Source organism: Streptomyces sp. NPDC060232, assembly GCF_042726555.1.
Classification (GTDB): domain Bacteria; phylum Actinomycetota; class Actinomycetes; order Streptomycetales; family Streptomycetaceae; genus Streptomyces.
In genome coordinates this window covers 55,415-170,757 of sequence record NZ_JBHXAG010000006.1, presented here as the reverse complement: position 1 = coordinate 170,757, position 115,343 = coordinate 55,415, and the positions used below count along the sequence as shown (strand labels likewise).

The window sequence follows — 115,343 nt, the reverse complement described above, 5'->3', positions numbered from 1 at the left end:
ACCGCGCCGCGGTAGCGGGCCAGCCCGCGGATACCCTCGTCCCATGCGGCGTGCCGCAGCTGGGAGACGTACGCGCGCATCGCCTCGACCTTCGTCTCGATCTGCCCGTCGATGTCCTCGGCGTACTGGAAGCGCGCCATCGGCGCCCACACCTCGTAGCCCAGCACCAGCCGGGGAGCCGGCATCGGCCGGCCGCCCGTCTCCTGGAAGAACTCCGACTGCGCCATCCATAGCGCCTCGACGGCCAGTTGGTGCACCATGCGGTGTTCGACGTCGTCGTCGTTGTCGTGCGGCAGGTACACCACCTGCGGCCGCACCTCGCGCAGGACCCGCACCAGGTCCAGGTGCACCCGCCGGGAGAGGACGAAGTCCCGTGAGGGCTCCTCGAAGCGGATGCAGCGGTGCACGCCCAGAGCCTTCGCGGCGCCTTCCGTCTCGGCGGCGAACTCGGCATCGCTGACGGCGTCGTCGAGGGCGCTGCGCTCGCGGCCGATGACGATGACCACCGTCACCCGGGCGCCGTCGCGCACGTGCTTGGCGATGGACCCGCCGCAGCCGATGACGTCGTCGTCGGGATGCGGCGCGACCACCAGGACGTCGGTGACCCCCGTCATGCGTCGGCCCCCGGTACTTCCCCGGCCCAGCGGGCCCACTGCCCGGTCAGCGCGTCACCCTCGGCGAACGGGGTGCGTGCCGTGAAGCCCAGGATGCGGCGCGCCTTGTCGTAGTCGGCGCGGGCGGTGGAGCGGTACAGCTCCAGCTCCCAGTCCGCGACCGGTTCGCCCGCGGGCGGCGACGCAGGGCCGCCGAGGCCGCGCAGCGCGCGGATCCGGTCGAAGAAGGTGCCCCAGCGGAGTTCCTCGGCGTGGCCCACGAGGAACCGCTCACCGGCGGCCGCCTCGGTGTCCACCGCCAGGAACACGGCGTCGGCCAGGTCGTCGACGTACACGGCGTTGCACACGCCGCCGTCGCCGGCCGACGGGAGCTGCGCGAAGTCGCCGGAGGAACGGCGCAGTTGAGCGGTGGTCCACTGGCCGCCCCACGGGCCGTACACGACGCCCGGCTGGAGGACCACCGTTTCCAGGCCCTCGCCGTGGGCTCCCAGGACCAGCTGCTCGGCGGCGAGTTTCTGCTGCTCGTACTCACGGTCGGCGGGGTCGGCCGTGCGGGCGGGGGAGCCCTCGGTCAGGGCGCCGGTGACGGACGGGTCGTAGACGTCGATGGTGCTCAGGTGCACCACGCGGCGCACGCCGGCGGCACGGGCGGCGGCCAGGACGTTCGCGGTGCCCTCGACCGAGGCGGCCCAGCGGCCGGCTTCGTCGCCGGCGCTTCCGAACGCGCAGTGGACGACGGTGTCGCAGCCTTCGAACGCCGCGCGGAGCGTGTCGGGGTCCAGCAGGTCGCCCTGGCGGAACTCCAGCCGGTCCTGCGGCAGGACGGACAGCCGCGCGGCCCGTCCGAAGCCGCGCACCACGGGCCGGACCCGGGCCTCGGTGCCGAGGACCAGCCGCTCGACGATCCGGCCGCCGATGAACCCGCTCGCGCCCGTCACCGCGACGGTACGGCCGGCCAGTACGGGGCCCGCCGGGGCCTCGCCGTCCCGTACGGTCCACGGCTGCGCGGCCCGCTCGTGGCCGGGGCCGCCGTAGCACTCCTGGATCAGCTCGACGACGCGCACGCCGTCCTGCGGGCTGGAGTGGACGGGCGCGGCGCCGCGCACGGCGGCGGCGAAGTTGCCGAGCTGCTCGCTGAAGAGCAGCTCCCATTCGTCCTGCGCCGGGGCGACGGCGGGCACGTCGCCGCGGTGCAGTTCCACCCCGTCCGCAGTGACCAGCGTGCATTCCCCGGCCGGGAAGTCGGTGCCGATGGTCACGGTCGCCCTGTCGCCGGTGACCTTGCAGCTGATGCCGAGGTCGCGCAGCCGGCTGAAGTCGCAGTGCACGTCGGTGGCGCCGAAGCGCAGGTGGGCGGAGGCGTCGGTCTCCACCCCGCCGAGCGAGTTGTCCTCGTAGCGGACCACCTCCACGTCGGGACCGAGCCACCACAGCAGGGTGTCGAAGACGTGGGAGGCGGTGTCGGTGAGCACGCCACCGCCGGCGAGCCGCCGGTCGAACATCGACCAGGAGACCGGTTCGTGGGCGTAGGGGTGGCCTTCTGACCAGTCGACCCGCACCACCTCGCCGAGGGTGCCCTCGTCGATGAGCCGCTTGACCCAGGCGTAGGCGGGGAAGAGCCGCCGCGGGTGGGCCATCGCGAGGACCGGCGCGCCTTCGGCCGCGGCGGTGGCGGCCAGGGCACGGGCGTCCTCGGCCGAGGTGGTCATCGGCTTCTCCAGCAGGACGTGCTTGCCGGCCGCCAGCAGTGCCTGGACGATCGGCGCGTGCAGGGTGTGCGGGGCCACGACCACGGCGGCGTCGAACGCGTCGGCGGCCTCGGCCGGGTCGGTGGCGAGCACGACCTGCTCGGCGTCGGCGCCGCCGAGCTCCCGGTACAGGGCGAGGGCGGCCTCGGCCTGGCGCGGGTCGCGGTCGATGAGCGCGGTCAGCTGCACGTCCCCCTTGAGCGGGGGCAGGGCGGGCAGGTGGCAGCCGCGGGCGGCGGCGCCGCACCCGACGATGGCGAGGCGTACGGGAGGCATGGTTCTCTCCAGGGTTCGTCGAAGAAGGGGGACGGGATGGGGCGTGCCGGGCTCTCCGCCCGGGCCGGTCACGGCGTACCGGGCCCGGCGGGGTGGTGGACCCACACGTTGGGCTCTGCGTACGTGCCGTGGCCGTCCTCGCAGACGCGCAGCGGCACCAGGGCCCCGGGCAGGAGGTGGTCGCCCGGGCCCGGCAGCGGATGACCGAGGAACTCCTCCCAGCGGGACACCGGCTGACGGATGACCAGGGACTCCCGGGCGATGCCCAGCTGCCGGGCCCCCAGCTCCAGATGGGTGCGCAGCCAGGGGTCGAAGCAGCGCCCGTCGGGCCGGAGCCAGGCTGTGTACTCGCCGATCGGGATCAGCGGGTAACGCGCCTTGCGGGTGGGCCGGACCGGGATGACCACCCCGCGGGGGGCGTGCCGGGCGGCCCGTCGCCGTACCTCGGTGAGCAGCCGCTCCGCGTGGCCGGCCGCGCGGTGCCCGGGATCCACGGACACCGACAGCATGCACACGGCGTCCGGGCGGTCCGGCGGACTCTGGTCGACGGCCTCGACCAGTACCTCGTCGCTGCCGGACGGCAGCGACGTCGTCCTGCCGTCCCAGCGGATCGGCAGCCCGTTGGCCGCCGCGACCAGGCGCCCGTCCCCGTCCACCAGGCACAGCTGGTGGCCTGCGTAGCGGTCGTACATGCCGTGCCAGCGCCAGTTTCCGGGGGACTCCCAGCTCATGAACGCGGGCATGTTGGCGCCGATGAGGGCGTCGACCTCCGGCAGCAGCCACGGGTCCCGGGACAGGTCGGTCAGGGTGAGCGTCACCGGCGGGTCAGCCCAGCAGCCGGGTGTCGGCCGTGGCCCGCATCTCGCGGGAGCGGCGCAGGTCGGCCGTCACGCACACCCGCTTGAGCCAGCGGTCGGTGCCGTCGTAGCGGGCCCGGAACGGCAGCCGGCCGTGGACGGCGCGGTGGTTGTCGATGAACAGCACGTCGCCCTGGTCCGCGACGACCTCCCGCATTCCGGCGTCCACCACCTTGAACAGTGCGTCGTAGGCACGCCGGGCGTCGGTGTCGTCTTCCGGCACGGAGGTGAAGTACGGGTCCAGGCGCATGTACGGGTCCACGCGTGAGCCGTAGAGCAGCGGGCTGAGCGGCCTCTCGTCGATCATCCGCTGGATGGTGGCGAACCGGGCCGCCTCCTGCGCGGAGGAGATCGTGTTGTTCTTCGGCAGGTGCGACTCGTCGGGCGCGATGTGGAAGCGTGCCTCGAAGAGGATGTCGATGTCCTCGGCGGACAGCGAGGAGAGGTCCAGTTCACCGACCGTCGTGGGCACGTGGTCGGGGTTGCGCAGCGCGCCGAGGATCAGGTAGTCGCTGCGGTAGGGGTGGAAGGCATCTTCGGTGTGCCAGGTCAGCAGTTCCTTGCTGCCCATCCCGAGCTGGTCGTTCTCGTGCTGGCGGATCGGGAAGATGTCGTGCACGAGGTGGCCGTCCTGCTGGGTGGCCCATCCGAAGGGCTCGCCGAGCAGCGCCGAGTACAGCATCAGCAGCAGTTCCTCGGGGAACTCGGGGCCGGGCCGGCCGCGGCCGCGCCAGTGGTCGGGGGTGGGGCCGATGCGCTGCTGGTCGAAGTCGTGACCGCGGATCACGGCGTGGCCGTGGCGGTCGGCCAGCTTGAAGTCGCGCAGGAAGTGCTGCACGCCTTCGGGCAGCCGGGCCGCGAGCCGCGGCAGGTCGCGCAGCAGTACGGCGTCGCCGAAGGACGGGTAGAGGGCCGCCAGTTCGAGGCTGAGTTCCGCGATGGCGGAGGCCTCGTCGGCGGTCAGGGTGTAGCCGGGCGTGGACTGGTCGGTGAGGTTCGACATGCCAACTCTCGCTGAGTGGTCGGGATTGGTTGCTGCCCGGCGGACGGCCGGAGCCGGGGCCGCGGGCCCTCGGGTGGTGCGGGTGGTCGGCGGCAGGCGGGCGCGTGGTGCCGCGCTGCCGCGGTGAGGCGTGACGCGGTGAGGCGTGACGCGGTGGTCAGGGCCGGGTCGTCGCGCGGTCGGTGAGTACGCGGGCGAACAGCCGGGGGGTCGGAGCCGTGAAGAGTGCGCTCGCCCGCAGTCCGGCGGCGGCGGGCAGCCACTCGCGCAGCCGCGCGAGCAGGCGCATGGCGAGCAGGGACTGGCCGCCGTGGTCGAAGAAGTTGTCGTCGGGGCCGAGGCCCGGGGCGGCCAGGACCTCACGGAAGAGGGCCAGCACGCTGTCCAGCGGCTCCCCTCGGGAGGGTTCCCCGACATCGTGTGCGAGGCGGCCTGCCTCCGGGTGCCGGCCGACCTGTGGTCCCGCTCCGGGCGCAGGGGCCGGGGTGTGGGCCTGGGCTGCTGCGGCCGCCCAGGCGGCCAGCCGCCGCTTGTCGACCTTGCCGTGCGGGTTCTTCGGCAGGACGGACACCCGGTACAGCACCCGGGGCACCGCCCAGTCCGGCAGCTGCGCCTCCAGCGGCGCCACCAGTGCGTCCCGGTCGGCGCCCGTCAGCCGTGCGGCTTCGCCGGGCAGCGGCATCGTCGCAGGGTCGGCCGGCACGGTGAACGCCCACAGGACGGTGCCGGTCTCCGGGTCGGGGAAGACCACCGCCTGGCCGACGCCGCTCACCTCGCACAGGGCGCGTTCCACCCGGGCCGGCTCCAGCCGGTGTCCGCGGATCTTGACCTGGTCGTCGATCCGGCCGAGGAAGACCAGCTGCCCGTCGGCGTCGATCCGGCCCAGGTCGCCCGTCGCGTACAGGCGTGCGCCGGGCTCGCCGGCGTACGGGTCGGGCACGAAGCGGCGGGCGGTGGCGGCTTCGTCGTCAAGGAAGCCGCGGGCCAGCAGCGGACCGCCGATGTGGATCTCGCCCGTCTCGCCGTCCGGCACCGGGCGGCCCGCCTGCCGGATGCTGATCTCCACGTCCTTCAGGGGCGTGCCGAGCGGCACCTCCTCGGCGTCGGGCGGCAGGAGCCCGGTGTAGAAGGTGGAACTGACGGTGCATTCGGTGAGTCCGTACACGTGGGCGAGGCCGGCGGGCTGCCGTGCCTGCCATTCCCGGTAGGGGTGGGCGTCCATCCGTTCGCCGCCCACCACCACCGTGCGCAGGGCCTCCGGAGTGGTCGTGCCACTCGCGTCGAGCCAGCGGGCGTACTCCAGCCAGTACTGGGTGGACAGTTCGACCACGGTGGTCCGGGTCCGGGCCAGGGTGATGTGCAGTTCCTCGGCGTCCAGGGCCCGGGTGTCGTCGCGGCACACCACGGCCGCGCCGGCGGCGAACGCGGGGAACACCTCCTCGATCAGGACGTCGAAGCCCAGCGACGCCACTTGGAGCCAGCGGTCGTGCGACGTCAGCCCCAGCCGCGCCGCGACCGCGTTCGCGAACCGGCGCAGTGCGTCCCGCTCGACGACGGTGCCCTTGGGCCGGCCGGTGGAGCCGGAGGTGAACAGCACGTACGCCACGTCGGACCCGCGGGCCCGCCGCGCGAAACGCGGCGGCGCCACGCCGTCCGTCCCGTCGGCACCGGCTCCGCCGTCGTGGTCCGGGCCGTCCGGTACGTAAGCGCCCTCGGGCGCGTGCCCTCCCTCGCCCAACCACACCGCCGCCGAGGTACGGTCCACCAGCGCCGCGCGGGCAGCGGGCGGCAGCCGGTCGTCCAGGACGGTGAACCCCGCTCCGGCCTTCAGCGCGGCGAGCATGCCGAGCACGGTGCGGGCGGGGTCGCCGAAGGCCAGGCCCACCAGCTTTCCCGGGCCGGCGCCGCGCCCCGCGAGGGCGGTGGCCCAGGCGTCGGTGAGCCGGTCCGCGTCCCGGTACGACAGCACCCGGTGCGGGGTCACGAGCGCGGGCCCGTCGGCGTGGTCGCGGACCGAGAGGTCCCACAGGTCGAGCACATCGGGCTCGGTCACGGCGGTCACCGCCCGGCCTCCCGTGATCGCAGGAACTCCGACAACCCGGCGAGACCGGCCCGGAAACCCTCCTCCGGGCCGCCGAAGCCGAGCCGGGCACCGTGCGGCACGCCGAAGGCCGTACCGGGCACCAGCAGGGTGCGGTGGCGGGCCAGCAGTTCCAGACAGAAGCGTTCCACCGCCTCCGGCCCGGCCGCCGCACGCTCCAGCTCACGGAAGACGGGCAGCGCGCACACGCCTCCCTCCGGCGGTGTCCAGCGGACCAGCTCCGCGTGCTCGGCCATCCATTCCGCCAGGTGCGCGAGATTGCGCCGGGCCTCGGCCGCCCGTGTGCCGATCAGCTCGTCGGCGTGGCGCATGGCCCGCTCGGCGACCAGTTCGACCAGTGGCGAGAGGAACAGCGTGGTCCGGTCGCGCAGCGGGAAAGTGGCGGTGATCAGCTCCTTCGGCGCGACGGCCCAGCCCACCCGCAGGCCGGGCAGGCCGAACGTCTTGGAGAAGGTGCCGTAGGACACCGTGTCGCCGCCGTCGGCGCCGGGGTCGGGGAGCACCTCCCAGCGGTGGGCGATCTCGGCGGTGGCGGCGTCCCACACGAGTACGGCGCCGGTCTCGGCGGTCCGTTCCGTCAGGGCCTTGAGGCCCTGGGGGGACAGCGTGACGCCGGTGGGGTTGTGCGGGAAGTTGACGATGACCGCCGCGGTGCCGGGGGTGATCACGTCGGCCAGCACACCGGGGTCGATCTCGCCGTCGCGCACGGCCGGCGCCGGCAGCTCGGCCACGTCGCAGCCGGCCGCCCGCGGGTAGTGGCCCAGTGAATGGTAGATGCCCTCCTGGACGACGACCCGGTCGCCGGGGTGCAGCAGTGTGCTCAGGGTCAGCGCGATGGCCTCGCTGGACCCGTGGGTGATCAGCACCCGGTCGGCGTCGCCGCCGGCATAGCGGTCGGCGACGGCCTGGCGGATGCCGGCCCCGCCCTGGGAGACGCTGTCGTCCATGACGATCTCGTCGAGGTCGGCGGCCGGGATGCGGCACAGGTCGCGTATCTCGGCGAAGGTGTAAGGGTGGACGCCGCTGGAGCTGATGTCGTGGATGTCCGGGCCGAGGTGCCGGCGGTACCACTCCTCCAGCATCGGAGGGTCTTCACGCCGTGGACGGAGACTGCTCATGCTGTGCAACTGTCCCTTCTCTACCCCTGACGGGTTTCCCGCCACCAGCGCTGCCCGGAGAGCGGGAGCGTGTCGATGGGGTCGTAGTAGTGGTAGGAGCCGCTGTGGGCGTCCGGGTCCGCCGCCTCCAGCGGGGTGAGGTAGCTCTTGCTCCAGTGCGACACCCCGAGCTCGCGGTCGTAGGAGTCGGCCTGGTCCACCCACCGCTTGCCGGCCATCGGTACGTCGCAGACGATGCGCGGGGTGGAGAATCCCGGGAGGTAGCCCATGATCTGATGCTGGATCAGCTGCGCGCGGTGCAGCGGTACGCGCCAGTGCTCGGCGTTCGGGATCATGTCGCACATGTAGAAGTAGTACGGAGTGATGCCGGCGTGGTCGATGAGCGCGAAGCACAGGTCGAGCAGGTCGTGCGCGTTGTCGTTGATCCCGCGCATCAGCACGCCCTGGTTGCGCACGTCGTGCAGACCGGCGCCCAACAGGGCCCAGGAGGCCCGCGCCACCCCGGGCGTCACCTGCTGCGCGGCGTTGGCGTGGGTGTGCAGCGCGACGCGCACCCCGCGGGAGCGGGCCTTGCGGGCGATGCGCTCGACGCCTTGGAGCACCGGGCCGGAATTCCAGTGCTGGGGCAGTCCGATCAGCCCTTTGCTGGCGAGCCGGATGTCGCGGATCGAGTCGATGTCCAGCAGGCTGTCCACGAAGCGTTCGAGCCGCGGCCAGGGCATGTTGGCCAGGTCGCCGCCCGAGACCACCACGTCCCGGATGCCGGGGGAGGAGCGCAGATGCTCCAGGATCCGGTCGGCCCGGTCGACCGGCTTGAGCTGCAGCCTGTTCTTGGAGACCTGGGGTGTGGAGTTGCCCACCAGGTCCATCCGGGTGCAGTGCCCGCAGTACTGGGGGCAGGTCGACAGCAGTTCCGCCAGCACCTTGGTGGGGTAGCGGTGGGTGAGACCCTCCACCACCCACATGTCCTGCTCGTGCAACGAGTCCCGGCTGGCCATCGGGTGCGAGGGCCAGTGGGGGTGCCGGTCGGAGAACACCGGCAGCATGTAGCGGCGTACGGGGTCGTCGTAGAAAGCCTTGGTCAGCTCGCCCGGACGGGCCGCCGCGGCCTCCGGGGCGATGGTGTTGAGCATCTGGGGCGGTAGCAGCACCGACATGGTGGCACGGTGCAGTCGGTCCTGTTCCCAGTCCTCGTAGAACGCCTCGTCGAGCAGGTCGCCGACGACCGCGCGCAGTCCCTTCGCGTCCTTGACGCAGTGGGCGCGCTGCCACTGCGGGTCCGCCCACTCCGCCTCGGTGACCTCGCGCCATCCGGGGAGGCGCCGCCAGTCCGGTTCCACGAGCCGACTGCTTCGGTACTCGTAGACGCCATCGAGTGTTGCTGGTTCTGTCTGGCTGCGTGCTGTGTCCACCAACCCGCCACCCATTCCCGTCGGTTTCGGCCGTATCGCCTGACAGGAACCGATCTTGCAGAGTCCCGGCGTTGTACACGAGGGCCGGTTGTACGGGGCACTCGGGAGGTGTGCCCCTGTACAAGCCGACGCCGGAAGCGGATGGTTGTACAGGCAACGAGTGGCGCGGCGCTCGCGTACCGGCAATGTTCCGCGACGGGAAGTGGAACGTCCGGGGAACGAGGCCGGACGGGCGGCCCGGCGGGTGAGGTTAGGGGAGCCTTATTCGGACGAACCGGCCTCCGCGTGGCCGGAATTGTCGACTGGCGATTGATGGATATGTCAGTGGCATGTACCAATGTCCGAGAGGTCCCGGTGCGAGGGTTTCCAGTCGCCCCCGAAACCTCGGACCGGTCGTCACGCCGGACCCGTGCGCCACTGACCAGGTTGTACGGCACGAAAACATGCACCTCAACTCGACACCATTGATCACCAGGGGAGAAGCATGCCCAGGCCAGAGCGGTTATTGGATCCCACAGCCGGACCGCTGGAGGAGTTCGCCCACGCACTGCGCGCTCTGCGGAGGCAGGCCGGGAACCCCTCCTACCGGACCATGGCGAAACGGGCCCACTACTCCGTGGCGACGCTCTCGGAGGCGGCCCGCGGACTGCACAGGCCCTCCTTGAAGGTGACGCTCGCCTACGTGGCCGCGTGCGGGGGTGATCCGGAACCGTGGACCCGCCGCTGGCACCTCCTCAGCAGCGCACTGGAGGGACGCGACAATCCCGCCCGAGGCCAGCCGGGCGGCGCCGGTCTGGTCCCCTCCCAGCCGGCCGCCGGCCGTCGTCCCGCACCAGGCCCCCTCGTAGCGGCTCGGCGGGCCGAGCCCGGCGCCGCCGCCCGCGCCGTCGCCTCGCCCGTCGCTGCCGCGCGCCGCCCGGCCAGGGACGCACTGACCGGCGACGAGCGGGCGGAACTGCGGCGGCTGCGCGGCGAGGTCGAGCGGCTGCGGCGTGCCAACGCGGTACTGAAAGAGGCGTCGGCGATCTTCGCCGCGGATCTCCGCACAAACTCCCAGGTCGTGTACAACCCGGTGGACCGACAGGATCCGTTGACGTGACCGGACGCCGAGCGCCCCGCGGGCCCGAGGCGGATCCGGAGGAACCCGACCGACCTTTGGGGACTGACCATGCGTGTGCTCGGAGTCAACGGCTGGCCCGGTGCCAGCCACGACGGTGCGGCCTGCCTCGTCGTGGACGGCGACGTCATCGCCCTGGCCGAGGAGGAACGCTTCACCCGTCACAAGCACGCCTACGGGGAGGCGCCCCTCAGCGCGGCCGCCTACTGCCTCGCGGAGGGCGGTCTCACCCTGGACGACATCGACGTGGTCGCCCACGGGTGGGACATGCCCACCCTCTTCGCGGACCGCGGCCTGGACTGGTTCGACAGCGACGCCGCCGCCTTGGAGCACCTGCTGCCCAAGGCACTGTTCCCCCGCACCCGTGATCCCCGGCTGACGTTCGTCGGTCACCACATCGCCCACGCCGCCAGCGCCTACCACCTCTCCGGGCGCGACCGCGGAGCGATCCTCGTCCTCGACGGCCAGGGCGAGAACGAGAGCACTACCCTCGCCGTCGGCATCGACGGCGAGATCAAGACACTGCGTGCGCACACTCCGGGCTGGTCGCTCGGCTACTTCTACGCCGCAGTCTGCGAGTACGCCGGCCTCGGGGCCGATGCCGCGGGCAAGATGATGGGCCTGGCCTCCTACGGCACCCCCGGCGACCTCACCTTCGGCGGCGCCTTCGGCTTCACCGACGAGGACTTCACCGTCGGCGTCGTCCCGCCCGATCTGCGCTCCACGGGCAGCACGGACGAGGAGACGGCCACCATCCGGTACTGGCTGGAGCACCTGGAGAAGACGCTCCCCGACGCCCCCAACCGCAGCGCGCGCCGCTTCGACCCCCGCGCCGGCCGCTACACCAAGGTCACCGACCGGGACCCCTTCGAGTACCGCGACGTCGCCGCCACCGCGCAGGCCGCTCTGGAGCGGGCCGTCATGGGCCTGGTCCGCGGGCTCCTCCGGGAGACCGGTGAGACCACGCTCCTGATCGCCGGCGGCGTCGGCTTCAACGCCACCCTCAACGGCAAGATCATGCGGATGCCCGAGGTCGGGGACCTCTTCGTCCAGCCCCTCGCCGGTGACCAGGGCGTCTCGCTCGGTGCGGCGGTCTGGGCCGCCGCCCGGGAGGGCGATCGCATCCGGCCCATGAACGGCTCGGTCGCCTGGGGCCCGCAGTGGTCTCCCGACGAGATCCGCCACGTCCTGGACGCGTCCGGCACCGCCTACACCGAGCCCGCGGACATCGCCGCCGCCACCGCCGAGGTGCTGGCCGCCGGCGGGGTCTCGGGCTGGTTCCAGGGCCGCGCCGAGGGCGGACCCCGTGCGCTGGGGCACCGCAGCATGGTCGCCGTACCCGACCCGGAGTCCACCCGCGACCGGGTCAACGTCCGCATCAAGGACCGTGAGGCGTGGCGCCCGTTCGCCCCCAGCCTGCAGGAAGAGGCTGCCGAGGCCCTCATCGGCACGGCCACCCCGCTGCCGTACATGATCGTCACCACGCCCGTGACCGAGGCCGGCGCCGCGGCCATGCCCGCCGTCGTCCACAGCGACCGCACCACCCGGCCGCAGACCGTCTCCGCCGCGGTCGACCCGCTCTACCACCGCCTCATCGGCGAGGTCGGCCGGCACACCGGCGCCGCCGTCATCATGAACACCTCGTTCAACGGCCGCGACGAACCCGTCGTGTGCAGTCCCCGCGACGCCCTCGCCACCTTCCACCGGCTGCCTCTGGACGCCCTCGCCCTCGGCCCGTTCCTGGTGCGCCGTCCCGCCGGGTCCCTCGGGGAGGCCGGCGCGTGACCGCCCCGGTGCGACCGCCCGCCGCCGACGCGTCCCCGGGGCCCGCCCCGTCCGAAGCGGAGATCCACGCCCGCCTCGTGGACTGGCTCGCCGAAGCGGTCCTGGCTCCCGACGCGGACCCCGCCGCCCCGCTTCGCGACCTCGGCGTGGACTCCCTCGACCTGATCCGCACCGCCCGCCGTATCGAGGCAGCCTTCGGCGTACGGGTGCAGCTGCGCGAGCTGTTCGCCCCCGAGCTGACCACGGTCCGCCTCGCCGCCCTCGTCGCCCGGTGTGCCGCCCTGCGCGGCGGAGCCGCGGCCGCCCGGCCCGGCACCGCCGAGGGCCCGGTCGTCCTCACCCCTTCCCAGGAACAGGCCTGGGAAGAGCAGACGGGCGAGCGCGGCCAGTGGGACCAGGCCCTGCTCTTCACCACACGGCCGGGAATCGACCCCGAAGCGTTCGCCGAGGCCGTCCGGCGGCTGGTCGCCGGTCACGCGTCGCTGCGCCTGGCAGTCGAGGAGCGCCCGGCCCGGCGGCCCCGGCAGCAGACGGCCGCCCTGGCCACCGACGGCCCGCCCGGTTCGGCCCTCGGGGCGGTACTCGACACCGTCGACGTCTCAGAACTCGCCGACGCGGACCTGTCGGCCGCGGTCGCCCTGCGATGTGCGGTCGAGCAGCGCTCCCTGGACCCGCACGCCGGCCGTGTGGCCCGCTTCGTCCGCTTCGACGCAGGCCCGTCCCGTCCCGGCCGGCTGCTGATCGCCGTCCACCAGCTCGCCGTCGACATGGTCTCGTGGTCCGTGATGCTCGCAGACCTGGAGGAGGTGTACACGGCGCTGGAGGAGGGCCGGCGCGACGTGTGGCCGACCGAGGGCACCTCCTACCCACAGTGGGCGCAGGCCCTCGCGGCCCACGCCCGCACCCCCGAGGCGGAAGAGCAGGCGCAGTGGTGGACGGAGGTGACCCGCACCCCTGCCGCCCTGCCGCCGGACCACCCGGTGGCCGACCCGCGGGCCGTGAACACCGCCGCCACCGCGGCCACCCACCGTGAGGAGTTCCCCGCCGACCTCACCGGCCGCCTCCACGCGGCGGCCCGCGCCCACCGCGCCCACCCCGGCGACCTCGTCCTGCACGCCCTGGGGGAGGTGCTGGCCGAACGGCTCGGCGAGCCTGCGGTGCGCGTGGACGTACTGCGCCACGGCCGTGAGGAGACCGTCGGGGACACGCATCTGGCCCGTACCACCGGCTGGTTCACCACCACGGTCCCCGTCCGCCTGGACCTCGCACCCGGCACCCCGGCCGAACGCCTCGCCCGGACCGTGGGCCACCTCGCGGCCCTGCCCGGCGGCGGCGTGGGTCACGGCGCGCTCGCCCGGCACGGCCGGCCGCGGATCGCAGCCGTGCTGCGCGCCGCCACGCCCAGCGACGTCTCGTTCGACTACGAAGGCGACGACGCCGACGCCCTGCCCCTGGGCACGCTCCTGCCGGACGTCGCCCCGGAACCGGTCGGCGACATCACGGCTCCGCACTGGAAGCGCCCACACCCGGTCGAGGTGATCGCCACCACCGAGGACGGGACGCTGCGCGTCGACTGGTGGTACTCCACCGCCCTGCACGAGGAGGTGACCGTGCGCGCGCTCGCCGCCCGCCACCGGGAGGCCCTCGTCACCCTCCTCCAAGCCCTGACCGGGCCCGACGTGCCCGGTGCACCCGAGGCCCCCACCCGCTGAACGCCCTACGGACGGACCGGAAGACACTTGCCATGATCCTGCCCAGCATGCTGGACCCCTTCTTCGCGATCGCCCGCTCGGACCCGGGCCGGCCCGCCGTGGTCGACAACGGGGTGACCGTCGGATACGGCCAACTGGCCCGCTGGGCAGGGGCTGTGGCCGATCTGGTGGCCACCCGCCCCCCGGCGGGCGCCGCGCCGGTGGTGGCCGTCCACGCGCACCACAGCGTCCGCGACATCGCGGCGATCCTCGGCATCCTGGCCGCCGGCCGAGGCTACGTCCCGGTCGCCGACGGGCCGGCCGGCCATGCCGACGAGGCCTTGCGCGCCATCGGCTGCCGGGAGCTGATAGCCACCGCCGAGACCGGCCGGCTGCCCGCCGTCGACCGCGTCCTGCGGCCCAACTGGGGCCGTTCCAAAGCCCCTCTGCCCGAGGTCGGCGCACCCGTGCGGGCGGAGGACCCCGCCTACGTCCTGTTCACCTCGGGCTCCACCGGCGCCCCCAAGGCGGCCGTGGTCCCGCACGGCGCACTGCACGCCGTCCTGCCGCACCTGGGCCGGCAGTACGGCGTCGGGCCCGGCACCGTCGCCCTCAACTTCCACCGGGCGGACGGCGACACCAGCCTGGAGGAGATCCTGCCGACCCTGCTGTCCGGCGGGCTCGTCGTCCTCGACGAGGACAGCGAGGCGGACCTCGACCGTGTCCTGACCGATCACGAGGTCACCCTCGTCAACCTGCCCGTCGACTACTGGCACCTCTACACCGGCCATCTGCTGGACACCGGCCGTGCCCTGCCCGGCTCCGTCGAGACCGTCGTGATCGGCGGTGAGGCCGTCCGGCCCGACATGCTGGAGCGCTGGCGGCGCCTCGGCGCCGACCACGTCGTCCTGCTCAACACCTACGGGTCCACCGAAACCGCGCTGGTCACCCACAGCGCCGTCCTCGCCGGCCCGGGTGCGGCCGCGGCATTCCCCGACGGGGTGCCGATCGGCCGCCCGCTGCCTTCCGTACGGCAGGCCGTGGTGTCCAGGCCCGACGTGCCGCACGGGCCCGGCGAACTCCTCGTGGCCGGACCCCAGCTGGCCACCGGGTACGTCGACGACCCCGAGCGCACCGCCGCCCGGTTCGTCGAAACCGATCCCGGCGGCGGCACCGACCGGTGGTACCGCACCGGGGACCTCGTCACCGAGGACGCCGAGGGTTCGCTCGTCTTCCACGGCCGCATCGACCACCAGGTCAAGATCCGCGGGCATCGTGTGGACCTGCTGGACGTCGAAGGAGCCGTGGGACGGCTTCCGGGCGTGACGGCCGTCGCCGCCGTGGCGCACACCAAAGGCGAACACACGGTCCTGGTCGCCTTCGTGGTCCTCGCGCCCGAGGCGGCGGGGGCATCCGAGGCACCCGACGTACGGGACGTGTCGCGGGAACCGGACGCGGTGGCCGGCGGACCGCGCGCCGACAGCGCCGCCGCGGCGCTGCGCGAGCGGCTGCGGGCCGCCGTCCCCGGCCCCCTCGTGCCCGACCGGATCGTCGCCGTGCCCGAGCTGGTGCACACCCGCACCGGGAAGGTCGACCGCGCGGGCACCCGGGACCGGTACCTGTGACCAACCGACTCTTCGACGCCTCGGTCGCCCCCGCCACCGTCCCCGAGGCGGAGGCCCGCGGCCCCTGGGCCTACCTGTGGTGGCTGGCGCGGATCCGCCCCTGGCCGCTGGTCCTCGCCGCCGTGCTCGGCGCCCTCTGGATGGTCCCCCTGGCACTGATCCCGCTGGTCCTCGGGCGGGCCATCGACGAAGCCGGCCACAACACCGGCCAGGCCGGGCTCTACCTGTGGTCGCTGCTCGCCCTCGGCCTCGGCCTTCTCCAGGCCCTCGCCGGCGCAGGCCTCATCCAGGCCGCCGTCGGCGCCGAGGCCCATGCCCTGTCGGTCACCCACCGGGTGCTGATGCGGCAGGTCGTGCGACTGGGCGCCACCCTGCGCGGCAAGGCCCGTTCGGGGGACGTGGCCGCCTCCGCCACGGCCGACGTGGAGAGCATAGGCAACGCTTTCGAGGTCGTCGGCCGCACCGTCGGGGCGGTCGTCGCCGCCGTAGTGGTGGCCGTGGCCCTCACCCTCACCTCGCCCGTCCTCGGGCTGGCCGTACTCATCGGCGTCCCCGCCGCCGTCCTCGGGATCGGGCCCCTGCTGCGGCCCCTCCAGGAACGCGACGAGGCCCAGCGCGAGCAGATGGGCATTGCCACATCCCAGGCCGGCGACATCGTGGCCGGGCTGCGCATCCTGCGCGGCATCGGCGGCGAAGCCGGCTTCGCCGAGCGCTTCCGCCGTACCAGCCAGCAGGTACGCCGGGCCGGTGAGTCCGCCGGCCGGATGGAGGCCTGGCTCCAGGCAGCCGGAGTCTTCCTGCCGGGACTGGTCACCGTCGGCATCGTCTGGCTCGGGGCCCGCCTCGCGCTGAACGGCACCATCACCGCCGGTGAACTCGTCGCGTTCTACGGTGCCTCCGCCTTCCTCACCCTGCCCGTCAGCACGGCCACCGAAGCCGCCGAGACCCTCAGCCTCGCCAAGGTCGCCGCCGGCCGAGTCTGCAAGCTGCTGCGGCTGGCCCCCGAGACCGTCCGCCCCGCCCATCCCGCTCCGCTGCCGGCCGGCGCCCTCGCACTGGCCGACGCCGACACCGGCATCACCGCCGCGGCAGGCCGCCTCACCGTGGTCACCGCTCCCGCCGACCGTACGGGCGACCTCGCCGACCGCCTCAGCCGCCCCGGTGCCCGCAGCGGTCCCTCGGCCGTCCGCCTCGGCGGCGTGCCCCTGGACCGGGCGGATCCCGACGAGCTGTCCACCCGGCTGCTGCGTTCCGGACCCGCCGACATCCTCTTCAGCGGCACCGTACGGGAGGAGCTGACCGCCGGGTCCGCCCGATCGCGGGAGGCCCTGGACCGGGCCCTGTTCGCCGCCGACGCCACCGACGTCGTCGACTCCCTGCCCGGCGGCCCGGACGCCTGGCTGGACGAGGGAGGCCGCGCCCTGTCGGGCGGCCAGCGCCAGCGGCTGGTCCTCGCCCGCGCCCTGTTCGCGGCACCCGACCTGCTGATCCTGGAGGACCCCACCGCCTCGGTCGACGCCCACACCGAGGCCCGCATCGTCGACCGGGTCGCCGCCCTGCGCGCCGGCCGGACCACGGTGGTCTTCACCGACAGCCCACTGTGGCGAGCCGCCGCCGACCACGTGGTCCGCCTCGAAGCGGAGCCCGCCCCCGGCGGCACCGACCGCTCCGCAGGAGTGCCCTCATGACCACCACCCCCACCCAGGCCCCCCCGGCGGGCCCGGACGCCTCCCCGGACCCCGGACCCACCGAAGGGTCCGGCGGCGGCAGGCTCCCGCTCGCCGACCGGGCCGAGGTCCGCGTCTGGACCCGCGCCTTCCTCCGCGGCGAGGCCCCTCGACTGGCCCTGACCTTCGGGCTGTTCGCCGCGGCTCTCGTGGCGAGCCTGATCGCCCCCCGACTCCTGGGACACCTGGTCGAGTCGGTCAAGGACGGCACCACCACCGGCCACGTCGACGTGCTCGCCCTCGCCTTCGTCGCCATCCTCGTCGGCCATGCCCTCCTCGCCCGAGCCGCCCGCACCCAGGCCACCCTGCTCGGCGAACGCGTCCTCGCCCGCACCCGTGAGAACTTCGTCCGCCGGGTGCTCGGGCTTCCCCTGTCCGAGGTGGAGGCGGTCGGCACGGGCGACCTGCTCAGCCGCGCCACCACCGACGCCGACCGGCTGAACGAGAGCATCCGGCAGGCCGTCCCCCGCATCGCGCTGGCCGCCGTCACCCTGGTCTTCACCTTCGCGGCCATCCTGCTCACCTCACCGCTGCTCGCCCTCGGCCTGCTGGCCGGCGTACCGTTCGCCGTCCTCTCCACCTGGTGGTACCGGCCGCGCGCCACCCGCGCGTACGAGCTCCTCCTCGCGCAGGAGGCCGACGTGCTGGCCGTCACCCACGAGACCACGCGCGGCGCCGCCACCGTCGAGGCCCTCGGGCTCGGACCGCGCCGGCTCCGGCGCCACGGCACGGCTGTCGACCAGGTGGTGCGCACCCGGCAGCGCACCACCTGGCTGCAGACCATCTGGTTCCCGAGCCTGGACCTGGCCACCATGGTCCCGATGGCGCTCACCCTCCTCATCGGCGGACTCGCCTACCAGCGGGGCGAGGTGGGACTGGCGGAGCTGACCGCCGTCGTGCTCTACGTCCAGGCCCTCGGTGAGCCGCTCAACGACCTCCTGACCTGGACCGACGAACTCCAGATCGGCAACGCCGCGCTGCGCCGGATCCTCGGTGTCGAGCGGTTGCCTCGCGAGCAGCCGCAGCCGCCGGCTCCCCTCGACGGCCATGCCATCCGCCTCGAAAAGGTCTGCTTCGGCTACGGACCGGGCCGCGAGGTCCTCACCGGCATCGACCTCGACATCGCCGCCGGCGAACGTCTGGTGGTCGTCGGTGCCTCCGGCGCGGGCAAATCCACCCTCGGCAAGCTGCTCGCGGGCGTACACCACGCCACCCGGGGGACCGTGCGGATCGGCGGCGCCGACGTCGCCGGCCTGCCGGTGGGCCAGCTGAGGCGGGAGATCGTGCTCGTCACCCAGGAACAGCACGTGTTCACCGGCACGGTACGGGACAACCTGCTGCTGGCCGGCGGCGCCGAGGACCCTGCCGAGGACGGCACCGGGGCGAGTGCGGCGGACGCGCAGCTGTGGGAGGCACTGGACACCGTCCTCCTCGCGGACTGGGCACGGTCCCTGCCCGACGGCCTGGACAGCGAGATCGGCCCGGGCGCGGCCCCGGTGTCCCCCTCGCACGCCCAGCAACTGGCCCTCGCCAGGCTGCTGCTGTCGGACCCGTACGCGCTGGTCCTCGACGAGGCCACGGCCCTGCTGGATTCCACGGCGTCGCGCCGGGTCGAACGCTCGCTCGCCGCGCTGATCGAGGGCCGTACGGTCATCTCGATCGTGCACCGCCTGGACACCGTGCGCGACGCGGACCGGATCGCGGTCATGGACGGCGGACGGATCGTCGAGCTCGGCAGCCACGACGAACTCCTGGCGGCTGACGGGGCCTATGCCGCCCTGTGGCACTCCTGGGATTCGGCACGCCACGCCTGAGCGGGCGTCCATGCAGGTCACAGGGGTGCCACGGGGCCCCAGACCGGCAGCCGCCCAGCAGGCGACCGGACGGGGTTCCGTGGATGCCGACGTACGGGCGTGACGGCTCCTCGCCATGGAGTGGGACGGCAGGGGGCTGCCACTGACTCAGCGGTCGTGGAGCTCGGACGACAGGTGCTTGAGCTGCAACACGGGCCGTTGAAGTGACGGGTCGACGGAGGAGTAGAGGTTGACCCGGAAGGCCCAGGCCCCGCCCTCCGTCGCGGGCTGCTCGCGCTCGCTCCACTCGACGAGTGCCTGTGTGAGCGTCGGGACGGTTGCCGTGGTGTACGTGCCCACGGTCGACTGGACGACCGGCAGCAGCGCCGAGACCGGCGGCTCGCCGGCGACGAGGGTGTACTCGTACCGCGCGCCGATCGCGATCGTCCGGTCGGACGGGTCGCCGTCGAAGACTTCGTCGAACAACGGCGCGAGCGGATTGTGGTCGCGCGGATCCCAGGGGCCGATGGCGATGGCGCTGGTGATGTCGATGAACGGCACGACCGGCTGGGGGTGGCCGACCTCCGGCGTCCGGTAGACGAAGGACCGCGCGGTGTCCGGCCACCCCTCGCCGAGAAGCCGCGCGTTGCGGGTGACCCGGGCACTGGCCGACGCACTCTGGTACGCGGCGATGTGGACGCGCGGGAAGGTGACCTCGAAGGTGAGCAGCGTGAAGGCCTCGACCGCCTGGAGCGCAAACGCGTAGCACCGGCAGTGGTCGGCGTCGATGCACCCGCACGCCCCGGGATCGCAGGGCGTGAGCTCGTGGCGCTCACCGGCCGCCGTGACACACACGATCTTCTCCGGCCAGCCCGTCCCACCCGGGCCGGACTCCAGCGTGCGGGTCAGCCGCAGCGTCGTGTACCAGCCGTTCTCGGCGTCGAGACCGAGCGCGTACCGGTAGACGTCCGGAACCGGCCCCCCGGCCGCGACGGGGGCCACCAGGACGGGCGCGGGACCATCTGCCCAGTGCGCGGTCCAGGCCTGCGCGACAGCGGCGGCGAGCGTCCGGTACGTGCCCAGCGCGTTGCTCATGGCGGTGCGCTTGTCGGGGTCGGCTGCCTCCCAGTCGGGTAGCCCGGCGAGCAGGCCGAGCAGCGGAGCGGACACCGCGGTGTACTGCGCCAGGGCACCGAACAGGTCGTCTGCCGGTGCCACGGCGGGCGCGCGGGTCGACTGGTTGTACGTGACCTGGAGTTCGACGGTGTCCTGCTCGGCCGACTGATGCTGCACCGAACACCGGTACCGCCAGTGCAGCGCGTCGCCGAGCCCGGCGTCCGGGGTGGGCACGTCGGCGTGCTGGTCGAGCAGGATCGGCATCGGAGGGTACGCGCGCAGCGGGATCGGTACGCGCGGAGCCCCGAGGCCGAAGTCCAGGGCGGGCGGTGAGCCGGAGGCGAGCGGCGCGACGAAGGTGAGCCAGTCGGACCGGTCGTAGCCTTCGACCTCCCGCTCGATCCCGAACTCGAGCTCGACGCCCGCGAAGTCGAGGGTGAGGTCGAGCGCGGCGTGCTCGGCCACGTCGGGGACGCTGATCAGGAAACTGATCTGCGAGTCGCCGTCGGCGAGTGAGACCTTGCCGTTCGACACCGTCGCGGTCCGCAGGTGTGCGGGGACGTCCCGGTAGTCGACGACCGGGTTGCCGGACAGCCGCGCGTACGGGTCGGCCCACGGGGACGCCGCACTGGTGTCGTACTGGACCACGGCCGAGGTCGCGTAGCCGCGGGTCAGCGAGACGAGCAGCTCCTGACGCAGCCGTTCGACGGCCGCCGCGCGCTTGGGATCGGATCCGGCGTCCGGCCCCTCCCCGGCGAGGACGTAGTCCAGGCCCGCCGCGACAGCACCGGCGAGTGTCTTCTTGATGCCGATGATCCCGTCGAGCACGTCCCGGCCCAGCTCGTAGGCACCTTGGACGTACGCGGCCGACAGCAGCAGCTCCACGTCCGCGAGGAACCCCTGGGCCCAGAGTTCGAGGTCGATGCCCTGGTAGTCGCGGGTCTGCCCCTCCGTCAGCAGCCCGGTCCGGACGTCGAACCCGGGGGTGTACACGTGCTGCCGTGCGATGAGCGTGGTGGCGAGCGGGCGGATCGCGAAGGTGCGCGGCTGCCTGGTGCCGGCGACCTCGATCGGGGGCTCGATGCTGACGCTCTCGATGCCACCCGTGCCGAAGACGACTGCCCAGACATCGGTGGCGGATGTGCCGCCCGGCGCCGTCGCCACCCGCAGGGCCGGCACCGCGCGCTGGACCTGCTCGGCGAACGCCGCCAGGGTGAGCGCATCGCTTTGGGCGGGGTCCGTGCTGCGGCCGACGGGGACGGCGGTCGCCTCGCGCGTCGCGGTCGCGGCGAGCGCCGGGTCGACCAGTGCGGGTTCGCGGAAGAGGTCCAGCGCCACGGTGACCGGGAAGACGGGTTCGGGGAACGACCACTGGACGCCGTCCGGCGTCGACCTGCCGAGCCGGCCGGTGAGGCGGGCGGTGGCCGGCGGGACGACCACGCGCGCGCCGGGCCGCAGGAATCCGGTGTCGGCGTTCGCCGCGACGATGGCCTCGACGCCGGTCGTCACACCCCGACGACGGAACCTCGCGACCACGGCGGTCAGCGTGTCGCAGGCCGCGATGGTCTCGGTGGGCGCGGTGCCGTCCGCGCCCGGCTGCTGCCCGCGCAGCACCTGCCCGGGCAGCAGCAGGCCCGGCGTGCCGGCGTTCGCGGCGAGCAGCGCGACCGGGGTGACGCCGAACGGCCGGGCGGCCTCCTGCGGCGTCACTCCGCCTGCTGCGGGCTGCGCGGGGAGCACGCCGGGCGGGCAGACCAGCAGCGCTCCGGGCGCGAGCACGCCGGTCCGCTCGCCGATCGCCGCAGCGAGTGCGGCGAGGCCGACCGGCGGGCTGAACAGGGCGCAGACCTCGGCGAACGAGGCGGGCGCCGCCGTCGTCACCGACTCGGTGCCGACCGTGATGGTGACGTCGGACGGGACGGTCTGCGGCATCAGGGCGTTGACCTCGCATAGGTCGGCACCGGGGAAGCGTGCGGCGATGGCGTCGAGCGAGTCGCCCTCGCGCACGGTGTACGGCACCCGCAGAGCGACGGGGTCCGAAGGCCACGCCCACATCCCGGGCACGACCGGGGGAGAACCGGTCGAGAGGGCGACCGGGCCGTTGTGCCGCAACAGCGCGCCGGGCGTGGTGGCGTTCACCGCGGCGAAGTGCTCAAGGGTGTCGCCCGCCGGTACGGGCGTCGGCGCGGTGGTGAGGAACACCGGGGTGCCCGGGGTGAAGAGACCGACGGTCGTGGTGTTCAGCCCCGCGAGCCGGTCGGGTGTGAGGCCTGCCCGGTTGTCGCGCAGGGTGTCGCCGCTCGCGACGAGGTAGCCCGTGACCTCAAGGGCCGCGCCCGCACGGAACATGCCCGGCTTCTCGGCGTTCAGCGACACCACCTGCGCGGCGTCGAAGGGGACACCGAGGTCCCGGAACGCCGACTCGACGCCCGCCAGTGTCGCTTCGCTGGCCGGCCGTTCGAAGGAGACCTGGACCTTGACACCGTTGCAGTCGAAGACGAACCCCGGGGTGAGCAGCCCCGGACGGTCCTGATTGGCCGTCACGAGCGTCCTGAGGGTGCAGCGCAGCGCCGCCGCGAGCTGATCGGCCGGCGGCGACTCGGGCGGCACCACCGCGTCGCGCGGCGGGGTGACGAGCTCGACGGACGGGTTGAGCGGCAGCACGGTGTTGTCCTCGTCGAGCAGCACCCGCTCCGGGTCGAGGGAGGGGTCGACCGCGTCGCACAACCCGGCGATCGTGTCCTGGTTACGGAACGCCGCGCTCACCGGTACCGCCAGTTCGTCGGCGTCGAGCATGGCGCTGATGGCCGTGCCCGCGTTCGCCGTGCCCAGCTCGTCGAAGCCGACGCCATAGGCAGTGCAGAGGCCGTCGAGGGTCGCGGCGTCGGTGGCGGGTGCGGAAGCGATCTTCGCGAGCGAGCCGAGCAGCGCGTGGGCACCGATGACGTACCGGCCCAGCACGGCCACGTCGACGGGGAGCGGGGTGGGCTCCGATCCGGGATCCTGCTGGAGCGAGGTGAGCAGCGCGGCCCGGACGTCGGGCTGGGTGACCTGGTAGTAGACCGGCACCAGACGGTCCCGGTCGCGCGTCGCCGCGTCGGCGGCCGCACTGCCGGGGTCGGCCGCGCCCGGCTGGTAGGTGACGGCCTGGAGGTCGACGGCGACGGCGAGGTCCGCCAGGACGCCCGACCGCTCGACGGTGTAGTGGAGGGTGGTCGACGGCCAGGCGCCGACGCCGATGACCGGGTCGGTGTAGCGGACGGGCACGGGAGTCTGGCTCGCACTGCCCGACCGGTTGCCGAAAACATCCTGGAAGCACACCGAGACCCGGCTCTTCGCGCCGGCGGTGACGCCGGCGTACGGGTTGCCCACGGAGGGCGGTGCCGTGGGCACGGCCGGGGCGTGCCGCACGGCGAACCGGCTGATGTCGACGATCCGGGTCAGGTCCCAGACCTCTTCGGCAGCCTCGCTCGCCTCCAGGAACCCGAGTTCGTCGGTACCGTCCGCAGGCTTCGGTGACACCGCCCGGCCCTCGCCGCTGCCGCGGAAGTCCGTCGTCGGGTCCAGCTGGAAACCGAGCAGCCCGTACAGGCGGCGCAACCGGCCCTGCGGGGTGTCGTCGGCCAGCGGGTTGGCGAACCGCGCGGTGAACCCGACCTGACCGGGCTCGACCGAGGCGACGGGCCGCAGCTCGCGCGGGTTGACCGCACGCGCGGCGAGCGCGACCGACGCCGGATCCACCCCGTCGCCGACCACCGCGACGTTGGTGAATGCGAACAGGTGCCGGTCCGGTGAGGCACCGCACTGCGACGAGAGCTGCACCAGCAGCGACAGCTGGGCGAGCCCGTCCTGGTCGAAGACCGAGTCGGGAACTTTGCCGCGGTACTGCATCCAGTAGCCGCCACCGCCCACGACGCTGCACTCCCACAGCAGCGTCAGGAACCGCTCGCAGTCGGAGATGGCCGCGAAATGCTGTCCCGCGGTGGCGCTTTCGGCCGTGGGGCCGCTGCGCGTCTCGGTGGACAGGTTCGTCTGGACGATGAAGGTCCGGTCGGCGACGAGTGGTGTCGAGGTCAGACCCGGGCTGAGGCCGGGTGACGGCGGAAGCTGCCAGAGCAGGGTGAGCAGCGGGCGCTCGCCGGGCGGCGCCGGCGGGAAGGCGCCGGTCGCCGGCTTCTCGGGGATGCTCCGCAGGTACTCCAGGAGCTGCGCGATCCGCTGCCGGTCGGCGGTGTCCGCGCCGAGCACCTCGACCGTCCCCGCGAGGCCCGGAACGCGGCGGACGGTGAACGAGACCAGGGTCGCCCACGCGTAGCAGCCGAGCTCCGTGTAGCGGGCGTCCGCGCCGGTCTGTGGTGTCGTCTGCTCCAGCAGGAACTCCGAGCCGCTGCGGTCGGACCCGGCGCGCGCGATCAGGTCGTTCGGCAGCGGCCACAGCGAGGGCGGGCCGGAGGGCTCGGCGGGCAGGTGGACGGTGGTGGTCGTCTGCCACGGGATCACCTGCGTGACGGTGTGGCGCGCGCCGATCTCGTGGGAAAGCGGCAGGGCCGTGAGCGGGCTTTCGACGACGGGCACCAGTCCGGTCGCCGGGTACTTCTCCCGCAGGTCGGCGGCGGTGATCGAGATGACCGCGTTGTCGGCCTCGACGGCGTCGAGCCGGATCACGCCGTCGTGTACGGCCGAGTCGGCGAAGGTCAGCCAGTCGGCGGGCTGAGCCTTGTCGACGGTGATGGTCACGATCGGGTCCTCGGATCCGGCCGGGGGTGGCGGCGGGCCGGTGACCTGCTGGCCGATCAGCTCGTAGCCACCGGTCATCGGCCCGGTGGCGTGGTACGCGCCGTCGCCCCGGACCGGCGCGGGCAGACGCAGCCCGCCCAGCGCGAACCGCGCGACCTGGCCGCTCACGGTGGACATCGCAGGGCCGTCGTGCATCGCGGCGATGAGTTCGTCCACGGCCATCACGGGCACGTCGGGCACGGTGAGCCGCGGCTTGGGCCGGGCGGCCAGCACGCCCGTGTCGTAGGCCATCCGCTCGGCGAGGTCCGCGAGTGCGAGCCCGTACCGCTGGGCCAGCGTCAGCAGGGTGAGACCGGAGGCCGTCGTGCCGACCGCGCCCGGCACCTCGACGGTGACCAGCGGTGCGAGCGCGTCCGCGGCGGCGGCGTAGGTGTCGAACCGATCCCTGGGCAGCAGGAGCCGGTCCTGGAGCGTGCGGAGCGTGTCGTTCGGCTGGACCACGGCCGCGGCGTCGGCCGGAAGGCGGACGCCCTCCGGGTCCACCGGCGCGTTCGCCGTGCGGACCGCCTCCAGCCAGTCGGCGAACGGCGTGCCGGGCACGACGTTCTGGATCAGTGCGGCGTACGCGGCGACATCGAGGACGGTGTCACCCGGCAGGGTGGTCCAGGTGGTGGTGGCGGTGCTCTGGTAGGCGTCGGGCACCTTGAGGGTCGGGGGCAGCGGTCGCGCCGGGTTGCCGTTGAGCCGCTCGATCGCCTGCTGGTACCAGCAGGCGAGCGGCACCTCGTTCGGCTGCGTCAGCCCGAGCCGGACGTAGAAGACCGCCGCGGTGTCGTCGACGGACAGCCCGGCGTGCACGAACCCCGGCAGCGGCACGGTCGCGCCGGCGCGCAGCAGCGGGGTGGCGTCGCGCAGGTGGTCGAGCAGTGCGGTCGGGTCGGCCTGGTAGGCGTGTGCCAGTCGACCGAGCGACTGGCCCGCGCCGATCTGCACCGGCAGCGTGCCCAGGGTGACCGGGACGTCCGCGGCGACGGGCCAGTCGGGGTTGGCGACGGCGATCGACTGCGCCGTGACGCCGAGCACGACCGTGAGCGTGTCGCCGGCCTGCGCGGCGGTCAGCCGGTCCGGCAGGCCCGGGTTCAGCGCCAGCAGCTCGGCCGCCGAGACGCCGAGGGACGAGGCGAGGTGGTCCGCGCTGTCCCGGGCGGCGACTTCGTACGACGTGGTGGCCGTCCCGAAGCTCGCCGCGATGGAGTGGAGCGAGTCCTTCTCCTGCACCTCGTGGGGGAACGTGGTCAGCAGGTTCACGGCGGCCTGCGCGGCGGCGCGCGCGACCATGCGCAGGTAGTCGCGCAGCACGAACGTCGCCATGGACTCGCCGGGTTCGTCCGCCACGGCGGGGGAGGCGGCGCGGTCGCCGGGCGGGACCGGGTCGAGCTCGGCGAAGTACGCGATGGCCTCGGCCTCGTACGTCGCGTCGATCTGCCGGTAGGTCGCGAAGTCGCGGTCCCGGTCGGCCGGGTCGGGCAGGCCGGTCGAGGTCCACTTCAGCACCGGGATCATCGGGAACGGCGTCCCGGAGATGTCGTCGGGCGTGTCACCCGCCGGGGTGCCACTGATCCGGAGGTGGATGTTGTTGGTGAGGAAACCCTGGATGTTGGCCCAGGTGAAACCGTCGTCCTCGGCCTCGTCCAGGGCCAACTGCTCGACCAGCTGCATCAGTTCGTCGAGCGTGACCGTCGGCGAGGAGACGCCGAGCGCGTCGAGGGACCAGCGCAGCAGGCCGTCGGCGAGCAGGTTGAACGACGTGTCGGCGGCTGTGTCCGCGCGCGGGTTGCGCGACACGTCGGGCCGCTCGGTGTGGGCGATGGTGACCGCGTCCACCGGGACGGCGTTGTCGGCGAGCAGCATGACGACGAGGCGGTAGTCGGGCTCGTCGTTCGACGGCGGTGTGCGGCCGGTCCAGTCGACCGGGACGTTGGCGATGGTGTAGGCGGGGACGAGCGTGAGGTGCGCGGTCCTCGGCCGGCCGTCGGGGAAGACGTGCAGGTCCGGGTCGAAGTGCAGCCGGTACGGCGGCTGTGCCGCTGCCGCGAACGCGGCGCGTGCCCTCCGGGCCGTGAGGCCGCGGCGGGCGACGCCGGGGGCGAGCCGCCACGGCGGCGTGCTGTCGGAGCCGATCGTGAACGAGGTCTCCAGCGTCAGGGAGAACGAGAACGACACCGTGATGAAGAGGATCTTCACGCTGGCGCTGGCCCGCACCGAGAGCTTCAGCGCCACGACGGTCGCCCGGTACGCAGCGAGTTCGACGGTTGCCATCGCGGAGATCTGCAGGTTGAGGTCGAGCCGGACGACCTTGAAGTCGACCGTCGCGTACAGCCGGCCGACGATGCCGACCGTGCCCCGGCACGCGTAGTAGAGCTCGCTGCTCCCGCCGTCCTCGTCCGGGTGGAACCACGCCAGCACGCCCTCGAAGATCACCACGAGGTTGACGTACATCTCGGCCTGGAGTGGCCCGCGTTGGAAGGTGCGTCCGACACCGATGGACAGGCCGACACCGAGTTCGAGGACCGGGCTGAACGTCCCGTCGGTGATGCGCGGAACCCGGCTGGAGGTGGCGCCGTTCAGCACGCCGAAGTAGATGCCGCCCCGGCCGTTGAAGATGCCGGCCTCGATCGCGAACGAGTTGGTGAAGTCGCGATGTGCCGGAAATCCGAGGTCGATCCGGAAGTTGCCGTTGGTGAAGATGTCCACGGTGATCACGCCGAGGGTCACGGACACCGCGCCGAACTGCAACTGCCGGTAGGCGTCCGGGATCTGCAGCTGGGCGTGGAAGACGCCGATGTCGTCGGTGACCTTCTTGTACAGCAGCTCGAAGCTCAGCCCGGCGAGCGAGCCGGCCCGCGGACCGCTCAGCGCCAGCAGGATTCCGTACAGGTCCGGGTCGTGCATCACCAGCTTGACCGCGACCGTGTCCATGAAGGTGGCATCGATACCGAACAGCCACTGGCTGGACGCGTCGAACACCATCGTCGCCGGGTCGATCGGCGGCTTGCCGGCTGCGGGACTGACCGGTCGCATCGCCGCGACCATCGCGTCGACCACGGCGGAGATGCTGGTGTACCGGGTGAGGTTCTTCGGCGAGACGTGCTGACCCAGGCCCAGGTAGCGCAGCGAGAACAGCTTCTGTCCCAGGCCGGCTGGTTGGGGTGGTGCCTGGGTGAGCGGATCCCATGTCAGCGGCTTGGCGGTGCTGTCCCCGAGCAGTTGGGCGTCGAGCGCGATGTTCACCGCGGGGCTTCCGGTCGATCGGTCGTAACTCAGACCGATGGACTGGATCTTGACGAATCCGAGGTCCAGCTTCAGGTCGTGCTTGACGGTGACCCTCTGCTTGGTCGGGTCGATGGTCAGTTCCAGACCGGTGAGGTTGATGCTGTTGAGGAAGTCCCAGGGCGGATCGAGCCGGAACGTCGCGTTCGGGTTGGCCAGCGAGACGAGGGACGTGACCAGCTCGCCGAGCGTGCCGGTGAGGCGGAGGGTGAGGATCTGGTGCCGGTCGGTCCCCTCGCCGGTCCAGGACGTCGCGGCACCCAAGGAGAGTTCGCCGTAGGCGACTTCGAAGGTGTAGTCCTTGCCCGCGTCGGTGACCGACACCGAGGCGGTGATCTCCAGCTTGTTGAGCGTGAAGCTTCCGGAGAGGCTTCCGGTCAGCACCGTCAGCGGGTCCACGAGCGAGGTGCCGCGAAGGGCGATCGCCAGGTGCTCGTCAGCGGGCGAGGCGCGCAGGCCGCGCTCGATGTCGGCAGTCAGCAGCAGCCGCAGGGACATACCGAGCAGCGTCTCGCCGACCGTCGTCCGAAGGGTGCCGGAGGCGGCGTACGGGTAGCCGGGTGCCGTACTGAACCGGACGCCGAGGTCGGCGAGTTCGATCTGGATCTGGTTCACCCACGGGGCCGGCTTCTGGCCCAGCAGGCCGTAGACCAGACGCGGGAGGTCGACGGCGCCGGCCATCATGGCACTGAAGACCCAGGAACCGTCGCCCGGGTACTCCGCCTGAGCCAGCAGCTCGATCGGCGCAGCGTCCGGAACCGCGATCTCGCCCTTGCCGATCACCCGGCCGGAGACGCTGTTCTGCGACACCTGGACCTGCATCTGCAACCCGATCAGCGCAAGGGTGACGTTGCCGGCCTTGATGGGCCAGTCGCCGCTGACGGCCAGCGCGGCCGAGTACTCGTGGCGCAGCAGCGAGGCGTAGACGTTCAGTGAATCGCAGGTCAGACCGGGGCCCACGGGTGGTCCGGCACCGCCGAAGAAGGCGCGGAACACCTCGGAGATCGGGATGTCGAACGGCTCCTTGGTGGTCGCCGTGAACGCCAGCTCGGGCAGCGTCAGTTGGACGGCCACCACGATGTCGTCCAGGCCGGCTCCCGGCGGGCCGCCACGTTCCGCCGCCACGACGTACGGCCCCGCGGCGCCCAGCGAGGAGCGGTTCTTCTCGCCGAACCGCATCGTTCCGAAGACCGCACCGGTGACCAGCGTCCGGCCGGCCGGATCGAAGCTGAACACCCAGTTGGTGCCGACCTGCTCGATGGTCAGGAAGGGCACCGGTGGGTCCCACGGCTGCTTCGACTCGATGCGGACCGTGGTGTACGACAGGCCGGTGCCGGTGCCGGTGCCGGTGCCGGTGCCGGTTCCGGGGTCGGGGTTGCCGGACGACGGCACGATGCCGAAGCCGAGGCTCTTCAGGCCGAACACGTCGATCGGCGCGATGCCACTGGGCAGCGTGAAGTCCGTGCCCTCTGCGCCGGTCATCGCGATCAGCGCCTGAACTCCCTGTTCCAGCCCGAGCGGGGTGGCGAAATCGATGGACAGCGGCCAGACGTGGTCTCCGAAGACCAGCGGGCCGCTGATGGTGACGGTCTCCTCCGGCTTAGTCGGCAAGGTGACGTCGGCGAACATCAGGACCGCCGAGCGGCGCGCCCCCGCGGCGGGCAGTGGGCACGGGTCCGGGTAGTCCGTGGTCAGCATCAGACCGACCGCGGAGACGTCCAACTGGGCGAGTTGCAGGCGCACGCCCGGCGCCACGGCACGCAGGTCCAGTACCGGTGGCCCGTCGGCCGGGAACGTCACGGAACCGTCGACGTAGAGCCGGTCGCCCAGGAAGGCGGCGTACCCGGCGAGGATGTCGCTGCCGGGCACCGAGACACTGCCGCGCATCAGCAGGGTGCCGGACAGCCGTGGTTGCGTGCCGGTCGGCACGTTCGTGGCCGTGACTGCGGGCTGCTCCATGACGAGCGGGCCGAGCACGCAGGCCCCGAGGATCAGTCCGCCGGTGGTGCCCTGGGCGGGACGGCGGCTGCCCGGCAGTTCGCCGAACGCATCCTCGAACGTCCAGGTCGTGGTCCCCGTCGTGCTGCCGAGTTCGAGCCTCAGGGCCGCCACGTCGGTCCCGGGCTGTGCAGACCCGGTGAGCCGCAGGGTCCACGGAGTGTTGAGGTACTCCGTGGTGGCCGTCAGCCAGACGCTGTCCGGCCCCATGGACACCTGGCCGCCACCGACCTCGAGCTGGTCGACGCCGAGCGAACCCAGCAGACCGGAGAGCCCGGTGGGTGCGTCGCCGCGGAGCCGGCCGGACGATGCGGCGTTTCGGAACGCGTCGTAGATGCCGTCGAGTGACATATGGCCTGCCTAGGGTTCCGGAGCCTGGACGACGTCCTCATCCGGCCCGTGCGTTCCGAACGTCCGGCACGGGCGGAATTCCACCATCTCCTCCGGTCGTAGGCCCGGAGTGCCCGTGAGCCGGTACACGATGTCGCCGTAAACGAATTTGTTGCCCGCCGCCGAGACCCCCGGGCCGAGTTTCCTCTTCTTCGGAGCCTTCTTCTGCTTTGCCTTCAGCTCTCGGACGGTGGTTTGCACCGCGCGAGTGCTGTCGAGGGTGGCCCACTGGACCATGGACCTGTTCTGGAAGAATACAAAGGCCACGTATGTGTGCGTTGGGACGGTGTCAGTCGTGCCCTCGAATACATCGATCACCTCCTTTACCGGGTGATTGTCGACGTTCCACGGTCCGGCACTCGCCCCCACGCTCTTCGGCCTCATCACCTTGGTGGCAAAGTCCTCGATGATCGTCCAGGTGAAGTCCGTCTTCTTCTTCCCGGACTTGGCATAGTTCTCGACCGCCGTGCGCAGCGCTCCGTGGTGTGGGACCTCGAGTGCCAGGACCTGGGGCGTCAACGGTGCCACGCCCAGTTTCGTATTGATCGCGAGCATCGTCTGGAATGTCGCGTCGCCGGGAAGTACGACCGTGTTGACCCCGTTGTCCACGACCACCACTGCGGACGACCCGTTCCTCACGATGTCGGCCGTTGCCCCGGGGACGTCCAGGTTCGAGATCAGGAGGCGAAACTTCACGTCCTTGTGGACGGCGAAATGTGTGGGCGCGGCGCTCCCGCCAGGATAGTTGCTCTCTGTCGGCGCATCGAATACGACCGTGCCCAGGTCGTATTTGACGGCTGTGAGGAACTCGGTCACCGTATCCTTGTTGCCTTGGATCCAAGAGAGCCCGCCGATGCGCACGCTACCCACGCGGGCGTCGATCGTCTTCAGTTCTTTACCCAGTGAGCCGAGCAGACCGTTGTGGTCCTCGTCCTGGTGCGAGATGACGACCAGATCGAGGCTTTTATTGGGCGTTGTCGTCCTCTTCCCGACCTTGTCCTTGATCTGGTCGATGGCATGCTGCCCGTAGTTGCCGCCACAGTCGATCAGCGCGAGGTAGTCGGCCGCGTCCTTCTCGACACCGTCGTCGTAGATCTCGACGAGGGTGGTCATGCCCTGACCGCACCACAGCAGTTTCACCAGTGTCAGACTCGGCACGGTCAGCCTCCTCTGCCGGAACGCAGCACTGCCCGGACGGGCGGTGGCGGCAGTCGCTTCGGGTCGGCGTCCGACGCGTACGCGAGGTACCAGCCCACCTTCGAGGCGCCGCCCTGGTCCGGGTTGCCGAACAGGATCACGTCGTTGTGCCCGGGCGGGAACGCCAGGCCCAGCAGCCGCAGCGCGAAGTCCCGCAGCCTCAACGTGTACGTCCGCGGCAGCTGCGGCTCCTCGGCGACCAGGAACTCCACCGACTTGAAGCCCATCGTCACCACGCCCTGCAGCGGCAGGTTGACCCCGAGCAGCCCGTCGGCTCCCGGCAGCCGCACCCCCAGGTAGATCCCCGGCTCGGTGTCGGCCGTGCCCGGGCTCCACGCGGCGAGCACCTGGATGGCGAACGCCTTGCTCCCGGCGAGCGCGCCGAGCGAGCCGAGGTCCACGGTGTAGTCCAGTCCGTACCACGGCTGGGTGAGCGTCGACTGGTCGAGCGGCGCGGTGACCGAGACGTAGCCCATGCCGGCGGGTGTCTGCGGCGGTGGCGGTCCGCCCGTGGCGAGCTGCGGATCGGGCGTGGCGACCAGCCCGGTCAGCCGGATAGGGAAGCGGGCGACCAGCGACTGCGCGCGCGCCCTGCTGTTGGCCAGGTCGAACGAGAGGTTGCCGTCCTTCAGCGTGAACCTGGTGGTCCCGGCCGGATCGCCGAGGTCGAACGACATGGCGATCGCCAGGCCGTTGAAGCGGAGGTAGCCGTCCTCCCCTGCCGCGTCCACCCCCCAGCAGAACGGGTCGAACTTCTCCGGCTCCTGGAACCGCAGGTTGCCCGCCAGCTGGAAGACGGCGTCGACGGTCGCCAAGCCCGACATGGGATCCGACGCCTTCGCGGTAACCAGTTGCGTCGACAGCAACTCCGCACTCTGCAGCACCAGTCCGTCGAGCTGGAAGGTGTTCTGCTCGGCCATCGAGAACACGTACGTGTCGTGCGTCGTGCCGTCGGGCAGCTGTTGGCGCTGGAGCGCGCCGTCGAGGATGATGTTGTTCCCGTGCGTGGTCGGCAGCAGCCGCGCGGGCGCGCCGAACAGGCGGTTGACGAGCAGTTCGGCCTTGCTGGTGAACGTCGTGACGGCGGAGTTGCGCACGCCGACCGTCAACTGCATGACGCGGAAGGCGTAGGGGACGTTCTCACTGAAGTACTGGTCCTCGGGGTTCTGGTAGTCGATCAGCCCGAACATCGCCGAGCGTTCGAAGACCAACTGTCCGTCCGCCCGCCGGTACGGGGTGAGCGACAGCCCGAAGTGGTGCGCGGCGAACTGCGCCGGGTCGATCCCCGCCGCGAGCACCTGCAGCTCGTCCGGGAGCTCGTCCAGCGGGACCTCCGCCGAAAGAGCCAGCACACCGGTCCAGTTCGGGTCCTGGACGACCTGCAGGAACGACGCGTAGGGCGACCCGGACGGCGCGTTCTGCGCCGCCTTGATGACATCGCGGATCGCCTTCTGGGCGTCCGCCGGCCGGCCGGTACGGGAGGCGGCCTCGGGCCAGGCCCAGGTCGACACGTCCTCCACCAGGTCGGCGATGCAGCGGCCCAGAACGTACTTGACGATCAGGTGCGTCGACTCCCGCCAGCTGTCGGGGGAGAGCCGGAACGGCCAGCCCCCGGCGACCGGCGTCAGCCGGCCGCCGTAGCGCAGGAAGACGAGCTGCTCCGCCTCGGTGATCTCGGGACACGCGGCGACCAGTGCGGTGACGAATGCGGTTCGGGTGTCGTACTCGCTGTCGTGCATCGCGTCGCGTACCGCGGTGAGGACATTCTCCGGCACGCCGCCGTGGTCCACGGGGATGGTGGCGATGACGTTGAGCGTCGCCGTGGTGAGCTTGTACGCGACCGAGCCGAACCGGTTGAACTCCACCGGGTCGCCGAGGACCAGGAAGAGGTTGTTGGTCTGCATCGCCTTCCGGAACCGGCCGGTGACCGTGGTGAACCGCAGGTCCGGCTTCGCCGCCGCGCCGCCGTCGTGGCCGATGCCGAGCCAGCTCCAGGTGAAGTCGGATGCCACCCCCACGGCCAGCCCCTGCGGAGTCACGGCCACGGTCGGTTCGGCGTCCCCTGCCGGTTCGCTGCCCTCGCCGGGCAACAGCACCGCGCGGCGGGTCGGCGCGATGGCCAGCTGCTCGACCGCGACCGCGTCGGCAACCGCGTCGTCGGCGAGCCCGTGGAACGGCGCCATCGGGAAGGGAGTCCGGGTCGCAGTCGCGGCAGGCACCTCGAAGTAGTCCAACAGGTCGACGCTGTCCGCTGCCGCCGAGGGGCCGGCCGTGTACAGCGGCGCGTCCTCCGGCTGGCTGTAGTACGTGGTGACGCCGGTGTCCGCGGCCTGCTCGACCGACACCCATGACGTCGTCCCGTGCGGCGTGAGCGAGTCGGCGCCGGTCCGGTCCGGGCCGAGCGGTGCGTAGGCCGGCTGCCCGGGCAGGAACACCAGCGTGCAGCCCTCATCGGGCAGACCGAGGTATTCCAGACCGGACACGCCGCAGATGACGCGAGACCCCGTGGTCGCGGCCTCGACGGCGAACGGCCCGTCCGGGACCAGGTAGTAGCCGACGTTCCCCTTCTCGTCGGAGAGGTACGGGGCGAGGCCGAACACCAGCCGGGCCGGGCTCGCCGCGCTCGTTTTGGCCCTGAGCGGACGCAGGTCCACGCCGTGGCCGAGCACCGTGGCGTACCCCGACGGCAGCGCCGGCGGATCGCCCCCGCCCGTCGTGCACGCGAAGAAGCCCAGCGAGGTGCGCTCGCCCTCCAGCGGCCGCAGCGGATCGATCTGGGCGTGGAAATCCAGGCCGACGTGGTCCGGTTGGCGTACGACGCCGAACCGGATGGTCCTGACGACGCCGTCGTCCCCGGGGGTGAAGAAGCGCAGCCCGGCTCCGAGCCCGGCGAACGCGTCCCCGCTGCCGGCCGGTGCGTCGATGACGAACCGCCACGCACCGGTGTGCCCCGCCGCCATGCACAGCAGCGTGGTCGTGCGCCGAGCGGGGAACCGGGCCGTCGGCGAGTACAGCGTGACGGCGGACCAGTCGGCCCCGTCGGCGACGGCGAAGCCCCAGCCCGCCGCCGTGTCCGCGGGAGCGACCACGCCGCCCTCGGCCAACGCGAGTCGGTAGTCCGCGAGCTGGAAGGCTGCCCCGTCCACCGCCCAGGTGCCGTCCGGGTCTTCCCGGGCGGTCAGTGCGGTCGTCACCCACGCGGTCGGCGCTGCCGTCGGGTCGGCGACCCAGAGGAAGCGCGGCGGGCCCTGGGGTGCGTAGGAGGCGAGCCAGGTCCGCAGCGCCACCAGGAAGTCCGCCGGGTCCGTGGCCGGCATGCCGAGGAAGAGGTACGCACCACGGCTGTCCGCCCACGTCCGGGTCAGCGTCGGCTGGTTGCCGAGCGTTCCCGGGTCGGAGGCGAGGAAGGCGGACACGCGGTCCGTCGGATCCGCCCAGTAGAGCGGTGTGTCCCCGGCACGGGTGAACGTGGGCTCGGTCATCAGCCGAGGCCCGTGGCGAGATCGAGACGATCACCGTGCAGCAGCGGCAATCCGAGCACGGCCGGGTCGCGTGGCTGCCAGCCCGGGACGACCAGCCAGTCGCCGGCCGGCCCGTCGGCCGGCGCCGCCGCCGTACGCGCCCGGTGCATGGTCACACCGCTCAGCGGCACGGGGACGGCCGGCGGCCGCCGGCCCCCGCTCGCGAGCACGTTGCCGAGCGTGGTCCCCGCCGGCACCAGCCGGGACGCGCCGTTCACGCTGATCCGCACCATCGCGCGGACCACCGCGCGACCACGCAGGTAGGCCGCGGCGACGCCACCGCCGGGCGGGTCCTGCCGGCGGACGTTCTCGGTGGCCGCGTCCAGCGCACCGAGCGTGGTGGCCGCCAGCAGGACGGCGTTCTGCTGGGGCCACAGCGAACCCGGCGTGGTCGTCGGCAGCAGCGCCCTGGGGTAGACCAGGCGCGCGTACGGCAGCCGTAGTGCCTTCGCGAACAGGTCGAACGCTCCCGCGCTGCCGTACAGCTGCCCTTGCCCCGTGGACGGCCCCGAGGGATTCGGCACGTCGACGCCGTTCTGCCGCGCGAGCTCGGCGAGGAAGGCGTCCAGGCCGTTGGTCCAGGTGCCCGAGTTGTCGTAGGACGCCACCTCGTAGTCGGCGACGCCGCCCGTGACGAACCCGGACAACGGGTTGCCCTGGGCGCCCGACGCGATCTGGTAGCCCTCGTACTCGACGCGCAGCACGATGCCCGGGCGCAGGTCGAAGCAGCCGCGGTCGAACCGCAGCCCGTAGGCGAAGTACAGCGTTTCGTCGAACGTCTGCGGCATCGACCGCGACACCGCCTCGGTGAGCGCCGCGACCCCGTACGGGGTGATGCCGAACGGCTGCAGCTGGGCCAGCAGCGCGGCCCACTTGGCGATCACGTCGGGGCGGTCGGTGAAGTTCCACACCGGGCTGGTCTCCGGGATCAGCAAGGTGTACACGTACGGCCCGGCGTCGGCCGGTGTCAGGACGAAGCCGAGCGGCAGCTCGATCCCGTCGACCTGCCGGGTCAGGAAGAGCTCCGGCAGCCCGAGCGTGATGTCGGCCGCCGTCAGCAGTGGACCGCGTTGCGGCGCGACGTACGTAGGGCCGACGAACAGTGCCTCGGTGAACACCGGGACGGGCTCCGACGGTGCCCCGACCGCCAGGGACGCGAGCGCCTGTACGACGACCGTGGTGGAGGTGTCCTCGATCTCCACCGGCCAGCTGCCCGAGGCCGTCGTCGTGTCGCCGAGCGTGGTCACGGTCTCGTCGACGACCGTGCTGACCCGGTACCCGTCCACGAGCGGCGAGGGCAGCGCCTCCCAGGAGACGCGCAGGTCGGCGCCGTCGTATGCCACCCTGACGCCGGTCGGTGCGACGGTGAGGAGCGCGGCGGCGTTGCCGGGTGGGCCGACGGCGACGCCGGCCAGTCCCCGCAGGGCGAGCGTGGCGGTGTTGGGGATGCCGTCCGGCAGCGTCAGGACGATCGGATCACCGGTGACCGGCTGGGCCGAGAGCTCGACCTCGGTGCCGTCCCAGCGCACCACGGGCCGCACGCCGGTCAACGACGGCGACTTCGGTGGCGTGCACGCCAGCGTCACGCTCCGGTCGGCGCCGACGGCCACGCCGTTGAGCCGTGGACCGGCCGTGACCAGGTCGAGAGGCGCCACCGGTCCCCTCGCCACGCCGACGACCTGGGCGACGGTGGCCTGGCCGGCGGTGAGCGGCAGGTCGGCGCAGTGGCCCCGTGTCAGGAGCGCGGTGGCGCCGACGGCGACGCGGAACACCCCGTCCGTCGGCCCGCTCCAGGCCAGGGCGGCCCGGCCGCCGTCGGCGCGGGCGAGGGTGAAGTCAGCCGGCCTGGTGGGCACCGGGATCGGCACGGACCACGGCCCGGTCGCCACGCCGTCGACACCGCGGACGGCGACGGCGACGACATCGCCGACCGGCACGGTGAACACGGCGGTGCCATCCGGGTCCACCCGCTGAGGCGTGCCCGGAATCCCGTCGGCGTACAGCACCGCCTCGATCGGCACCCCCTCGGGCAGCTCGCCGGCTGTCGCGGTCACGACGAGGTCCGCGTCGCACACCACCGACGCGACGGTCGGCGTGGCCGGCACGACCGGGGCCGTCACCGTCGGGCCGACCGAGAGCCCGACCCGCCCGCGCACCGACACCGCGTACGCCGCCCCGGGCGGCAGCGGCCCGGGAACGGCGAGCGACAGCGTCGGTGCGGGGCTCACGGTCTCCCGGCGGACCGGCACGCCGTCGCGGTACAGCACGGCGTCGTACGCGGTGGGTGCGAAGTCCGGCGGCACCACGTCGACCGAGACCGTCGCGGCGTCCGATGTCACCCGTGTGATGCCCGGCGGGGTGCGCCGGATCTGGAGCGGTGCCGACGGCGGCCCGGAGCCCGCCTTGTCGACTGCCTGGGCGACGACGCGGTAAGTGCCGGGGCCGACGATGCCGGGATCCAGCTCGACCGTCGTCGCGGGCGCGTGCACCTCGGCGGCGGGGAAGTGCACCCCGTCGTCGTTCAGCACGCTGATCCGGTAGGCGTCCGCGGAGGGGACGGCGGTCCAGGCCACCGCGAGCAGGCCGGCGGCGGTGTCGAACTTGGCTTCGAGCAGTTCGGACCGCTCCATCGGCGCCGCGAACCCGGGGCCGTGCGGGCCGATGGACACCGCGTCCTCGCCGGTCCGGACGCGGGCGAGGGTGGCCGCTACGGTCGAGCCCGCCGGCGGTGGCTGCTTGACGACGAAGGATCCGCCGGCGACTGGGACTTCCGGGTCCGGCGCGGTGCCGTTGACCACGAGGCGGACCAGGAAGTCGTCGCTGTCCGCAGCCTTCCAGGACAGCGTCAGGGCGCCGGTCACCGGGTCCGTCTCGGCCCGGTCGACCGCGAAGGTGTCGGTGACGATCGCGACCTGCGGCGAGAGCTCCGGCCCCGAATTGCCGACGAACATCCCGATGCGGGCGTGGTAGGCCTGACCAGGCGTCACGTCGAGCGGCAGTGCGGCATTGGTCGCAGCCCCGGCCCAGGCCTCCGCGACCGTCTGGTCGCCGTTCACCACCTGCACCACGTACGCCGGCGCGGGATTCGGCCGTCCGGGCCCGCTCCAGGAGACGGCCAGGACGCCGCTGTCGTACCGCACGTGCCTGATCACCGGCGGATCCGGTTGTGCACCGCTGGGTCCACCCATGAGCCGCCTCCACGTGCCGACGAGTGTGCCGATACCGACAGGGCGTACTCGCCGGCTGTGATCGCCGCCAGGAGTCTCGGGCCGTGAAGCAGGCTTGTCGGCATCATCCGAGATCCGGCCCAAAGACTGTTGTAGCACTCAAACATATTCGAACCACCGCGAGACCACGCTAGGTCCCACAAATGGCTGCGCAGCGGACACCTGGGCCCGGCGAGCGGCTGGGCGGTAGTCGAGCACGTGAACCGCACCGTCTGCGCACACTTCGCCCGCTGGCAGGAGGAAGGTGTCCGCCACGCCCCGAGAGACAGCCATCGCCCCGCCACCTGCCCGGTCCCCGACACCACACCAGGGTCACGGGCGGCGCCCGCACTCCGGCGTGCGACGGGGTGGGGCCGCCCCGGACCTGGGGAGGGGGTGAGGTCCGGGGCGGCTGACAGAGTGGCGGCGGCGCCGTGGGGGTTCGGAGTGTGGGGGAGGTAGGGGCCCGAGGGCCTGAAGGTCTGGGTCAGACAGTGAGGAAGGCCGAGAGACAGGGGCCTGCCGTTAGCCGAATCCGGCTCCACCCAGTAGCAAGGCGCCTCACGCTCTCGTTCTCACCCGGATCCGTCTGTACGTGGAGCGTTGGCACACCGTCCAGGGCGAGCACGCTCACCGTGGCCACCCGCTCGATGAGCGCAAGGCTCTGGCGTCCGCGCGCGCGGCGGGCGAGAGGCCTGCGGGGACGTGATAGGGGTCCAGCCAAGGTGAGGCCGGCGGTGTCGATGCGGCCCGCGACGTGCCCCCTCGGCACCGGCGCGGGGCGCCGATGCCTGGGGAGGCGGCTGAACCGCCGGGCCCGGGGAGGGCGTACCCGGGCTCGGGGCTGCGGGGCCTGCCGGCGTCCGCCTACTTGAAGGTGACGTCCGAGCAGGAGTAGAAGGCCTCCTCGCTCTGGAAGGAGCCGTCGGGCCGCTTCAGCCCGTGCCAGATCGTGTAGATCAGGTGCTTGCCCTTCTTTTCGGGGAGCACCGCCTTGAACGTGAATGCCTTCGCGCCGAGGAAGCCCGAGGGTGCCGCCGTGGCGGCGGTGTTGTCGGCGCTGAGGAAGGGGGTGTCCTCCAGGTCGGACCACTTCAGCGGCTTCTTCGGGTCGTAGCCGTCCTTGGTGACGTACATCTCCATGCGGTACGGGTTGTGCAGCGCGCTGATGTCGTAGCGGAGGTCGTATTCGGCGCCGCCGGGGAGTGTCGTCGAGGGGAAGTCGTCCCGCGCCAGGTCCAGGCCGGAGAACTGTGCGTTGCCGGCACTGCACAGCTTGCCGTCGGGTATGCGGGAGCGGTGCTGCGGGGAGGAGGTCGGGGTGCTGTGGTCGATGGCGCGGCCCTGGACGATCGACTTCCAGTCGCCGGGGATGCCGGGGCTCTGGGCGAGGGCGAGCCGGCAGGCCTCGCTCGCCTTCGGGTTCTTGGTGCAGGCCACGCTGCGGCTGACCGGGTCGGCGGTGGAGCCGTGTGCGGAGGCGGGTGCGGAGCCGAGGGTGCTCACGGCGAGGGGGAGGGCCACGAGCGCGGTGAGGCGCAGGGCGGTGCGGCGGGCCGGGGGCCGTGCTGCCGGGTCGGGAGAGGTCGTGGCGGCGGGGCGGGTCGTACTCATGAGGGGGATGCTCCTGGTCATGGGGTCGGTCGTGTGTGTGAGTTGGCGGGCGGGCGGGTCAGCCGCCGGTCTTCACGGTCAGCTCGCGGGAGAACGCGCCCCACGTGCCGTCGCCGAGCCGCGCCCGGATCTTCACGGTGTACGTCGTGCCGGGGTGGGAGCCGACGAGCACCTCGCGCGAACCCTTCGTCGTCGGGACCGGCAGCACGGGGTCGCCGGTTCCCCACATGAAGGTCTGGGCGGGCTTGCCGTTCAGGTAGACCTGGTAGGAGGTGATCTGGCCGACGCCCTGCGGGACGGACCAGGTGAGGTTCAGGTAGTGCTGGGTGACACCGCCGTCCTGCTTCGTGGCGGTGGTGGCGGCGAAGTCGCCGGGGGCGGCCTTGCCGCCATTGCCATCAGGGGCCGCGGTGGTCGTCACCTGTGCTTCGCGCGTCGGGTCGGACTCCTTGCCGGAGGCGTCGACAGCGGTGACCTTGAAGCGGTAGGCGGTGCTCGCGGTCAGGCCGGAGACGGTGGCCGAGGTGGCTTTGGCGTCCGCCTCCTGGACCTTCGCGCCGTTGCGGTAGATGCGGTAGCCGGTGACGGCGACGTCGTCGGTCGCCGCGCGCCAGCGCAGAGAGGCCTGGTATGGGCCGGAGGCCGTCGCCTCCAGGTCCGCGGGGATGACCGGCTTCGCCTTGTCCTGGCCGGGCGCGGCGAGGGTGGTGAGCACGATGTCCTTGCTGAAGCCGGTGGTGCGACCGTCGGCTCGGACGGCGCGGACCTTGAAGGCGTAGCGGGTGGCGGGGGCCAGTCGCTCGATGTCCGTCATCGTGTCCTTGACGGTCTTGACCTGCTTGCCGTCCTGGAAGACCTCGTAGCGCACGACCTCGGCGCCGCCGGTGGGCGGCTTCCACATCAGGTGGACGGCGGTGTCGTCCTTGACGAAGGAGCCGCTGTCGGCGGGGACGGCCGTGTTCGTGCCGGTGTCGCTCCCGTTGCCCGACGGGCCGTTCACGCGGCATCCGCTGATCTTGGGTATGCCCTTGCCGGCGGGGTTGACCCCGACCTTGACGGCCCGGTTGCCCTTGGCGGCCACGTCGGCGCGGTCGGCGATCGGCTTGATGGTGACGTGCTTGCCGGTCTGGCGGAGTTCGTACGCCCAGGGGTTGTCGAGGGTGACCTGCCCCTGCGACACGTCGAACTCGGCGGTCCAGTCCCGTACGGGCCGGTCCCCCTTGTTGGCCAGGGAGACCTCGCCGGATGCCCACCACACGGTGGCCTGGTCCGCGACGCGGCAGGAGGCGCTGAGGCCACCCTCTTCCTCTCCCGCGTTGGCGGCAACGGGTACGACGACGGAGCAGACTCCGACGACTACGGCCACGCAGGCCAGGGCAATTCGCTTTCGGGACATCAGAAACCTCTTGGTAAAGCCGATCCGCCGGTGCAGCGGCAGCATCGAAAAGTGCCTCGGTCAACAGCCGTGACCCTAAGCGCGGTTGGCGGCCGAAACGGGCCTCCGAGGGGCTACGAGCTCACTGTTATCCGTCCCTTAAGGTCCGGATAGGGCGCCCTTGATCCCCTGCCCTCAGCCGCCGACCCTGCAGACACCGAAGATCATGCTCCGTTCCGGGTCCCGGGTGCTGCGCCCATGGCTGCCAACGCGAGACCGACGGGTGGAGTGCAAGGCGAGGAGACGATCCGCGAAGGCTTCACCCCCTGCCAGACCGCAGTGGCGCTCTCCGCGGCACGACACCATGACAGGCACCGGCCGCCGGCTCGGCCGACGTCGGCCAGAACCCGATCTCGTACACAAAGCCGGACAAGAGACCGTCCGTTGCGTGGAGCCACCAACTCACGGACCAGCCGAAAGAACCGCCCTCCGCGACCCCGACCGCTGACACCGACCCGAGAGATCGCATCCGGCGGGCTCGGGAAAGCCCCGAACGAGCGGAGCGGCGGGCTGCCGCGTTGGCCGCGCCCGCCCCGGACTGGAACCCGGGGACGCTCGGGTGGACCTTCGACTGGCAGCGCCACCATGCCTACCTCACCCAGCTCCTCGCCGGTGGCACGCGGCCGGCGAGGGACGTGCCGGGGGGACCTGGCACGGCGAGGACGTCGACCGCCGGCTCGCCACCCCACGGCGGGACTGGAACCGGCTCAACGACGAACAGCAGCACCGGCTCGCCGGACTCGGCCAAGAATGGCCACCGCCGTTCCCGGGATGCACAACGGTGGCGAAAGGGGGCGGACCTCGCCGAGGTGCTCGGCGGGCTTGCCGACGCTGATTCCGTACGAGCGGAGCGTGGCGGCGCCGCCCAACAGCGCTCCCGGGCCGGGCAGCGCCTCGGCGGCCTCAGCGTCACCCCGGCCCTTCTCGCGGGTCCCTCTTCCAAGGGCCCACCGGACGGGCGGGCCCGGCAGGCCCCTGGGGCGCCGTTCACCCGAGGGACGGCGCAGCTCCGCCCCGGCACAGTGACAGCATCCTGTACCAGGGCGGGCATGATCTGGGCCGAGTGGGACGACCTCTAGGTGAGCTGGTTGCCTGTCCCTTGGAGATCGGCGACTGGGTTGATCACGTTTCCGATCCCATTGTTCACCGAGTCACCGAAGGTCTGCGAGTTGAAGTTGAACGACTCGTCCCGTACAACGCTCCCGATGTTGCCGCCGCTATTGCCCTGATCAGCCATTGCGGTGCCGGTGAACGACAGAGCGGCCCCCGCGAGGGCGACGGCAGCAAGTGCGCGCTTGGTGTTGTTCATGCCCAGCCAACGATCTTGAAGCCAGCCGGGTTACGTCCGGACCGGCCCGGACCGGCGGGCGCCTGGGGCGTCATCCATCCGGGCGGCCGAACGGAGCCGCCTGGGGCGCTGAACGGCCTGTGTGCGGCCCGGTGGCGGCATGCGCCGCTGGTCCCTGCCTCTGCTCCTCGCCGCCCTACTCGCGGCCCGGATGCGTCACCGTCCACCCCGCCCCGCACTCGCCCGCCGGACCCCGCACCACGGTGTCGGCCGACCACAGGCACCCGGCCGACTTCCGGCCCGCACGACCGGGAGCCCGGGCGGCACTGCCGCTCTCTACAGCAACTGCATTGGCAGGCGTAGGGCCCCAGCCAGGTGGGCATGGCTCTCCGGACGCCTCGTGGGGTCTTGGGGTATCCCTCAGGGGCTTGACCCGCTTCCTGGGTGGTGTGGGGACCCTGTCCACCCGGACCAGAGGCGGGCAAGAAGCGTCAGCGCGCTGCACATCTCGCTCACTGTGCGCGTAACGCACACCGCAGCCTGTCCAATTTGCGCCGCGCAGATCTCTGACCTGCGGTTTCTCTGCACATGTTTTGATAGATCCTATTTCGATGACCCATCATGTCGAGGGCGCGCGATCCATGAGCCTGCGGCAAAAAACCCTTGGCCGGCGGTTTCTCAGATGTGCGTGAAAGGGTGACCGGAGGAAGAGGTGAGCGAAGTGGTCCACGAGCCTGGGCAATTCGGCCAGGCGGAAGCGAGTCGTGGCAGCACGGCAACTGGCCCGGATGTGGAGGGCGCAACCCGCCTCGCGACGATCGGCTACTTGGTCAGTGGGGAAGTCTGAGGTGGCGCCAGGAGGAGCGCGTCGTCCTGTGCCCCAAAGCCCCTGATGGGTCATCAGGTAAGTCAGCATCTGATCAGCATCAGTCCCCAAGCCTTCCAGAGTGGCTGAGTGATTGGACGCCTGGTCGGCGGCGTCACGACAGCCCGGTTCGCGCGAAGGCGCAGGCAGGGGCTTTCTCGCCAGAGGGGGGCGATGTTCCTAATAATCTTCGATCTGACGCGTGCCGATGTACAGTGAAGAACGCCCTTGACCTGCAGAAAGCTGGCAGGGAGCCGTCTTCTAGGAGTTCAAAATGCTGCGCACCATGTTCAAGTCCTACATCTGACATCCGGACGTTTCCGCAGGTCAGCGCCGTGCTGTCGGGGTCCAGGTCAGCAAGTAGTCAGCATCGGTCCCGACTATGTCCCCCGTTGTTGATCTCGGTGACCGCAGGGGGCGAATGCCGGCGGCCTCCCTTCTGCAGCGGAGGCTTGGCTCTTGCCCTGCTGGTCACAGCAGGGTCTTCGCGTTCTGGCGGTAGCCCCGTACCTGGCCCGAGACCTCGGTCCGCCGGTTGCTCGTGGCTGCCCGATGAACCGAAGAGCCCGCAGGTGATCCAGATGATCACCGTCCGGTGGCCCCTTCCCCTGCCCTGTCCTGCCCACCCGTTCCGCTTTGAGATGCGTGTTGAAGGCCGACGCCACTGCTGCCGGCCCTGCGGAAGATCGCCCTGGCCTGCTGTCGGTTCGGCGGGCGGCAACCTTTTGCGGAGCTGTGGCGACTGACGGGCGACCCGAAGACGATCACACCCACGGATCGTCCGATCACACCGCCGCATGCTGCTGCACACCGCTGACCAGAACCGGTGTGCGAGGCAGGCTCGGAGCGAGGCCCCCCTGAACGAGACGGATCCCACCGCGCACGGTCGCGGTCGGCGCACGCGCGCGGCCGGTGGCGAGCGACGTACGCGTGGACGCCACCGCCGGCGCTGGACGACGATGGGTCTGGCGCTGGGCGTGCCCGGTGTGCTCGGCCCCTACCTGCTGTTCGTGCAGGCCGACTCGGAGGCCGCGACGTTGGATTCCGACGCCTATTACGAGGTGGTGTCCGTGCGCAGCGACAAGGTGCTGGACGTGCCCGGCGCGGACACGTCGGACGGCGCCTGGACACGGCAGCAGAGCCGCGTGGCCGGTGCCGCGAGTCAGCACTGGCGGCTGAGGCCGATGGGGGAGGCTACTACGAGCTGGAGAACCGCAGCAGCAAGAAGGTCCTCGGTGTGCGGGGTGCCTCCATGCAGTCGGCGGCCGCCATCGAGCGTCCGGCCACGGCGACGCCGCGCAGCAAAACGAACGGCGTGACGGCCGGTTCGGTGTGGAAGCACACGCCGTCCACCGGGGGCTGGAAGAACATCTCGCCGTCCAGTGGCGGTTACGGGTTCGCCGGCCTGGCGGTCGATCCGCAGCGCCCGTCCACGGTGATGGTCACCACGCTGGACCGCTGGTGGCCCGCGGACGAGATCTACCGGTCGGCCGACGGCGGCGCCTCCTGGAAGGCGCTCGGCGCGACCTCGGTCCGGGACAACTCCGCAGCGCCTTACGTGGGCACCGGCATCGGTCATTGGATGGGCGCCCTGGCCATCGACCCCTTCGATTCCGGGCACGTGCTGTACGGCACGGGATCGGGGATATGGGGCAGCAACGACGTGACCGCGGCGGACACCGGGCGGGCGACGCACTGGACCATCCCGGCGAAGGGGTTGGAGGAGACCGCGACGCTCGGGCTGATCAAGCCCCCTGGTCTTCCCCTGATCAGTGCGCTCGGCGACGTCGGCGGGTTCCGGCACGAGGACCTCACCAAGGTGCCCGCCAAGGCGCTGTCCGGACCGCTGTTCACCAACACCACGGGAATCGACTTCGCCCAGTCGAAGCCGCGGTTCATGGTGCGGGTCGGTCTTGGTGGCGAGCAGCACGGCGCCTATTCGACCGACGGCGGAGCCGACTGGGCACCCTTCGCCGCAGCGCCGGTGCGCGACGCGGGCGGCGGTTCCGTGGCCGTCTCAGCGGACGGCGCCGCCGTGGTGTGGGCCCCCGATAGGCAGATTCCGTACTCCTCGACCAACCGCGGCTCGGCCTGGACGGCGGCCTCCGGTCTGCCCAAGGACACGGCCGTGGTGGCCGACCGTTCGGCGGCGAACACCTTCTACGCCCTCAGCGGCGGCACCTTGTACGCGAGCACCGACGGCGGGAAGCACTTCACCGCCCGGGCCACTGGTCTGGGCGGCGGGCAGCTCAAGACGGTTCCGGGCATGGCCGGTGACCTGTGGATCGCCGGCGGGGACAACGGACTCCTGCACTCCACCAACGGGGGGAAGAGCTTCGGCAAGCCCGGCGGCGTGGAGCAGGCGAGCGCCGTGGGCTTCGGCAAGCCGGCCCCGGGTGCCCGTTACCAGGCGCTGTACCTCAGCGGGAAGGTGAAGGGCGTCACCGGGCTGTTCCGTTCAACCGACGGCGGCTCGGTCTGGGTCCGGATCAACGACGACCAGCACCAGTTCGGCGGGATAGCCGTCAACGTCATCAGCGGCGACCCCGACGTGTACGGGCGGGTCTACCTGGGCGCCTACGGCCGTGGCGTGGTGTACGGCGACCCGTCCTGATGCTCCAGGCCCGTGGGCGGGCGGCGGTCCGCGCCGTCCACCCACGGGCCGGCGAACCGGCACGGCCTCACTGTGCCGGGGTGAAGCCGCCCCAGACCGAGAGGGCGCCGCGGGGGCCGCCGGCGTCGACGCGGTAGCCGTCGTGCTCGACCTCGCGTGCGCCGGCGGCGTGGTTGTACTGGCCGGCGAAGACATGCTGTCCGGCCGGTACCGTGCGGCCCGGCTTGAGGATCCAGCGGTAGACCACTGCTGCGCCCTCGTTCTGCACGGTGACGGTGAAATCCTCGGCGGGCAGCGTCCGCCAGCTGCCGGTGCTCTGCACCGCTCCGGTCTGCGTGATGCGCAGTTCCACGGTGAGCGCGGTAAGCGGTTGGGCGGACGTCAGGGTGATGTTGCTCTGCGCCCAGAAGCTGTTGCTGTTCGTTCCCAAGGAGCCGGCCGACGACAGAGGCCCGTCCTGGACGTGCGCGTTGCCTGGCCGGGCCGAGCCCGCGGCGCCTGACGCCGAAGGGCTGGGGCCCGGCGTGGACGAACGGTCCGGCGTGGTCGGGCGGCCGGTGGCGGGCGGCGATGGTGTCGGCCGGGGAGTCCCGGACGGCGCGGCGGGGGTGGCCGAGACATCCGGCCGGGCCGGCGGCGACTGGACGATGGCGGCGACGGCGAAGCCGCCGATCGCCAGAGTGCCGGCCGCGGCCAGGGAAGCGAGTGCGATCCTGGGCCAGGGCCTCGCGCCCGCGGACTCGCGGTGGCGGACGGGGGCACCGGACATGCCGCGTTCCACGCGTGCCAGGATCCGGGCACGGTCGGGCTGGTGGGCCTCGGCGGCCGCGCGCAGCCGCCCGGTGAGTTCCTCGTTCAACGGCTCCTCCTCCCCGCCAACAGTTCCCCGGCTGCTCCTGTGCTGCCCAGCATCCGTTCCAGCTCGGCCATCCCCTTCGAGGTCTGGCTCTTCACCGTACCGACCGATATTCCGAGCGCCAGAGCGGTGTCCTTCTCCGACAGGTCGAAGGCATGCCGCAGGACCACGCACGACCGCTTCCGGAACGGCAACCGGGCGAGAGCGGTCCGCACGTCCACCACGCCGGCCACGTCCGGACCGTGCAACGGCTCCGCACCGCGGGACCAGAACAGGGCGATCCGGCGGCGCTCGCGCACCGTGCTGCGGATCCGCGACCGTGCCAGGTTGGCGACCACACCACGGGCGTAGGCGAGCGGGTACTCGGCCTGGCGCAGCCGGTCCCAGCGCTGCCACAGCGCGAGCAGGGCGTCCGCGGCCAGATCGTCGGCGCCGTCCGCCTCGCCCGTCAGGAGACGGGCGAACCGGGCGAGTTCGGCGTAGTGGCGTTCGAAGAAGTCGTGGAACTCCGCGGACGCGTCATCGAGGACCATGTCCGTTGGTCGTCCCCTCCGCAAAATGTGTGCGCTAACATCCGGGCGGCAGCGTACCAGTGCCCGGTTGGCCAGGGCGCGCCGATGCGCCGTGCCCCGGCTCCGCCACCCCGCCGCGGTGAGGTTTCAGTGCGCGGCGAACTGGACCCTGGTCGGTTGTGCGACGTTCGGCAGCAGCGCGGTCCCGTCGACCGTCAACTGCTCTCCGTAGATGTCGGTGATCCTTATCGCGCCGCCGCACCCACCGCCGTCGGCGGAGAGGAAGTAGTTGTAGTCGGTACGGGGCAGCTTCCGCCAGCCCTTGCTGGTGCGTACCTCCAGCCGTGCGACCGGATTCCGGTGGTCGATCACCTGGATGCCGCACCAGTGGGCGCTGGACCCGGTCTTGTACCGGAGGGAGAGGGCGTCGGACGTGCGGGGGCTCACCAGGCTCCAGGTGATCGGGATACGGCCGACCTTGAGCTCGGCCAGTTTCGCGAAGGCCTGTTCGCTGAGGTCCAGTTGTCCGGGCGCGCAGGGCAGCGGGCATTCGTTGGTGATCCGGACCGTGATCGAGGCGCCGTTCGCGGCGCGTACGCGCACGTACGCGCCGCAGGCCCTGGACGACTCGTAGTCGGTGGTGTTCATCGCCGCGATCATGAGGTCGTCGCTCGGGCCGAACAGGCAGGCGCCGTTGCCGTCGCCGGCGGCGTAGGCGGTGGCGACGCCCTTGTAGGTGGTATCCGGCCGGATGCGTCCTGCCGACGGTGCCGGGGTGGATGCCGCCGGTGGGGTCTTCTTCGCCGTAGGCGGGGGCGCCGCCGCGGTGGTTGCTGCGGCGGTCGCGCTCGGGGTCGCCGCGGCAGGCGAGCCGGCCGCCGGGGGTGCTGGGCTCGTCGGGGCCGAGGACGCGGCTCCCGTACGGGTGGCGGCGGGGGCGGCCACGTCGGTCCCGGCGTCGGCCCCGGCTCCGGCCTTGGGGCCGGGGAGCATGGCCGTCATCAGGCAGAAGAGGACGCCCGCGGCGGTCAGTATCACCGCTGTACCGAGCATGAGCCTGTGTCTGCGCCTGCGCTGCCGCGCGGCTTGCCGTGCAGTGTGCATGTCCGTCCGTTCGAAGATCCGAGTCGAGGTGCACTGCCTGGTCGCCGCAGGACGCGAAAAGGTTGCCGACGGTGGGAAGCAGGCGCGCGGCGGGTCCTTCAGGGCGGCCGGGCAGCAGTGTCCCGCATCGGTCCGCTCACTGAGCGAGGGAGTGCGGGGAAACGGGCTGGGCGGCACGGATGCCGGCGGAAATGAACACCGAGGGCTTGGCGGTGCTTGCCGGCGGGGTGCCGCCGGTGCGGTACGGGACGCCGCTGTCCGAGTCTTGTGCGCAGGGATCCTTCGTCCGTCGGCTGCTGGAACTTCCGCAGGTGGCAGGGGACCTGCACAGCCTCGTGGGCCCGGAGCCCTGGGTGGACCACCACTTCGTGCACACCCGCGAGCCCCACAGGGGCGAAGCGCGGCCACTGCACGGGGACGCCGTCATCGACGTTCGGCCGGACGCCTTCGACGTGCAGCTGATGTACTTTCCGCAGGCGATGACGCTGGAGATGGGCGGAACGCTCACCGTGCCGTTGGTCCAAGCCGCTCACCTGATCCCGCCGTACCCGGGGCATGAGTACGACGTCTCCTTCCTCAAGCACGAGTTCTTCTTCGAGCGGATCGTCGACGCGCGAGCGGAGCCGCAGGAGGCGGGCTCACGGTAGGCGAGTCGTCCCTCCTCCTGCGGGCGGCGGCGCCGAGCCGAGGAGGGGCAGGGTCAGCCTCCGGCCTTGCGCTTGTTGTAGACGTCGAAGCCGACGGCCGCCAGCAGTACCAGGCCCTTGATCACCTGCTGGTAGTCGGTACCCACGCCGACCAGCGACATGCCGTTGTTCAGCACGCCCAGCACCAGACCGCCAGTGAGCGCGCCGAGGACGGTACCCACACCGCCGCTCGCGGAGGCGCCGCCGATGAAGGCGGCGGCGATCGCCTCCAGCTCGAAGTTGATGCCGGCCTGCGGAGTACCTGCGTTGAGCCGCGCGGCGAAGACCATCCCGGCCAGGGCCGCGAGGACGCCCATGTTCACGAAGGCGAGGAAGACGACCCGCTTGCTCTTCACCCCGGACAGCCTCGCCGCCGCCTCGTTCCCGCCGATGGCGTAGGTGTGCCGGCCGAGGATCGAGTTGCGCATCACGTATCCGAAGCCGACCAGCAGGACGCCGAGGATCAGGAGGACGATCGGCACCCCGTGGTAGCTGGCCAGCAGCAGCGTGAAGGCCACCACGGCCGTGGTGATCGCGCCGAGCTTCACCAGGAACAGACCGGCCGGGAGCGGTTCCAGCCCGTACGAGGCGGCCCGCCGCCGTCCGCGCACCTCCTGCAGGATCGCGACGACCAGCACCACGAAGCCCAGCAGCAGGGTGAGGTTGTGGTAGTTGGTGTGGGGGCCGACCGCGGGGAGGAAGCCGCTGCTGATGTTCTGGAAGCCCTTGGGGAACGGCGCCACCGACTGGCCCTGAAGGAGGATCTGGGTCCCACCGCGGAACAGCAGCATGCCAGCCAGCGTGACGATGAACGAGGGGATCCCGAGATAGGCGATCCAGAACCCTTGCCAGGCTCCGGCGAGAGCCCCGATCAGCAGCGCGGCCACCAGCGCCACGGGCCACGGCGCGTGGTGTTTGACCATCATCACCGCCGCGGCCGCCCCGACGAAGGCGGCGAGCGACCCGACCGACAGGTCGATGTGCCCGGCGATGATCACGATCATCATGCCGATGGCCAGGATGAGGATGTAGCCGTTCTGCTGGATCAGATTGGTGATGTTGAGCGGCTGGAGCAGGATGCCGCCCGTCCAGAACTGGAACAGCAGCACGATCAGCGCCAGCGCGAGCAGCATCCCGTACTGGCGCAGGTTGCCGCGCAGCGCTCGGGCCAGTACGGCACCGGCCGACGGTCGTCGGCCGGGCTCCGGTGTGCGGGGCGTGGTGTCTGGGGTGGTCTTGGTCTGGGCCATGCCTCACACCTGCTTGTCGGGGTATGCCGCGCTCATGGTCATGAGCCGCATGAGGGATTCCTGGGTGGCTTCCGCGCGGTTGACCTCACCGGTGATCCGGCCTTCGGCCATGGTGTAGATCCGGTCGCACAGGCCCAGGAGTTCGGGGAGTTCGGAGGAGACGACGAGCACCGCCTTGCCCTGGGCGGCGAGTTCGGCGATGACGGTGTAGATCTCCGCCTTGGCGCCGATGTCGATGCCCCGGGTGGGCTCGTCGAGGATCAGCACCTCCGGCTCGGCGAAGATCCACTTGCTGAGGACGACCTTCTGCTGGTTGCCGCCGCTGAGTTTGCCGGTCTCCGCGAACACCGAGGGGGCCTTGATGTTCATGGTCCGCCGGAACGATTCGGCGACCCTCGCCTCCTCGTGCCGGTCGACCCAGCCCCGCCGGGCGACCTTGCCGAGGGCGCTCAGAGAGATGTTCCGGCTGATGTCGTCGCCCAGGTTGAGACCGAGCTGCTTGCGGTCCTCGGTCACGTACGCGATGCCGTGCCCGATCGCCTCCGGCACCGTCCTGGTACGGATCTCCCGGCCGTCCAGCCGCACCCGGCCGCCGGTCCACCGCCCGTACGAGCGGCCGAAGACGCTCATTGCCAGTTCGGTGCGGCCTGCGCCCATGAGGCCGGCGATGCCGACGATCTCGCCTCGACGGACGTTGAGGGAGACGCCGTCGACCACCTTGCGCCGGTGGTCGATCGGGTGTTGGACGCTCCAGTCCTCGATCTCGAAGGTGACCTCGCCGATCTCGGAGGCGCGCTCGGGGTAGCGGTGTTCCAGGTCGCGGCCGACCATGCCGCGGATGATCCGCTCCTCGGAGATGCCCTCGGGACCGATCGCGATGGTCTCGATGGTCCGCCCGTCGCGCAGGATGGTGACGGCATCGGCGACCCGGGCGATCTCGTTCAGCTTGTGCGAGATGAGGATGCAGGAGATGCCCTGTGTCTTGAGTTCGAGGATCAGGTCGAGCAGCTTGCGGCTGTCCTCGTCGTTCAGGGCGGCCGTCGGCTCGTCCAGGATGAGCAGCTTGACCTTCTTGGCGAGCGCCTTGGCGATCTCGACCAACTGCTGTTTGCCCACGCCGAGATCGGCGATCCTGGTGTGCGGGCTCTCGTCGAGTCCGACCTGCCGGATCAGTGCGGCGGCGTGGGTCAGCGTCTTGTGCCAGCTGATGACGCCCCGGGTGGCGTGCTCGTTGCCGAGGAAGATGTTCTCGGCGATGGACAGGTAGGGCACCAGCGCGAGTTCTTGGTGGATGATCACGATGCCGCGCTGCTCGCTGGCCCGGATGTCCCGGAACCGGCAGGGCTCGCCCTCGAAGTGGATCTCACCCTGGTAGCCGCCGTGGGGGTGGACCCCGCTGAGTACCTTCATCAGCGTGGACTTGCCGGCGCCGTTCTCGCCGCAGACGGCGTGCACCTCACCCGCGGCGACGGTGAGGTTGACCTCGGAGAGGGCCTTCACACCGGGAAACGTCTTGCTGATCGACCGCATCTCGAGAACGGGTCGGGCCATGGTTGTGCATCCGTATCGTCGGGGCGGTGCGGCGCCGGGCGGTCCCGCGGGCGTCGCACCGCCGTTTCGTCGTCGCCGGACCCGTCGGTCGGGCTCCGTGGGCTACTTGAGCTGGTCCGCGGTGTACTGGCCGCTTTCCACCAGGACCTTCTGGTAGTTCTCCTTGTCGACGCTGACCGGCTGGAGCAGCTGCGCCGGTACGGTCTTGACGCCGTTGTCGTACTGGGTGGTGTCGTTGACCTCGGGCTTGCCGCCGGTCAGCAGCGCGTCACCCATCTGGACTGCGGACTTGGCCAGTTGGCGGGTGTCCTTGTAGACGGTCTGGGTCTGCTCGCCCGCGATGATCGACTTCACCGAGGCCAGCTCGCCGTCCTGGCCCGTGACGACGGGAATGGGCTGGCCGGCACCGTAGCCGACGCCCTTGAGCGAGGAGATGATGCCGATCGAGATGCCGTCGTACGGCGAGAGCACGGCGTCGACGCGGGCGGCGGTGTACGACTTGCTCAGCAGGTTGTCCATCCGGGACTGTGCGAGACCGCCGTCCCAGCGCAGCGTGGCGATCTGGTTGAAGGAGGTCTGGCCGCTCTGCACGACCAGCTTCTTGTCGTCGATGTACGGCTTGAGGACGCTCATCGCACCGTTGAAGAAGAACGTGGCGTTGTTGTCGTCCGGTGAGCCGGCGAACAGCTCGATGTTGAACGGGCCCTTGCCGTCCTTGAGACCGAGCTTGTCGACGATGTAACTGCCCTGGAGGACACCGACCTTGTGGTTGTCGAAGGTCGCGTAGTAGTCGACGTTCCCGGTGCCGCGGATCAGCCGGTCGTAGGAGATGACGGGGACGTGGGCGTCGGCGGCCTTCTGCAGCACGTTGGTGAGCGAGGAACCGTCGATGGCGGCGATCACCAGCAGCTTGGCGCCCTTGGTGATCATGTTCTCCACCTGGGAGACCTGGTTCTCCACGACGTTGTCGCCGTACTGGAGGTCGGTCTTGTAGCCCTTGGCCTGGAACTCCTTGACCATGTTGTTGCCGTCGTTGATCCAGCGCTCCGACGACTTGGTCGGCATCGCGATGCCGATGAGGCCGCCTTTGGCATCCCCGCCGGCCCCGCCATCGCCCGCTCCGTTGGCGCTCTGGCCGCAGGCTGCCAGCGACAGCGTCAGACCCACGGTGACAAGGCCCGCTGAAAACTTCCGCACAGTTCCTCCAGTGATGTTCCGCGACCGGCACAGTGCGACCCGGCTGGGAGAACCGGAAGCGGTCGAGCGGGGCCGGCCGGGAGTCGTTTCCTCGCGCCGTGCGAAGTCGGGGTGGCAGCGGCTCCGGCCTGGCGATACCTGAGTGTTAACGCTCACAAGAATGCCGTCAAGGGTATGTTCGGATCACCGTTGGGTTAACAATTCCGCAGGCGATCGGCTTCCTCTGGCGGGGCACCTGCACGTCGGGCGCGTCCGGGCGCGCTGACCGCAAGCGGCCTCTGCGGCCTCTGCGGCCTCTGCGGCTTCGGGTAAGCGTTGGTCCCGCCAGTGGTCCGGATCTCGGTCCTGAGGATCCGCACGCCGCACGCCCGGATGGTGGTGGCCCCGCCGCATGCCCTTGTCCGTTGACGCTCACATGGCCTTCGCCGAGGGCCGGTAGCGTACCGTAGCCCGGAGTCGAGGAGGGAAGTGCGAGTGGGAACCGACAGCGCCGGGACCGAGCAGCGCCACCCAGTGATGGCGGACGTGGCGAAATTGGCCGGCGTGTCCCACCAGACGGTGTCCCGGGTGCTCAACGGCGCCCCGCACGTGCGGCCCGGCACCCGGGAGCGGGTGCTCGCAGCCATCCGGGAGCTGGACTACCGGCCCAACTCCGCTGCCCGCGCCCTGGTCACCCGCCGCTCGCAAACCCTCGGCGTGGTCAGCTTCCAATCGACCCTGTACGGTCCCGCCTCGATGCTGGACGGCATCGAGCAGGCTGCGCGCAGTGCGGGGTATTCCGTCAGCGTGACAAGTCTGCGCTCCCTGGACGGCCGCTCGGTTCAGGAGGCTGTCGACCGGCTGCGCGACCAGGGCGTGGAAGGCGTTGCCGTGATCGCGCCCCAGATCTCCGCCGTCAGTGCGGTGGCCAGGCTCTCCAGCTCCGTTCCGGTCGTCGCGGTCGGATCGGGCAGCCAGTCGCGGGTTCCCATGGTCTCGGTGGACAACCGCTCCGGCGCCGAAGCGGCCACCAGGCACCTGCTCGATCTGGGCCACCGCACCGTGCACCACCTGGCCGGCCCGGCCAACTGGCTGGAGAGCCAGGACCGCCAGGAGGGCTGGCGCGGCGCGCTGGAGACTGCCGGAGCCCCCGTGCCGCATGTCGAGCGCGGCGACTGGAGCGCGCGCGCCGGCTACCAGGCGGGCTTGCGGATCTCCGAACTGGGCGACGTCACCGCCGTCTTCTGCGCCAACGACCACATGGCGCTCGGCCTGCTGCGCGCCCTGCACGAGGCCGGCCGCTCGATCCCGGGCGACATCAGCGTGGTCGGCTTCGACGACATTCCCGAGGCGGCCTACTTCACCCCGCCCCTGACCACCGTGCGGCAGGACTTCGGCGAGCTCGGCCGCCGGGCCCTGGAACTGCTCGTCGAGGAGTTGGAGGGCGTCGCGCACACCCGCCCCCATGTGCGGATCTCTCCGGAGATGGTGCTGCGTCGCAGTGTGGGTCCCGCCACCCGCCATTGAGCCGGCACCATCGGGCCCGGGCTGACCGCCCCAGTGGCCCACACTCTGTGAGGCGTCCGCCGCACTCGGTTGAGGGCTCCGCCACCCTTGACAGGGACAGAATGTGAACGCTAACAATTTGGCATCAAGACGCAGGCCGAGACTGCCTTCGAAAACGCGGGTTCCGGGGAGGCGCGGCTGGAACTCTGCCGGTGACCGGATGCTGGCGGAGATCAGTGTTTCGGTCACCGGCGACCGCTACACGAGTACGACCGTCGCGGCCGAGCTCGCCGTTCCGCTGGACGGCGTCCACGACCTGCGGCTGACGCTGCACGGCGGCTTCCGTCTGGCCGCTTGCGGCTTCACCACGTCCGGCGGGACGACCGACTGAGGCCCGCACCTGCGAGACCGGCGGCCCGTCCGAGGGGGGCGGGCCGCCACCCCTGCCCACAGCAGTGCCCGGACCTGCGAGGCAAGGCTCCCTGCGGCCGCCAAGCTCCGTCGCCTCGCCACCTCTCCGACCGGAGGAACTCCCCATGCCGCTCACAGACCTCGACCTGGACGAACTCGTCCGATACCGGCCAGAGTTGTCCGATCCGACGGATTTCGACGCTTTCTGGCGGCGGACCCTTGCCGAAGCCCGGTCGCACGACGGGGCGATCAAGGTGGAACGGGTCACCGCCCAGCACCTGCTGCGCACCGTCGAGGTCGACGACGTGCGCTTCCCCGGCTGGAACGGCGAGCCGGTGGCCGCCTGGCTGCTGCGCCCGCGCAACGTGGCCGGACCGCTGCCGGTCGTCGTCACCTACATGGGCTACGGCGGTGGTCGAGGACTGCCCACCGACCACCTGTTCTGGTCCGCCGCGGGCTACGCCCAACTCGTCGTCGACAGCCGGGGCCAGGGCCACGACACCCCGGACCGGGGCGTGGGCGACGGTACGCAGTGGGTCGAGGGCTTCATGACCCGCGGCATCGAAGCTCCAGACACCTACTACTACCGGCGATTGGTCACCGACTGCGTGCGAGCCGTGGACGCGGTCGCGGAGCTGCCCGGACTCGACGGCCGTCGGATCGTGGTGGCCGGGGGCAGCCAGGGCGGCGGTCTGGCGCTCGCCGTCGCCGGTCTCGCCGGGGACCGCGTGGCGGCGGCGATGCCGGACGTCCCGTTCCTGTGCCACTTCCGCCACGCTGCCGCAATCTGCGGTGACGGCCCGTACCAGGAGATCGCCAAGTACCTGCGCTGGCACAGCCGCCACCGCGTGGAGCCGGCCTTCGCCACCCTCGACCACTTCGACGGCGTCCACTTCGCCCGGCGGGCCACCGCGCCGGCGCTGTTCAGCGTGGGCCTGATGGACCCGGTCTGCCCGCCCTCCACGGTCTACGCCGCCTTCAATCACTACGCGGGCGAGGACCGCAGCATGACCGTGTGGCCGTTCGGCGACCACGGCGGCGGCTGCGGCTCCAACCCGCCCGTCCAACTGGCCTGGCTGCGCGAGCGAGGCCTGGCGCCGGAGCTCTGATCGGCCCTGCACCACCGGCCCCGGCAGACCGCGCGAGGGCGGCCAGCGCGCCGGGCCGCCCCACCCACTGAGCCCCGCCCCCGAGACCTAAGCGGTCTCGGGGAAGCGGGGCACGTCTCCGCGCCGCCCGGCACGGCGCCTCGCCGCACTGCCGCAACGTCCGAGTACGTCCAGTACGCGGGCGATGCGGCAGCACGCCGAGGCACCGCACCGGACGACGCGGAAACGCACCCCACTTCCCCGAGACCGCTCAGGAGCCCGACAGACCCATGAGGTACCGCCCATGAGCACCCCGGCCTTCCCGGAACTGCCCGCCGGGTTCCGTTTCGGTGCCGCGACCGCCGCCTACCAGATCGAGGGCGCCCACGATCAGGACGGCCGCGGCCCGTCCATCTGGGACACCTTCAGCCACACCCCCGGCCGCACGCTCGACGGTGCCACGGGCGACACGGCCTGCGAGCACTACCACCGCCACGGCGAGGACATCGCCCTGCTGCGCGGGCTCGGCATCGACAGCTACCGCTTCTCGATCGCCTGGCCCCGCTTGCTGCCCCGGGGCACCGGACCGGTCAACCCCAAGGGCCTGGACTTCTATGACCGCCTGATCGACGAGCTGCTGGCCGCCGGGGTCGCCCCCGCCGTCACCCTCTACCACTGGGACTTGCCCCAGGCCCTGGAGGACCGCGGTGGCTGGCGCGTCAGGGAGACCGCCGAGGCGTTCGCGCAGTACGCGGCCCTCGCAGCCGAGCGCTACGGAGACCGGGTGGAGCGCTGGATCACCCTCAACGGGCCCTACTGCTCCGCCTTCGTCGGCTACGCCGAGGGGCGGCACGCCCCCGGTGCCGAGGAGGGCCGCGGCGCGCTGGGGGCCGCCCACCACCTGCTGGTCGCCCACGGCCTCGCGATACGGGAGCTGCGCGCCGCGGGCGCCCAGGAGATCGGGATCTCCCTCAACCTCGACCGCATCCACCTCGCCTCCGCCCTCCCGGAGGACCGGGCCGCCCTGCGCCGTGCCAAGGTCCTCCACAACGAGGTCTGGACCGAGCCGCTCCTCGCGGGCCGCTACCCCGCGCACGAGGCCGAGACCTGGGCCGGCCTCGCCGACGGCCCCTGGCGGCTGCCGGGCGACCTGGAGCTGATCGGCGCCCCGCTGGACTTCCTCGGCGTCAACTTCTACCGCCCGATCACCGCCGCCGCCGCCCCCCACCGCACGAACGACCTCGAACTGCGCACCGCCGTGGACATCGGCGTCACCGAGCTGGACCCGTACAGGACCCGGCACACCACCATGGGATGGCCCGTCGTCCCGGACGCGCTCACAGCGTTGCTCCGTGAACTCCACGCCCGATACCCGCGGCTTCCGCCGGTCTGGATCACCGAGAACGGCTCCGCCGAGGCCGACACCGTCGACCCCGACGGCCGGGTCCATGACACCGAGCGGATTGACTACCTCGCGGACCACCTCGCCGCCGTCGCCGACGCCATCTCCGCAGGGGTGGACGTGCGTGGCTACTACGTCTGGTCGCTGTTGGACAATTTCGAGTGGGCGCGCGGCTACGGCCAGCGCTTCGGCCTGGTCCACGTCGACTACGACACGCTGACCCGAACGCCCAAGGACAGCTACCACTGGTACCGGGGCCTGATCACCGCGCACCGCGCGCGGACGGAGGAACCTGCACGATGAAGTTCACCGACGGCTACTGGCTGATGCGCCCAGGCGTCACCACGCGTTACGTCAGCGAGCAGCCGCCAGGTCGTCGGTGTCGAGGCGATCGGGCCGAACGCCTCGTGCTGGTCCCGCAGTACGGCCAAATCTGTAATGGCCTCGCCGCCATCGGCGAGCATCACCGCGAGATCGGTGGCGATCCGGCCCGGATCATGTCCGGTCCCGCGCGGGCGAAGCGGCCGGAGCGCGGTGGAGTACGCGGCGGTCAGCCCCGTGACATCGGCAAGACCCGCCAGCAACCGTGCCCCGGCATGACCGACCACCCCCGAACCGTCTGCACTGACATGAACCCTGGGACGCAAGATGGCCTGCATGTAGAAAGTGCCCTCCGCTTGGACCGACAGAACCCCTCAGCAAGGTTCACCGTCCCCAGGTGGTGTCGCCAGGACTGATGCGCCTTCGCCGAGCCCCGTCGCGCGCCGGGTCCTCACGAGCTCATGTGGACTGCATGACCGCCACAACACGCGGCGGAAAGCCCCTCGACGTCGAGATCCACCGGCTCGCGCGCCCGGGCGCTTGAGTCTCCAGCGGCTGGAGGGTCGAGGATCTCGCCCATGGAAGACGAACGCCCCGACGTGCTCACCATCGGCCAGCTCGCGCACCGCACCGGACTTGCGGTGCGCACCCTGCGCTTCTGGTCGGACGAGGGAGCGGTGCCGCCCGTGGCCCGCTCCGCGAGCGGCTACCGGCTGTACGACGCCCAGTCCGTGGCCCGCGTCGAGCTGGTCCGCACCCTGCGGGAGCTGGGCCTCGGGCTCGACGACGTGTGCCGCGTCCTGAGCGGCCGCACCACGGTCGCCGAGGTCGCCGACGCGCACGTGGCCGCGCTCGACGCGCAGATCCGCTCCCTCAAGGTGAGTCGGGCCGTCCTGTCCACCGTATCGAAACGTGGTTCGACCGCTGAGGAGACAGCACTGATGAACCGGCTGGCAAGGCTTTCCGCCGCCGAACGCAAGCAGATCATCGACGAGTTCAAGGAGGAGGTGTTCGGCGGTCTCGACGTCGACCCGCGCCTGCGTGACCGCATGCGCACCTTCAGCATCGAACTGCCCGACGACCCCACACCCGAGCAGGTCGACGCCTGGATCGAACTGGCCGAGCTGGTACGGGACCCCGACTTCCGCGCCCGGATGCGCACCATGCTGGAGCTGAGCACACCGGCCCCCGGGCAGAGTCGTGCCCCCGGGGCGTCCATCTGGTGGGCCAGACAGGTCGTGCAGACCGTCGCCGAGGTCAGAAAACGAGGCGTCGCCCCTGAGGGACCGGCAGCGGCCGAAGTGCTGTCCGAGCTGTTCGGCGACGCCGATCGGGCCGCCGTGCTGTTGTGCCTGGAGGCCGGGATCGAGGCAGGGGCGGAACGCTACCGCAGCCTCGTCGCCCGCGTGCGCGGACAGTATGCGTCTCCCGACGCGTCCGAGGAGCTGGAGTGGCTGGCGCGAGCCCTGCATGCCGCGGATCAAGCCTGACCGGCCGTACCGCCCCTGCCCAGCACGGGTTGAGGCGAGGCGCGGCGAGTCGACGCGAGCCGTGGTGTTGACCGCCGTCACGAGGGGGCGGTCAGCCGGCCGTGCGGGTTTTCCCGCATGTGGCGGGGATCACGTTGGGGGGAAAACCTTCGGCCCGGTTCGGGCGTCTGGGAGGTGTGAGATCAGTGAGAGCAGCGCTGCACGAGTTGGACGAGGAGCGTCTCGTCCGGCTGGTGGCCAAGGGCGACCGTGTCGCGTTCGAGGAGTTGTACCGGCGTACGTCGCCGTGGATGGCGGTGCGGCTGCGCCGCCGCTGCGCGGACGAGCAGATCGTCGCCGAGGTCATGCAGGAGACGTATCTGGCGGTGTGGCGCGCGGCGAGTGCGTTCGCTGGGGCCGCGGCCGGAGGAACGGCCGTCGGCTGGCTGTGGACGATCGCGGCGCGGCGCCTCGTCGACGCGTTCCGGCGCAGGGCCCACCACGCGGAGCCGCCACCCGAGGCCGCCCCGCAGCCTGTGGCGCCCGCCGAGGAGGAGGCGCTCGCGGCGACCGTCGGCGGTGACGTCGGCGACGCGCTGCGGCGCCTCGCGCCGGAGCTCAGACAAGTACTGCAGGCCATGGTGCTCGACGGACTGTCCGTCAAGGAGACCGCGGTCCTGCTCGGGCTGCCCGAGGGCACGGTCAAGACCCGTGCCCGCCGGGCCAGGATCGCGATGCGGAGGGCGCTGGTATGAGCGTGGAACACGCGTCGATGCGGATCATCGACGGTTACGCGCGCGGCGACACGGACATCGCCGCCGATGAGGTGTGGGCCCTGGAGGCCCACCTGGAGGCGTGCGGGGTGTGCCGTGACCGGCTGTCGGCCGCCGTTACGGCGCAGGCGCCCGCCGTGGCGGCACTGGTAGACGCGGTGTGGTCCGGCCTCGGCCCCCAGTTGGCCGCCACCGCCACGATGCCGCGCCGGCGGCGCTGGTCGGCGTGGCTGTCCGTATGGATGACGCCGGTGATGATGCCCTGGCTGGCCATGGTCGTGAGCGTGACACTGCTCGCGCTCCTGCTCGACCTGGTCGGCACCGGATCCAGCGAGGTGTCACTGGTACTTCTGCTCGCCCCGGTCCTGCCCGTGCTCGGCGTCGCGGCGTCGTGGTCGCGCGGGCTCGACCCGGCGTACGAACTGACGGCCTCGGCGCCCAGAGCCGGGCTGTACCTGGTGCTGCGGCGCACCGCCTCCGTGCTCGCCGTGGTCGTCCCCGCACTGTTGGTGGCCGGATGGGTGACGGGGATGACCGCCGCGCAGTGGCTGCTGCCCTGTCTGGCCTTCACCTCGACGACCCTGGCGCTCGGCGGTGTCGTCGGCGTGACGCGTGCGGCCGTTGCGCTGGTGGCGGTGTGGGCCGCCGTGGTCGTGGCGCCGACCCTGGCCGCCAGCCGTACGACCTTCGCCCTGCAGACGGACGGTCTGCCCGTGTGGGGGCTGATCCTCACGTTCGGCATCGGCGTCGTGGTCGCCCGCAGGGGCGCGTACTCCGTGCTGGGAGCCCATCGATGACCATCGGCCTCGCCAGTGTGTCCTTACCTGGCGATCTTGTCGCGCGCCTGCCAATGAGTAGCTGAAACACCACAGCCACACCGGCATCCCTGGATCTCCCGATCCTACGAGTGACCGGAATCAACCCACCCGCAACGTAAGGAACGCCACATGATGACCGCGGTGAGCGCGGCTGACATCGCACCGACGGCCTACGCCTGGGAGATCCAGGCCACCGGGCTAAAGGTCAGAGTCGGCCGGAAACGGATGGCGGTCGACGGGCTCGACCTGAAGCTCGGCATCGGCGTACACGGCCTGCTCGGCCCCAACGGGGCGGGCAAGACCACCCTCATTCGGACACTGGCCACCGTACTGCGCCCCACCGAGGGCACCCTGGAGCTGCTCGGCGAGTCCGCGGGCGGCATGGGCGAGCACCGTGCGCTGCGCCGCCGGATCGGTTACCTGCCGCAGGAGTTCGGCTACTACAAGCGCTTCACGGTGCGCGAGTTCGTCGAGTACATGGCGTGGCTGAAGGAGGTGCCCAAGGCGGACATCCCCGGGGCGGTGCAGCGCGCCGTGGAGCGGGTGGGTCTGGCGGACCGCGCCGACGAGAAGATGAAGGCCCTGTCGGGCGGCATGGTGCGCAGGGTCGGCATCGCCCAGGCCATCGTCAACGACCCGACGATCCTGCTGCTGGACGAGCCGACGGTCGGCCTGGACCCGGCGCAGCGGCTGCGCTTCCGCGAGCTGCTTCAGCAGCTCGGCACGGACACGTGCGTGGTGGTCTCCACCCATCTGGTGGAGGACGTCGCCGCCGCCTGCACCGACGTGGTGCTCTTCGCCGAGGGCAAGCTGGTCTTCCAGGGCACCCCGGACGAGCTGGCCGCGACGGGCGGCCCCGAGCATGTGGGCGACAGCCCCCTGGAGCGCGGCTACTCGGCGCTGCTCCTGACCCCCGAGCAGACAAGGGGCACCTGGTGAACGTCCGTGTCCTGCGCATCGAGCTGCGGCGCTCCGTCGCCCCGTGGGCCGGCGCCGTGGTCCTGACGACGGCGCTGGCGTTCCTGTACTTGGTGGACGCCGCGTGGTGGAGGGGCACCACGGCGTGGACGGCCCAGTGGACGTCCATGGCCCTGTGGACCCGCGCCCTGCTGGGCTACCTGTGGCCGCTGGCCGTGGGGCTCGGGGCGCTGCAGGGCCTGCGCGACCACCGCTCGAAGGTGTCCGAGCTGCTGACGACCACATCGCGTCCCGCCTGGCACCGCGCCGCCACGCTGGCGGGCACGACGGCGATCACCCTGGCCTCGGCCTTCGCGCTCCTCGTCCTCGTGGGCGCGGTCCAGGTGCTCCCCAACACCAAGTACACGCACCTCGGATGGCTGCCGATCTCGCTGGTGGGGGCACTCTCTCTCGTCGCGGGAGCCGTGCTGGGCATGGGGGCCGGGCGGGCCCTGCCGTCCGCGCTCACCCCACCCGCGCTGGCCATGGGCGCCTTCGTGTTCACGGCCCTCATGCACATGTCGTTGGGCACGGAGCCGAACCGGGTCTCCCCGCTGTCACCGGCGGTGCAGGAGGTGCGCGAGGTGCTCGTCACGCTCTCCGCCTCCGTGCACGTCGGGCAGACGATCTGGCTGCTCGGCATGGCTGCGACCGGCTTCGCGCTGCTGGTCGCAGCGACCCCGCGCACCCGGCTGCTCGCCCTGACGCCCGTCCTGGTGGGCGCGGTGATCGCCCTGCTCGTCCTCCCCTCCGACCCCCGCCGGATGTATGTCGTCGACGAGGCCGCCGCGGAGTTGGTGTGCGACGGCCCGGTGTGCGTGACCAAGACGCACCAGGCACGACTCACCGGCCTCGCGGGTCCCGGTAAGGAGGCGCTGCGCCTGCTGCATGCTGCCCTGGGCGGCCAGGCGCCGGTCTCGGTCCGGGAGAACACCGCCGTACTGCCGGACGGCGCCACGCCGCAGTGGTACGGCAAGACCGTGCTCTTCGACTTTGACGACGACATCATCGCCGCCGCGAAGGGCGAGGAGCTGACCTGGGCCCTGATCGCCAAAGGCATGGTGCCAGGGTGCACCCCCGTCGGCTGGAGCAGCTTCGGGGGAGATCAATTCGCGCAGACCGTCGCCGTGGGCTGGGTCCTCGGGGACCTCAGGTCGCTGCCCGGCACAGGGTCAGCAAGTTTGCGCCGCGAGGTCGACGCCGAGGCCCGCCCGGTGTGGACGGAACTCAAGGCGCTTCCGCGGGCTGAGCAGCTCTCGCGGATCAACGCGATGCGCGCTGCCGCGCTCTCCTGTAAGGGCGACGCGTTCGACGCGCTGAAGGGCGGTGCGCCCCGGTGAGGTGGCTGGCGCTGTACGCGCGCTCGCGGCAGGTACCCGCGTCACTCGCCGCGGTGGTGATCAGCACGGTGGCGGTGTGGGCACTCGCCCGCGACGGGGGGCCGGGGGATCCGCGGCTGGCCGTGCTCGTCCTCGCGACGGGGGCGATGGCCGTCTCGATCGGGCTCAGCGGGCAGGACCTCGCGCTGGACCGGACGGCCGCGATCCGCTGGGTGCCCCGCAGGGCGGCGCACGTGCTGCTCTTCGGCGCGGTCGTCGGCACGGCGCTGCTGACAGTGCAGGTGATGGGTGAGGACCTGGCCACGACCGCGTTCGTCGTCCGGGACAGCGCGGGCCTGATGGGGCTGGTCGCCCTGGGCGCGGCGGTCTCGGGCGGGCAGTATGCCTGGACGCTGCCGTTCGCCTGGCTCGCGTTCTCATTCTTCGCCCCGCCTGCCACGAGTGTGCCGATGCAGGTGGCGACCTGGATGCTGCTGCCGCCCGACACAGCGGCGGGCACCTGGACGGCCCTGGTCCTCGCCGTCGCCGGCACCGCCGCCTACGCCTTCGCGGGGCCGAGACGGTAACCGGAGGGGGCCACCGGACCGGGACACGGCCGTGGACTTCAGCGTGTCTCCGTGACGGATCGGTCGGCGGTGTCCGCCCAAGTGCGGGGCGGGGGGCACCGTGAGCCCCACGCCGAGGCGCTTGCCCATGTCCAGGCGGAAGGTGCCGTACGGGTTGACGTTGGACCAGACCAGCGCGGTCAGGCCACGCGGTCCTCGTCGCTGACCTTCTTCGCCCACTTCGGCTCGGCCAGGACCTGCTGGAGGTAGTCGCAGATGAACGCCGTACAGACCACCCGCCAGAGTTCCTCCATCTGCCGCACCTCGGGCTCCTGTCGGGCGTCATGACGGACCAACGTCGCCGAGCACGGCCCCCGATGAACCTAGAAGATCGAAAACGCTGACAACACACCTGGGCACACCGGCTCAGCGGGCGCCGAGGAGGTGTTCGAGGGCGAGCTGGTCCAGCTGTTCGAAGGCCATGCCGCGGCGGGCGGCGGAATCGACGTCGAACTCGTCGAAGGCGGACCGGTCGGCCAGCAGCCCGGCCAGGCCGTCCTCGGCGGTGGGAAGGGCGAGTTCGGGCAGTCGGGAGGCGGCGAGCGCGGCCTGGACGTCCGGATCGGACCGGAAGGCGCGGGAACGCTCCGCCAGAAGCAGGTAGTTGCGCATGCAGGCGGCCGCCGAGGCCCAGACGCCGGCAGTGTCCTCGGTGCGCGGCGGCTTGAAGTCGAAGTGACGGGGGCCGTCGTAGCCGGCCGACTCCAGCAGGTCGACCAGCCAGAAGGACTGGCGCAGGTCGCCCGCGCCGAAGCGCAGGTCCTGGTCGTACTTGATGCCGGACTGGCCGTTGAGGTCGATGTGGAACAGCTTGCCGTGCCACAGGGCCTGGGCGATGCCGTGCGGGAAGTTCAGCCCGGCCATCTGCTCGTGGCCGACCTCCGGGTTGAGGCCGACCCGCTCGGGCCGGTCCAGCTCGTTGATGAACGCGAGGGCGTGGCCGATGGTGGGCAGCAGGATGTCGCCGCGCGGCTCGTTGGGCTTGGGTTCGATCGCGAAGCGCAGGTCGTAACCCTGGATCTCGACGTACTCGCCCAGCAGGTCGAAGGCCTCCTTCAGCCGGTCGAGGGCGGTGCGCACGTCCTTGGCCGCGCCCGACTCCGCGCCCTCGCGGCCGCCCCAGGCGACGTAGACCGAGGCGCCGAGTTCCACGGCCAGGTCGATGTTGCGGATCGTCTTGCGCAGCGCGTACCGGCGGACGTCCCGGTCGTTGGCGGTGAAGGCGCCGTCCTTGAAGACCGGGTGGGTGAAGAGGTTGGTGGTGGCCATCGGCACTTTCAGCCCGGCCGTGTCGAGTGCGGTGCGAAAGCGCTTGACCGCCTGCTCGCGGGCGGCGTCGCCGGCGGCGAAGGGGATCAGGTCGTCGTCGTGGAACGTGACGCCGTAGGCGCCGAGCTCGGCCAGTCGCTCCACGGCCTCGACCGGGTCGAGGGCGGGCCGGGTGGCGTCGCCGAAGGGGTCCCGGCCCTGCCAGCCGACGGTCCACAGACCGAAGGTGAACCTGTGCGCGGGAGTGGGGACGAGCGGGTCGCTGGTCATGAGGCGCTCCGGATCCGGGCCCGAGGGCTATTTGTAATGTCGAAAAACAAATTAGTATGCCGAGACGCCAGAAGGAACCCCACCGGAGGAACGCATGGCTGCACAGCGTGTCGTGATCGGTGTCGACAGCTCGACCCAGTCCACCAAGGCCCTCGCCGTCGACGTGGAAACCGGCGCCATCCTGGGCGAGGGCCGCGCCGCGCACACCGTCAGCGCGGGCGCCGGACGCGAGAGCGACCCCGAACAGTGGTGGCGGGCGCTCAGCGAGGCCATGACACGCACCGGCTGGGCGGACCGCGCCGCCGCCTGCTCGATCGCCGGCCAGCAGCACGGCCTGGTCACCCTCGACACGGCCGGCCGGCCGGTGCGCCCGGCGCTGCTGTGGAACGACGTCCGCTCCGCCCCACAGGCCGCCGAACTCGGAGCCGCGTTCGGCCCGGCAGAGGTCGCCCGCCGCACCGGTAGCGTCCCGACGGCCGCCTTCACGTCCGCCAAGTGGGCCTGGCTGCACGCCAACGAGCGTGCCGCCGCCGACTGCGTCGCGGCCGTCCGCCTTCCCCACGACTTCCTGACGGAACGGCTGACCGGCGAGGCGGTGACGGACCGCGGTGACGCGTCGGGAACCGGCTGGTGGGGCCCGGACGGCTACGACCGGGACGTCCTCGGCCGGATCGGACTCGACCCCGCGCTGCTGCCACAGGTCCTCCCGCCGGGCGCCCTGGCGGGCGCCGTCCGGGCCGGGATGCCAATGCGCGAGGGCGCGCTGGTGGCCACCGGGACCGGTGACAACATGGCTGCCGCCCTCGGGCTGGGCCTGACCCCCGGACGTCCGGTGCTGAGCCTCGGTACGTCCGGCACCGTCTACGCCGTCGGCCGGACCCGGCCCGCCGACCCGAGCGGAACCGTCGCCGGCTTCGCCGATGCCCTCGGCGGCTGGCTGCCGCTCGCCTGCACGCTCAACTGCACCCTCGCCGTCGACCGCTTCGCCGCCCTCGTCGGCCGCGACCGCGAGGACGTCGAGGCGGGTGGCACGGTGGTCGTCCTTCCCTACCTGGACGGCGAGCGCACCCCGGACCTCCCGGGCGCTTCCGGCCTGGTCCACGGCCTGCGCCACGACACCACGCCCGGCCAGCTGCTCCAGGCCGCCTACGACGGCGCCGCCCAAGCCCTGCTCGCGGCCCTGGACGACGTGCTGCGCGCCGGAGGCGAGAACCCCGCCCCCGACGAACCACTGCTGCTGATCGGCGGCGGAGCCCGCGGCAGGGCCTGGCAGCAGACCGTCCTGCGACTGTCCGGCCGAGGGGTCCAGGTGCCCGAGGCCCGGGAACTGGTCGCGCTCGGGGCCGCCGCCCAGGCCGCCGCACTGCTCACGGGTGAGCCTGCCGACGCCGTTGCCCGGCGCTGGGGGATCGCCGGAGGCCGGGTGCTGGAACCCGTGACCCGTGACGACGACACGCTCGAACGGATCGCCAGTACGCTGCGGCGGGCGCGGGCCTTGCAGGAGCTCCCGCCGGCAGAACGATAGGAGGGTCGGCTCAATGGCGGGGATCGGCAGGGCGAGCGGGGGCGTGGAGGCCGGGCCCGCCTCGCAGCAGGGGATGCGTCGGCAGAACCTCGCGGCGGTGATCGGCGCGGTCGCCGCGCACGGCCCGCTCTCCCGGGCGGACGTCGCCGGGCACACGGGCCTGACCAGGCCGGCCGTCTCCTCCATGGTCGACGAGCTCATCGGCCGCGGAGCGCTGACCGAGACGGAGACCGCGCCCCGCGGACGCGTCGGGCGCCCCGGCCGGGCACTGGCCCTGAGCGATCGGGGTCCCGCGGGCCTCGGCCTGGAGATCGGCGTCACCCATCTCGCCGCGTGCGTCGTGGACCTGCGCGGTGAACCCCGGGTGTGGCGTCGGGTGGAGCGGACCAACGCGGGCCGGCCGGCCGGGCAGGTCCTGGCGGAGGCCGCCGCTCTGGGCGCCGAGGCGGAGTCCGAGGCCGCCGCCCTCGGCCTGCGCGTCGCGGGCCGCGTCCTGGCCGTCCCGGGGGTGGTGCCGAACACGCCGAGCGGGCTGGTCGCGAACGCGCCCAACCTCGGCTGGCAGGCAGTCCGCCCCGCCGACCACTGGCCCGACCCCGACACCGTGCCCGAGCCGGAGAACGAGGCCAACCTCGGGGCGCTGGCCGAGCTGTGGCACCAGGGACACCCCGCCGAGACCTTCGTACACGTCTCCGCCGAGGCCGGAATCGGTGCCGCACTGGTCATCGGCGGGCAGCTGTTCCGGGGCGCACGCGGCTTCGCGGGCGAACTCGGCCACCTGCCCGTCCACCCGGAGGGCGCCCGTTGCGCCTGCGGGGCACGCGGCTGCCTGGAGCAGTACGCGGGCGAAGCGGCCGTGCTGCGCGAGGCCGGGCTGGGACGCGTCGGCGACCCGGTGGCCCTGCTGGCCGAGCGGGCGGGCGCCGGGGACGCGTCGACCCTGCGCGCCCTGGACCGCGCAGGACGGGCCCTGGGCCTCGCCCTGGCCTCGGCGGTGAACCTGATCGACCCGGACGGCCTCGTTCTGGGCGGCGCCTACGCCGAACTCGCCGACTGGCTCCTCCCGTCGATACGCGCCGAACTGGCTGCCCGGGTCACCGTCCGGCCCTGGACCCCAGAGGCGGTACGGCCCTCCGGCCTGGGGCGGCGCGGACCGGTGCTGGGCGCGGCATGGTCGACCGTCCGACAGATCATCGCCGATCCCGCCCGCCTGCCCTCCCGCTAAGCGGTCTCGGGGAAGTGGGGCACGCCTCCGCGCCGCCCGGCACGGCGCCTCGCCGCACTGCCGCGTTACGCGAGTACTACCCGAACCTGGCCGCGAATCCGTCCGACTCCTGGCGCATGAGCATCTTCGGCGGCGGGCTGTGCGGCATCCCGATGTCCTCCGCCGCCGCGAGCGTCATCGTGCCCTCCTACCGCAAGGACAGCACGCCAGAGCCGGGCCCGGATGGCGCCGGCCTCTACTCAGTGGGACTCGGCGCCGGGTCAGATGAATCGCCACAGGTGGTCGTTGGTGCCGTTGTCGTCCCAGAGGACGGTCTGGGCTCCCAGGGCGGTGGAGGCGCCGGAGACGCCGAGGACGCGGCCGCTGTTGGCGCACTGGATCCTGAAGGTGTCGCCGCCGCCCTGACGCAGGCGCCACCGGTGGTCGGCGGCGCCGTTGTCCGCCCACTGGACGATCCTGGCGCCGTTGGCGGTGCCGCCGTTCTCCACGGCCAGGACCTTGCCGCTGTGGGAGTTGCGCAGGCGCAGGTAGCCGCCGGTGTCGACGACGGCCGTCCACAGGTGGTCCGCGGTGCCGCTGTCGTCCCACTGGATGGCGAGGCCGCCGTCGGCGGTGGACATGTCCTTCACACCGAGGACCCGCCCGCTGGCGACGTTCTGAATGCGCCTGGCGCCGTCGGGGACGAACTGCCACTGGCCGGAGAGGGCGCCGGTGTCGGGTACCTGTACGGCTGCGGCACCGTTGGCGGCGGAGCCGCCCTCGATGCCGAGCAGCTTGCCTGTGTGGACGTTCTGCAGCTTGTGGTAGCCGTTGCCGGCGTCGACGACGGTCCACCGGTGGTCGGCGGTGCCGTTGTCGGCCCACTGGAGGGTCGGGGCGTTGTCGGCGCCGGACATGTTCTGCACGCCGAGGACTTTGCCGCTGTTGAGGTTGCGCAGCCGCAGTGCGGTGCCGTCGACGATGAGGGACCAGACGTGGTCGGCGGTGCCGGTGTCGGCCCATTGCAGCGCGAGGCCCCCGTCGGCGGTGGACATGTCCCGGATGCCGAGGACGAGTCCGCTGGCCGCGTTGACCAGACGGAAGCCGGGACTGTCCGTCCGCCAATAGACGGTGTAGTTGAAGCCCTGGGCGTCGTGGAACGGGGCGAGGTCGACCTTCGTGCCGTTGGCGGTGGCCGTGAAGGCGAGGGCGGTGCTGCTGGTTCGGGTGATCGAGGAGGGGTCCAGGGCCGGAAGGGAGGACAGTGTGGTGCTGCCGTAGTTGCCGGCGAGGACGGCCGGGCCGTAGGTGATCGCCGCGACACCGGGGTTGTCGTTGGCGGCCTGGAGGTCCACACGCATGGGGAGCTTCACGGTGACGGTGTCGCCGGAGGCCCAGGACCGGGTGAGGGTGGCGTAGGTGCCCGGGTTGGCCGTGACGGTCTGGGCGACGCCGTTGACGCTGACGGTGGCGCTCGAGGTCCAGGCGGGGATGCGGACGCGCATCGACCAGGTCCCGCCGACGCTGCCGGTGACCTGGAGCGTCGTGGTGTCGTCGGCCGGGTAGGAGGTGGTCTGGGTGACCGTGATGCCTCGCTGGGTCCAGTTCAGGACGGAGGGGAGGAACAGGTTCACCGTGAGGGTGGTGCCGTCGTGGAAGTAGATGGAGTCCATCAGCTTGGTGTTGGACTCGACGCCCGTTCCCTGGCAGCACCAGAACGAGCCGTAGTCGGTGCTCCAGGTGCCGCCGCCCCAGGCCGGGCCAACACCGCGGCGGCCGCCCGGGTTGAGGGGGGTGAAGTAGGTGACGTGTCCGTGCGGGTCGGCGGGGTTCTGGGCGCCGATGACATGGTTGAGCAGCGCCTTCTCGTAGAAGTCGAAGTACGACGCCCGGCCGGGGTCCAGCTGCCACAGTTCCCGGGTCAGCTTGAGCATGTTGTAGGAGTTGCAGAGCTCGCAGGTGTCCCGGACGAGGAAGCCGGAGATGGCGTTCGGGGCCCGGAAGTGTTCCGCCTGGCTGTTGCCGCCGATTGCGTAGGTGTGCGAGGTGGTGCACATCGTCCATGCGTTGGCGGCGATGTCGCGGTAGCGGGTCGCCCCGGTGGCCTTGTACTCGCGTACGGCTCCGATCCACTTGGGCACTTGCGTGTTGGCGTGCAGGCCGCCCAGCTGGTCCAGGTTCGCGGCGAGTGGGTCGAACACCGCAGCATGGTCGAAGCGTTGGGCGGTGGTCAGCCAGCGCGCGTCGCCGGTCTGTTGGTAGGTGTCGGCCAGCACCTCGTTCATGCCGCCGAACTCGACGTTCAACGATGATTGCATCCTGCTCGGGCTGAGCGCGGCGGTGCGTCGGTCGACCCAGCCGGCGAGCGCGAGGAGCACATCGCGGGCCTGTGTGTTGCCGATGAGGCGCCACACGTCGAGCAGACCGGCCATGGTCTTGTGGATGCAGTAGTACGGGACGTTGCCGTTGTTCAGCGTGCCTGCTTCGAGGCTGGTGAAATCGGACTCGGGGAAGCCCGAGAGGTAGCCGGCGGAGAAGCCCGCGGTGGAGTTGTTGGTCTGGCACTTGGCGAGTTCGGCCACCATGTGGTCGGCCTTGTCGCGGCAGGTGGTGTCCCCGAGTGCGGCGTAGGCCTGGGCCCACGCCGTGAGGAAGTGGCCCTGCACGTGCGTGCGGAAGGGGAACGCCGGGTCGTCCCAGCCTCCGTTCGGCGCCGCGGCGTTGGTGGAGAGCCGGTGGTTGGCGCGGAAGTTGTACAGCAGGCGGTCGACGTCGACGAAGCGGAGGTAGGTCAGGGTGCGGTTCTGATTGTCGAGCCATCGGCTGCTGGTGAGCCGGACCTGACCCAGGTCGAACGGGAACGTCGACACTCCGAGGTCGGACCTGACCGGGGATGTCTCCGCCGCGGCGGAGGCGAAGCCGAGGACGGGGCCGGCAGCCGCGGCCATGGCCGCGACGCCGGTCGCCTTGATCATGGCGCGGCGGCTGAAGGGGTGAACCGGCATGGCGAACTCCATGGTCCGTAAGAGCAGAAGTCGGGGATTTGGGGTCGATGGGCAGCGCTGGAGGCGCCGCACGGCGATGCGGCCGCCTTCGATCCGTCGCGTCACCTTCGCTGCGTCGCCCGGTCGTCATGTCCTGCTGGGGGACGGGGCCGGTGGTGACGGGCGTCGGGGCCGGTCGGCCGGTGCCCGGCCGCGCGGACCGGACTGGGCTTCGACTGGTTCACAGGCCCTGTGCCAGCCGGTAGTACGCCTGGTTCCAGCGGAGATCGCGCCGGAACTGCCTCGGGGTGGTGGTCTCGTCGATGAGGGCGAGTTCCAGGCGGAGCATTTCCGCCAGGTCGTCGAGGTGGTCGGAGGTGAGGGCGGTGCTGAGGACGGTGTGGTGCGGTCCTCCGGCCGTCAGCCAGGATTCGGTGGAGGTCCGCAGGTCGGGGCGGGGCCGCCAGACCGCGCGGGCGACGGGCAGGGCGGGCAGCGGGTGAGGGGGTGCCACCACGTCGATGTCGTTGGCGATCAGGCGGAAGCGGTCGCCGAGGTCGGCGAGCCCGACCACCACGGCCGGGCCGGGGGCCGCGTCGAACACCAGGCGCACCGGGTCCTCCCGCCCGCCGATGCCGAGGGGGTGGATCTCGCAGCTGGGCCTGGCGGCGGCGATGGTGGGGCAGACTTCCAGCATGTGCGCGCCGAGGATGAGCTCGTTGCCGGGTGTCAGGTCGTAGGTGTAGTCCTCCATGAAGGAGGTGCCGCCCGGGAGGCCGCTGGCGGCCACCTTGAAGGCGCGCAGCAGGACGGCGGTCTTCCAGTCGCCTTCTCCTCCGAAGCCGTACCCCTGGGCCATGAGCCGCTGGACGGCGAGGCCGGGCAGCTGGCGCAGTCCCCCCAGGTCCTCGAAGTTGGTGGTGAAGGCCCCGAAGCCGCCCTTTTCGAGGAAGGTACGCAGGCCGGCTTCGACGCGGGCCGCGTAACGCAGCGCGTCGTGCCGTTCGCTGCCCGGTCGCAGTTCCGGCGCCAGGTCGTACAGGTCGGCGTACTCCTCGACGAGGGAAGCCACGTCGGTCTCGTCCGCGCTGTCGACGACCTTCACCAGGTCGTTGACGCCGTAGGTGTTGACGGAGACGCCGAAGCGCAGCTGGGCCTCGACCTTGTCGCCCTCGGTGACGGCCACGTCGCGCATGTTGTCGCCGAAGCGGGCGACCTTGAGGGTGGCCAGTTCGGATCGTGCGGCGGCAGCCCGCGCCCAGACCGCGACGCGTGCGCTCGTCACGGGATCGGTGACGTGGCCGGCCACGGTCTTGCGGGGTACGCCGAGACGGGTCTGGATGTGCCCGAACTCGCGGTCTCCGTGGGCGGCTTGGTTGAGGTTCATGAAGTCCATGTCGATGGTGTCCCAGGGCAGGGCCACGTTCGACTGGGTGTGGAGATGCAGCAACGGCTTGCGCAGCGCGTCCAGTCCGGCGATCCACATCTTGGCCGGCGAGAAGGTGTGCATCCAGGCGATGAGCCCGATGCACCGATCGTCGGCGTTCGCGTCGAGGCACACCCGGCGGATGGCGTCGGCGTCCGTCAGTACCGGCTTCCACACCACACGCGCGGGAATGCCGGAGGCGTCGGCCAGCGCGGTGGCTATGTGCCGCGACTGTTCGGCGACCTGCTTCAGCGTCTCCTCCCCGTACAGGCCTTGGCTGCCGGTGAGGAACCAGATCTCCTGGGCGGGGAATGTTCGGCTGGGCACATGGACTCCTGAAGGTGACGTCCCGCAGCGCTGGTGAGGGCGGCGCGCGGGTGGGGATTCGGGAACGAAAACGGGGGCGGGGGTCAGCCCGCGGTGTGGGTCGTGTCGCGGATGTGCCTCAGGCGGTGCAGCAGGCCATCAGTGGCGAAGTGGTCGTGCAGGAGCCGGTATTCGGCGAAGAGGGCGTCGTAAGCGTCGGCCCGCGGGGCGTCGGGCATGTAGACGGCCGGCAGTCGGCGACCCATGGCGGCGGTGGCCGTCCGTACGTCGCTGTGCGCGCCGGCGGCTACGGCGGCGTGGATGGCCGACCCGAGGGCGGGGCCCTGGTCGGACGCGGCGAGGGAGACGGGGCGGCGCAGCACGTCGGAGTAGATCTGCATCAGCAGTTCGTTCTTGGCCAGTCCGCCCGCGACGATGAACTCGTGGACCGGTACGCCGCCTGCTTCCAAGGTCTCCACGATGACGCGGGTGCCGAACGCGGTGGCCTCGAGCAGTGCGCGGTAGACGTCCTCGGGGCGGGTCGCGAGGGTGAGACCCACGATGACTCCGGAGAGGTGGTGGTCGACGAGGACCGAACGGTTGCCGTTCAGCCAGTCGAGGGCGACCAGTCCGTGTCCGCCGACCGGCTGGCCTGTGGCCTTCCTGGTCAGCAGGGTGTGCAGGTCCTCGCCGCGCTCGGCGGCCTCGGCGAGATAGTCCGACGGGACGCCTTGGTCCAGCACCCAGGCGAAGATGTCGCCGACCGCGCTCTGGCCCGCCTCGTAGCCGTAGGTTCCTTCGACGATCCCGCCGGCCACGACACCACAGATGCCGGGGACGTCGGCGAGGACGGGGGCGTTCACGACGTGGCAGGTGGAGGTCCCCATGATGGCGAGCAGCTGTCCCTCCTCGACGGCCTGGGCCGCCGCCGCGGTGACATGGGCGTCGACGTTGCCCGCGGCCACGGCGATGCCGGGCCGCAGCCCTGTCCACGCTGCCGCCTCCGTACTGAGCGAGCCCACTCGTGAGCCCAGAGCGGAGAGGGGGAATTCGAGGCGGGTGCGTGCGAAGTCGGCGAACCGGGGGTTCAGCGCGGCCAGGTACTCCTCGCTCGGGTAGGCGCCGTCCTGGTGGATGCCCTTGTATCCGGCGGTGCAGGCGTTGCGGGACTCGGTTCCGGTGAGCTGCCACACGATCCAGTCGGCGGCCTCGATCCACCGCGCGCAGCTTTCGTAGACGAGCGGATCCTCCTCCAGGACCTGGAGCGCCTTCGCGAACTGCCACTCGGCGGAGATCCGGCCGCCGTAGCGGGCGATCCACTTCTCCCCGCGGGCGTGGGCGAGTTCGTTGATGCGGTCGGCATGGGACTGGGCGGCGTGGTGCTTCCACAGCTTGGGCCACGCGTGCGGCCGTCCGGCGAGCTCGGTCTCGGCGAGGGGAGTCCCGTCGGCCAGCGTGGGCAGGACGGTGCACGCGGTGAAGTCGGTGGCGATGCCGATCACCGCGGCGGGATCGATCCCCGCCGCCGCCAGGGCCTGCGGGACGGCGTGACGCAGTACGTCCCGCCAGTCCTGGGGGTGTTGCAGCGCCCAGTCCGGAGGCAGCGGCGCACCGCCGTGCGGCAGGTACCGGTCGATGACGCCGTGCCGGTAGGCGTGGACCGCCGCGGCCAGTTCCTGACCGTCGCGAACCCGCACCACCACGGCGCGGCCCGACAGCGTGCCGAAGTCGACGCCGACCGTGTACTGCTCCGATTCCTCGGAAGGAGGGGTGGGCGCGAGGAGATGGGGTGACGTCAACAGAGTGCCTTTCGAAGGAGCCGTGGGCGGCACGCGGCGCGGCCCGGCAGCCGGAGATGCCGTCCCGACCATCCTGGCGGTCGGCGGAGGATCCGATGAGCTTGCAGTGTGAGCGCTAACAATCTCGATAGGCAAGAGGTCTGCGTGGATCATGCGGGAGGTCCCCTTGGCGTGGCGGCCTTCGTATACGGGGCCTCGCCTCGATGTGTGGTTGATTCGAGGCGGGTTGAGGTCTCCGATTCGGGTAGCGGGGTCGATGGTCGCGCGAACGGATGGAGTCCGCCTTGTTGTCGCACTGACGCGGTAACGGGCAGGTAACGCGTGCAAAGGGGTTGAGGACCCAGCTTGTTAGCGCTCACAATGCGACGGCGCCCCCTCAAGGGCATCCCGCTCCTGTCACCCCGCCCCGGCCCCGCCACGCCCCTGACCGCGGGCACAGCCCGGCGCCGGCCGTGCGGAGCCTCATCCTTAGCCCCGAAAGGACACCCGTCATGGCTCGCAGAGCAGCCCTCGTCCTCACCGTCGCCCTTCTCGCCTCCTCGGCGTTGACCGCCTGCTCGACCGAGGGCCCCGCCACCGGCCCGGCCTCCGGGGCCTCCTACGGGACCAAGTCGGGCTCCGGAGGCGCGATCACCATGGGGTTCGCCCAGGTCGGCGCCGAAAGCGGTTGGCGTACCGCCAACACCAAGTCCGTCCAGGAGGCGGCGAAGAAGGCCGGGATCGAACTCAAGTTCTCCGACGCGCAGCAGAAGCAGGAGAACCAGATCAAGGCGATCCGCACCTTCATCCAGCAGAAGGTCGACGTGATCGCCTTCTCGCCGGTCGTGGAGTCCGGCTGGGACACGGTGCTCAAGGAGGCCAAGGACGCGGGCATCCCGGTCATCCTCACCGACCGGGCCGTGGACACGAAGGACACCTCCCTCTACAAGACCTTCCTGGGCTCGGACTTCGTCAAGGAGGGCAAGTCCGCCGGCGAGTGGCTGACCGGCGCGTATGCGAACGAGCAGGGCCCGGTCAACATCGTCGAGCTCCAGGGCACCACGGGCTCCGCACCCGCCAACGACCGCAAGGCCGGCTTCGCCGACGTCATCCGCACCGACGGCAAGTTCAAGATCGTTGCCTCGCAGTCGGGCGACTTCACCCGCGCCAAGGGCAAGGAGGTCATGCAGGCGTTCCTGAAGTCCCAGAAGGACATCGACGTCCTCTACGCCCACAACGACGACATGGCCCTCGGCGCCATCCAGGCCATCGAGGAGTCCGGCAAGAAGCCCGGTACGGACATCAAGGTGATCTCGGTGGACGGAATCAAGGACGCCTTCGTCGCCATGACCGAGGGCAAGATCAACGTCGTGGTGGAGTGCAACCCGATGCTCGGCGACCAGCTGATGGAACTGGCCAAGAAGGTGGTGGCGGGGGAAAACGTGCCGACCCGGGTCGAGACCCAGGAGGGCGTCTTCACCCAGGACCAGGCCGCGGCCGCCCTGCCGTCCCGGAACTACTGACGCGACAGGTTCCGGTGCCGCAGAAGGCCCGGCCCGGCCCGTCTCTTTCGGATCTCGCGGGCCCGCGACGCCTGGCACCGGAGCTCGCTCCACCACCCCACCCATGAGAGGAGGGCGGATGGCATCCCCGTCCACCCCGCGGCCCACGGACGCCGGCGGCCCGCGGCCGGTCCTGGCAGCCCAGGACATCCGCAAGCAGTTCCCGGGCGTGCTCGCCCTCGACGGAGTCGCCCTGCGGCTCTTCCCCGGTGAGGTGCACGCCCTGATGGGCGAGAACGGCGCCGGGAAGTCCACCTTGATCAAGGTGCTCACCGGTGTCCACCCCGCCGACGGCGGCACCATCCTCGTCGACGGTCGGTCCCACGCGTTCGCGGACCCCCTCCAGGCGCAGCAGGCCGGAATCAGCACCGTCTACCAGGAGGTGAACCTCTGCCCGAACATCTCGGTCGCCGAGAACATCCTCATCGGGCGCGAACCGCGCCGGTTCGGTCTCGTCCACTGGTCCGCGATGCGGCAGCGGGCGGCTGAGCTGCTGACGGAACTGGACCTCGACCTGGACGTCACCAGTCTGCTCGGTTCGCACTCCCTGGCGGTGCAGCAGCTGGTCGCCATCGTCCGGGCGGTGGACGTCTCGGCGAAGGTGCTCGTGCTGGACGAACCCACCTCCAGCCTGGACCGCGAGGAGGTCGCCCAACTCTTCACCCTGGTACGGCGCCTGCGGGACCGCGGGGTGGCCATCCTGTTCGTCACGCACTTCCTCGACCAGGTATTCGACCTCTGCGACCGCGTCACCATCCTGCGCAACGGCCGGCTGGAAGGCGAGTACCCCATCGGCGAACTCACCCCGGTGACGCTCGTCCAGCGCATGATCGGCGGAGAACTCGACACCCTCGACCAACTGTCGGACCGTGCCCGCGAGGAAGCGGCCGAACGGGCGACCAGCGAGCCGTTCCTCCGGGCACGACAACTGACCCGCACGGGCTCGATCGAGCCGTACGACCTCGACATCCATGCCGGCGAGGTCATCGGACTGGCCGGCCTCCTGGGATCGGGCCGCACCGAGGTGGCACGCCTCCTGTTCGGCGCGGACAGCGCGGACGCCGGAGAAGTGAGCATCGAGGGCAAGGAGGTGCTCCTGCGCACCCCCCGCCACGCCATCGCCCGAGGCATCGCGTTCTGCTCCGAGAACCGCAAGTCCGAAGGACTGGTGGGCGAGCTCACGGTCCGCGAGAACATCATCCTCGCTCTGCAGGCCGCCCGCGGCTGGACCAGGCCGCTGGCCCGTGCGAAACAGGACGAACTGGCACGGCACTGGATCGAAGCCCTGGACATCCGCCCCGCCGACCCCGAAGCGCAAGTACGCCACCTCAGCGGAGGCAACCAGCAGAAAGTCCTCCTCGCGCGCTGGCTGCTGACCGACCCCCGGCTCCTGATCCGCGACGAACCCACCCGGGGCATCGACATCGGGGCCAAGGCGGAGATCCAGAAACTCGTGGCCCGCCTGGCGAGCGAAGACACTGCCGTTCTGTTCATCTCGGCGGAACTCGAAGAGGTCCTGCGCCTGAGCCACCGCATCGCCGTACTCCGCGACCACCGCATGGTGGCCACCCTCACGAACGACGACACCGTCACGCCCGAACGCCTCCTCACGACCATCGCCACCGGAGCGGACTCATGACCACCCAGCCCGACCAGTCCATGGCGGTCGGCGGAATCGGGAGACGACTGGCCGGGCACCGCCTGCTGTGGCCAACGCTCATTCTGCTCGCCCTGCTCCTCGGCAACCTCGCGTTCCACCACGACTTCTTCTCCGTCCGCGTACGCGACGGCCACCTCTACGGCAGCCTCATCGACATCCTCCAGTTCGGCGCACCCCTCACCCTGGTGGCGCTCGGCATGACCCTCGTCATCGCCACCCGCGGCATCGACCTCTCGGTGGGCTCCACCGTCGCCATCGCCGGCGCGCTCGCCTGCGGGCACATCTCCACCGCCGCACAGCCCGGCAGCGTCACGACCATGCTCACGGCCGTCGCCCTCGCCCTCGGCGTCGCACTCGTGCTGGGCCTCGCCAACGGCTTCCTGGTGTCCGGACTGGGGGTGCAGCCCATCGTGGCCACCTTGATCCTCATGGTCGCGGGCCGCGGCGTCGCCCAGCTGATCACCGACGGCCAGATCACCACGGTGACCAGCGCCCCCTACAAGATGATCGGAGGCGGCTACTGGCTGACCCTCCCGTTCGCCGTCCTCTTGGCAACCGCCCTCGTCGCGCTCACCGCCTTCATCACCCGTCGCAGCGCACTCGGCATGCTGATCGAGTCCGTAGGCGGCAACCCCGCCGCCAGCCGCCTGGTAGGCATCCGCGCCGGCGGTCTGCTCGCCCTGGTCTACGTCTTCAGCGCGCTGTGCGCCGCCATCGCCGGGCTGATGATCAGTTCCAACGTCTCCAGCGCCGACGGCAACAACGCCGGCCTGTGGATCGAACTCGACGCGATCCTCGCCGTCGTCGTCGGTGGCACCGCCCTGACCGGAGGGCGCTTTTCCCTCGGCGGCACCGTCCTGGGCGCCCTGATCATCCAGACCCTGTCCACCACCGTCTACACCCTCGGCGTCCCACCCGAGACCACCCTCGTCTTCAAGGCCTTCGTCGTCATCGTCGTCTGCCTCGTGCAGTCCCCGGCCTTCCGGGCCAAGGTCCTGCGCCGCCGCAGGACACCCACTCCCCGCTCCCACACCACGGCGGGCGCCGCCCCGCAGCAGCAGGAGGTACGCGCATGAGTACCGGCATCGCGAGCGCCGCCGCGCGACTCACCCGCCCCTTCGCGACCGTGTCCCCGCGCACCCGCACCCGTATCCCGCTGATGGTCACGGCCGTCCTGCTGGTCGTCATGTTCAGCGTCGGATCGGTGCGTTACGAGGGCTTCCTCTCCGCGCAAGTCGTGCTGAACCTGGCGATCGACAACGGATTCCTCCTGGTCGTCGCGGTTGGGGCGACCTTCGTCATCCTCACCGGCGGCATCGATCTGTCCGTCGGCTCCATGGTGGCCCTGTCGACCATGCTCACCGCCTGGCTGGTCGAGTCGCACGGCTGGCCCCTGGCCACCGTCATTCCACTGGTCCTGCTGGTCGGCGCCGCGAGCGGGGCGCTCATGGGCTGGATCATCCACACCTTCGAGATCCAGCCGTTCATCGTCACCCTGGCCGGCATGTTCCTCGCCCGCGGCCTCTGCTACACGATCAGCACCGAATCCATCAACATCAGCGACCCCACCACGGCGGGAATCGCGCAGACCCGGCTGTACGGCCCGGGGGGACTGTTCGTCTCAATCCCGGTGGTCATCGCCCTGGCCGTGCTGGTGACCGCCTTCGTCGTACTGCACCACACGCGCTTCGGCCGCAACGTGTACGCGCTGGGCGGCAATGAGTCCTCCGCACGCCTGATGGGTCTTCCGGTGGGCTCCACCAAGATCGCCGTATACGCCGTCAGCGGCCTGTGCTCCGCACTCGGCGGCCTGCTGCTGACCTTCTACATGCTCTCCGGCTACGCCCTCCACGCCATGGGCATGGAACTCGACGCGATCGCCGCCACCGTGATCGGCGGCACGCTGCTGACAGGAGGTTCCGGCTTCGTCCTGGGCACCGCCCTCGGCGTGCTCGTCCTCGGCATGATCCAGACGGTCGTCAACTTCCAGGGCACGCTCAGTTCTTGGTGGACCCGGATCGTCATTGGTGCCCTGCTGCTCGTGTTCATCGTGCTGCAACGTCTGATGAGTGGACGCCGCCCTGCCGCCGACTGACTCCCGGCCCCGCTGCCCATCAGCCCAGCAGCCATCAGCCCGTGCCGCCGCGTTCGAGTGCCGCGATCACAGCTTGGGAACACCGCCATGGAACACGTATATGAATCCGCAGACCAGGCCGCTGAGCCCAGGCGGACCGCCTCCGGTCCGCGGACGGGCCGTCCCCTCCGCACGGCCGATGAAGGAACGGGGGAGAGGTGGCGGTTCGGCTTCCCCGGCCGGGCCCGCGCGGAGGTCCTCTCGCGCGGCGCCCGCCTCCATTCCCTGATCCTGCCGGACCGCTGGGGCCACACTGCCGATGTGGTGCTCGCCGCCCGCGACCCCGCCGCCTTCGAGGGCTCCGCACGCTACTTCGGTGCGACGGTGGGCCGTTACGCCAACCGCATCGCGCGCGGCCGGCTCGTCGTCGACGGCGTCACCCACCGGCTGGCCACCCAGGAGAACGGGCACACACTGCACGGCGGTCCCGACGGGTTCGACCAGCGCGTGTGGCAGTGCGAACCCTTCCACTCCGCGCACCGCACCGGTGTCCGCCTGTTCCTGCACAGCCCCCACGGCGACCAGGGGTTCCCCGGTGCCCTGAACGTGCGCGTCACCTACACGCTGGACCGGGACGACAACCTGACCCTGTCGTACCAGGCGGTCGCCGACGCGCCGACGGTCGTCAACCTCACCAACCACGCCTACTGGAACCTCGAAGGAGAGGGGCGCGGCAACGTCCCGTCCCACCACCTCCAGGTAGAGGCCCCCTTCTACACCCCCGTCGACGCCGCCCTGATCCCCGACGGCCCTCACCGCTCGGTCAGCGGCACGCCGTTCGACCTTCGCCGGCACCGGCGGCTCTCCGACGTCCTGACCCATACGGATGCGCAACTGGCCCTCGCCGGAGGCGGCTTCGACCACAACTGGGTCCTCGACGGCGCCCCGCGAGCCCGTCCTCGGAAGGCCGCCGTGTTGTACGCCCCGGCATCCGGCCGCCGCATGGACGTGCGCACCACGGAACCGGGCATCCAGGTCTACACCGCCCAAGGCCTGACCGGTGACATCACGGGCAAGGGAGGCACCCCGTACCGTGCCTACGCGGGGGTCGCGCTGGAAACCCAGCACTTCCCCGACTCCCCGAACCGCCCCGACTACCCGACGGTCCTCCTGCGCCCGGGTGAGCTGTACCGGTCCACCACGATCCACAGTTTCACCACGGTCACCGCCTGAGAGGGGCGGCGCCGGCCGTAGCCGCTGTCCGGTGCCGCAGGGGCACCGGACAGCGGCTTTCGCGCCCGCGGCACCTTCCCCGTACGACGTGCCATCGGTGCCCGGGGCCCGACTTCCCACGGGGAGGGGGAACCCCCCGGCGGTAGGGGTCATGCGCTGAAGGGAGCGCTCCTGCGGGCCGTACTGGCGCGCACGATGAGCTCTGGCGCCACCACCAGGTGCGTCGACTCGTCGGTTCGGCCTTCGATGTGGTCCAGGAGCAGCCCGATGCTGTCGCGGCCGAGCGAGGCGAAGTCCTGACGGATCGTCGTCAGCGGGGGTGGGAAGAACTCCGCCTCGGGGATGTCGTCGAAGCCGGCGACCGCCACGTCCTCCGGCGTACGCAGGCCCGCTTCCCGCAAGGCCCGTAGGACACCGAGGGCCATCTGGTCGTTGGCGACGAACACCGCGGTGAGGCCCGCTCCCCGCCCTCGTGACGCCAGGACCCGACCCGCGAGCTGCTGGCCGGCCTGGTATCCCGACAGCGGACTCCAGTCGCCGCGCAGCAGGGGCGGCACTTCGGCGCCGGCATCTTGTAGCGCGTCCTCCCACCCCTGCGTGCGGGCCTCGCTCTCGAGCCAGTCGGGAGGGCCTGCGACATGCCACACGGTGGCGTGGCCCGACGCGAGAAGATGCTCCGTGATCATGCGAGCGCCGAGGTTCTGGTCCAGCGACACCCCTGGCAGATCCAGAGTGTGTCCGCCTTCCACGGTGACCACCGGGCACGGTGCTTCCAATGCCGCCAGGGCCCGCACCGCGGCGCGTTGGGGAGTGACGGCGACGATCCCCTCCACGCCCCACCCGGCGAGGTGCTGCATGGCTTCGGCGAGGGCTGTCTGCGTGGCGGTCCGAAGCGTGACGGCGGACGTCAGGTAGCCGCGGTCCCGAGCCGCCTCTTGCACTCCCGCCACGGTGCTGGCGGGCCCGTGCAGAGTGGTGTTCACCGCGATGACGCCCAGCGTGTGGGTCCGGCGAGTGGCCAGAGCCCGGGCTGCCGAGTTGCGGCGGTACCCCAGCTGCTCGATGACCTGGGTCACCGCGGCCCGGGTCTTGGCGCTGACGTTCGGGTGATCGCTGAGCACCCGTGAAACGGTCTGATGGGACACACCGGCGACGCGCGCGACGTCCGTCATCGTGGGCGCTCGCGAGACGTCTGGGAGCTGGGTCAACCCTCTTCCTTTCCTCATCGAGCGGCCTTCCCTCAAGGTACCGAACCAGCCGCGGCCCGCACACATCTCGGACCGATCGGGCGATCGTCGACGGGGTACTGATGTTGGCGCTCACATTATGCAGCGATGATCGCAAGTTGGGGGCACGAGTCTTCTCCTCCCTCTTGAGATTTGTGATTGTTAGCGTTCACAATCTGATGGGGGTAACTGGGGGAGCTGGGCTGGCGGAGCCGCGATGCCTAGCACGGCCCCCGATCAGTCCAGCCCACTCATGCGCGACTGCGGGGCCTGCTGGACGCCGGTCCCAGGAAACCGCCGCGCATGTCGGAGAGACGGTGAGAGCGTAGTGAGCGAGACCATCCTCAAGGACCTCCGTCGCGAGGTCCTCGCGGCCAACCTGCGCATCCCGGAGGCCGGTCTGGCCACCCTCACCTGGGGAAACGTCAGCGGAGTGGACCGAGACGCCGGCGTCTTCGTCATCAAGCCGTCCGGGGTCTCCTACGCCGACCTCACGGAGGAGGACCTGGTGGTGGTGGCACTGGAGGACGGCCGGGTCGTCGACGGGCACCTCAGGCCCTCCACCGACACGGAAACCCATCGGTGCCTCTACCGGGCCTTCCCCTCCATCGGCGGCGTCACCCACACGCACTCGGCGCACGCCGTCGCCTTCGCCCAGGCCCGCCGCCCGATCCCCGTGCTCGGCACGACACACGCCGACACCTTCAACGGGCCCGTCCCCGTGACGGCGGACCTCACCGCCGAGCAGTGCGCGCAGGACTACGAGTACAACACCGGACAGGTAATCGTGGCCCGGCTCGACGGCGACCCCCGTCGGGCCGACGAGGTCCCCGGAGCGCTCGTCTCACGACACGGCCCCTTCACCTGGGGATCCACCGCGAAGGCCGCGCTGGAGAACGCCATCGTCTGCGAGGCCGTGGCGGAGATGGCGCTGCACACGCTGGCGCTGGGGTCCCCTCTCGGGGACGCCTCCGCACCACCGAGGCATCTGCTGGAGCGGCACTTCACCCGTAAGCACGGACCGGACGCCTATTACGGCAACACCCCGCACTCCCCGGGCGCCTGAGGCCGGGCACCGCCTCGGCGCCGCGTGATCCGCCAGATCGTCCGACAGCTGCGGCTCGGAGGACAGTGGGACCTCGCGCGCGCATCCGGCGACACGGCTCACTTGCTTGATGGGATCGGCGAGGAGGATTGTCGCGGGTCACCGCAGACGGCCAGGGCCAGATGGACGACGGAGTGGAGCCAGGATCATCCTGGCTTCACTCCAAGGTGCGGGCGTTTCAATGGAGCTGTGCGAAAAACCTCCAGATCTCTTTTTTGGTCCAGGTCGCGACGCCGCTCTCGTTGGGGGAGTCGTCGACCGGACCGGGCATGTGGCCTCCGTCGAACGCGGCCCATTGGACCGGGTACCCGGCGCGGCAGCCCGAGTAGGTGGTGGTGACGTGCGTCCGGCTGCCCGGCGCGGGCTCGCGCGGGCTCTGGGGAGCGCGGCCGTTGTTGCTGACGAATCTGTCGCGCAGGGACCGTCCTTGCGCGATGTCTGCATCGTGTGCGTACCGCTCGCCAGAGTCGGGGCGCTGCCGCATCCGCCGCCACCGGACGACAGCTTGACCATCTGCCATTGCTGGTTGGCCACGCCCCGGTCGGTGTACTGGACGACGTTGCGGTCGTCGGCGGTGGAGGCGCCCTGTACCTCCACGGCCTTGCCGCTGTTGCGGTTGATCAGCCGGGGACGTGGCCCGCGTGTGAGTCGGCCAGGCGGAACTGCTGGTTGGCCCCGTTGCCGTCGGCCCACTGCGCGATCGCGGCACCGTCGGCGGTCGAGGCGCTGGCCACGTCGAGAACCTTGCCCGAATGCCGGGCCTCGAGGCGGTAGAAGCCGCCGCCGGGGTCCACTAACTGCCACTGCTGGTTGGCTCCGTCGCTGCGCGTCCACTGGCTGACCCGCGCGCCGTCGGCGGTGGACACGCCATAGACGTCCAGCGCCTTGCCGCTGTTGCGATTGACCAGGACGTACCAGGCATTGGTGTCCACCGTCGCCGCCTCGGCGGGCACCGGCTTCACCGCGGCGAGCATGCCGATCGCGAGGGTCGCCGCCACCACGGCGGCTAACCGGGACCACCAGCGATGTCTGTGTGGAGGGGCGGGGGCCGTTTCGCTGTGGCAGATCAGGTGCGGGTCCAGCGTTGGTTGCTGCCGTTCGAGCACGAGTAGAGCTGGATCAAGGTGCCGTTGGCGGTGCCGTTGGCGGCGGCGTCAAGGCAGAGGCCGGACTGGACGCCGACAATGGAGCCGTCGCAGTTGAGACGCCATTTCTGGTTGTCGCCGCCCCAGCAGCTGTAGATCTGGACTTTGGCGCTGTTGCCGGTGCCGGCGGCGTCCAGGCACTTGTCGCCGTAGACCCTGAGCTCGCCTCCGGCGGTGTACGACCACTGCTGGTTGGTGCGGTTGTTGCAGTCCCACAGGTTGAGCTGGGTGCCGTCGGTGGTGCTGGCACCGGGCACGTCCAGACAGCGGCCTGACCCGACGCCCTTGATCTGTCCAGAACCGGGCGTGGGGGTCGGAGTGGGGGAGGCGGCGTTGAGTGCGTTGAGGACGGAGGTGTAGGCGGGCTTCCTGCTGCCGTTGCCGTTGAACAGCAGCGGCGAGTGCTCCGGCCGCCAGGAGTCGGTGTCGCGCACACCCCAGACGGTGATGCCGAGGCAGCGCCGGACGGCCAGGCAGTCGTTGGTCACGTTGGCGTAGGTCGTGCCCGAGGCGCCCTGGATGTCGAGTTCGGTGATGGCCACGTCGACGCCGAGGGCGGCGAAGCTCTGCAGGGTGGTGCGGAAGTTGCTGTTGTAGGGGCTGTCGTTGTTGAAGTGGGACTGGAAGCCGACGCAGTCGATCGGCACGCCGCGTTGCTTGAAGTCCCGGACCATGGCGTACATCGCCTGGGTTTTGGCCCAGGTCCAGTTCTCGACGTTGTAGTCGTTGTAGCAGAGCTTGGCGGCCGGGTCGGCGGCGCGCGCGGTGCGGAAGGCGACCTCGATCCAGTCGTTGCCGGTGCGTTGCAGGTTGGAGTTGCGCCGGGCTCCCGAAGTGCCGTCCTCGAAGGCCTCGTTCACGACGTCCCACTGGACGATCTTGCCCTTGTAGTGGGCCATCACGCCGTTGATGTGGTTGGTCATCGCCTGGCGTAGCGTGCTGCCGCTGAGGTTCTGCATCCAGCCGGGCTGCTGGGAGTGCCAGGCCAGGGTGTGGCCGCGCACCTGCTTGCCGTTCTGCACCGCCCAGTTGTAGACGCGGTCCCCGGCGGCGAAGTTGAACTGGCCCTGCTGGGGTTCGGTGGCGTCGATCTTCATCTCGTTCTCGGGCGTCACCGAGTTGAACTCGCGGCCGGCGATCGTCGTGTACGCCGAGTCGCCCAGCCTGCCCGAGGCGATGGCGGTGCCGAAGTAACGGCCGCTCTGCGCCGCCGCGCCACCGAGCGTGCTCTCGGCGGCCTGTGAGGTCAGCGGAGCCACCAGCACCGCGGCCGAGCCGAAGACGCCGACGACCAGGGCCGTACGAAGACCGCCCATCTTCCGGCGGACGGTGCGTGGGGGAATGGCATTTAGACCGTGTCCTATGTGGTGAGGCGGACGAGCCGCTTGTAGCAGCAGAGGGCAGCAGCGAGGCCGAGAAAGGCCAGGTAGTTGCGGGGGTGGCGCTCGTAGCGGTGGTTGAGCCGGCGGTAGCCGGTGAGCCAGGACATGGTCCGTTCGATCACCCATCGGCGGCGCCCGAGTCGTTCGCTGGACTCAATGCCTTTGCGTGCGATGCGGACGCCGATCCGCTTGCCCCGTAGCCATTTCCGCAGTTCAGGTATGTCGTAGGCCTTGTCGGCGTGTAGGCGCTGGGGTTTGAAGTGGCGGCCGCGGTGGGGGTCGTGTCTCGTTTGGTGACGTGGGCCTGGGCCTGCATACCAGGCGCGTGGTCCCAGGGTGCTGTCGTCCGGTGTCCGTCGCGCCCGCGCCCGACGGGCTGCACGCAACGCTGCTCGCTGTTCAGGCTGGACGTAGCGAAGGAACGCGGCTTCCTTGATCAGAGAGGCGATGTCGGCGACTTCGGCGTAAGGGAATGTCGAGCCTTCTTTGCAGGCTCCAGTTCCCGAGCAAGCGGGCCTCGTCCAAGTCCCGGACCACCTCAGTGGGACCCCCAGGTTCACGAGGTCCGCAATCATGGCGATCAAGTTTCTGCCTTCGGCGCCGCGGTCCGCGCAGCGAGTCGTGCTGCGTCCCTCACACGCCCGATGTGTCGTCAGGTAAGTCAGCATCTGGTCAGCATCGGTCCCCGAACATTCCGACGTGGCTGTCCCATTCGACGCCTGCTCGGCGCCGCGACAACAGCCTGGTTCGCACGGAAGTGCAGGCCAGGGGCCTTCTCGTCAGCGGGAATCGATGTTCCTTTTAATCTTCGATCCGACGCGTGTCAGTGTAGAGTGAGACCGCCCCTGACCTGCAGAAAGCTGGCAGGGAGCCGTCTTCTAGGAGCTCAAATTGCTGCGCACCATGTTCAAGTCCAAGATCCACCGGGCCACCGTCACCCAGGCCGACCTGCACTATGTCGGGTCCGTGACCGTTGACGCCGACCTGCTGGACGCCGCCGACCTGCTCCCCGGGGAGCTCGTCCACATCGTGGACATCACCAACGGCGCGCGGCTGGAGACCTACGTCATCGAAGGCGAGCGCGGATCCGGCGTGATCGGGATCAACGGCGCCGCCGCACACCTCGTGCACCCCGGCGACCTCGTCATCCTCATCAGCTACGCACAGGTCGAGGACGCCGAGGCGCGGGCGCTGAAGCCGCGCGTCGTGCACGTCGACGCCGACAACCGGATCATCGAACTGGGCTCCGACGCCTCGGCACCGGTACCGGGCACGGACCAGCAGCGCAGCCCCCATGCCGTAGCCGCCCGATAAGGAGCCGCGGAGCATGCCGCAGAGCCCGAACACGCCGATCGAGTTCCAGGACGAGCGGGTGGCCGGGCGGCTGCTCGCCGTCGAGGACGGGAAGGCCGTCGGGTTCATCGCCTACTTCGTGCTCGCCCGGCCGCCCCACGCCCTGGTGGCGGTGCACACGATCGTCGAGCCGGGCCACGAGGGCCGGGGCATCGCCGGGGGATTGGTGAGGACCTTCTACGGACGTGCCCAGGCCGAGGGCGTGCCCGTGGTTCCGCTCTGCCCGTACGCGGCGAGCTGGGCCGCCAAACACCCCGACGAGGCACCCGACGCGCCGGCCGACGTCGTGGCGGCGGCGAAAGCACAGCTGGCGGCCGACTCCGACCTCTGGTGACGGCCCCCGGCCTGGCCCTGCTGCACACCTCGCCCGTGCACGTCCCCGTCTTCGACGCGCTGCGCGACCGGCACCACCCGGGGGCCGTCCTGCGGCACCTGGTGGTGCCGGAGCTGCTGGACCGGGCCCGCGCGGACGGGCCGCGGTCCGTGGCTCCGGCCCTGCGGGAGCTGCTCGCCGCGGCCGGGCGGGGCCCCGTGCTGGTCACCTGCTCCACCATCGGGGCGACCGCCGAGGCACTCGCGCCGGCCCTCGGCGCCACGGTGCTGCGCGTGGACCGGCCGATGGCGGCCGCGGCCGTGCGCGCCGGCCCGCGCATCGCCGTCCTCGCGGCCCTCGCGTCGACGCTCGCTCCGACGGCGGAGCTGCTCGCCGAGGAGGCGGGTGGGCGGCCGGTGTCGGTCGTCACGCACCTCGTCCCCGGCGCCTGGGAGAGCTTCGAGGCGGGGGACACCGCCCGCTACCTCTCCCAGGTGGCCGCGGCAGCCGACGCCGTCACCGGTGCGGACGTCATCGTCCTCGCCCAGGCCTCCATGGCGGGCGCCGCCGAGCGGGCCATGACCGCGACCCCCGTGCTGTCCAGCCCCGCCCTTGGCCTGGCGGCCGCGCTCGCCCTGACGGCCGAAGCGTAGGGGCGTACGGGACGCAATCGCGGGAAAGTGCCCTACATGGTGCGAAAACTCGAAGCTACGCAGCCGCCGACTCCCGAGCCCGACCCGACACCGGCGCCCAGCCCGTTCCCGGACCCCGAGCCGATCCCGCGCCCCGTGCCGCCCGTGCCCGGCCCCGTCCCGGAGCCGGACCCGGTGCCCCCGCCCCCGGGGCCCGCGCCGGTACCCCAGCCCGGGCCCTGGAGCTAGGGCCTGTATCGAGTTGCCCCGCGGCGCAACTCGATACAGACCCTATTGCCGCGTCAGTTTGTGCGGACCTCGGAGCGGTCGCCGCTCCAGAGGGTGTGGAACGAGCCCTCGCGGTCGGTGCGGCGGTAGGTGTGCGCCCCGAAGAAGTCCCGCTGGCCCTGGGTGAGGGCCGCCGGGAGCCGCTCCGCGCGCAGCGCGTCGTAGTACGCCAGTGAGGCCGCGAACGCCGGCACCGGGATGCCCGCACCGACCGCCGCCGTGATCACGGAACGCCAGCCCTCCTGCGCCGCCCCGATCTCCTCGGCGAAGCGCTCGTCCGCCAGCAGGCTCGGCAGGTCGGGCCGGGCGTCGTAGGCCGCGCGGATGCGGTCCAGGAACGCCGCCCGGATGATGCAGCCGCCGCGCCACAGCGAGGCCACCGCACCCAGGTCCACCTTCCAGTCGTACTCCTCGCTGCCGGCCCGGATCTGGTGGAACCCCTGCGTGTACGAGACGATCTTCGACGCGTACAGCGCCTCCTCCACCTGCGCGGCGAACGCGTCCGCCGCCTCCGGCGACAGCGCCGCGGAGGCCGGGCCCGCGAGTCCGCGGGCGGCCGTCCTCAGGTCCGCGTGGCCCGAGACGGCGCGGGCGAACACGGCCTCGGCGATCCCCGACACCGGGACCCCCAGGTCCAGGGCGATCTGCACGGTCCAGCGGCCGGTGCCCTTCTGCTCGGCGGCGTCGGCCACGATATCGACGAACGCCTGCCCGGTCGCGGCGTCGGTGTGGGCGAGCACCTCCGCGGTGATCTCGATCAGGTACGAGTCCAGGCGCCCCCGGTTCCAGTCCCGGAAGGTCTCCGCGATCTTCGCGGGGGAGTACCCCGCGACCTCGCGCAGCAGGTGGTACGCCTCGGCGATCAGTTGCATGTCGGCGTATTCGATGCCGTTGTGCACCATCTTGACGAAGTGGCCGGCGCCGTCGGGGCCCACGTGGGAGGTGCACGGCGTGCCGTCGGCTGCCTTCGCCGCGATCTTCTCCAGCAGCGGGCCGAGGGACGCGTAGGACTCCTTCGAGCCGCCCGGCATGATGCTCGGCCCGAGCAGCGCGCCCTCCTCGCCGCCCGAGATGCCCACGCCCACGAAGTGGATGCCCTGCTCGCGCAGGTCCCGCTCGCGCCGCCGGGTGTCCTCGAAGTGCGCGTTGCCGCCGTCGATGATGACGTCGCCCTCCTCCAGCAGCGGGGCGAACTCGCGGATCACGGCATCGGTCGGATCCCCGGCCTTCACCATGATGACGATGCGGCGGGGGCGCTCCAGCGCGTCGACGAACTCCTTGGCCGACTCGGCGGCCACGAACGCGCCCTCGTGACCGAACTCCTCCACCAGGGCGGTGGTCTTCGCGGCGGTGCGGTTGTGAACGGCCACGGTGAATCCGTTGCGGGCGAAGTTGCGGGCGAGGTTGCTGCCCATGACTGCGAGGCCGGTGACGCCGATCTGGGCTGTGCTCGTGCTCATCTGTGCGCTCCTGCGTGCTTCGGTGTGCGGGCTGTGCCCGACGCTACCCCGCCGCCGGCCGCGCGGCGCTCCGGCCCGTCGAGGGATTGTCAAGTTCCGCTGAAGAGCGCCCCGTTGCTCCCTTGTCGTGCAATGATCCCGGCGTTACGTTATGCGATTCCTGATGTCTCGAATGGGGGGCTTCCATGGGCGTACGGGGCCGGCACCGCCGGTATCAGCCGAGCAGCATCAACCGGGCCTCGCTGGCCGTCACCGCCGGGGGCGCCGGGATCGCGCTCCCGTTCATGGGCGCCGGAGTCGCCGACGCCGCCTCCGTGGACACCTGGAACAAGGTCGCCGCCTGCGAGTCGACGAACAACTGGCGCATCAACTCCGGCAACGGCTACTACGGCGGACTCCAGTTCAGCCAGAGCACCTGGCGTGCCTTCGGCGGCACCACGTATGCTCCGCGCGCCGACCTGGCCACCAAGGAGCAGCAGATCGCCGTCGCGGAGAAGGTCCTCAAGGGGCAGGGCCCCGGGGCCTGGCCCCACTGCGGCAAGGGCGCCGGGCTCACCCGCGGCGGCCCGTCGCCGGTCCTCGCAGCGCAGGTCCCCGCGCAGCCCGAGGCGCGTTCGCAGCCCCGGACCCAGGAGGTCCGGACGACCGCGGTGCAGGGGAGCACGCCCCGCCCGACCGGAACCTCGGTCCTGCCGAATCCGTACGTCGTCGCGCCGGGCGACTCGCTCTCCGCGATAGCCACCGAGCAGCACGTCGAGGGCGGGTGGCAGGCGCTCTACGAGACCAACCGGGCCGTCGTCGGAGACAACCCGAACCTGATCCTCCCCGGCCAGCGGCTCACGATGCGGGTCACCACCGCCCCGCCGGCCCCGCCCGCGCAGAAGCCGCCGCGGACCGCCGAGCCGGTCAAGCCCGGGGGGCCGGCCGCGGAGAAGCCGGCGGAGCGGCCCGCGCCGAAGCCCGTGGAGAAGCAGACCCCGAAACCGGCCGAGAAACCTGCCGGGAAACCGGCCGACAAGCCCGACACGCAGCCGGCCTCAGCGCAGCAGAAGCCGGCCACGGGCGGGTTCTCCGCTCCCGTCGACGCCGCCCTCGGGACCGCCTACCGCGTCTCGGGATCCTCCTGGTCCAGCGGCTACCACACCGGCATCGACTTCCCCGTGGCCACCGGCACCACCGTCAAGTCCGTCGGACCCGGCCAGGTCGTCTCCGCCGGTTGGGCCGGCGCCTACGGCTACCAGGTCGTCATCCGGCACACCGACGGCCGGTACTCCCAGTACGCCCACCTCTCGGCCCTCGGCGTGAAGGCCGGCCAGCAGGTCTCCGGAGGCCAGCGCATCGGCCGCTCCGGCTCGACCGGCAACAGCACCGGCCCGCACCTGCACTTCGAGATCCGCACCGGCCCCGGCTACGGCTCCGACATCGACCCGTTGAGGTACCTGCGCGGCCACGGGGTCCGCATCTGACCCGCGCACGTGCGGCGGCACGGCCGTGAGCAGGACCAGGCCGGCCGCCGCCAGCACGGCGCTGGCCAGTGCCGCCGCCGTGCCCGCGGCCCCGTGGCGGAAGCCCTCGTCGAAGAGCAGGATGCCGACGGTCGCCGCGACCACCGGATTGACCACCGTCACCGTGGCCAGCGGCGCCGTCAGTCCTGCGCCCCGGTAGGCCGCCTGCGACAGCAGCAGCCCGGCCGACGCCAGCACCGTGATCGCCGCCAGGTCCGCCCACAGGCCGCCCGGCCCGCCTGCCTCGACGTTCTCCGCGACCGACTTGGTGAACACCGAGGCCATGCCGAAGGCCGTACCGGCCGCCGCGGCCAGCAGCACGCTGTGCAGCACCACCCGGCGCATCCGGTGCGCGGCCAGGAACAGCGCCGCCACCAGCGCCCCGGTTCCCACGAGCAGCAGGCTCCGCTCGCCGTCCCCCAGCGGCTGCTCCGCCCGCCCGGCCCCGCCGGTGAGCGCCAGCAGCCCGGCCAGCCCGACCGTGGCCAGCACCGCCCCGCGCCAGGCCGCCGCGCCCGCCCGGCGCCGTACGAAGACGGCCGCCATCGGCAGCGCGAACACGATGGTGAGGGCCCCGAGCGGCTGGACCAGGCTCAGCGGCCCGTACGCGAGCGCCACCACGTGCAGCAACGCGCCGAGGCCGTTCAGCCCGACCGCCACCCACCAGCCGCCCCGGCGCAGCGGCGCGTACGGCCGGTCCGGCGTTGTCGCCGCGACCCTCTCCTGGACGATCGCGCCACCCGCGTATGCCACGGCGGACACGAGGCAGAGCAGGACCGACAGCGCGAGTGCACTCATAAGATCCACAATGCCGGACCCGTCCGCGCTATTCCTCCCCCCACAGGTGGTCACGGGTCATACTCCCGACGTAGTACGCGAGCACGCAGCGTGGCTCCTCCAGCAGCGCAGCGCCACCCCTGCCGTGCCCCACGGTCACCGCGTCGATCCGTACGGTGACGGCCCGTTCGCGATGCGGGAGGTGTCGGGCCGCGGGTTTGGCTCGGGGCGTAGGGGATCCGTACAGTTTCCCTTTTGAGGACCTCCGCAGCAGGCGGATGCGGACGAGTGATCAAGGAACGGCAGCGGCCATGACGGTGACCGAAGACAGCCACGACCAGGCACAGGCCTACGGACCGGGCATCGACCCCGAGCGGCTGGCGCTCTGCCTCGACGTGCTCGCCGAACTGGACGAGATCGACGTCGACCACCCGGACGCCATCGCCGTCCGCCGCGCCACGGCCGGCGTCTACCGCACGGTCAAGCAGCGCCGCCGCCAGGAGCGCCGCGCCGCCAAGACCGCCAACGACAAGGCCGTCACCGAGGCGACCGCGACCGGCTCCGCCGAACGCATCGACGACGAGACCGAGGGCATCCTGCCCTCCTCGGTCACGGAGGCCGGCCGGATCGCCGGGATACTCCAGCGTCCGCGCTCCTGCTACGTCTGCAAGACGCGCTACGTCGAGGTCGACTACTTCTACCACCAGCTCTGCCCGGGCTGCGCCGCCGAGAACCGCACCAAGCGGGAGGCCCGCGCCGACCTCACCGGCAAGCGCGCGCTGCTCACCGGCGGGCGGGCCAAGATCGGCATGTACATCGCGCTGCGGCTGCTGCGCGACGGCGCCCACACCACGATCACCACGCGCTTCCCCAAGGACGCCATCCGCCGCTTCAAGGCGATGGAGGACTCGGCGGACTGGATGCACCGCCTGGAGGTCGTCGGCATCGACCTGCGCGACCCGGCCCAGGCCGTGGCCCTCGCCGACCAGGTGGCCGCGGCCGGCCCCCTCGACATCCTGATCAACAACGCGACGCAGACCGTACGCCGCCTGCCCACGGCCTACGCGGCGCTGGTCGAGGGCGAGAGCGCCCCGCTGCCCGCCGGCGAACTCCCCGCCCACCACGTCATCGGCGCCTTCAACTCCGGCGCGGTGGACGGCCTGGCGGCCCTGCCCGTCGGCGTGAGCGGACTCGAAGCGCAGAAGGTCGCCGACCTCGCGCTGGTCGCGGGCAACGCCAGCCTGGAGCGGCACCTGGCCGGCACCGCCATCGACGCCGGCGGCCTGCTGCCCGACGTCGTCGACAGCAACACCTGGGTGCAGACCATCGACCAGATCTCCCCGGTGGAGCTGCTCGAAACCCAGCTGTGCAACTACACGTCGCCGTTCATCCTGATCAGCGCACTCCGGCCGGCCATGGCGGAGGCCGCCCGCAAGGCCGCGGGCGGGCGGGCCTACGTCGTCAACGTCTCGGCGATGGAGGGCGTCTTCAGCCGCGGCTACAAGGGCGCGGGGCACCCGAACACCAATGCCGCCAAGGCCGCGATGAACATGGTGACACGGACCAGCGGCCAGGAGATGTTCCAGACCGACCGCATCCTGATGACCTCGGTCGACACCGGCTGGATCACCGACGAGCGCCCCCACTTCGACAAGCTGCGCCTCGCCGAGGAGGGCTTCCACGCCCCGCTCGACCTGGTCGACGGCGCGGCCCGGGTCTACGACCCGATCGTGCGCGGCGAGGCCGGCGAGGACCTGTTCGGCGTCTTCCTCAAGGACTACGCCCCGGCGAACTGGTAGCCCGCCGCCCCCGGCACCCAGGGCCTGCCGCATGCCCTCGACCGACCCCCTCGGCTGACCGAGGGGGTCGCTCGCGTTCCCGGGCCGTCGCTTTTCCCGGCGCCCGTTCCCCTCCTCGGCACGCGCGGCCGTACGAGCCGGGCCGCGCGGTCATTCGGCAGGAGGGTGCACCGCCTCCGCTGCGCGTACGGCGTGTCGCGCTCCGTCACCCGGACGGAGCATCTGGCCGGTGTCGTGCGGCAAGCCCGCGAGCTGCGGTTCCTTTCGGAGGGGAGCGGGCGCCGAAGTGGCGCCGCCGTCCGCGGGGCGCCGGTCGTCGCGGCTGCCGTGCGGCCGTCCCGTCGGCTCAACCACGCTTGTGGCCAACGGTGGTTGGGGCTGACGGTGCGCCGGATCCCGACGTCGTCGACCCCCTCCGTCGCGTCTCGCGCATCCGGGTCCGAGCGCACCGCCCGTGACGCCCCCGCCGACCCGCGACTTGCCGAACTCGGGGCGAAACTGAGAAAGCACAGCGGATTTTGCCTTCCTATCGAGCGGAGGTGCGCTCATATGTGTACCCTGGGGCATCAAGACGGCCCCCATCCGGGCCGCGCTCCACGAAGGCGCCACCGCGTCCGGAACCCTTGATCCCTTACCCGGCTCGCGGTCAGCGGCCGGGTTACGCGACACAGAGGAGTGCGCGGTGACTGAAAAGACGCAGCCCGAACCGAAGTTGCTGGAGCGGACAGGGCCTCGCGCCACGACGCGGTCCGACGAACTCGGAAGCCTTGAGGTCTGGGCGCGCTCCGCCCCGATCCGGCTGGCCGGGTACGAGGACGACCTGGCGGAAGCCCACATCCTGCCCGGCATCGACTAGTCCGCCGGTCCGCCGACGTCCCGTACCCACCCGCAGAGCGGTGACAAGCGCCCCCTCGTGCCCACCGGCACCGGGGGCGCTGCCCTTTCCCGCTACGCCCTGAGCGTCATCGCCGAGAGCGATCACCGCTTCCGCGGCCCGGTCCGCCGGTCCAGGCTGCTCGTATGAAGCTGCTGATGCTGGGTGGTACCGAATTCGTCGGACGTGCGATCACCGAGGACGCCCTCGCCCGGGGCTGGGAGGTGACCGTCTTCCACCGGGGCCGCCACGCGCCCCCGCAGGGCGCCCATGTCCTGCACGGGGACCGCACCGCCCCCGGGGGCCTGGCCGCCCTTGCCGAGGGGGAGTGGGACCTCGTCGTCGACACCTGGGGCGGAGCCCCCACGGCGGTCCGCGACAGCGCCCGCCTGCTGAGCGGCCGGGCCGGCAGGTACACGTACGTCTCCAGCCGCTCGGTGTACGCCTACCCGGCCCCCGCCGGGCAGGGCGAGGACGGCCCCCTCGTCGAGGGCTCGCCGGACGCCGCGGCGACCGCCTATGCCGAGGACAAGCGGGGCGGCGAACTCGCCGCGCTGGACGCCTTCGCCGAACGTGCCCTGCTGGTCCGCGCCGGGCTGATCCTGGGCCCCTACGAGAACGTCGGCCGGCTGCCCTGGTGGCTGAACCGCATCGCGCGCGGCGGCCCGGTGCTCGCCCCCGGCCCGCGCGGACTCCCGATCCAGTACATCGACGTACGCGACCTCGCGCGCTGGACCCTGGACGCCGCCGTCGCCGGGCTCGCCGGTGCCTACAACCTGGTCTCCCCGGCCGGGCACGCCACCATGGGCGCCCTCCTCGACGCCTGCGCCGCCGTCACCGGCGCGGACGCCGAGCTGCGCTGGACCGACCCGGGACCGATCCTCGACGCCGGCGTGGAGCCCTGGACCGAGCTGCCGGTCTGGCTCCCCGAGGGCGAGTCGCACGACTACATGTTCGGCGGGGACGTGGCCAGGGCGCTGGAGGCCGGCCTGCGGTGCCGCCCCGTCGAGGAGACCGTGGCCGACACCTGGGCCTGGCTGCGCACCCTCGGCGGCCGGGCCCCGCAGCGGGCCGACCGGCCGGCCCCCGGGCTCGACGCCGAGCGGGAGGCCGCGCTACTCGGGCTCTGACCGCCGGGCGTCCGCGAGCCGGGTCGGCGGGAGGTACTCGCGCACCAGCGTGCGGTGCCACCAGGCCCCCGTCTCGCGCAGCTCCCGCCAGGTGGTGAAGCGGTAGCGGTAGAGCAGGGCGCGGACGTGCACGGGAGGGGCGTCCGGGAACGGGTTGTGGCGCAGCAGCCGCAGCGTGTCCCGGTCGCCCGCCAGCAGCCGCTCCACGAACGGCCCGAACCAGTCGCGCGCATACCCGGGGGAGATCGCCGCGAACCACATCAGCCAGTCAAGGCGCAGGTGGTAGGGGGCGAACTGGCGCGGCAGCCTGCGCGGTTCGCCCGGCTTGCCCTTGAAGCCGTACTCCTTCCAGTCGCCGTCCTCGCGCGGCACCCGGTCCGCGGTGCCCTCGACCGCCACCTCCATGCGGACCCGTCCGACCGAGCCGAAGGCCCCGTAGGTGTTGACCAGGTGCAGCGCGTCGAAGGACCGGTTCATCACCTGGCGGCGCGAGACCAGGTTGAGCACCGGCCGGCGGCTGAGGAACAGCACCAGGGCGGTCACCGCGCAGACCAGGACCACGAACCAGACCGGAGCCGGCCGCGAGGCTGCGGCCGGGGGCGGCCCCGCGAGCCCGGTGAAGTCCACGGCCGACACGGCGAGGGTGATCGTCAGCCAGTTCAGCCAGGCGAAGTTCCCCGACAGCACCAGCCACAGCTGTGTCGCGATGACGGCCCCGGCGGCGTACGAGGCCACCGGCTGCGGGGTGAACAGCAGCACCGGGACGACGAGCTGGGTCACGTGGTTGGCGGCGCACTCCACCCGGTGCAGCGGTTTCGGCAGATGGTGGAAGAACCAGCTGAGCGGCCCCGCCATCGGCTGCGTCTCGTGGTGGAAGTACAGGCAGGTCAGCTTGCGCCAGCAGGGGTCCCCGCGCATCTTGATCAGCCCGGCCCCGAACTCCACGCGGAAGAGCACCCAGCGCAGCAGCCACAGCACCAGCACCGGCGGCCCGGCCCGGGCGTTGCCGAGGAACACCGCGAGGAAGCCGACCTCCAGCAGCAGCGACTCCCAGCCGAAGGAGTACCAGGTCTGGCCGACGTTCACGATGGACAGGTACAGCACCCACAGCACGGCCCACATCGCCATGGCCGCGGCCAGCGGCACCTCGTCCCCGGCCCCGGCGGCCAGGGCCGCCGCCAGCGCGGCCCCGGTCCAGGCGCAGCTCGCGAAGAGCCGGTCCGAGTAGCGCAGTTGGAACAGGCTCGGGGCGCGCCGGAAGGGCACGTACCGTACGTAGCGCGGCACGGGCAGCATGCCGTGCGCCCCGATCAGGGCCCGGAACTGCAGGGCGGCCCCGACGAAGGCGACGAGGTAGACACCGGCGAGGGCCCGCTGGAAGACCAGCCGGGCGAGCCAGTACCCGGGAGCCGTGAACCAGTCCATCACCCCCAGTATCCGGCCGGTCGGGCGGCGCCTGCCAGCCCGCCCGGCCGACGCATTTCTTGAACGCGTTCGAGAAGCGCTCCGGTTGCGACTCTCGCGCGGATGCGGCAGACAAGAGGGAGCAACCGGGGCGAAAAGGGAGAAACTCGTGAACGGACCGTCACTTCCGACACCTCGTCAGGCGTCGCGTCGTCAGGCACCGGCCGGCGCCGCCCTCTTCGCCCTGCTCGGCCTGTTCGCCGCGGCCTGCGGCGGACGCGACGAGCCGACCGGCGGCGCCGGCCCCGAGAGCCAGGAGGTCTACCTCCAGCCGGTGGCCAACGTCGGCCCCAACCCCTTCACCGCATCCTCGGCCACCGGCGAGTCGGCCCCCGTCCAGCCCCCGCTGCCCAACCCGACCGGGCAGGGCATCCGCACCGTCAACGCCGCCACCCCCGGCCTCTACGGCGGCACCCAGCGGCGGGGCAGCTGCGACGTGGAACAGCAGGTGCGCCACCTGACCGAGGACAGCGCCAAGGCCCGGGCCTTCGCCCAGGCGTCCGGCATCCAGGAGGCCGGCATCCCCGACTTCCTGCGCGGGCTGACCCCCGTCGTACTGCGCGCCGACACCCGCGTCACCAACCACGGCTTCCGCGGCGGCCGCGCCGACGGCTACCAGTCCGTCCTCCAGGCGGGCACCGCCGTCCTCGTCGACGAACACGGCATGCCCCGGGTCCGGTGCGGCTGCGGCAACCCGCTGGGCTCCCCGCGCGCGCCGAAGGGCAGCCCGGTGCACAAGGGCGACCCGTGGAACGGCTACCAGCCCAACCAGGTCGTCGTCATCGAGCCCACCACCCACGTGATCAACAACCTGGTGATCGTCAACATCGCGGACAACACCTGGATCGAGCGCAAGCACGGTGACGACGGAGCCCAGGACCGGACCCCGCAGGCCCTGCCCCCCTACGACCCGGCAGACGGCATCCCGAACGGCCCCGCCCTTCCCTCCGGTGCCGCGTCGGCCGAGCCCTGCCCGGGCACACCGGGATCCGGGCCGGCGCACTGCCCGTCGAACCCGTCCCCGCAGAGCTCGCCGGGCGGGAACGCGCAGCAGAGCCCCGCCGTGCCCCTGAGCCCCTCCACCCGGCCGCGCCAGCCGCAGCAGCCGCAGCAGCGGCCGCCCTCGGGCCTCCCCTCGGACGCCCCGTCCGACCAGCTGACGCAGAACCCGGACGATCCGGCGCTCCCGCCGTGGCCCGGCGGATCGACGACGCAGCCCGGCGATCCCCAGGACCCGTACTCCGATCCCTACGCCGACCCGTACGCCGATCCGGACACGGAGCCCTCCGCCGACCCCTACGTCGATCCGGACCTCATGCCGACCTCCGACGAGGGCTTGCCGCTGGAGAGCGCCTGACCGGCCCGTGTGTCATGGTGGACCGGTGCCGACCACCGTATCGCTGCCGGACGACTGGCCCGCACACCCGGACCGGTCGCTCTCGCTCAACCGCATGGGAAGTTTCGACTGGGACCTGGTCACCGGTCTCATGCACATGGACGAAGCCGCCCTCGACGTCTTCGACACGACCCCCGGCGAGTACGACGGCCGGCCCGAGTCCCTCTCCCCGCGCGTCCCGCCGGCCGAGTCGGCCCGGCTCGACGCCATGGTCTCCTCCGCCCTCAAGAGCGAGGTCGACAGCTACGGCGCCTACTTCCGCATCCGCTGCCGGGACGGGCGGCTGCGCTGGACACACACCCAGGGCCGCGTCATGCGCGGCCCGGACGGGCGGCCCCACCGGATCATCGGCATCGTCCGGGACGCGACCGAGGAACTCAGCCACTCTGCGGAACGCCTCGGACTCGACGAGGAACGGCGCCGGCAGACCTCGGTGGTGGAGAGCACCACCGCCGCCCTCGCGCACGCCCGGACGGTGCAGGACGTCATCGACGCGCTCGGCGACGCCCACGGCCTGGAACGGCTGGGCTCGATGGGCATGGTGATGGGCCTCGTCGAAGCAGGCCGGATCCACCTCGTGGCCGAGGGCCCGGAGGGCAGCTTCGTCCCCGGGACCCGCTACACCCGCATCGACGAGCAGTACCCGATGAGCGAGGTCGTCCGCTCCCTCCAGCCGCGCTTCCTCGACTCGGCCGAGGAATTCGCCCAGGGCTACCCGGCGCTCTGGGCGAAGATCTCCTCCATGCAGATCTCGGCGGCCGCCTATCTGCCGCTCATCGCCCAGGCCCGCCCGATCGGCGCCATCGGACTGCTCTACCAGGACAAGGACGGCTTCACCCAGGAGGAGCGCAACCTGCTCGTCGCCCTCGGCAGCAGCATCGCGCAGAGCCTCCAGCGCGCCATGCTGCTGGAACAGGAGCACGACCTCGCCGAGGGCCTCCAGCAGGCCATGCTGCCCCGCCGGATCCCCTCGGTACCCGGCGGGGAGATCGCCGTACGGTACCGCTCCGCCCGGATGGGCCAGGACATCGGCGGCGACTGGTACGACGTCGTACCGCTGCCCGGCGGCCGGGTCGGCGCCGTCATCGGCGACGTCCAGGGCCACGACACCCACGCGGCCGCGGTCATGGGCCAGCTGCGGATCGTCCTGCGCGCCTACGCTGCCGAGGGCCACTCACCCGGCACCGTCATGGCCAGGGCCTCCGTCTTCCTCCACGAACTGGACACCGAACGTTTCGCGACGTGCACCTACGTGGAGGCCGACCTCTCCACCGGCGTGCTCCAGATGGTCCGCGCGGGCCACATCGACCCGCTGCTGCGCACCCGCGACGGGGACTGCCACCGGCTACCGGTGGCCGGCGGCATGCCGCTCGGTCTGTCGGCGGAGTTCGGCCGGCTCGAGTACCCCGTGACCACCGTGGAACTCGATCCGGGAGAAACGCTCCTACTGTGCACCGACGGCCTCGTCGAACACCCCGGCGCCGACCTCGACGACGGGATCCACATGCTGGCCTCCCTCATCCGCAGCGGCCCCGCCGACCTGCAGCTCCTCGCCGACCGGCTGTGCGAGATCACCACCGAGCGCGGCGGCAACGATGACATGGCCCTCCTCCTGTTGCGCCGCCGGCCCGCACCCGTCCCGCCCGGCGGCGGCAGGCTGCAGCAGCACGTGGCCCCCGGCGACCCGGAGGCCCTGGTGGCCGCCCGCCACATGATCGGGGCGGCGGTGCGCGCCTGGGGCGCGCGGGAGCGGGCCGACGAGATCGAGCTGGTCGCCGACGAGCTGATCGTGAACGCGCTCATGCACACGGACGGCCCCGCCATCGTGACCCTGCGCATACTGGCGGGCCACCAGCGCAGACTGCGCGTCGAGGTCGCCGACCGCTCCAGTGCGCTCCCGCGCCGGCGGGAGGCGGGCGACTCCGGCGTCTCGGGCCGGGGCCTGATGCTGGTGGACCGGCTGGCGGACGTGTGGGGAGTGGAGCCGCGCGGCAGCGGCAAGTGCGTGTGGTGCGAGTTCGTCATGGGCTGAGCACGGCGCCGCGGGACGGGCCGGGGGAAAGTCCGTTGCGGGGACGGCGCGGGGTCCGTGAGGATCAGGGGCGATGACCCACGCCATGGACGAAGTACGCCGTCTGCTGAAGCAGGACGATCTGCCCGGAGCGGTCCGGTCCCTGCGGCCGCACGCCGAGACGGCACCGATCGCCGAACTCGCCGAGGCCGCCAGGGCCCTGGCCGACAAGGCCGGGTTCACGGACCTGGCCGACGCCGCCCGCAAGGCCGCCGAACGACCCCACGAACCGCAGGCCCTCTACGACTTCGGGTACGCCTGCGTCGAGCGGGGGATCGCCTTCCTCGCCGTCGCGCCCCTGCGCGAGGCCCTCAGGCTCCTGCCCGACTCGCGCATGCTCCTCGCCGAGCTGGTCTCCGCCCTGGAGGACGAGCACCGGCACGCCGAGGCCGCCGCACTGCTCGCCGCCCGCGGCGACCGGCTGCCCGCCTGGCCCGAGACGTACCTCCTCGTGCACAACACCCTCTTCGCCGGGGACCTCGACACCGCAGAGGGGCTGCTGAGGGGTCTGCCCGCGCCCGAGGACCCGCAGTGGTCGCCCGCCCGGGAGCGCCAGGCCCGCCAGGTCCTGCGCAGCGGCCAGTCCCGCCGCGCCCAGCGGAGCGCCGGACACCCCGACCCGTTCGGCCCGGCCGACCTGCGGGGCTGGCACTACGGCCTCACGGGCGGACTGCTCGCCACCCTGTCCCCGTACGGCTGGGACGCCGGGATGACCGGCCGGTACGCCTACCTCGGCGACACCCGTCAGCTGTGCCGCCAGGGGCTGGCACGCCTCGGGCTCGCCCTGGAGGCCGCCGGGCGCCGCCCCGGATGCGTCTCGCTGCTGCCCGGCCGGTCCGAGCGGATCCTCGGCCTCGCCGCCGCCGCGGTGCTCGGCCTGCCCGCCGTCCCGTACCGGCCGGACCGCACGGACACCCTCGTCGTCGCGTACGACCTGGCCAAGGCCGACCCGGACCTCGTCCGCACACTCCACGCGCGCACCGAAGGCCAGATCCTGTCCGAGCACGCCACCTGCTGGACCGAGCCGCCCGCGGTGAGCGCCGACTTCAGCACGCTGCTGTGCCAGTTCGTCGTCCCGCCCTGGCGGGACGACGACCGGCCCGAGGAGGAGATCGCCCGGGACGTCGCCGCGGCGGACCCCGCCCCGGACGGCGGCGACGGGCAGGCACCGCCCGACCCGGATGAGGCCTTCCGCGCCTTCGCGGCCGGCGTCGCCCCCGGCTGGCTCGCGGCCCCGCGGGACCGGATCGCGTCACCCGGCCCGGTTCCCAGTTCGCGTTTCGCCTGAGGCGGCGGCAGGCTGGGAGCATGCCGGAGCTGCCCGAGGTCGAGGCTCTGCGCGAGTACCTCGACGAGCACCTCACCGGGCGGGTGGTCGAGCGCGTCCTCCCGCTCGCGGTGAGCGTGCTCAAGACGTACGAGCCGCCGCTGACCGCCCTCGAAGGGCGGCCCGCCGGAGCCGTCGCCCGCCACGGGAAGTTCCTCGACCTGCGGATCGGCGAGCTCCACCTCGTCACCCACCTGGCCCGGGCCGGCTGGCTGCGCTGGCAGGAGTCCCTGCCGGCGCAGCCGCCGAGGCCCGGCAAGGGCCCGCTGGCCCTGCGCGTCGCACTGGAGGGCGGGGGCGGCTTCGACCTCACCGAGGCCGGGACCCAGAAGCGGCTCGCCGTGTACGTGGTCCACGATCCGCAGGAGGTGCCCGGCATCGCCCGCCTCGGCCCCGATCCGCTCGCCGAGGCCTTCGACCGGGACGCCTTCGCCGCGCTCCTCACGGGGGAGCGGCGCCAGATCAAGGGCGTCCTGCGGGACCAGAGCGTCTTCGCGGGGATCGGCAACGCCTACAGCGACGAGATCCTGCACGCCGCCCGGGTGTCGCCGTTCAAGCTCGCCTCCTCCTTCGACGAGGAGCAGGTCACACAACTCCACGCTGCGGTCCGGGACACCCTGCGCGAGGCGGTCGGCCGGGCGCACGGGGTCGCCGCCGGGAAGCTCAAGGCCGAGAAGAAGAGCGGGCTGCGCGTGCACGGCCGGGCCGGCGAGCCGTGCCCGGTGTGCGGGGACACGATCCGCTCGGTGTCCTTCGCCGACTCCTCGCTGGAGTACTGCCCCACCTGCCAGACCGGCGGGAAGCCGCTCGCCGACCGGCGGCTCTCGCGCCTCCTCAAATAGCCGGGCGCTGCGTAGACTCCGCCACCATGGCCGAGGAGCAGCAGCAGTCGCCGCCCCGGCGCGAGATCGTCACCGGGGTGCCCCGGGGCGCCCGCCGCCGGGCGCCCGCCCACACCCCGGCGCGCTCGGAGATCTCCGAACAGACCAGCCTCGGGGCCACCTACGTACGGGCCCTCATGCGCAGCCAGCTGCGCGCGGGGCTCGGGGCGCTGGCCGCTCTGGTGTCGCTGGTCGGGGCGCTGCCGCTGGTGTTCGCGGCCCCGGGGGCCCGGCCCGGCCCGCTGGTCTGGCTGGTGCTGGGGCTGCTGGTGTATCCGGTCATGTGGCTGATCGCCCGGTGGTACGTCCGCCGGGCGGAGCGCAACGAGGCCGATTTCACGGGCCTGGTGATGGATCCGGCCGACAGGTCGTAGCCGTCAGAAGAGGTGCATCGCCAGGTGGCCCAGCGGCAGGCCGAGCTGCCAGGCGGGGGTCCACACGCGCGCGTTCTCGTCGAGTCCGGGCGGGTTGTCGGCGTGGCCGTGCCGTCCGGGATCGAGATTGGTGGCGAACAGTTCGGTGCCGTCCAGCCAGCGCCAGGCCGCCCGGGCCAGTTCCAGGTCGGGGTCCTCGCCGCGGCCGCCTTCGCGGGCCGCCTCGCCGAGGTCGAGGAAACGGGTGTGCACCCAGTCGCGCCAGGGGTGCCCGTACGCCGTCAGCGACAGCCACTCGTCGAGCTGCGAGACCACGCGGATCCCGGAGAGCTCGCCGGCGGCGTCGGAGAGGTAGATGGTCAGGGCGAGCGTGTCCCGTCCGGCCCGGAACTCCAGGGTGTTGACCGGGATCAGCCGGCCCGTCCGCAGTAGTTCGTCGGCGATGTACTCGGCGTAGAGCCAGGCCATGGGCACCGCGAGCCCACCGTCACTGGTGCCGTTCGTACCCTCGGGCTGCACCGTTCCACCTTCTCCCGCGCGTCGAGCGTCCCGTCGTCAGCCCCGAGCCTTCACCGAGCGGCTCACGGAGCGGGGGATGTTTACTCAACTTGGACGGTGTTCTGTCGAATTCGATGCGTTTTATGTCCGGTCCGCATCCCTTCGCGGCGTTCCGGGACCCGTTCGCGGAGCGGCGGGTCTCAGGCGCCGAGGCCGTAGCCGTACCCCTGGAGGTCCTTCCTCAGGGCGCGCAGGGCGTAGTGGGTGCGGGACTTGACGGTCCCGGCCGGGATGCCGAGCTCGGCGGCGGCCTCGGCGACCGACCGGTCCCGGAAGTAGACCTGGAGCAGCACCTCGCGGTGCTCCGGCCCCAGGGACCCCACGGCCCGCCGCACGTCGATCGCCGTGACCGACCCGGCCACCGCGTCCTCGGCGGCGGGTGCCTGCTCCAGCCCCTCGGGGTCCACTTCCAGCGGCCGTGACAGCCGGGCCCGCCGGGCGTCGATCGCGAGCCGCCGGGCCACCGTGAACAGCCAGGGGCGCATGGAGTCGTGTCCGCTGGCCAGTGCCTCCGGGTGCTGCCAGACCCGTACGAGGGTCTCCTGTACGAGGTCCTCCGCGCGCTGGGCGTCGCCGGCGGTGAGACCGACCAGGAATCCGAACAGGGCCCGCCCGTGGTCGCGCTGGAGTTCGGCCAGGGCCTCGGGATCCGTACGCGGGAGGGTGGGGGAGAGCGGCACGAGTGGCTCCTTCCGGGGTGCGCGGGGGTCTTCGGGGCGGCGCCCCGTCCACACCCTGACCTGCGCAGAGCCGACCGGGAACCGTCCTGCCCCGGTGTTGCGCCCAAGCACCCGGGTGGTCCGACGGGCGGCGGTGCCCGGCGGTGAACGGTCGAACGGCGCGGCGAACGGCAGGCCGTGCCGTGTCCGCCGTCCGAGTGGGTTCGCCGGCGGGGTGCGGATCCGCTTCTTGACTTACTGGGTGTTGTTGTATGGATTGCAGATGATGACAAGTCAGATAGTCGTATAAATGGGAGCCCGACTGATGACCACGCGCACCCGGCCGAGGGCGGCCGCCCTGCTCTGCGCCCTCCTGCTGTCCGCGGCGGCGGGATGCTCGGCCGCCGGGGACACCGCACCGGCCCGCCTGGGGGACTCCGGCCCGCCGGCCCCCTCCAGCGCCGGCGGGGCCCCCGCCGCCAAGGGCTTCACCCTGGTCGCGAGCGGCGACGTACTGCCGCACACCTCGGTCATCCAGCGGGCCGCGAACGACGCGCAGGGCGACGGCTACGACTTCAGGCCCATGTTCTCCGGCGTCAAGAGCGTGGTCTCGGGGGCCGACCTGGCCCTCTGCCACATGGAGACCATCTACGGGGAGGAGGGCGGGCCCTTCTCCGGCTACCCGGCCTTCAAGTCCCCGCCGCAGGTCGCCGACGGCCTCAAGGACGCCGGCTACGACGGCTGCTCCACGGCCTCGAACCACACACTCGACGACGGCGCCGCCGGGCTGCGCCGCACCCTCGACCGCTTCGACAAGGTCGGCCTGGGGCACGCCGGCTCGGCCCGCACGGCGGCCGAGGCGGCCAAGGCGACCACCTACACGGCCGGCTCGGCCAAGGTGGCGCACCTCGCGTACACCTACGACACCAACGGCTACCCGCTGCCCGACGGCCAGCCGTGGGCGGTCAACCTGATGACGCAGGACAAGATCATCACGGATGCCCGGGACGCCCGGAAGTCGGGCGCCGACGTGGTGCTGGTGAGCGTCCACTGGGGCACGGAGTGGCAGACCGAACCGGACGAGACCCAGATCTCGCTGGGCAGGGCGCTGACCGCCTCGCAGACCGGCGGCCGGCCCGACATCGACCTGATCCTCGGCACCCACGCGCACATCCCGCAGCCCTACGAGAAGGTCAACGGGACCTGGGTCGTCTACGGCATGGGCGACCAGGTGGCCGGCGAGATGTTCAACTACACGGGCGCACGCGACATGCGCGGCAACTACGGCTCGATCGGCCGCTTCACCTTCGCCCCGCCGGCCGCGGCCGGACAGCGCTGGCAGGTCACCAAGGCGGAGTTCGTGCCGCAGATGATGGACCTGGCCGCCGGCCGCGTCGTCCACCTCCCCGACGCCCTGGCCGAGAACCCCGGCCGGGAGGACTACGAGGCCGCCCGGGACGAGATCACCGAGGCGGTCCTCAGCCGCGGCGCCGCCAAGGACGGCCTGAAGGCGGTTCATTAGGGGCTCGGTTCGCCTCCGGGGCGCCGTGTGCCGGACTCACAGGTCCGTACGTGTTCGAAAACCGTTCGTGCCTCACGGCTTCCTCCGCGCGCTCGGACCTGTTCCCCCGGCGCGCCCCTTCGGCTCACTCGCCCCCGATCGGGCGCAGGCATCGGTCAGGGCACCACGGTCACCGGCCAGCGGCCCGCCTTGACCAGGCGGATCGCCACCGAGCCGATGATGCGGTGGCCCGCCTGCTCCGAGGCGCCGACCACCACCGCGTCCGCCATCAGCTCCTGCGCCGCGCTCACCAGGCCGGCGTAGGGGTCACCGCGGAAGGTGTGGAACTCCCAGCGCACCTCGTAGATGCCCTTGAGCCGCTCCGCCGACTCGCGGATCTCGGCCACCAGCCCCTCCGCGATCTCCCCGGTGGTGTCGGCCACGGGCGCGCCGAACGCCGCCCCGGCCGGCACCACCGGCTGGACGTACACCAGCGCCAGCAGGGCGTTCTGCCGCCGGGCCAGCCCGGCCGCGTAGGCCGCCGCCCGCAGCGAGGACTCCGAACCGTCCACCCCGGCCAGGATCACCTTCGGGCCGTCGGTACCGCGTTCGAATCCCGTGTTCACGTGCTCCGTCACCCTGCGAGGATAGGCCGTGGCCCGCCGGCCGCCCCCACCCGCTCGGCGCGCGCACCGGCGCACCCCTCCCTACAGTGCGAACCATGAGTGCCACCGTGGAGGAGACGCACGGGACCCGGAACCGCTTCCTCAACCGGGTGCCCGACGGGTTCGGCGCGTTCTTCGGGACGATCGGCCTGCTGTGCGCACTGCTCTCGCTCTCCCCGACGCTGCGGCGGCTCCTGCGGCACGTCGTGCGGTTCCTCGACCTGATCGTCGTACCGGTCAGCGCGAACCTCGCCTACGCCGCCTTCCTCTTCCTCTTCGCCGCGGCCCTCGGCACCCGCAAGAAGGTCGCCTGGTGGATGATCATCACCTATCTGGCCCTGCTGATCGTCGACGACCTGCTGGACATCGCCGTCGGCGACTACTGGATCGGCGTCGCCTCGATGGCCCTGGCCGTCGCCGCCATGGCCGTACTGATCGCCGCCCGCAAGGAGTTCTATGCCGCGTCCCGCCCTGGGGCACTGTGGCACGCCCTGATCGTGCTGGGCCTCGGCATGCTCGCCGCAGTCCTCCTGGGCTGGGCGCTCGTCGCCCTCTTCCCCGGCTCCCTGCCCCGCGGCCAGTGGCTGGACTGGGCCGCCAAACAGGTCTTCGGCGGCCTCTTCTCGGCCCGGCAGTTCGACGGACGCCCGCCCAGGCCGCTGTACTTCCTCCTCGGCCTCTTCGGCGCCGTCGCCCTGCTGAACGCGGCCGCGACCCTCTTCCGCTCCCAGCGCCTGACCGCCGCCCTGCACGGCGACGAGGAACCCCGCATCCGGGCCCTCCTCGGCGCGTACGGCCGGTCCGACTCCCTCGGCTACTTCGCCACCCGGCGCGACAAGGCCGTCGTCTTCGCCCCCAACGGCAGGGCCGGCGTCACCTACCGCGTCGAGGCCGGCGTCTGCCTCGCCAGCGGCGACCCGGTGGGCGACCCGGCCGCCTGGACCCCTGCCATCGACGCCTGGCTGGCCGTGGCCGGCCGCTACGGCTGGCAGCCCGCCGTGATGGGCGCGTCCGAGGCCGGCGCCACCGCCTTCGCCCGCTCCGGGCTGAGCGCCCTCCAACTGGGCGACGAGGCCATCCTGCACGTCGCCCACTTCGACCTCGACGGCCGCGACATGCGCGTCACCCGCCAGGCCGTCAACCGCGTCAGGCGCGCCGGCGCGACCACCGTCATCCGCCGCCACTCCGCCCTCTCCGACGACGAGATGCGGACCATCATCGACCGGGCGGACCGCTGGCGGGACACCGAGACCGAACGGGGCTTCTCCATGGCCCTGGACCGGCTCGGCGACCCGGCAGACGGGGACTGTCTGCTGGTCGAGGCCTTCGACGACAAGGGCGAGCTGATCGCCCTGCTCTCCTTCGTCCCCTGGGGCAGGGACGGCATCTCCCTCGACCTGATGCGCCGCGACCGCACCGCGCCCAACGGGGTCATGGAGTTCATGGTCGCCGAACTGTGCGCCGCCGCCCCCGGCCTCGGAGTGCGCCGCATCTCCCTCAACTTCGCCGTCTTCCGCTCCGCCTTCGAGGAGGGCGGCCGCATCGGAGCCGGTCCCGTCCTCAAGCTGTGGCGCAAGCTGCTGCTCTTCTTCTCCCGCTGGTGGCAGCTGGAGGCGCTGTACCGCTCGAACGTCAAATACGGCCCCGAGTGGTACCCGCGGTTCCTCTGCTACCAGGACGCCGGCTCGCTCGCCCGGGTCAGCCTCGCCTCCGGCATCGCCGAGGGCTTCGTCTCCGTACCCAGCCTGCGCACGCTATGGGGCAACGGCCACCCCAAAGGCGTCACCGCCCCCGCCACCACCGAGGGGCTGCCCCCCATCGCATCCCTGGGCCTGGACGCCGTGGGGGAGGAGCTGCCGGGCGTCCCCGCCGAGCGGCTGCCCGAACAGGTACGCGTCCGCCACGCCAAACTGGACCGCATCCGGGCCCGCGGCACCGACCCTTACCCGGTGGGGATCCGTCTGCGCACCCACACCGTCGCCCAGCTGAAGGCGGCCCACCCCAGCCACCCGCCCGACGCCCGTACCGCCGAGCCGGCCACCCTCGCCGGGCGCGTCATGGTCGTACGCGACCTCGGCGGCGTGGTCTTCGCCGTGCTGCGCGACTGGTCCGGCGATATACAGCTGATGCTCACCCGCGACGAGGCCGGCGCCGAGGTGCTGGACTCCTTCACCTCCCAGGTCGACTTCGGCGACCACGTCCTCGTGACCGGCGAGCCGGGCGCCAGCAGGACCGGCGAGCTCTCCCTCGTGGTCCGGTCCTGGCAGCTCACCGGCAAGTGCCTGCGCCCCCTGCCCGACAAGCGCAAGGGTCTCGCCGACCCGGAGGCCCGGGTCCGGCGCCGCTACCTCGACCTCGTCGCCAGCCCCGAGGCGCGCGACGTCGTACGGGCCCGCTCCAGCGCCGTCCAGGCCCTGCGCCAGGGCCTGCTCGACCGCGGCTACCTGGAGGTCGAGACCCCGATGCTCCAGCAGGTGCACGGCGGCGCCAACGCCCGGCCCTTCCGCACCCACATCAACGCCTACGACCTCGACCTGTACCTGCGCATCGCGCCCGAGCTGTACCTCAAACGGCTCTGCGTCGGCGGCATGGAGAAGGTCTTCGAGATGGGCCGCACCTTCCGCAACGAGGGCGTCTCCTACAAGCACAACCCCGAGTTCACGATGCTGGAGGCCTACCAGGCCTTCGCCGACTACGACGTCATGCTCGACCTCACCCGGGAACTGATCCAGTCGGCCGCCACCGCGGCCTACGGCTCGCCGGTCGCGCACAAGGCGGGCGCCGACGGCAGGCTCGTCGTCCACGACATCTCCGGGCCCTGGCCGGTCAAGACCATGTACGGGGCCATCGGCGAGGCCCTCGGCGAGGAGGTCGACGCCGACACCGAGGAGCACGTGCTGCGCCGGCTCTGCGACCGGGCCAAGGTGCCGCACGGACCGGAGGACACCCGCGGCGACGTGGTCCTGGAGATGTACGAGCGGCTGGTGGAGGAGCGGACGAAACTCCCCACCTTCTACAAGGACTTCCCGACCGACGTCTCCCCGCTCACCCGCCAGCACCGCAAGGACCCCCGGCTCGCCGAGCGCTGGGACCTCGTCGCCTTCGGCACCGAACTCGGCACCGCCTACTCGGAGCTGACCGACCCCGTCGAACAGCGGCGCAGGCTCACCGCCCAGTCCCTGCTCGCGGCCGGCGGCGACCCGGAGGCCATGGAACTCGACAACGACTTCCTGGACGCCCTCGAATACGCGATGCCGCCGACCGGCGGCCTCGGCATCGGCGTGGACCGCCTCGTCATGTTCCTCACGGGCCTGACGATCCGCGAGACCCTCCCCTTCCCCCTGGTGAGGCGTGGCTGACCGCGCGCAGGGCTGGTCCGCACGAGTGAGCGGGGCGGGGCGCGTCCGCGCCTCTCGACATCTGCGGGGATGTCGTTGATACGTAGTAATAATGAAAAAAGACGAGCCGACAGTAGGGCGGCGCGTGCTCCTGCGCACCGCCGTCTTCCTCGGAGTCGCGGCCGCGGGACTGATCACCACCGGCAACGGCACCGAGGGCGGTACGCCCGGATCGTCCGGTGTGCCGGGCACGGGCAGCGCACCGGGTCCCGCCGCCGGGCCCGGCCCGAACCCCGCGGCGGGGGCGCCCGGATCGGTCCCCCGGGCCCTGCCCGAGAAGTCCTACCGGCTGCGCCCCATGACGGCGGACGCCCCCGCCCGGCCGGCCGCCGTGAAACCGGCCGTGCGGACCCGGCCCATCCTGGAACTCCCGGCCGAGGCGAGCACCCACAGCTCGATGGTGCTGACCTTCGACGACGGGCCCGACCCCCGCTACACACCGGCCATCCTCGACACGCTCGGCCGATACGGCGTGCGCGCCATGTTCTTCGTGTGCGGCGAGATGGCCGCGGAGAACCGCGACCTGCTGCGCCGGATGGCCGCCGAGGGGCACGTCATCGGCAACCACACCTGGACCCACCCGCACATCCCCAAGCTGAGCCGGCCCGCCCTCGCCGCCGAGATCGGCCGCACGAGCGAGGTCGTACAGCAGGCCGTCGGCGAGGCGCCGCAGTGGTTCCGGGCACCCTACGGGGCGTGGAACCGGGCCGCCTTCGAGATCGGGGCCGAGCTGGGGATGGAACCGCTCGCCTGGACCGTGGACAGCCTGGACTGGGAGGAGCCCGGCGTGACCACGATCGTCTCCCGGGTCATGCGCGGCGCCGGGCCCCGCGCGATCGTCCTGTCGCACGACGCGGGCGGCAACCGGACGCAGAGCGTCCAGGCCATCGCCTCCTACCTGCCCCAACTGCTCGCGCGGGGCTACCGGATGACGCTGCCCACGCTGTCCGGCGTGGCGTCGTACTGAGGGCGGGGCGGGGCGGGGCGGAGGGCGGGGCCGGGGTTTCCCCGGCCCCTGTTCAGCGGGCCTCGACCATCCGGGCGAAGACGACCACGTTGCCGTCGTACCCGCGCGCCTTGGAGTAGCCGCCGCCGCAGGTGATCACGCGGAGTTCCGCGTGCCCGGTGTCCCCGTACACACGGGCTCCGGGGAAGGCCTCCTTGGAGAACACCTCCACCCCGTACACCTCGAACACCGCCGTGCGCCCGTCGTAGCGCTCCACCTCGATGTGGTTGCCCGGTTTGACCGAGCCCAGGCCGTAGAAGACCGCCGGGCCCTGCGCGTTGTCCACGTGGCCCACGATCACCGCCGAGCCCCGCTGCCCCGGCGAGATGCCGTTGAGGTACCAGCCCGCGAGGTTGCGGTCCTGCGGCGGCGGGGCGTCGATCCAGCCCTCCGCGTCCAGCCCGACCGTCATCACCGGCGCGTCCACGTTGATCGTGGGGATCCGGATGCGCTGCACGGAGGAGTGCTCCAGCAGCTCCATGTCCGCGGGCGGCGTCGGCGGATTCGCCGGCAACTGGTCGGCCGTCACCGCGACGGCCGAGGCCGCGGTGGGCTGGGGCGGCCCGTCGTCGATGTTCACGCCGTTGCGCACCATGGCGAGGCCGCTGAGCATGACCAGGGCGAGTACGCCCCACGGTGAGCGTTTGCGTGACTGCCCTGTCTCGTCCTCGCCCATCGTTCTCCCTTCCCGACGCGGGGGTCCCGACCCGCGTTCCTGTCCCACCCCTGTACGCCCTACCTCACGCACGCTAAGGCCGGGGCGGCAGGTCGGCGAGGGGGGAGGGGCGAACGGGTGGCCGCGGCCGCGGAGGGGGCCGGAAGGGGCCGGAAGGGATGCGCCCATCCAGGTAATCGTCACATAAATGCCTGACGGGTCGTGACCTGCGGATCCGTCAGCCCGGCCGCCCGCGCTTCGGCGTGTCGCTCAACCGGGCGGCCCAAAGCCGGAAATGCGGAGATTGCGGTGCGACCGGAGGGTTCGACGTGGGAGGCGTTCTCGTCGATCATCCGGGGCCGACGCTCCGGGGCGCTTTCCGCTGGAGGTTCCACCATGCGTGTCTTGCGCGCTCTTACCGTGACGGCGGCAGCCTGCGCCGCCCTCGGCCTCAGTGCCCCGCTCGCCTCCGCGAACCAGGACCCCGGGGGCCGGGGTGGGAATGGGGGTGGGAACGGCCCCAGCAACATCTCGGTGAACCCGTTCGCCGTGCACCAGGGGTCCACGATGCAGGTGAGCGCGGCCGGCTGCGGTCACGGCGGTACCGTCACCTCGCACGGCAACTTCTCGCCGGCCAACCTCTCCCCCGGATCGATCGGGTTCGCGACCGTGCGGATCTTCAACCACGCCTCTCCGGGCACCCACACGCTGTCGGTCAAGTGCAACGACAGCAACCTGATCGCCACGGCCCGTTTCCGGATCCTGCATGGCAACCCCTCGCAGGGCGGCATCGGCGGATCCTTCGGCCCGTCCACCGCGGAGACGGCCATCGGCGCGGGCCTGGTCGGCGCATCCGCCCTGGGCGCGGGCGCCCACGTGCTGCGCCGTCGCCGTCCGCTCCGCGGCCGGAGCTGACCGTCGGCCTTTCCGGTCGGCCACCGTCCGCCTCAGCCACCGCCCGCTCCCGCCGGTCGCCCCGCGTCCTCCCCGAGGATCCGGGGCGACCGGCGGTGGAGGGGCACATGCGGGGGGCTCAGTGACCGCGGCCGGATGCCCTGCGGCGCAGGGCGTAGGCGGTACCGGCCGCGGCGGCGAGGAAGAGGCCGGCGCCGGCGCCGAGTTCCACCGGGTCCATCCCGGCCACGCTGCCGCCCAGGCCGCCGCGGACACCCAGAGATGCGCCGGTCGTGACGGGGGCCGGGGCCGTGGCGGTGCCCGTTCGGGTGGAACTCGTGGTGGGCCTGGTCGTGCCGCCGGCGATCGTCAGGTCGGTCGAGCCGGTCTCCCCGTTGCACGTGAAGGAGACGGAGTAGAGGGCTCCGGGCCGGGCGTCCCGGTCCACGGTGACCCGCACGGTCTGGCCGCGCGCGATGCTCACGGTGTCGAAGACACCGGAGGAGGCGGTGGAGTAGGCGGCGTTGCAGCCGCTGACCGCGAGTACCACCTGGCCGCCGGGGGCGACGGTCGAGGGGGTGAGGGTGAAGCCGAACGAAGTGACCTGCCGGGCCCGCTTCTCGGCGTGCCTGTCGGCGTACTTCTCGGTCTGGGGTACGGCCTGGGCTTCGGACCGGGCCTCGGCCGCGAACGCGGCGGGCGCGCCGAGGGCTCCGAGGGTGAGCACGGCGAACGTGGCGCCGGCACTCAGCAGGGCGGTGGCGGAGGTACGTATCGCACCCATGGTTGGTTCTCCGGATCCCCGAGGAGCAGCAGCGGAACGGTTTCCGCACGTGGGGGGTCGTGCGCCTCGATGTCCGCCACGCTAGGTGCGGGTGCCGGGACCCGCGATCAGGAACGGGCGAATGGGGCATGGCCGTAGGCCGAACCGGGGACGAGAGGCCCGTCCCCGGTTTGCGGGGCGGAGTCAGCCGCCGAGATCCAGGTGCGGGAACTGCGTGAGGAACGGCTCGGCGGTGGCCGAGATGCCCCGCCCGAACGGCGCGTCGAAGTCCCAGATCAGGAACAGCAGGAACGCGATCAGGGCACTGAACAGCCCGGCCAGCAGCATCTCCCGGAACGAGCGCCTGATCTGCAGGGTGAAGATCAGGCCCACCGTGATCAGGGCTCCGGTGATCAGCCCGAACCAGACCACCCCCGGCATGGTGGCCCCGGCGCTCGCGCCGCGTGCGCTGCGGGCGTCGTCGGCCACCGCGACCTGGTCGACGAGCGGCTGGTAGGCCTGGCCCTCGTGGTCGGTCTGCGGCTCGTAGTCGGTGACGTCGCGGCGGATACGTTCCAGCAGCTCCCCGCCGCGGTCCGTGAGTTCGCCGTCGTCGGCCATCGCCTTCCACTCGGTGTCCACCACGAAGGCCACGTACGCGTCGACGTCGGACCGGATCTTCGCCCGGACCTCGGCCGGGTAGACATGCGAGCGGACGCTGATCTCGTGCAGGGCCTGCGCTTCCTGGCGTACGTACTCCTGGGCGGCTCCGCGGCCCTCCCAGACGCCCGCGATCGCCAGGCCCAGCACGATCGCGTAGATCACCCCGATCATCATCGTCATGTACTCGATGACGTCCGGGGTCTCGTTCGGATCGTCGTCCTCGCCGATCCTGCGGTGATTGAAGAAGGCGATGGACAGCACCACGGCACAGGCCGCGGCCATCGCGAGGGACAGGACGAGCCATTCCGACAAGATGACTCCAGATCGTTCGACGGTGGGCGGATCACCGAGGGCGCAGCGCGACGATCGCGAGCACCGCGGGAGCCGCGGTCAGCAAGGTGAAGGTCACCGGCGAGATGTGGTGCTCGACCGGTTTACGGGCCTCCGCGCGGTACACGGGGCGGGCCACCGGTTTCCGCGGGGGCGCTGTCGCCGCGGGGGGCGGCGGTGGCGGTGGGGGTGCCGTGGCCACGAGGGGCGGGGCGGGCGCCGGCTTCGGCGGGGGCGGCGCGGGCAGGACGGGCTTCGGTACGGGCCGCGGCGCCGCCAGGGCTGGCGCCGGGGCGGGCTTCGGGGGTGGCGGGGTCGCAGTGGGGGCCGGCTTCGGCGTGGGCTTCGGCGGTGGCGGCGTGGGCTTCGGCTCGGGCGGCGGGGTGGGCTTCGGAGGCGGCTTCGGCGGACACGGCGGTGGTGGCGGCGGTGGGCAGCCGGGGTGGCCGTGGTGC

At 71.8% G+C, this 115,343-nt stretch carries 76 protein-coding genes and 6 pseudogenes (1 of these 82 cut by a window edge); 42 read left to right on the top strand and 40 right to left on the bottom strand.

Translation table 11 applies throughout. The features are described 5' to 3' along the window. The 7 genes from ACFWFZ_RS11930 to ACFWFZ_RS11900 form a co-directional block, all read right to left on the bottom strand. Positions 1–614, bottom strand: the 5' portion of a protein-coding gene (locus ACFWFZ_RS11930; protein ID WP_387120327.1) for a PIG-L deacetylase family protein. It extends 91 nt beyond the left edge of the window; 614 of the gene's 705 nt are visible here — the first part of the coding sequence; it begins with the start codon at positions 612–614; the stop codon falls past the left edge of the window. Continuing rightward, positions 611–2,638 (bottom strand): NAD-dependent epimerase/dehydratase family protein, encoded by a 2,028-nt coding sequence (locus ACFWFZ_RS11925; protein WP_387120324.1) that lies wholly within the window; start codon positions 2,636–2,638, stop codon positions 611–613. Before ACFWFZ_RS11925 ends, ACFWFZ_RS11930 begins: the two co-directional genes overlap by 4 nt. 68 nt (positions 2,639–2,706) lie before the next feature. Next, entirely contained in the window at positions 2,707–3,456 is a 750-nt protein-coding gene (locus ACFWFZ_RS11920; protein ID WP_387120322.1) for a hypothetical protein, read from the bottom strand. A gap of 7 nt (positions 3,457–3,463) precedes the next feature. Next, on the bottom strand, positions 3,464–4,498 hold the full coding sequence (gene vioC, locus ACFWFZ_RS11915; protein WP_387120320.1) for an arginine beta-hydroxylase, Fe(II)/alpha-ketoglutarate-dependent: 1,035 nt from the start codon (positions 4,496–4,498) through the stop codon (positions 3,464–3,466). A gap of 157 nt (positions 4,499–4,655) precedes the next feature. Then, positions 4,656–6,551 (bottom strand): amino acid adenylation domain-containing protein, encoded by a 1,896-nt coding sequence (locus tag ACFWFZ_RS11910; RefSeq protein ID WP_387120317.1) that lies wholly within the window; start codon positions 6,549–6,551, stop codon positions 4,656–4,658. A 5-nt stretch (positions 6,552–6,556) separates the two neighbouring features. Further along, the gene (gene vioD, locus ACFWFZ_RS11905; protein WP_387120314.1) at positions 6,557–7,717 is read right to left on the bottom strand and encodes a capreomycidine synthase; all 1,161 of its coding nucleotides are present in this window, start codon (positions 7,715–7,717) and stop codon (positions 6,557–6,559) included. Positions 7,718–7,737: 20 nt separating this feature from the next. Next, positions 7,738–9,129, bottom strand: coding sequence for a KamA family radical SAM protein (locus tag ACFWFZ_RS11900; protein WP_387120312.1), 1,392 nt, complete (start codon positions 9,127–9,129; stop codon positions 7,738–7,740). A 484-nt stretch (positions 9,130–9,613) separates the two neighbouring features. Between ACFWFZ_RS11900 and ACFWFZ_RS11895 the strand changes: the two genes are divergently transcribed. From ACFWFZ_RS11895 to ACFWFZ_RS11870, 6 genes are all read left to right on the top strand, one after another. Then, positions 9,614–10,228 (top strand): helix-turn-helix domain-containing protein, encoded by a 615-nt coding sequence (locus ACFWFZ_RS11895; protein ID WP_387120309.1) that lies wholly within the window; start codon positions 9,614–9,616, stop codon positions 10,226–10,228. Positions 10,229–10,297: 69 nt separating this feature from the next. Continuing rightward, complete coding sequence (locus ACFWFZ_RS11890; RefSeq protein ID WP_387120306.1) at positions 10,298–12,031, top strand: carbamoyltransferase; 1,734 nt, start codon at positions 10,298–10,300, stop codon at positions 12,029–12,031. Beyond that, positions 12,028–13,743, top strand: a complete 1,716-nt coding sequence (locus tag ACFWFZ_RS11885) for a condensation domain-containing protein (RefSeq protein ID WP_387120303.1) — start codon at positions 12,028–12,030, stop codon at positions 13,741–13,743. The genes ACFWFZ_RS11890 and ACFWFZ_RS11885 overlap by 4 nt, the downstream gene beginning before the upstream one ends. A gap of 32 nt (positions 13,744–13,775) precedes the next feature. Beyond that, positions 13,776–15,347 carry an AMP-binding protein gene (locus ACFWFZ_RS11880; RefSeq protein WP_387120300.1) on the top strand — a complete coding sequence of 524 codons (1,572 nt, stop codon included), beginning with the start codon at positions 13,776–13,778 and terminating at the stop codon, positions 15,345–15,347. Beyond that, entirely contained in the window at positions 15,344–17,035 is a 1,692-nt protein-coding gene (locus ACFWFZ_RS11875; RefSeq protein ID WP_387120297.1) for an ABC transporter transmembrane domain-containing protein, read from the top strand. Before ACFWFZ_RS11880 ends, ACFWFZ_RS11875 begins: the two co-directional genes overlap by 4 nt. Continuing rightward, positions 17,032–18,888 carry an ABC transporter ATP-binding protein gene (locus tag ACFWFZ_RS11870; protein ID WP_387120294.1) on the top strand — a complete coding sequence of 619 codons (1,857 nt, stop codon included), beginning with the start codon at positions 17,032–17,034 and terminating at the stop codon, positions 18,886–18,888. The genes ACFWFZ_RS11875 and ACFWFZ_RS11870 overlap by 4 nt, the downstream gene beginning before the upstream one ends. A gap of 147 nt (positions 18,889–19,035) precedes the next feature. Here ACFWFZ_RS11870 and ACFWFZ_RS11865 read toward each other — a convergent pair whose 3' ends face one another. The 7 genes from ACFWFZ_RS11865 to ACFWFZ_RS11835 all read right to left on the bottom strand — a co-directional run bounded on the left by ACFWFZ_RS11865 (position 19,036) and on the right by ACFWFZ_RS11835 (position 42,720). Beyond that, on the bottom strand, positions 19,036–30,399 hold the full coding sequence (locus ACFWFZ_RS11865; protein ID WP_387120291.1) for a LysM peptidoglycan-binding domain-containing protein: 11,364 nt from the start codon (positions 30,397–30,399) through the stop codon (positions 19,036–19,038). A gap of 9 nt (positions 30,400–30,408) precedes the next feature. Further along, positions 30,409–31,551, bottom strand: a complete 1,143-nt coding sequence (locus ACFWFZ_RS11860) for an MBL fold metallo-hydrolase (protein ID WP_387120288.1) — start codon at positions 31,549–31,551, stop codon at positions 30,409–30,411. A gap of 47 nt (positions 31,552–31,598) precedes the next feature. Beyond that, positions 31,599–35,117 carry a hypothetical protein gene (locus tag ACFWFZ_RS11855; protein WP_387120285.1) on the bottom strand — a complete coding sequence of 1,173 codons (3,519 nt, stop codon included), beginning with the start codon at positions 35,115–35,117 and terminating at the stop codon, positions 31,599–31,601. Continuing rightward, positions 35,117–38,308, bottom strand: coding sequence for a hypothetical protein (locus tag ACFWFZ_RS11850; RefSeq protein ID WP_387120282.1), 3,192 nt, complete (start codon positions 38,306–38,308; stop codon positions 35,117–35,119). The genes ACFWFZ_RS11855 and ACFWFZ_RS11850 overlap by 1 nt, the downstream gene beginning before the upstream one ends. A 921-nt stretch (positions 38,309–39,229) precedes the next feature. After that, positions 39,230–39,976, bottom strand: coding sequence for a lytic polysaccharide monooxygenase (locus ACFWFZ_RS11845; RefSeq protein ID WP_387120279.1), 747 nt, complete (start codon positions 39,974–39,976; stop codon positions 39,230–39,232). Between the two features lie 58 nt (positions 39,977–40,034). Then, positions 40,035–41,342 carry a fibronectin type III domain-containing protein gene (locus tag ACFWFZ_RS11840; RefSeq protein ID WP_387120276.1) on the bottom strand — a complete coding sequence of 436 codons (1,308 nt, stop codon included), beginning with the start codon at positions 41,340–41,342 and terminating at the stop codon, positions 40,035–40,037. 1,144 nt (positions 41,343–42,486) lie between these two features. After that, positions 42,487–42,720, bottom strand: coding sequence for a hypothetical protein (locus tag ACFWFZ_RS11835; RefSeq protein ID WP_387120273.1), 234 nt, complete (start codon positions 42,718–42,720; stop codon positions 42,487–42,489). Positions 42,721–44,523: 1,803 nt separating this feature from the next. Here ACFWFZ_RS11835 and ACFWFZ_RS11830 point away from each other — a divergent pair. Further along, a pseudogene (locus tag ACFWFZ_RS11830) lies at positions 44,524–46,178 on the top strand (RICIN domain-containing protein). Between the two features lie 67 nt (positions 46,179–46,245). Here ACFWFZ_RS11830 and ACFWFZ_RS11825 read toward each other — a convergent pair. From ACFWFZ_RS11825 to ACFWFZ_RS11815, 3 genes are all read right to left on the bottom strand, one after another. Continuing rightward, a complete protein-coding gene (locus tag ACFWFZ_RS11825) occupies positions 46,246–47,037 on the bottom strand; it encodes a hypothetical protein (protein WP_387120270.1) in 792 nt (263 codons plus the stop codon). Then, positions 47,034–47,567, bottom strand: coding sequence for a SigE family RNA polymerase sigma factor (locus ACFWFZ_RS11820; protein ID WP_112447285.1), 534 nt, complete (start codon positions 47,565–47,567; stop codon positions 47,034–47,036). The genes ACFWFZ_RS11825 and ACFWFZ_RS11820 overlap by 4 nt, the downstream gene beginning before the upstream one ends. Positions 47,568–47,693: 126 nt before the next feature. Beyond that, positions 47,694–48,599: an expansin EXLX1 family cellulose-binding protein gene (locus ACFWFZ_RS11815; protein WP_387120267.1), complete on the bottom strand. Its 906-nt coding sequence runs from the start codon at positions 48,597–48,599 to the stop codon at positions 47,694–47,696. Positions 48,600–48,829: 230 nt separating this feature from the next. Here ACFWFZ_RS11815 and ACFWFZ_RS11810 point away from each other — a divergent pair. Next, positions 48,830–49,165 (top strand): annotated as a pseudogene (locus ACFWFZ_RS11810) (phytanoyl-CoA dioxygenase); the annotation flags it as partial. A 185-nt stretch (positions 49,166–49,350) separates the two neighbouring features. Here ACFWFZ_RS11810 and mmsB read toward each other — a convergent pair. From mmsB to chvE, 3 genes are all read right to left on the bottom strand, one after another. Next, on the bottom strand, positions 49,351–50,586 hold the full coding sequence (mmsB, locus tag ACFWFZ_RS11805; protein WP_387120264.1) for a multiple monosaccharide ABC transporter permease: 1,236 nt from the start codon (positions 50,584–50,586) through the stop codon (positions 49,351–49,353). Between the two features lie 3 nt (positions 50,587–50,589). Next, positions 50,590–52,137, bottom strand: coding sequence for a multiple monosaccharide ABC transporter ATP-binding protein (mmsA, locus tag ACFWFZ_RS11800; protein ID WP_387120261.1), 1,548 nt, complete (start codon positions 52,135–52,137; stop codon positions 50,590–50,592). A 102-nt stretch (positions 52,138–52,239) separates the two neighbouring features. Further along, the gene (gene chvE / locus ACFWFZ_RS11795; protein ID WP_387120258.1) at positions 52,240–53,334 is read right to left on the bottom strand and encodes a multiple monosaccharide ABC transporter substrate-binding protein; all 1,095 of its coding nucleotides are present in this window, start codon (positions 53,332–53,334) and stop codon (positions 52,240–52,242) included. A gap of 474 nt (positions 53,335–53,808) precedes the next feature. On the opposite strand from chvE, the gene ACFWFZ_RS11790 reads away from it, so the two are divergent. From ACFWFZ_RS11790 to ACFWFZ_RS11775, 4 genes are all read left to right on the top strand, one after another. Beyond that, complete coding sequence (locus ACFWFZ_RS11790; RefSeq protein WP_387120255.1) at positions 53,809–54,840, top strand: LacI family DNA-binding transcriptional regulator; 1,032 nt, start codon at positions 53,809–53,811, stop codon at positions 54,838–54,840. Positions 54,841–55,039: 199 nt separating this feature from the next. Continuing rightward, positions 55,040–55,210 (top strand): hypothetical protein, encoded by a 171-nt coding sequence (locus ACFWFZ_RS11785; protein WP_387120252.1) that lies wholly within the window; start codon positions 55,040–55,042, stop codon positions 55,208–55,210. A 145-nt stretch (positions 55,211–55,355) separates the two neighbouring features. Next, positions 55,356–56,339: an acetylxylan esterase gene (locus ACFWFZ_RS11780; RefSeq protein WP_387120249.1), complete on the top strand. Its 984-nt coding sequence runs from the start codon at positions 55,356–55,358 to the stop codon at positions 56,337–56,339. Positions 56,340–56,622: 283 nt separating this feature from the next. Further along, positions 56,623–58,023 (top strand): GH1 family beta-glucosidase, encoded by a 1,401-nt coding sequence (locus tag ACFWFZ_RS11775; protein WP_387120246.1) that lies wholly within the window; start codon positions 56,623–56,625, stop codon positions 58,021–58,023. Here ACFWFZ_RS11775 and ACFWFZ_RS11770 read toward each other — a convergent pair. Further along, positions 58,017–58,379 (bottom strand): annotated as a pseudogene (locus tag ACFWFZ_RS11770) (transposase); the annotation flags it as partial. The gene ACFWFZ_RS11775 and the pseudogene ACFWFZ_RS11770 overlap by 7 nt on opposite strands. Positions 58,380–58,619: 240 nt before the next feature. Between ACFWFZ_RS11770 and ACFWFZ_RS11765 the strand changes: the two are divergent. From ACFWFZ_RS11765 to ACFWFZ_RS11740, 6 genes are all read left to right on the top strand, one after another. After that, positions 58,620–59,531, top strand: coding sequence for a MerR family transcriptional regulator (locus ACFWFZ_RS11765; protein ID WP_387120243.1), 912 nt, complete (start codon positions 58,620–58,622; stop codon positions 59,529–59,531). 185 nt (positions 59,532–59,716) lie between these two features. Further along, entirely contained in the window at positions 59,717–60,265 is a 549-nt protein-coding gene (locus ACFWFZ_RS11760) for an RNA polymerase sigma factor (protein WP_387120240.1), read from the top strand. Further along, positions 60,262–61,080 carry a zf-HC2 domain-containing protein gene (locus tag ACFWFZ_RS11755; protein WP_387120237.1) on the top strand — a complete coding sequence of 273 codons (819 nt, stop codon included), beginning with the start codon at positions 60,262–60,264 and terminating at the stop codon, positions 61,078–61,080. Before ACFWFZ_RS11760 ends, ACFWFZ_RS11755 begins: the two co-directional genes overlap by 4 nt. Before the next feature lie 150 nt (positions 61,081–61,230). Next, on the top strand, positions 61,231–62,040 hold the full coding sequence (locus ACFWFZ_RS11750) for an ABC transporter ATP-binding protein (RefSeq protein WP_387120234.1): 810 nt from the start codon (positions 61,231–61,233) through the stop codon (positions 62,038–62,040). After that, positions 62,037–63,398 (top strand): hypothetical protein, encoded by a 1,362-nt coding sequence (locus ACFWFZ_RS11745; protein ID WP_387120231.1) that lies wholly within the window; start codon positions 62,037–62,039, stop codon positions 63,396–63,398. The genes ACFWFZ_RS11750 and ACFWFZ_RS11745 overlap by 4 nt, the downstream gene beginning before the upstream one ends. Further along, complete coding sequence (locus ACFWFZ_RS11740; protein WP_387120228.1) at positions 63,395–63,964, top strand: hypothetical protein; 570 nt, start codon at positions 63,395–63,397, stop codon at positions 63,962–63,964. Before ACFWFZ_RS11745 ends, ACFWFZ_RS11740 begins: the two co-directional genes overlap by 4 nt. Before the next feature lie 179 nt (positions 63,965–64,143). Here ACFWFZ_RS11740 and ACFWFZ_RS11735 read toward each other — a convergent pair whose 3' ends face one another. Together ACFWFZ_RS11735 and xylA are read right to left on the bottom strand one after the other, a co-directional pair. After that, positions 64,144–64,266: a hypothetical protein gene (locus ACFWFZ_RS11735; RefSeq protein WP_387120225.1), complete on the bottom strand. Its 123-nt coding sequence runs from the start codon at positions 64,264–64,266 to the stop codon at positions 64,144–64,146. A gap of 103 nt (positions 64,267–64,369) precedes the next feature. Beyond that, complete coding sequence (xylA, locus tag ACFWFZ_RS11730; protein WP_387120222.1) at positions 64,370–65,542, bottom strand: xylose isomerase; 1,173 nt, start codon at positions 65,540–65,542, stop codon at positions 64,370–64,372. A 94-nt stretch (positions 65,543–65,636) separates the two neighbouring features. On the opposite strand from xylA, the gene xylB reads away from it, so the two are divergent. Beyond that, positions 65,637–67,067, top strand: a complete 1,431-nt coding sequence (gene xylB, locus ACFWFZ_RS11725) for a xylulokinase (protein ID WP_387120219.1) — start codon at positions 65,637–65,639, stop codon at positions 67,065–67,067. 13 nt (positions 67,068–67,080) lie between these two features. After that, on the top strand, positions 67,081–68,292 hold the full coding sequence (locus ACFWFZ_RS11720; RefSeq protein ID WP_387120216.1) for an ROK family protein: 1,212 nt from the start codon (positions 67,081–67,083) through the stop codon (positions 68,290–68,292). A gap of 260 nt (positions 68,293–68,552) precedes the next feature. Here ACFWFZ_RS11720 and ACFWFZ_RS11715 read toward each other — a convergent pair whose 3' ends face one another. The 3 genes from ACFWFZ_RS11715 to araB form a co-directional block, all read right to left on the bottom strand. After that, on the bottom strand, positions 68,553–71,276 hold the full coding sequence (locus tag ACFWFZ_RS11715) for a beta-L-arabinofuranosidase domain-containing protein (protein ID WP_387120213.1): 2,724 nt from the start codon (positions 71,274–71,276) through the stop codon (positions 68,553–68,555). A gap of 220 nt (positions 71,277–71,496) precedes the next feature. Beyond that, complete coding sequence (gene araA / locus ACFWFZ_RS11710; RefSeq protein WP_387120211.1) at positions 71,497–73,008, bottom strand: L-arabinose isomerase; 1,512 nt, start codon at positions 73,006–73,008, stop codon at positions 71,497–71,499. 83 nt (positions 73,009–73,091) lie between these two features. After that, positions 73,092–74,786 (bottom strand): ribulokinase, encoded by a 1,695-nt coding sequence (araB, locus tag ACFWFZ_RS11705; protein ID WP_387120208.1) that lies wholly within the window; start codon positions 74,784–74,786, stop codon positions 73,092–73,094. A gap of 491 nt (positions 74,787–75,277) precedes the next feature. Here araB and ACFWFZ_RS11700 point away from each other — a divergent pair, with 491 nt between their 5' ends. From ACFWFZ_RS11700 to ACFWFZ_RS11680, 5 genes are all read left to right on the top strand, one after another. Continuing rightward, positions 75,278–76,288 carry an ABC transporter substrate-binding protein gene (locus ACFWFZ_RS11700; RefSeq protein WP_387120205.1) on the top strand — a complete coding sequence of 337 codons (1,011 nt, stop codon included), beginning with the start codon at positions 75,278–75,280 and terminating at the stop codon, positions 76,286–76,288. Between the two features lie 118 nt (positions 76,289–76,406). Next, entirely contained in the window at positions 76,407–77,966 is a 1,560-nt protein-coding gene (locus ACFWFZ_RS11695) for a sugar ABC transporter ATP-binding protein (RefSeq protein WP_387120202.1), read from the top strand. Next, entirely contained in the window at positions 77,963–79,063 is a 1,101-nt protein-coding gene (locus tag ACFWFZ_RS11690) for an ABC transporter permease (protein WP_387120199.1), read from the top strand. Before ACFWFZ_RS11695 ends, ACFWFZ_RS11690 begins: the two co-directional genes overlap by 4 nt. Continuing rightward, positions 79,060–80,082, top strand: coding sequence for a galactofuranose ABC transporter, permease protein YjfF (gene yjfF / locus ACFWFZ_RS11685; protein ID WP_387120197.1), 1,023 nt, complete (start codon positions 79,060–79,062; stop codon positions 80,080–80,082). Before ACFWFZ_RS11690 ends, yjfF begins: the two co-directional genes overlap by 4 nt. 87 nt (positions 80,083–80,169) lie before the next feature. Continuing rightward, the gene (locus ACFWFZ_RS11680; protein ID WP_387120194.1) at positions 80,170–81,294 is read left to right on the top strand and encodes an aldose epimerase family protein; all 1,125 of its coding nucleotides are present in this window, start codon (positions 80,170–80,172) and stop codon (positions 81,292–81,294) included. Positions 81,295–81,443: 149 nt separating this feature from the next. On the opposite strand, the gene ACFWFZ_RS11675 is transcribed toward ACFWFZ_RS11680, so the two are convergent. Then, the gene (locus ACFWFZ_RS11675; protein WP_387120654.1) at positions 81,444–82,520 is read right to left on the bottom strand and encodes a LacI family DNA-binding transcriptional regulator; all 1,077 of its coding nucleotides are present in this window, start codon (positions 82,518–82,520) and stop codon (positions 81,444–81,446) included. A gap of 328 nt (positions 82,521–82,848) precedes the next feature. Between ACFWFZ_RS11675 and araD the strand changes: the two genes are divergently transcribed. Further along, on the top strand, positions 82,849–83,586 hold the full coding sequence (gene araD / locus ACFWFZ_RS11670) for an L-ribulose-5-phosphate 4-epimerase AraD (protein ID WP_387120191.1): 738 nt from the start codon (positions 82,849–82,851) through the stop codon (positions 83,584–83,586). A 217-nt stretch (positions 83,587–83,803) separates the two neighbouring features. On the opposite strand, the pseudogene ACFWFZ_RS11665 reads toward araD, so the two are convergent. The 3 genes and pseudogenes from ACFWFZ_RS11665 to ACFWFZ_RS11655 all read right to left on the bottom strand — a co-directional run. Then, positions 83,804–84,626: pseudogene (locus ACFWFZ_RS11665) on the bottom strand (RICIN domain-containing protein). A gap of 65 nt (positions 84,627–84,691) precedes the next feature. Further along, the gene (locus tag ACFWFZ_RS11660; protein ID WP_387120188.1) at positions 84,692–86,086 is read right to left on the bottom strand and encodes an endo-1,4-beta-xylanase; all 1,395 of its coding nucleotides are present in this window, start codon (positions 86,084–86,086) and stop codon (positions 84,692–84,694) included. Positions 86,087–86,130: 44 nt separating this feature from the next. Further along, positions 86,131–86,448, bottom strand: a pseudogene (locus ACFWFZ_RS11655) (transposase); the annotation flags it as partial. A gap of 595 nt (positions 86,449–87,043) precedes the next feature. Between ACFWFZ_RS11655 and panD the strand changes: the two are divergent. The 3 genes from panD to ACFWFZ_RS11640 are packed head-to-tail and all read left to right on the top strand — an operon-like array spanning position 87,044 to position 88,471. Next, the gene (gene panD, locus ACFWFZ_RS11650; RefSeq protein WP_387120185.1) at positions 87,044–87,466 is read left to right on the top strand and encodes an aspartate 1-decarboxylase; all 423 of its coding nucleotides are present in this window, start codon (positions 87,044–87,046) and stop codon (positions 87,464–87,466) included. Positions 87,467–87,479: 13 nt separating this feature from the next. Beyond that, entirely contained in the window at positions 87,480–87,839 is a 360-nt protein-coding gene (locus ACFWFZ_RS11645) for a GNAT family N-acetyltransferase (RefSeq protein WP_387120181.1), read from the top strand. Continuing rightward, positions 87,833–88,471, top strand: coding sequence for an aspartate/glutamate racemase family protein (locus ACFWFZ_RS11640; protein WP_387120651.1), 639 nt, complete (start codon positions 87,833–87,835; stop codon positions 88,469–88,471). The genes ACFWFZ_RS11645 and ACFWFZ_RS11640 overlap by 7 nt, the downstream gene beginning before the upstream one ends. 281 nt (positions 88,472–88,752) lie before the next feature. Here the strand turns inward: ACFWFZ_RS11640 and gndA are convergent, their stop codons facing one another. After that, positions 88,753–90,198: an NADP-dependent phosphogluconate dehydrogenase gene (gene gndA / locus ACFWFZ_RS11635; protein ID WP_387120178.1), complete on the bottom strand. Its 1,446-nt coding sequence runs from the start codon at positions 90,196–90,198 to the stop codon at positions 88,753–88,755. A gap of 185 nt (positions 90,199–90,383) precedes the next feature. Here gndA and ACFWFZ_RS11630 point away from each other — a divergent pair, with 185 nt between their 5' ends. Continuing rightward, a complete protein-coding gene (locus ACFWFZ_RS11630; protein WP_387120175.1) occupies positions 90,384–91,664 on the top strand; it encodes a transglycosylase family protein in 1,281 nt (426 codons plus the stop codon). 102 nt (positions 91,665–91,766) lie between these two features. Here ACFWFZ_RS11630 and ACFWFZ_RS11625 read toward each other — a convergent pair. Further along, positions 91,767–92,501 (bottom strand): annotated as a pseudogene (locus ACFWFZ_RS11625) (DMT family transporter); the annotation flags it as partial. Between the two features lie 290 nt (positions 92,502–92,791). Between ACFWFZ_RS11625 and ACFWFZ_RS11620 the strand changes: the two are divergent. The 3 genes from ACFWFZ_RS11620 (at position 92,792) to ACFWFZ_RS11610 (ending at position 96,283) form a co-directional block, all read left to right on the top strand. Continuing rightward, the gene (locus tag ACFWFZ_RS11620) at positions 92,792–94,279 is read left to right on the top strand and encodes an SDR family NAD(P)-dependent oxidoreductase (RefSeq protein WP_387120172.1); all 1,488 of its coding nucleotides are present in this window, start codon (positions 92,792–92,794) and stop codon (positions 94,277–94,279) included. A gap of 682 nt (positions 94,280–94,961) precedes the next feature. Then, entirely contained in the window at positions 94,962–95,135 is a 174-nt protein-coding gene (locus tag ACFWFZ_RS11615; RefSeq protein WP_387120170.1) for a hypothetical protein, read from the top strand. A 164-nt stretch (positions 95,136–95,299) separates the two neighbouring features. Continuing rightward, positions 95,300–96,283 (top strand): NAD-dependent epimerase/dehydratase family protein, encoded by a 984-nt coding sequence (locus ACFWFZ_RS11610; protein ID WP_387120167.1) that lies wholly within the window; start codon positions 95,300–95,302, stop codon positions 96,281–96,283. Here the strand turns inward: ACFWFZ_RS11610 and ACFWFZ_RS11605 are convergent. Further along, entirely contained in the window at positions 96,269–97,708 is a 1,440-nt protein-coding gene (locus tag ACFWFZ_RS11605; RefSeq protein ID WP_387120164.1) for a lipase maturation factor family protein, read from the bottom strand. The genes ACFWFZ_RS11610 and ACFWFZ_RS11605 overlap by 15 nt on opposite strands. A gap of 148 nt (positions 97,709–97,856) precedes the next feature. On the opposite strand from ACFWFZ_RS11605, the gene ACFWFZ_RS11600 reads away from it, so the two are divergent. The 5 genes from ACFWFZ_RS11600 (at position 97,857) to ACFWFZ_RS11580 (ending at position 103,796) form a co-directional block, all read left to right on the top strand. After that, complete coding sequence (locus ACFWFZ_RS11600) at positions 97,857–99,104, top strand: DUF6777 domain-containing protein (RefSeq protein WP_387120161.1); 1,248 nt, start codon at positions 97,857–97,859, stop codon at positions 99,102–99,104. Positions 99,105–99,111: 7 nt separating this feature from the next. Beyond that, a complete protein-coding gene (locus ACFWFZ_RS11595) occupies positions 99,112–101,175 on the top strand; it encodes a SpoIIE family protein phosphatase (RefSeq protein ID WP_387120158.1) in 2,064 nt (687 codons plus the stop codon). Positions 101,176–101,248: 73 nt separating this feature from the next. After that, the gene (locus tag ACFWFZ_RS11590) at positions 101,249–102,502 is read left to right on the top strand and encodes a hypothetical protein (RefSeq protein WP_387120156.1); all 1,254 of its coding nucleotides are present in this window, start codon (positions 101,249–101,251) and stop codon (positions 102,500–102,502) included. A 20-nt stretch (positions 102,503–102,522) separates the two neighbouring features. Further along, positions 102,523–103,383, top strand: coding sequence for an Fpg/Nei family DNA glycosylase (locus ACFWFZ_RS11585; RefSeq protein WP_387120153.1), 861 nt, complete (start codon positions 102,523–102,525; stop codon positions 103,381–103,383). A 26-nt stretch (positions 103,384–103,409) separates the two neighbouring features. Further along, positions 103,410–103,796, top strand: a complete 387-nt coding sequence (locus ACFWFZ_RS11580) for a hypothetical protein (protein ID WP_387120150.1) — start codon at positions 103,410–103,412, stop codon at positions 103,794–103,796. A gap of 3 nt (positions 103,797–103,799) precedes the next feature. Here ACFWFZ_RS11580 and ACFWFZ_RS11575 read toward each other — a convergent pair whose 3' ends face one another. Next, positions 103,800–104,264, bottom strand: coding sequence for a hypothetical protein (locus tag ACFWFZ_RS11575; protein WP_387120648.1), 465 nt, complete (start codon positions 104,262–104,264; stop codon positions 103,800–103,802). A gap of 230 nt (positions 104,265–104,494) precedes the next feature. Further along, positions 104,495–105,034, bottom strand: a complete 540-nt coding sequence (locus ACFWFZ_RS11570) for a sigma-70 family RNA polymerase sigma factor (protein WP_387120147.1) — start codon at positions 105,032–105,034, stop codon at positions 104,495–104,497. A gap of 304 nt (positions 105,035–105,338) precedes the next feature. On the opposite strand from ACFWFZ_RS11570, the gene ACFWFZ_RS11565 reads away from it, so the two are divergent. Beyond that, entirely contained in the window at positions 105,339–106,535 is a 1,197-nt protein-coding gene (locus tag ACFWFZ_RS11565; protein WP_387120144.1) for a CapA family protein, read from the top strand. A 155-nt stretch (positions 106,536–106,690) separates the two neighbouring features. On the opposite strand, the gene ACFWFZ_RS11560 is transcribed toward ACFWFZ_RS11565, so the two are convergent. After that, a complete protein-coding gene (locus ACFWFZ_RS11560) occupies positions 106,691–107,152 on the bottom strand; it encodes a universal stress protein (protein ID WP_387120141.1) in 462 nt (153 codons plus the stop codon). Between the two features lie 83 nt (positions 107,153–107,235). Here ACFWFZ_RS11560 and lysX point away from each other — a divergent pair, with 83 nt between their 5' ends. Both lysX and ACFWFZ_RS11550 read left to right on the top strand, forming a co-directional pair. Next, on the top strand, positions 107,236–110,538 hold the full coding sequence (gene lysX, locus ACFWFZ_RS11555; RefSeq protein WP_387120137.1) for a bifunctional lysylphosphatidylglycerol synthetase/lysine--tRNA ligase LysX: 3,303 nt from the start codon (positions 107,236–107,238) through the stop codon (positions 110,536–110,538). Between the two features lie 91 nt (positions 110,539–110,629). Continuing rightward, positions 110,630–111,544 (top strand): polysaccharide deacetylase family protein, encoded by a 915-nt coding sequence (locus ACFWFZ_RS11550; protein ID WP_387120135.1) that lies wholly within the window; start codon positions 110,630–110,632, stop codon positions 111,542–111,544. Between the two features lie 52 nt (positions 111,545–111,596). Here ACFWFZ_RS11550 and ACFWFZ_RS11545 read toward each other — a convergent pair whose 3' ends face one another. Further along, positions 111,597–112,259 carry a class F sortase gene (locus ACFWFZ_RS11545; protein WP_387120132.1) on the bottom strand — a complete coding sequence of 221 codons (663 nt, stop codon included), beginning with the start codon at positions 112,257–112,259 and terminating at the stop codon, positions 111,597–111,599. Between the two features lie 375 nt (positions 112,260–112,634). Here ACFWFZ_RS11545 and ACFWFZ_RS11540 point away from each other — a divergent pair, with 375 nt between their 5' ends. Then, a complete protein-coding gene (locus ACFWFZ_RS11540; RefSeq protein WP_387120129.1) occupies positions 112,635–113,153 on the top strand; it encodes a hypothetical protein in 519 nt (172 codons plus the stop codon). A 118-nt stretch (positions 113,154–113,271) separates the two neighbouring features. Here the strand turns inward: ACFWFZ_RS11540 and ACFWFZ_RS11535 are convergent, their stop codons facing one another. The 3 genes from ACFWFZ_RS11535 to ACFWFZ_RS11525 all read right to left on the bottom strand — a co-directional run bounded on the left by ACFWFZ_RS11535 (position 113,272) and on the right by ACFWFZ_RS11525 (position 115,027). Further along, positions 113,272–113,916: a hypothetical protein gene (locus ACFWFZ_RS11535; RefSeq protein WP_387120126.1), complete on the bottom strand. Its 645-nt coding sequence runs from the start codon at positions 113,914–113,916 to the stop codon at positions 113,272–113,274. Positions 113,917–114,099: 183 nt separating this feature from the next. Continuing rightward, positions 114,100–114,870, bottom strand: a complete 771-nt coding sequence (locus tag ACFWFZ_RS11530) for a hypothetical protein (protein WP_387120123.1) — start codon at positions 114,868–114,870, stop codon at positions 114,100–114,102. 31 nt (positions 114,871–114,901) lie between these two features. Next, positions 114,902–115,027 (bottom strand): hypothetical protein, encoded by a 126-nt coding sequence (locus ACFWFZ_RS11525; RefSeq protein ID WP_387120120.1) that lies wholly within the window; start codon positions 115,025–115,027, stop codon positions 114,902–114,904. Positions 115,028–115,343 lie beyond the last annotated feature (316 nt).

Excerpts from the sequence above, each read along its gene's own strand:
- ACFWFZ_RS11575 (WP_387120648.1), bottom strand. The coding sequence starts at position 104,264 with ATGGCCTGGCTCTACGCCGAGTACATCGCCGACGAACTACTGCGGACG.
- ACFWFZ_RS11590 (WP_387120156.1), top strand. The coding sequence starts at position 101,249 with ATGACCCACGCCATGGACGAAGTACGCCGTCTGCTGAAGCAGGACGAT.
- lysX (WP_387120137.1), top strand. The coding sequence starts at position 107,236 with ATGAGTGCCACCGTGGAGGAGACGCACGGGACCCGGAACCGCTTCCTC.
- ACFWFZ_RS11605 (WP_387120164.1), bottom strand. The coding sequence starts at position 97,708 with ATGGACTGGTTCACGGCTCCCGGGTACTGGCTCGCCCGGCTGGTCTTC.
- ACFWFZ_RS11870 (WP_387120294.1), top strand. The coding sequence starts at position 17,032 with ATGACCACCACCCCCACCCAGGCCCCCCCGGCGGGCCCGGACGCCTCC.
- mmsA (WP_387120261.1), bottom strand. The coding sequence starts at position 52,137 with ATGGCCCGACCCGTTCTCGAGATGCGGTCGATCAGCAAGACGTTTCCC.
- ACFWFZ_RS11925 (WP_387120324.1), bottom strand. The coding sequence starts at position 2,638 with ATGCCTCCCGTACGCCTCGCCATCGTCGGGTGCGGCGCCGCCGCCCGC.
- ACFWFZ_RS11845 (WP_387120279.1), bottom strand. The coding sequence starts at position 39,976 with ATGAGTACGACCCGCCCCGCCGCCACGACCTCTCCCGACCCGGCAGCA.
- ACFWFZ_RS11565 (WP_387120144.1), top strand. The coding sequence starts at position 105,339 with ATGACCACGCGCACCCGGCCGAGGGCGGCCGCCCTGCTCTGCGCCCTC.
- vioC (WP_387120320.1), bottom strand. The coding sequence starts at position 4,498 with ATGTCGAACCTCACCGACCAGTCCACGCCCGGCTACACCCTGACCGCC.
- ACFWFZ_RS11785 (WP_387120252.1), top strand. The coding sequence starts at position 55,040 with ATGCTGGCGGAGATCAGTGTTTCGGTCACCGGCGACCGCTACACGAGT.
- vioD (WP_387120314.1), bottom strand. The coding sequence starts at position 7,717 with ATGAGCAGTCTCCGTCCACGGCGTGAAGACCCTCCGATGCTGGAGGAG.
- ACFWFZ_RS11545 (WP_387120132.1), bottom strand. The coding sequence starts at position 112,259 with ATGGGCGAGGACGAGACAGGGCAGTCACGCAAACGCTCACCGTGGGGC.
- ACFWFZ_RS11700 (WP_387120205.1), top strand. The coding sequence starts at position 75,278 with ATGGCTCGCAGAGCAGCCCTCGTCCTCACCGTCGCCCTTCTCGCCTCC.
- ACFWFZ_RS11690 (WP_387120199.1), top strand. The coding sequence starts at position 77,963 with ATGACCACCCAGCCCGACCAGTCCATGGCGGTCGGCGGAATCGGGAGA.
- gndA (WP_387120178.1), bottom strand. The coding sequence starts at position 90,198 with ATGAGCACGAGCACAGCCCAGATCGGCGTCACCGGCCTCGCAGTCATG.
- yjfF (WP_387120197.1), top strand. The coding sequence starts at position 79,060 with ATGAGTACCGGCATCGCGAGCGCCGCCGCGCGACTCACCCGCCCCTTC.
- ACFWFZ_RS11835 (WP_387120273.1), bottom strand. The coding sequence starts at position 42,720 with ATGAACAACACCAAGCGCGCACTTGCTGCCGTCGCCCTCGCGGGGGCC.
- ACFWFZ_RS11620 (WP_387120172.1), top strand. The coding sequence starts at position 92,792 with ATGACGGTGACCGAAGACAGCCACGACCAGGCACAGGCCTACGGACCG.
- ACFWFZ_RS11550 (WP_387120135.1), top strand. The coding sequence starts at position 110,630 with ATGAAAAAAGACGAGCCGACAGTAGGGCGGCGCGTGCTCCTGCGCACC.
- ACFWFZ_RS11645 (WP_387120181.1), top strand. The coding sequence starts at position 87,480 with ATGCCGCAGAGCCCGAACACGCCGATCGAGTTCCAGGACGAGCGGGTG.
- ACFWFZ_RS11820 (WP_112447285.1), bottom strand. The coding sequence starts at position 47,567 with ATGGTCCTCGATGACGCGTCCGCGGAGTTCCACGACTTCTTCGAACGC.
- ACFWFZ_RS11765 (WP_387120243.1), top strand. The coding sequence starts at position 58,620 with ATGGAAGACGAACGCCCCGACGTGCTCACCATCGGCCAGCTCGCGCAC.
- ACFWFZ_RS11815 (WP_387120267.1), bottom strand. The coding sequence starts at position 48,599 with ATGCTCGGTACAGCGGTGATACTGACCGCCGCGGGCGTCCTCTTCTGC.
- ACFWFZ_RS11780 (WP_387120249.1), top strand. The coding sequence starts at position 55,356 with ATGCCGCTCACAGACCTCGACCTGGACGAACTCGTCCGATACCGGCCA.
- ACFWFZ_RS11585 (WP_387120153.1), top strand. The coding sequence starts at position 102,523 with ATGCCGGAGCTGCCCGAGGTCGAGGCTCTGCGCGAGTACCTCGACGAG.
- ACFWFZ_RS11720 (WP_387120216.1), top strand. The coding sequence starts at position 67,081 with ATGGCGGGGATCGGCAGGGCGAGCGGGGGCGTGGAGGCCGGGCCCGCC.
- xylA (WP_387120222.1), bottom strand. The coding sequence starts at position 65,542 with ATGACCAGCGACCCGCTCGTCCCCACTCCCGCGCACAGGTTCACCTTC.
- ACFWFZ_RS11680 (WP_387120194.1), top strand. The coding sequence starts at position 80,170 with ATGGAACACGTATATGAATCCGCAGACCAGGCCGCTGAGCCCAGGCGG.
- ACFWFZ_RS11660 (WP_387120188.1), bottom strand. The coding sequence starts at position 86,086 with ATGGGCGGTCTTCGTACGGCCCTGGTCGTCGGCGTCTTCGGCTCGGCC.
- mmsB (WP_387120264.1), bottom strand. The coding sequence starts at position 50,586 with ATGGCCCAGACCAAGACCACCCCAGACACCACGCCCCGCACACCGGAG.
- ACFWFZ_RS11675 (WP_387120654.1), bottom strand. The coding sequence starts at position 82,520 with ATGAGGAAAGGAAGAGGGTTGACCCAGCTCCCAGACGTCTCGCGAGCG.
- ACFWFZ_RS11880 (WP_387120300.1), top strand. The coding sequence starts at position 13,776 with ATGATCCTGCCCAGCATGCTGGACCCCTTCTTCGCGATCGCCCGCTCG.
- ACFWFZ_RS11540 (WP_387120129.1), top strand. The coding sequence starts at position 112,635 with ATGCGTGTCTTGCGCGCTCTTACCGTGACGGCGGCAGCCTGCGCCGCC.
- ACFWFZ_RS11895 (WP_387120309.1), top strand. The coding sequence starts at position 9,614 with ATGCCCAGGCCAGAGCGGTTATTGGATCCCACAGCCGGACCGCTGGAG.
- ACFWFZ_RS11580 (WP_387120150.1), top strand. The coding sequence starts at position 103,410 with ATGGCCGAGGAGCAGCAGCAGTCGCCGCCCCGGCGCGAGATCGTCACC.
- ACFWFZ_RS11715 (WP_387120213.1), bottom strand. The coding sequence starts at position 71,276 with ATGCCGGTTCACCCCTTCAGCCGCCGCGCCATGATCAAGGCGACCGGC.
- ACFWFZ_RS11630 (WP_387120175.1), top strand. The coding sequence starts at position 90,384 with ATGGGCGTACGGGGCCGGCACCGCCGGTATCAGCCGAGCAGCATCAAC.
- ACFWFZ_RS11610 (WP_387120167.1), top strand. The coding sequence starts at position 95,300 with ATGAAGCTGCTGATGCTGGGTGGTACCGAATTCGTCGGACGTGCGATC.
- ACFWFZ_RS11755 (WP_387120237.1), top strand. The coding sequence starts at position 60,262 with ATGAGCGTGGAACACGCGTCGATGCGGATCATCGACGGTTACGCGCGC.
- ACFWFZ_RS11890 (WP_387120306.1), top strand. The coding sequence starts at position 10,298 with ATGCGTGTGCTCGGAGTCAACGGCTGGCCCGGTGCCAGCCACGACGGT.
- ACFWFZ_RS11750 (WP_387120234.1), top strand. The coding sequence starts at position 61,231 with ATGATGACCGCGGTGAGCGCGGCTGACATCGCACCGACGGCCTACGCC.
- ACFWFZ_RS11695 (WP_387120202.1), top strand. The coding sequence starts at position 76,407 with ATGGCATCCCCGTCCACCCCGCGGCCCACGGACGCCGGCGGCCCGCGG.
- xylB (WP_387120219.1), top strand. The coding sequence starts at position 65,637 with ATGGCTGCACAGCGTGTCGTGATCGGTGTCGACAGCTCGACCCAGTCC.
- ACFWFZ_RS11855 (WP_387120285.1), bottom strand. The coding sequence starts at position 35,117 with ATGACCGAGCCCACGTTCACCCGTGCCGGGGACACACCGCTCTACTGG.
- ACFWFZ_RS11865 (WP_387120291.1), bottom strand. The coding sequence starts at position 30,399 with ATGTCACTCGACGGCATCTACGACGCGTTCCGAAACGCCGCATCGTCC.
- ACFWFZ_RS11535 (WP_387120126.1), bottom strand. The coding sequence starts at position 113,916 with ATGGGTGCGATACGTACCTCCGCCACCGCCCTGCTGAGTGCCGGCGCC.
- ACFWFZ_RS11860 (WP_387120288.1), bottom strand. The coding sequence starts at position 31,551 with ATGACCACCCTCGTCGAGATCTACGACGACGGTGTCGAGAAGGACGCG.
- ACFWFZ_RS11775 (WP_387120246.1), top strand. The coding sequence starts at position 56,623 with ATGAGCACCCCGGCCTTCCCGGAACTGCCCGCCGGGTTCCGTTTCGGT.